This is a genomic window from Blastococcus sp. SYSU D00669, assembly GCF_054050715.1.
In genome coordinates this window covers 110683-207377 of the sequence record NZ_JBJGZV010000003.1, presented here as the reverse complement: position 1 = coordinate 207377, position 96695 = coordinate 110683, and the positions used below count along the sequence as shown (strand labels likewise).

General features: G+C 75.2%; 95 protein-coding genes (1 of these 95 running past the window's edge). 51 read left to right on the top strand and 44 right to left on the bottom strand.

Going from position 1 to position 96695, the window contains the following annotated elements:
* The first annotated feature begins 433 nt into the window (after positions 1 to 433).
* The 5 genes from ACI8AF_RS04420 to ACI8AF_RS04400 all read left to right on the top strand — a co-directional run bounded on the left by ACI8AF_RS04420 (position 434) and on the right by ACI8AF_RS04400 (position 7415).
* Positions 434 to 2059 carry a methyl-accepting chemotaxis protein gene (locus ACI8AF_RS04420; protein WP_456538456.1) on the top strand — a complete coding sequence of 542 codons (1626 nt, stop codon included), beginning with the start codon at positions 434 to 436 and terminating at the stop codon, positions 2057 to 2059.
* Positions 2060 to 2235: 176 nt separating this feature from the next.
* On the top strand, positions 2236 to 4731 hold the full coding sequence (locus tag ACI8AF_RS04415) for a chemotaxis protein CheA (RefSeq protein WP_456538455.1): 2496 nt from the start codon (positions 2236 to 2238) through the stop codon (positions 4729 to 4731).
* A gap of 5 nt (positions 4732 to 4736) precedes the next feature.
* Positions 4737 to 5189, top strand: a complete 453-nt coding sequence (locus tag ACI8AF_RS04410) for a chemotaxis protein CheW (RefSeq protein WP_456538454.1) — start codon at positions 4737 to 4739, stop codon at positions 5187 to 5189.
* 169 nt (positions 5190 to 5358) lie between these two features.
* Complete coding sequence (locus ACI8AF_RS04405) at positions 5359 to 6336, top strand: TerC family protein (RefSeq protein WP_456538453.1); 978 nt, start codon at positions 5359 to 5361, stop codon at positions 6334 to 6336.
* On the top strand, positions 6333 to 7415 hold the full coding sequence (locus ACI8AF_RS04400) for a baeRF3 domain-containing protein (RefSeq protein WP_456538452.1): 1083 nt from the start codon (positions 6333 to 6335) through the stop codon (positions 7413 to 7415). The genes ACI8AF_RS04405 and ACI8AF_RS04400 overlap by 4 nt, the downstream gene beginning before the upstream one ends.
* Here the strand turns inward: ACI8AF_RS04400 and ACI8AF_RS04395 are convergent.
* Positions 7396 to 7698: a helix-turn-helix transcriptional regulator gene (locus ACI8AF_RS04395; protein ID WP_456538451.1), complete on the bottom strand. Its 303-nt coding sequence runs from the start codon at positions 7696 to 7698 to the stop codon at positions 7396 to 7398. The two genes, ACI8AF_RS04400 and ACI8AF_RS04395, sit on opposite strands and share 20 nt — an antisense overlap.
* 276 nt (positions 7699 to 7974) lie before the next feature.
* Between ACI8AF_RS04395 and ACI8AF_RS04390 the strand changes: the two genes are divergently transcribed.
* From ACI8AF_RS04390 to ACI8AF_RS04360, 7 genes are all read left to right on the top strand, one after another.
* Positions 7975 to 8862: a hypothetical protein gene (locus tag ACI8AF_RS04390; RefSeq protein WP_456538450.1), complete on the top strand. Its 888-nt coding sequence runs from the start codon at positions 7975 to 7977 to the stop codon at positions 8860 to 8862.
* Positions 8863 to 9445: 583 nt separating this feature from the next.
* Positions 9446 to 10567, top strand: a complete 1122-nt coding sequence (locus tag ACI8AF_RS04385; RefSeq protein ID WP_456538449.1) for a protein-glutamate methylesterase/protein-glutamine glutaminase — start codon at positions 9446 to 9448, stop codon at positions 10565 to 10567.
* Positions 10564 to 11388: a CheR family methyltransferase gene (locus ACI8AF_RS04380; protein WP_456538448.1), complete on the top strand. Its 825-nt coding sequence runs from the start codon at positions 10564 to 10566 to the stop codon at positions 11386 to 11388. The genes ACI8AF_RS04385 and ACI8AF_RS04380 overlap by 4 nt, the downstream gene beginning before the upstream one ends.
* Positions 11389 to 11390: 2 nt before the next feature.
* Positions 11391 to 11777, top strand: a complete 387-nt coding sequence (locus ACI8AF_RS04375; RefSeq protein ID WP_456538447.1) for a response regulator — start codon at positions 11391 to 11393, stop codon at positions 11775 to 11777.
* Entirely contained in the window at positions 11774 to 12292 is a 519-nt protein-coding gene (locus ACI8AF_RS04370) for a chemotaxis protein CheX (RefSeq protein WP_456538446.1), read from the top strand. Before ACI8AF_RS04375 ends, ACI8AF_RS04370 begins: the two co-directional genes overlap by 4 nt.
* 26 nt (positions 12293 to 12318) lie before the next feature.
* Positions 12319 to 12681, top strand: a complete 363-nt coding sequence (locus ACI8AF_RS04365) for a response regulator (protein WP_456538445.1) — start codon at positions 12319 to 12321, stop codon at positions 12679 to 12681.
* On the top strand, positions 12678 to 13166 hold the full coding sequence (locus ACI8AF_RS04360) for a hypothetical protein (RefSeq protein WP_456538444.1): 489 nt from the start codon (positions 12678 to 12680) through the stop codon (positions 13164 to 13166). Before ACI8AF_RS04365 ends, ACI8AF_RS04360 begins: the two co-directional genes overlap by 4 nt.
* Before the next feature lie 94 nt (positions 13167 to 13260).
* Here the strand turns inward: ACI8AF_RS04360 and ACI8AF_RS04355 are convergent, their stop codons facing one another.
* Positions 13261 to 13617 (bottom strand): ATP-binding protein, encoded by a 357-nt coding sequence (locus ACI8AF_RS04355; protein WP_456538443.1) that lies wholly within the window; start codon positions 13615 to 13617, stop codon positions 13261 to 13263.
* Positions 13618 to 13817: 200 nt separating this feature from the next.
* A complete protein-coding gene (locus ACI8AF_RS04350) occupies positions 13818 to 15509 on the bottom strand; it encodes a SpoIIE family protein phosphatase (protein ID WP_456538442.1) in 1692 nt (563 codons plus the stop codon).
* Positions 15510 to 15685: 176 nt separating this feature from the next.
* Here ACI8AF_RS04350 and ACI8AF_RS04345 point away from each other — a divergent pair, with 176 nt between their 5' ends.
* The gene (locus ACI8AF_RS04345; protein ID WP_456538441.1) at positions 15686 to 17416 is read left to right on the top strand and encodes a SpoIIE family protein phosphatase; all 1731 of its coding nucleotides are present in this window, start codon (positions 15686 to 15688) and stop codon (positions 17414 to 17416) included.
* On the opposite strand, the gene ACI8AF_RS04340 is transcribed toward ACI8AF_RS04345, so the two are convergent.
* Genes ACI8AF_RS04340 through ACI8AF_RS04330 form a run of 3 tightly spaced genes read right to left on the bottom strand, consistent with a single transcriptional unit; the run spans position 17413 to position 20296 of the window.
* The gene (locus ACI8AF_RS04340; protein WP_456538440.1) at positions 17413 to 18309 is read right to left on the bottom strand and encodes an alpha/beta fold hydrolase; all 897 of its coding nucleotides are present in this window, start codon (positions 18307 to 18309) and stop codon (positions 17413 to 17415) included. The two genes, ACI8AF_RS04345 and ACI8AF_RS04340, sit on opposite strands and share 4 nt — an antisense overlap.
* Positions 18310 to 18318: 9 nt before the next feature.
* Positions 18319 to 19083, bottom strand: coding sequence for a ZIP family metal transporter (locus tag ACI8AF_RS04335; protein ID WP_456538439.1), 765 nt, complete (start codon positions 19081 to 19083; stop codon positions 18319 to 18321).
* A gap of 28 nt (positions 19084 to 19111) precedes the next feature.
* Positions 19112 to 20296, bottom strand: coding sequence for an AAA family ATPase (locus tag ACI8AF_RS04330; RefSeq protein WP_456538438.1), 1185 nt, complete (start codon positions 20294 to 20296; stop codon positions 19112 to 19114).
* 87 nt (positions 20297 to 20383) lie between these two features.
* On the opposite strand from ACI8AF_RS04330, the gene ACI8AF_RS04325 reads away from it, so the two are divergent.
* From ACI8AF_RS04325 to ACI8AF_RS04315, 3 genes are all read left to right on the top strand, one after another.
* Positions 20384 to 20758 (top strand): nuclear transport factor 2 family protein, encoded by a 375-nt coding sequence (locus ACI8AF_RS04325; RefSeq protein WP_456538437.1) that lies wholly within the window; start codon positions 20384 to 20386, stop codon positions 20756 to 20758.
* A 103-nt stretch (positions 20759 to 20861) separates the two neighbouring features.
* Entirely contained in the window at positions 20862 to 21233 is a 372-nt protein-coding gene (locus ACI8AF_RS04320; RefSeq protein ID WP_456538436.1) for a phage holin family protein, read from the top strand.
* 58 nt (positions 21234 to 21291) lie between these two features.
* Complete coding sequence (locus tag ACI8AF_RS04315) at positions 21292 to 26226, top strand: NAD-glutamate dehydrogenase (RefSeq protein ID WP_456538435.1); 4935 nt, start codon at positions 21292 to 21294, stop codon at positions 26224 to 26226.
* 273 nt (positions 26227 to 26499) lie between these two features.
* On the opposite strand, the gene ACI8AF_RS04310 is transcribed toward ACI8AF_RS04315, so the two are convergent.
* The 6 genes from ACI8AF_RS04310 to ACI8AF_RS04285 form a co-directional block, all read right to left on the bottom strand.
* Positions 26500 to 27924: an amidase gene (locus ACI8AF_RS04310; RefSeq protein WP_456538434.1), complete on the bottom strand. Its 1425-nt coding sequence runs from the start codon at positions 27922 to 27924 to the stop codon at positions 26500 to 26502.
* Positions 27921 to 28709: a peroxide stress protein YaaA gene (gene yaaA / locus ACI8AF_RS04305; protein ID WP_456538433.1), complete on the bottom strand. Its 789-nt coding sequence runs from the start codon at positions 28707 to 28709 to the stop codon at positions 27921 to 27923. The genes ACI8AF_RS04310 and yaaA overlap by 4 nt, the downstream gene beginning before the upstream one ends.
* Before the next feature lie 11 nt (positions 28710 to 28720).
* Entirely contained in the window at positions 28721 to 29878 is a 1158-nt protein-coding gene (locus ACI8AF_RS04300; protein ID WP_456538432.1) for a spore photoproduct lyase family protein, read from the bottom strand.
* Positions 29875 to 30300: an ester cyclase gene (locus tag ACI8AF_RS04295; RefSeq protein ID WP_456538431.1), complete on the bottom strand. Its 426-nt coding sequence runs from the start codon at positions 30298 to 30300 to the stop codon at positions 29875 to 29877. Before ACI8AF_RS04295 ends, ACI8AF_RS04300 begins: the two co-directional genes overlap by 4 nt.
* Positions 30301 to 30375: 75 nt before the next feature.
* Positions 30376 to 31167, bottom strand: coding sequence for an exodeoxyribonuclease III (locus tag ACI8AF_RS04290; protein ID WP_456538430.1), 792 nt, complete (start codon positions 31165 to 31167; stop codon positions 30376 to 30378).
* A 55-nt stretch (positions 31168 to 31222) separates the two neighbouring features.
* Positions 31223 to 32155: an acyl-ACP desaturase gene (locus ACI8AF_RS04285; RefSeq protein WP_456538429.1), complete on the bottom strand. Its 933-nt coding sequence runs from the start codon at positions 32153 to 32155 to the stop codon at positions 31223 to 31225.
* Positions 32156 to 32356: 201 nt separating this feature from the next.
* Between ACI8AF_RS04285 and ACI8AF_RS04280 the strand changes: the two genes are divergently transcribed.
* Entirely contained in the window at positions 32357 to 33913 is a 1557-nt protein-coding gene (locus ACI8AF_RS04280) for an LCP family glycopolymer transferase (protein ID WP_456538428.1), read from the top strand.
* On the opposite strand, the gene ACI8AF_RS04275 is transcribed toward ACI8AF_RS04280, so the two are convergent.
* From ACI8AF_RS04275 to ACI8AF_RS04255, 5 genes are read right to left on the bottom strand one after another with little or no spacing between them, the layout of a single operon-like run.
* A complete protein-coding gene (locus ACI8AF_RS04275) occupies positions 33862 to 36954 on the bottom strand; it encodes an ATP-binding protein (RefSeq protein WP_456538427.1) in 3093 nt (1030 codons plus the stop codon). The two genes, ACI8AF_RS04280 and ACI8AF_RS04275, sit on opposite strands and share 52 nt — an antisense overlap.
* A 37-nt stretch (positions 36955 to 36991) precedes the next feature.
* The gene (locus ACI8AF_RS04270; RefSeq protein ID WP_456538426.1) at positions 36992 to 37618 is read right to left on the bottom strand and encodes a LutC/YkgG family protein; all 627 of its coding nucleotides are present in this window, start codon (positions 37616 to 37618) and stop codon (positions 36992 to 36994) included.
* Positions 37615 to 39075 (bottom strand): LutB/LldF family L-lactate oxidation iron-sulfur protein, encoded by a 1461-nt coding sequence (locus tag ACI8AF_RS04265; RefSeq protein ID WP_456538425.1) that lies wholly within the window; start codon positions 39073 to 39075, stop codon positions 37615 to 37617. Before ACI8AF_RS04265 ends, ACI8AF_RS04270 begins: the two co-directional genes overlap by 4 nt.
* Complete coding sequence (locus ACI8AF_RS04260) at positions 39072 to 39845, bottom strand: (Fe-S)-binding protein (protein ID WP_456538424.1); 774 nt, start codon at positions 39843 to 39845, stop codon at positions 39072 to 39074. The genes ACI8AF_RS04265 and ACI8AF_RS04260 overlap by 4 nt, the downstream gene beginning before the upstream one ends.
* On the bottom strand, positions 39842 to 40945 hold the full coding sequence (locus tag ACI8AF_RS04255; protein ID WP_456538423.1) for a LacI family DNA-binding transcriptional regulator: 1104 nt from the start codon (positions 40943 to 40945) through the stop codon (positions 39842 to 39844). The genes ACI8AF_RS04260 and ACI8AF_RS04255 overlap by 4 nt, the downstream gene beginning before the upstream one ends.
* Positions 40946 to 41015: 70 nt before the next feature.
* On the opposite strand from ACI8AF_RS04255, the gene rhaI reads away from it, so the two are divergent.
* The 4 genes from rhaI to ACI8AF_RS04235 all read left to right on the top strand — a co-directional run bounded on the left by rhaI (position 41016) and on the right by ACI8AF_RS04235 (position 46665).
* Positions 41016 to 42188 (top strand): L-rhamnose isomerase, encoded by a 1173-nt coding sequence (rhaI, locus tag ACI8AF_RS04250; protein WP_456538422.1) that lies wholly within the window; start codon positions 41016 to 41018, stop codon positions 42186 to 42188.
* 100 nt (positions 42189 to 42288) lie between these two features.
* Positions 42289 to 44325, top strand: coding sequence for a bifunctional aldolase/short-chain dehydrogenase (locus ACI8AF_RS04245; protein WP_456538421.1), 2037 nt, complete (start codon positions 42289 to 42291; stop codon positions 44323 to 44325).
* Positions 44322 to 45797 (top strand): rhamnulokinase, encoded by a 1476-nt coding sequence (locus tag ACI8AF_RS04240; RefSeq protein WP_456538420.1) that lies wholly within the window; start codon positions 44322 to 44324, stop codon positions 45795 to 45797. The genes ACI8AF_RS04245 and ACI8AF_RS04240 overlap by 4 nt, the downstream gene beginning before the upstream one ends.
* Before the next feature lie 10 nt (positions 45798 to 45807).
* Positions 45808 to 46665, top strand: a complete 858-nt coding sequence (locus ACI8AF_RS04235) for an aldo/keto reductase (RefSeq protein WP_456538419.1) — start codon at positions 45808 to 45810, stop codon at positions 46663 to 46665.
* A gap of 7 nt (positions 46666 to 46672) precedes the next feature.
* Here ACI8AF_RS04235 and ACI8AF_RS04230 read toward each other — a convergent pair whose 3' ends face one another.
* Both ACI8AF_RS04230 and ACI8AF_RS04225 read right to left on the bottom strand, forming a co-directional pair.
* Positions 46673 to 47923, bottom strand: coding sequence for a multidrug effflux MFS transporter (locus tag ACI8AF_RS04230; protein WP_456538418.1), 1251 nt, complete (start codon positions 47921 to 47923; stop codon positions 46673 to 46675).
* 48 nt (positions 47924 to 47971) lie between these two features.
* Positions 47972 to 48535, bottom strand: coding sequence for a hypothetical protein (locus ACI8AF_RS04225; RefSeq protein WP_456538417.1), 564 nt, complete (start codon positions 48533 to 48535; stop codon positions 47972 to 47974).
* 98 nt (positions 48536 to 48633) lie between these two features.
* Here ACI8AF_RS04225 and ACI8AF_RS04220 point away from each other — a divergent pair, with 98 nt between their 5' ends.
* Positions 48634 to 49209: a hypothetical protein gene (locus ACI8AF_RS04220; RefSeq protein ID WP_456538416.1), complete on the top strand. Its 576-nt coding sequence runs from the start codon at positions 48634 to 48636 to the stop codon at positions 49207 to 49209.
* Between the two features lie 106 nt (positions 49210 to 49315).
* Here ACI8AF_RS04220 and ACI8AF_RS04215 read toward each other — a convergent pair whose 3' ends face one another.
* Together ACI8AF_RS04215 and ACI8AF_RS04210 are read right to left on the bottom strand one after the other, a co-directional pair.
* Complete coding sequence (locus tag ACI8AF_RS04215; protein WP_456538415.1) at positions 49316 to 50575, bottom strand: hypothetical protein; 1260 nt, start codon at positions 50573 to 50575, stop codon at positions 49316 to 49318.
* 4 nt (positions 50576 to 50579) lie between these two features.
* Complete coding sequence (locus ACI8AF_RS04210; RefSeq protein ID WP_456538414.1) at positions 50580 to 52709, bottom strand: protein kinase domain-containing protein; 2130 nt, start codon at positions 52707 to 52709, stop codon at positions 50580 to 50582.
* Positions 52710 to 52891: 182 nt separating this feature from the next.
* Here ACI8AF_RS04210 and ACI8AF_RS04205 point away from each other — a divergent pair, with 182 nt between their 5' ends.
* Entirely contained in the window at positions 52892 to 53092 is a 201-nt protein-coding gene (locus ACI8AF_RS04205; RefSeq protein WP_456538413.1) for a hypothetical protein, read from the top strand.
* Positions 53093 to 53104: 12 nt separating this feature from the next.
* Here the strand turns inward: ACI8AF_RS04205 and ACI8AF_RS04200 are convergent, their stop codons facing one another.
* From ACI8AF_RS04200 to ACI8AF_RS04155, 10 genes are all read right to left on the bottom strand, one after another.
* On the bottom strand, positions 53105 to 53473 hold the full coding sequence (locus ACI8AF_RS04200; protein WP_456538412.1) for a DUF1801 domain-containing protein: 369 nt from the start codon (positions 53471 to 53473) through the stop codon (positions 53105 to 53107).
* A 31-nt stretch (positions 53474 to 53504) separates the two neighbouring features.
* Positions 53505 to 54716 (bottom strand): acyl-CoA dehydrogenase family protein, encoded by a 1212-nt coding sequence (locus ACI8AF_RS04195; RefSeq protein WP_456538411.1) that lies wholly within the window; start codon positions 54714 to 54716, stop codon positions 53505 to 53507.
* A gap of 54 nt (positions 54717 to 54770) precedes the next feature.
* Positions 54771 to 55115 carry a hypothetical protein gene (locus tag ACI8AF_RS04190; RefSeq protein ID WP_456538410.1) on the bottom strand — a complete coding sequence of 115 codons (345 nt, stop codon included), beginning with the start codon at positions 55113 to 55115 and terminating at the stop codon, positions 54771 to 54773.
* A gap of 135 nt (positions 55116 to 55250) precedes the next feature.
* A complete protein-coding gene (locus tag ACI8AF_RS04185; RefSeq protein ID WP_456538409.1) occupies positions 55251 to 55688 on the bottom strand; it encodes a DUF4383 domain-containing protein in 438 nt (145 codons plus the stop codon).
* Positions 55689 to 55863: 175 nt separating this feature from the next.
* The gene (locus ACI8AF_RS04180; protein WP_456538408.1) at positions 55864 to 56307 is read right to left on the bottom strand and encodes a DUF4383 domain-containing protein; all 444 of its coding nucleotides are present in this window, start codon (positions 56305 to 56307) and stop codon (positions 55864 to 55866) included.
* A 160-nt stretch (positions 56308 to 56467) separates the two neighbouring features.
* Entirely contained in the window at positions 56468 to 58123 is a 1656-nt protein-coding gene (locus ACI8AF_RS04175) for a carbamoyltransferase family protein (RefSeq protein WP_456538407.1), read from the bottom strand.
* 98 nt (positions 58124 to 58221) lie between these two features.
* The gene (locus ACI8AF_RS04170) at positions 58222 to 59940 is read right to left on the bottom strand and encodes a RecQ family ATP-dependent DNA helicase (RefSeq protein WP_456538406.1); all 1719 of its coding nucleotides are present in this window, start codon (positions 59938 to 59940) and stop codon (positions 58222 to 58224) included.
* 87 nt (positions 59941 to 60027) lie between these two features.
* Positions 60028 to 60468: a flavodoxin family protein gene (locus ACI8AF_RS04165; RefSeq protein WP_456538405.1), complete on the bottom strand. Its 441-nt coding sequence runs from the start codon at positions 60466 to 60468 to the stop codon at positions 60028 to 60030.
* 52 nt (positions 60469 to 60520) lie between these two features.
* A complete protein-coding gene (locus tag ACI8AF_RS04160) occupies positions 60521 to 62422 on the bottom strand; it encodes a DUF222 domain-containing protein (RefSeq protein ID WP_456538404.1) in 1902 nt (633 codons plus the stop codon).
* Positions 62423 to 62579: 157 nt separating this feature from the next.
* Positions 62580 to 63797, bottom strand: a complete 1218-nt coding sequence (locus tag ACI8AF_RS04155) for a DUF2786 domain-containing protein (RefSeq protein ID WP_456538403.1) — start codon at positions 63795 to 63797, stop codon at positions 62580 to 62582.
* A gap of 146 nt (positions 63798 to 63943) precedes the next feature.
* On the opposite strand from ACI8AF_RS04155, the gene ACI8AF_RS04150 reads away from it, so the two are divergent.
* From ACI8AF_RS04150 to ACI8AF_RS04120, 7 genes are all read left to right on the top strand, one after another.
* Entirely contained in the window at positions 63944 to 64537 is a 594-nt protein-coding gene (locus ACI8AF_RS04150) for a cysteine hydrolase family protein (RefSeq protein ID WP_456538402.1), read from the top strand.
* Between the two features lie 37 nt (positions 64538 to 64574).
* The gene (locus tag ACI8AF_RS04145) at positions 64575 to 64970 is read left to right on the top strand and encodes a TOBE domain-containing protein (protein ID WP_456538401.1); all 396 of its coding nucleotides are present in this window, start codon (positions 64575 to 64577) and stop codon (positions 64968 to 64970) included.
* A gap of 64 nt (positions 64971 to 65034) precedes the next feature.
* Positions 65035 to 65823 carry a molybdate ABC transporter substrate-binding protein gene (gene modA, locus ACI8AF_RS04140; protein WP_456538400.1) on the top strand — a complete coding sequence of 263 codons (789 nt, stop codon included), beginning with the start codon at positions 65035 to 65037 and terminating at the stop codon, positions 65821 to 65823.
* On the top strand, positions 65820 to 66629 hold the full coding sequence (locus ACI8AF_RS04135) for an ABC transporter permease (protein WP_456538399.1): 810 nt from the start codon (positions 65820 to 65822) through the stop codon (positions 66627 to 66629). The genes modA and ACI8AF_RS04135 overlap by 4 nt, the downstream gene beginning before the upstream one ends.
* Positions 66626 to 67678: an ABC transporter ATP-binding protein gene (locus ACI8AF_RS04130; protein ID WP_456538398.1), complete on the top strand. Its 1053-nt coding sequence runs from the start codon at positions 66626 to 66628 to the stop codon at positions 67676 to 67678. The genes ACI8AF_RS04135 and ACI8AF_RS04130 overlap by 4 nt, the downstream gene beginning before the upstream one ends.
* 12 nt (positions 67679 to 67690) lie before the next feature.
* A complete protein-coding gene (locus ACI8AF_RS04125; protein ID WP_456538397.1) occupies positions 67691 to 68251 on the top strand; it encodes a nucleotidyltransferase family protein in 561 nt (186 codons plus the stop codon).
* Positions 68252 to 68271: 20 nt separating this feature from the next.
* Positions 68272 to 68694, top strand: a complete 423-nt coding sequence (locus ACI8AF_RS04120; RefSeq protein WP_456538396.1) for a molybdenum cofactor biosynthesis protein MoaE — start codon at positions 68272 to 68274, stop codon at positions 68692 to 68694.
* Positions 68695 to 68706: 12 nt separating this feature from the next.
* On the opposite strand, the gene ACI8AF_RS04115 is transcribed toward ACI8AF_RS04120, so the two are convergent.
* The 5 genes from ACI8AF_RS04115 to moaA all read right to left on the bottom strand — a co-directional run bounded on the left by ACI8AF_RS04115 (position 68707) and on the right by moaA (position 71691).
* Positions 68707 to 69222, bottom strand: coding sequence for a GAF domain-containing protein (locus ACI8AF_RS04115; protein WP_456538395.1), 516 nt, complete (start codon positions 69220 to 69222; stop codon positions 68707 to 68709).
* A 63-nt stretch (positions 69223 to 69285) separates the two neighbouring features.
* On the bottom strand, positions 69286 to 70131 hold the full coding sequence (locus ACI8AF_RS04110; protein WP_456538394.1) for an SMP-30/gluconolactonase/LRE family protein: 846 nt from the start codon (positions 70129 to 70131) through the stop codon (positions 69286 to 69288).
* Positions 70132 to 70136: 5 nt separating this feature from the next.
* Positions 70137 to 70364: a hypothetical protein gene (locus tag ACI8AF_RS04105; RefSeq protein WP_456538393.1), complete on the bottom strand. Its 228-nt coding sequence runs from the start codon at positions 70362 to 70364 to the stop codon at positions 70137 to 70139.
* Positions 70365 to 70405: 41 nt separating this feature from the next.
* Positions 70406 to 70645, bottom strand: coding sequence for a MoaD/ThiS family protein (locus ACI8AF_RS04100; protein ID WP_456538392.1), 240 nt, complete (start codon positions 70643 to 70645; stop codon positions 70406 to 70408).
* Positions 70642 to 71691, bottom strand: a complete 1050-nt coding sequence (moaA, locus tag ACI8AF_RS04095; protein ID WP_456538391.1) for a GTP 3',8-cyclase MoaA — start codon at positions 71689 to 71691, stop codon at positions 70642 to 70644. The genes ACI8AF_RS04100 and moaA overlap by 4 nt, the downstream gene beginning before the upstream one ends.
* A gap of 279 nt (positions 71692 to 71970) precedes the next feature.
* On the opposite strand from moaA, the gene ACI8AF_RS04090 reads away from it, so the two are divergent.
* The 3 genes from ACI8AF_RS04090 to ACI8AF_RS04080 all read left to right on the top strand — a co-directional run bounded on the left by ACI8AF_RS04090 (position 71971) and on the right by ACI8AF_RS04080 (position 75043).
* The gene (locus tag ACI8AF_RS04090) at positions 71971 to 73227 is read left to right on the top strand and encodes an MFS transporter (protein ID WP_456538390.1); all 1257 of its coding nucleotides are present in this window, start codon (positions 71971 to 71973) and stop codon (positions 73225 to 73227) included.
* A gap of 4 nt (positions 73228 to 73231) precedes the next feature.
* Entirely contained in the window at positions 73232 to 74092 is an 861-nt protein-coding gene (locus ACI8AF_RS04085; RefSeq protein ID WP_456538389.1) for a tryptophan 2,3-dioxygenase, read from the top strand.
* 111 nt (positions 74093 to 74203) lie between these two features.
* Positions 74204 to 75043, top strand: coding sequence for an aldo/keto reductase (locus ACI8AF_RS04080; RefSeq protein ID WP_456538388.1), 840 nt, complete (start codon positions 74204 to 74206; stop codon positions 75041 to 75043).
* Positions 75044 to 75092: 49 nt separating this feature from the next.
* On the opposite strand, the gene ACI8AF_RS04075 is transcribed toward ACI8AF_RS04080, so the two are convergent.
* Positions 75093 to 75902, bottom strand: coding sequence for a DUF3097 domain-containing protein (locus ACI8AF_RS04075; RefSeq protein ID WP_456538387.1), 810 nt, complete (start codon positions 75900 to 75902; stop codon positions 75093 to 75095).
* Positions 75903 to 76216: 314 nt separating this feature from the next.
* Here ACI8AF_RS04075 and ACI8AF_RS04070 point away from each other — a divergent pair, with 314 nt between their 5' ends.
* From ACI8AF_RS04070 to ACI8AF_RS04030, 9 genes are all read left to right on the top strand, one after another.
* On the top strand, positions 76217 to 77065 hold the full coding sequence (locus ACI8AF_RS04070; protein ID WP_456538386.1) for a DUF2382 domain-containing protein: 849 nt from the start codon (positions 76217 to 76219) through the stop codon (positions 77063 to 77065).
* Positions 77066 to 77185: 120 nt separating this feature from the next.
* Entirely contained in the window at positions 77186 to 78097 is a 912-nt protein-coding gene (locus tag ACI8AF_RS04065) for an AAA family ATPase (RefSeq protein ID WP_456538385.1), read from the top strand.
* A complete protein-coding gene (locus ACI8AF_RS04060; protein WP_456538384.1) occupies positions 78090 to 79220 on the top strand; it encodes a vWA domain-containing protein in 1131 nt (376 codons plus the stop codon). The genes ACI8AF_RS04065 and ACI8AF_RS04060 overlap by 8 nt, the downstream gene beginning before the upstream one ends.
* A gap of 59 nt (positions 79221 to 79279) precedes the next feature.
* Complete coding sequence (locus ACI8AF_RS04055) at positions 79280 to 80401, top strand: XdhC family protein (RefSeq protein ID WP_456538383.1); 1122 nt, start codon at positions 79280 to 79282, stop codon at positions 80399 to 80401.
* A gap of 43 nt (positions 80402 to 80444) precedes the next feature.
* A complete protein-coding gene (locus tag ACI8AF_RS04050; protein ID WP_456538382.1) occupies positions 80445 to 80711 on the top strand; it encodes a helix-turn-helix domain-containing protein in 267 nt (88 codons plus the stop codon).
* Complete coding sequence (locus ACI8AF_RS04045) at positions 80708 to 81376, top strand: ATP-dependent Clp protease proteolytic subunit (RefSeq protein ID WP_456538381.1); 669 nt, start codon at positions 80708 to 80710, stop codon at positions 81374 to 81376. The genes ACI8AF_RS04050 and ACI8AF_RS04045 overlap by 4 nt, the downstream gene beginning before the upstream one ends.
* Positions 81377 to 81504: 128 nt before the next feature.
* Entirely contained in the window at positions 81505 to 81951 is a 447-nt protein-coding gene (locus ACI8AF_RS04040) for an MOSC domain-containing protein (protein ID WP_456538380.1), read from the top strand.
* A 59-nt stretch (positions 81952 to 82010) separates the two neighbouring features.
* Positions 82011 to 83702 (top strand): AMP-binding protein, encoded by a 1692-nt coding sequence (locus ACI8AF_RS04035; RefSeq protein ID WP_456538379.1) that lies wholly within the window; start codon positions 82011 to 82013, stop codon positions 83700 to 83702.
* Positions 83703 to 83726: 24 nt separating this feature from the next.
* Complete coding sequence (locus ACI8AF_RS04030) at positions 83727 to 84761, top strand: aldo/keto reductase (RefSeq protein WP_456538378.1); 1035 nt, start codon at positions 83727 to 83729, stop codon at positions 84759 to 84761.
* A gap of 13 nt (positions 84762 to 84774) precedes the next feature.
* Here the strand turns inward: ACI8AF_RS04030 and ACI8AF_RS04025 are convergent, their stop codons facing one another.
* From ACI8AF_RS04025 to ACI8AF_RS04015, 3 genes are all read right to left on the bottom strand, one after another.
* Positions 84775 to 85713, bottom strand: a complete 939-nt coding sequence (locus ACI8AF_RS04025) for a vWA domain-containing protein (protein WP_456538377.1) — start codon at positions 85711 to 85713, stop codon at positions 84775 to 84777.
* An 80-nt stretch (positions 85714 to 85793) separates the two neighbouring features.
* Positions 85794 to 86684: an AAA family ATPase gene (locus tag ACI8AF_RS04020; protein ID WP_456538376.1), complete on the bottom strand. Its 891-nt coding sequence runs from the start codon at positions 86682 to 86684 to the stop codon at positions 85794 to 85796.
* A gap of 87 nt (positions 86685 to 86771) precedes the next feature.
* The gene (locus ACI8AF_RS04015) at positions 86772 to 87899 is read right to left on the bottom strand and encodes an NDMA-dependent alcohol dehydrogenase (protein WP_456538375.1); all 1128 of its coding nucleotides are present in this window, start codon (positions 87897 to 87899) and stop codon (positions 86772 to 86774) included.
* A gap of 155 nt (positions 87900 to 88054) precedes the next feature.
* Between ACI8AF_RS04015 and ACI8AF_RS04010 the strand changes: the two genes are divergently transcribed.
* Both ACI8AF_RS04010 and ACI8AF_RS04005 read left to right on the top strand, forming a co-directional pair.
* Positions 88055 to 89539, top strand: a complete 1485-nt coding sequence (locus ACI8AF_RS04010; RefSeq protein ID WP_456538374.1) for a bifunctional 3-(3-hydroxy-phenyl)propionate/3-hydroxycinnamic acid hydroxylase — start codon at positions 88055 to 88057, stop codon at positions 89537 to 89539.
* Between the two features lie 42 nt (positions 89540 to 89581).
* Positions 89582 to 90124, top strand: coding sequence for a hypothetical protein (locus ACI8AF_RS04005; RefSeq protein ID WP_456538373.1), 543 nt, complete (start codon positions 89582 to 89584; stop codon positions 90122 to 90124).
* Between the two features lie 6 nt (positions 90125 to 90130).
* On the opposite strand, the gene mftR is transcribed toward ACI8AF_RS04005, so the two are convergent.
* Complete coding sequence (gene mftR, locus ACI8AF_RS04000) at positions 90131 to 90721, bottom strand: mycofactocin system transcriptional regulator (RefSeq protein ID WP_456538372.1); 591 nt, start codon at positions 90719 to 90721, stop codon at positions 90131 to 90133.
* A 110-nt stretch (positions 90722 to 90831) separates the two neighbouring features.
* On the opposite strand from mftR, the gene mftA reads away from it, so the two are divergent.
* From mftA to ACI8AF_RS03980, 4 genes are all read left to right on the top strand, one after another.
* Positions 90832 to 90957: a mycofactocin precursor MftA gene (gene mftA / locus ACI8AF_RS03995; RefSeq protein WP_456538371.1), complete on the top strand. Its 126-nt coding sequence runs from the start codon at positions 90832 to 90834 to the stop codon at positions 90955 to 90957.
* 8 nt (positions 90958 to 90965) lie between these two features.
* The gene (mftB, locus tag ACI8AF_RS03990; protein WP_456538370.1) at positions 90966 to 91238 is read left to right on the top strand and encodes a mycofactocin biosynthesis chaperone MftB; all 273 of its coding nucleotides are present in this window, start codon (positions 90966 to 90968) and stop codon (positions 91236 to 91238) included.
* Positions 91235 to 92449, top strand: coding sequence for a mycofactocin radical SAM maturase (gene mftC, locus ACI8AF_RS03985; RefSeq protein WP_456538369.1), 1215 nt, complete (start codon positions 91235 to 91237; stop codon positions 92447 to 92449). The genes mftB and mftC overlap by 4 nt, the downstream gene beginning before the upstream one ends.
* Positions 92450 to 92593: 144 nt before the next feature.
* Positions 92594 to 92839, top strand: coding sequence for a hypothetical protein (locus ACI8AF_RS03980; RefSeq protein ID WP_456538368.1), 246 nt, complete (start codon positions 92594 to 92596; stop codon positions 92837 to 92839).
* On the opposite strand, the gene ACI8AF_RS03975 is transcribed toward ACI8AF_RS03980, so the two are convergent.
* The gene (locus ACI8AF_RS03975; protein WP_456538367.1) at positions 92836 to 93324 is read right to left on the bottom strand and encodes a pyridoxamine 5'-phosphate oxidase family protein; all 489 of its coding nucleotides are present in this window, start codon (positions 93322 to 93324) and stop codon (positions 92836 to 92838) included. The two genes, ACI8AF_RS03980 and ACI8AF_RS03975, sit on opposite strands and share 4 nt — an antisense overlap.
* 126 nt (positions 93325 to 93450) lie before the next feature.
* Here ACI8AF_RS03975 and ACI8AF_RS03970 point away from each other — a divergent pair, with 126 nt between their 5' ends.
* Positions 93451 to 94227, top strand: coding sequence for a methyltransferase domain-containing protein (locus ACI8AF_RS03970; protein ID WP_456538366.1), 777 nt, complete (start codon positions 93451 to 93453; stop codon positions 94225 to 94227).
* Positions 94228 to 94244: 17 nt separating this feature from the next.
* On the opposite strand, the gene ACI8AF_RS03965 is transcribed toward ACI8AF_RS03970, so the two are convergent.
* Both ACI8AF_RS03965 and ACI8AF_RS03960 read right to left on the bottom strand, forming a co-directional pair.
* Positions 94245 to 94886 carry a winged helix-turn-helix transcriptional regulator gene (locus tag ACI8AF_RS03965; protein WP_456538365.1) on the bottom strand — a complete coding sequence of 214 codons (642 nt, stop codon included), beginning with the start codon at positions 94884 to 94886 and terminating at the stop codon, positions 94245 to 94247.
* Between the two features lie 5 nt (positions 94887 to 94891).
* Positions 94892 to 95326, bottom strand: coding sequence for a VOC family protein (locus ACI8AF_RS03960; protein ID WP_456538364.1), 435 nt, complete (start codon positions 95324 to 95326; stop codon positions 94892 to 94894).
* A 114-nt stretch (positions 95327 to 95440) separates the two neighbouring features.
* Here ACI8AF_RS03960 and mftE point away from each other — a divergent pair, with 114 nt between their 5' ends.
* Together mftE and ACI8AF_RS03950 are read left to right on the top strand one after the other, a co-directional pair.
* On the top strand, positions 95441 to 96142 hold the full coding sequence (mftE, locus tag ACI8AF_RS03955) for a mycofactocin biosynthesis peptidyl-dipeptidase MftE (protein WP_456538363.1): 702 nt from the start codon (positions 95441 to 95443) through the stop codon (positions 96140 to 96142).
* 46 nt (positions 96143 to 96188) lie between these two features.
* Positions 96189 to 96695 carry the beginning of a purine-cytosine permease family protein gene (locus ACI8AF_RS03950; protein WP_456538362.1) on the top strand. It continues 939 nt past the right edge of the window, so only the first 507 of its 1446 coding nucleotides appear in the window; the start codon lies at positions 96189 to 96191; its stop codon lies beyond the right edge, outside the window.

Sequence of the window (96695 nt, the reverse complement as noted above, 5' to 3'; positions counted from 1 at the left end):
CGCCCGCCGCGGGCGGGGGGCGGGGCGGCGGCCGGGGGGGGGGGCCCCCCCCCCCCCCCCCCCCCCCCCCCCCCCCCCCCCCCCCCCCCCCCCCCCCCCCCCCCCCCCCCCCCCCCCCCCCCCCGTCGCCGTTCCGGGCCGCTCCTCAGCGTCCCGGAATTGTCGACATGCGGTCACGGGGACCATTCCGTGACAATGCACGGACGGGTCGCCGTCGGGACCGAAGTCCCTTTTTGCCCGTACCTGGCAGAAAGTGCGCGACGCGCCGCGGAAAAAGGACCCGGAACGTCCGCTATCGCATTTATGGTCCTTCCCGTCGGACGAGGTGCGCAGCACACGGACCGGCACTCGCGCCGGAGCCGACGCCGTCGCCACCGCGAGCCCTTCCCCCCTGCCACATCGCCGCCACGGCGGCCACCCGAGGAGCACCCCCATGCCCGACCACCTGACCGACGACCGCGTCGGCGCACCTGCCCCGCGCCGGGGCGGCTGGTTCGCCGATCGTCCGATCGGCGTGAAGATCGGCGCCGCCGTCGCCCTGCTCGCCGTCGTGGCCGTCGCCATGACGGTCATCGCCGTCACGCGGATCTCCTCGCTGCATGCGGCGTCCGACCGCATCAACGAGAACGTCGGCACCCTCGCGGACCTGGCGAACATCCAGCGCTCGTGGCAGGGCGACCGGTCCCGGTACAACACCTACCCGCTGGCGAACCGGGAGCAGCGCGCCGCCCTGCTCGCCGACCTCGCCGAGCGCCGCACCACCATCGACGAGCAGCTGGACGACTACGCCGAGGTCACCGTCAACAAGGAGGCTTTCGAGGAGTTCCGCGGCTTCGTGGACGAGTACTACGCGATCGCCGACGGGCAGCTGATCCCGGCGGCGGACGCCGGTGACCTCTCCACCGCCGCTGCCCTGGTCACCGGACCCCTGCAGGGCAGCTCCGACGAGATCATGGACGCGTACGCCGCGATGCAGGACCGCCGCGTGGCCGCCGGTCAGGCCGACACCGACGACGCGGGGGCGATCGCCTCCTCGGCCGTTCTCACCCTGTGGGTGTCCCTCGGCGTGGGTATCGCGATCGCCGGTGCGCTCACCGTCGTCGTCGTCCGCCGGCTCGTCGCGACGGTGCGCTCCGTGCAGACCTCCGTGGAGGCCCTCGCCCAGGGCGACCTGACCACCACCCCGGACGTGCGGGGTCGGGACGAGCTGGGCCGGATGGCGTCGGCCCTGGCCGGCGCCCAGCGGAACCTGCGGTCGGTCCTCGGTTCCGTGGTGGCCTCGGCGGACGCGGTGGCGGCCTCGTCGGAGGAGCTGTCGGCGTCCTCGGCGCAGATCTCGGCCTCGGCGGAGGAGACCTCGGCGCAGTCCGGTGTCGTGGCGTCGGCGGCCGAGGAGGTCAGCCGGAACGTGCAGACGGTGGCGGCCGGTGCCGAGCAGATGGGCGCGAGCATCCGGGAGATCGCGTCGAACGCCGCCGAGGCGTCGGAGGTGGCCGCCCGCGCGGTGAGCGCCGCGGAGGCCACCACCGCCACGGTGTCGAAGCTGGGCGAGTCGTCGGCGGAGATCGGCAACGTCGTCAAGGTCATCACGTCAATCGCCGAGCAGACCAACCTGCTCGCGCTGAACGCCACCATCGAGGCCGCGCGCGCCGGGGAGGCCGGCAAGGGCTTCGCCGTGGTGGCCAACGAGGTCAAGGAGCTGGCGCAGGAGACGGCGAAGGCGACCGAGGACATCGCCCGCCGGGTGGAGGCCATCCAGGCCGACACCGGGGCCGCCGTCACCGCCATCGCCGAGATCAGCCAGATCGTGGCCCAGATCAGCGACCGGCAGACCACCATCGCCAGCGCGGTGGAGGAGCAGACCGCGACGACCAACGAGATGAGCCGCTCGGTGCAGGAGGCCGCCGGCGGTACCGGTGAGATCGCCCAGAACATCACGGGCGTCTCCACGGCCGCCGACTCGACGACGCAGGCGCTGACGCAGACCCGCACCGCGGTCGACGAGCTCTCGCGCATGGCCGCCGACCTGCGCAGCACCGTGGCCACCTTCACCTACTAGAAGGGCCCCCTGCCCCCGCCGCTCGCACGCTCGCGGCGGGGCCCTGCAGGGGCCCGGGCCGGGGCGCGGACCACCGCGCCCCGGCCCGGGGTTCACCTCCACATCGCGGCCCGGGCCGCCGATAAGTACAGCCGGAGCGCTGACCTCCGGACGTGAACTGAGAGAAGAGAGCAGCAGTGGACGGTCTGGACGACATCGTCGAGGAGTTCCTGGTCGAGAGCCACGAGAACCTCGACCAGCTGGACACGGACCTCGTCGCCCTGGAGCAGGAGCCCAACTCCCGGGAGCGGCTGTCCAGCATCTTCCGGACGATCCACACCATCAAGGGCACCAGCGGCTTCCTGGCGTTCAACCGGCTGGAGGAGGTCACGCACGTCGGGGAGAACATGCTCTCCCGGCTGCGGGACGGCGAGCTGGCCCTGACGCCGCACCGGACGAGCGTCCTGCTGCGCATGGTGGACACCGTCCGCGCGCTGCTCACCTCGATCGAGGCCTCCGGCGGCGAGGGCAGCGTCGACGTCTCCGACGTCGTCGCCGCCATCAGCGCCGCCATGGAGGACGTCCCCGAGCCGGCCCCCGAGCCGGCCCCCGCGACGGCCGCCGAGGAGCCCGCCGCCGAGGAGCCCGCCGCCGCCGCGCCGGTCGCCGCCAAGTCGGCGACGCGCGCCCGCCGGGCCACGGCCAAGCCCGCCGCCAAGCCCGCCGCCAAGCCCGCCGCCAAGGCGCCCGTCAAGCGGGCCGCGGCGAAGAAGGCGCCGGCGAAGGCCACCGCGCCGGTCGTCGCCCCGGCCGACGACCTCGTCGCCGACGTCGTCCTGCCCGAGCCCCCGGAGGAGCCGGCGGTGGAGGGCCCCGCCGCCGAGGTCGGCATCCCGACCCCGCGGCAGCCCGCCGACGACCAGCACGACGCCGCCGAGGGCGAGGGGGCACCGTCCGCCGAGGGCGCCGGCCAGGCCGGCCGCCGCGGCGTCGCCGACAGCACCATCCGCGTGGACGTCGACCTGCTCGACCAGCTCATGCTGCTGGTCGGCGAGCTGGTGCTCACCCGCAACCAGATCGTGCAGAACGTCGCCCGCTCCACCGACACGGACCTGATCCGCGCCTCCCAGCGGCTGAACCTCATCGCCAGCGAGCTGCAGGAGGGCGTCATGAAGACGCGCATGCAGCCGATCGACCACATCTGGTCGAAGCTGCCGCGCGTCGTCCGCGACCTCGGCCTGCAGCTGAGGAAGAGCATCCGGCTGGAGATGGAGGGCCGGGACACCGAGCTCGACAAGACCCTCCTCGAGGCGGTCAAGGACCCGCTGACCCACCTGGTCCGCAACTCCGTCGACCACGGCATCGAGGCCACCGACGTCCGCAAGGCCGCCGGCAAGCCGGCCGAGGGCGTGCTCACCCTCCGCGCGAAGCACGAGAGCGGCCAGGTCGTGGTCGAGGTCGCCGACGACGGCGCGGGCATCGACCCCGCCCGGATCGGGGCCAAGGCCGTCGAGCGCGGGCTCGTCACCGCCGACGCCCTGCACCGCATGAGCCCGCAGGACCTGCTGCAGCTGATCTTCCTGCCCGGCTTCTCCACGGCCGCGGCGGTCACCAACGTCTCCGGCCGCGGCGTCGGCATGGACGTCGTCAAGACGAACATCGAGTCCATCGGCGGCACGATCGAGGTCGAGTCGCAGCCCGGTCGCGGCACCTGCATGCGGCTGCGCATCCCGCTGACCCTGGCCATCGTCCCGGCCCTCACCGTCGAGTGCGCCGGCGACCGCTACGCGATCCCGCAGATCAGCCTGCAGGAGCTCGTCGCCCTCGACGCCGAGAAGGCCGCCACCGCGGTGGAGATGGTCGGCGGCGCGCCGGTCTACCGCCTGCGCGGGGAGCTGCTGCCGCTGGTGCGGCTCACCGACGTCCTCGAGCTGCCCAGCGACCGGCACGACGGCCACGTGGTCATCGCGGTGCTGCGCTCCGAGGGCCGCCGGTTCGGCCTGGTCGTCGACCGCGTCCTCAACACCGAGGAGATCGTGGTCAAGGCGCTCGGCGGCCAGCTGAAGTCGATCGGGCTGTACTCCGGGGCCACCGTCCTCGGCGACGGCGCGATCGCGCTGATCCTCGACGTCCAGGCCCTCTCCCGCCGGGCCCTGCGCACCGAGACCACGGACCGCCAGGAGTCCCGCGAGGCCGCCGCGGCGGCGGAGCGCACCGACCGCGACCGGCAGCGGATGCTGCTGGCCGCCATCGGCGGCGGCCGGCGCGTGGCGATCCCGCTCGACACCGTCACCCGGCTCGAGCAGGTGCGCATCGAGACCGTGGAGAAGGTCGGCAACCGCGAGGTCGTGCAGTACCGCGGGGCGATCCTGCCGATGGTGCGGCTCGACCGGCACCTGGGCGCCTACGGCGAGACCGACCGCGAGGTGCTCGAGGTCATCGTCTACTCCGACCACGGGCGCAGCGTCGCCATCGTGGTCGAGGAGATCCTCGACATCGTCGACGGCGAGGCCGCGGTCCGCAGCGACATCGACGACCTGGGCCTGCTCGGCTCCGCCGTCCTCGGCGACAAGGTGACCGAGCTGCTCGACGTCCGTGCCGCGATCCTCGCCGCCGACCCGGCGTTCTACTCCGCCTCCCTCGACCACTCGCCGGCGACCGACGGTGTCGCGGCCCCGCTGCTGGAGGTCTGACCCCCGTGTCCGCTCCCACCGCCACGCCCGCGACCGCCACGAGCGGTCAGCTGGCCACCTTCTGGCTGGACGGCGACCTGTACGGCGTCGAGGTCGAGCACGTGCAGGAGGTGCTGCGCAGCCAGGGGCTCACCCGGGTGCCGCTGGCGCCGACGGCGGTCGCCGGCCTGATCAACCTGCGCGGCCAGGTCGTCACCGCGATCGAGCTGCGCGAGCGGCTCGGCCGCCCGCCTCGGCCCGAGGGCACCGACGCCGTCGTCATCGTCGTCCGCCTGCACGGGGAGGCGGTCAGCCTGCTCGTCGACTCGATCGCCGACGTCGTCGACGTCGAGGCGAAGGACTTCGAGACGCCGCCGGACACGCTCGACGGCCAGGCCCGCGAGCTGATCCGGGGGGCCTACAAGCTCAGCGGGCAGCTGCTGCTGGCCCTCGACGTGCAGAAGGCCGTCTCCGCCTAGCTCGACCGCGGTTGATGTACGACACGGAATTCGGTAATTTCCTGTCGTACAAGGGGAGTACCCCCGCGCGGCGCGTCGTCAGTACGGCCCTCCCGGGCCCGGCGCGACCGGTCCGCCGCCCACCGCGGTGGACGGGAGAGACCTTCGGCTCCGAGTCGAAGGACCGCGTGTGGACGACCTCAGCTTCGCCGTACCCGCCTGGGCGTGGATCGCCCTCACCGTCGGCATCGCCGCGATGCTCGCGATCGACCTGTTCCTGCACCGCGACGACCACGAGATCCGCTTCCGCGAGGCGGCCACCTGGAGCGCCGTCTGGATCGGCATCGGCCTCGGCTTCGGCGCCGTCCTAGGGCTCTGGCAGGGCGGTGAGGTGGCCGGGGCCTACTACTCCGGCTACCTGATCGAGAAGGCGCTGTCGGTGGACAACGTCTTCATCTTCGCCATGGTGTTCGCCGCCTTCGCCGTGCCGGCGGCCTACCAGCACAAGGTCCTCTTCTGGGGCGTCATCGGCGCCCTGGGTTTCCGGCTGGTCTTCATCTTCGCCGGGGCGAGCCTGCTCGAGGCGCTGAGCTGGACGGCGTTCCTGCTGGGAGCGCTGCTCATCTGGACCGCGTGGAAGATGGCCTTCCGGCACGGCGCCGAGGTGGACCCGCAGCGCAACGTGCTGGTCCGGCTGGTGCGCCGTGTCGTGCCGACGACACCGGAGTACCACGGCAGCCGGTTCTTCGTCCGGATGGACGGCCGCCGGACTGCCACCCTCCTCTTCGTCGTGCTGGTCGCCATCGAGGCGACCGACCTGGTCTTCGCCGTGGACTCGGTCGCCGCGGTCCTCGCCATCACGACCAACACGTTCCTGGTCTGGACGGCGAACGCCTTCGCCGTCCTGGGCCTGCGCGCCCTGTACTTCTGCCTGGCCGGGCTGCTGCAGCGGTTCGTCCTGCTGCACTACGGTCTCGCGGTGCTGCTGGCCTTCGCCGGGGTCAAGCTGGTCCTCGCCGAGACGCCGGTCGGCAAGCTGCCGATCCCGCTCACGCTGGGCGTCATCGTCCTGACCCTGGCGGTGAGCATCGGCGTGAGCCTGTGGACCACCCGGGAGCGCGGTCGGGCCGCCTCCCTCGCATCCGCCGGCTCCCGGGAGGCGTCGTGACCCGCGCGCTCCGGGACGCCCGATCGGTCCGGCCCGCCGAGCTGCCGCAGCCGACGCCCGCCGACGTGATCGCCCTGCAGGCGGTCCGTTCCTACCCCGCCGTCTCGGTGCTGTGCACCCCGGAACCGGCGCAGCGGATGCCCGCCGCCGATGCCGCGACGCTGACCGGCCTGGCCACCAGGGCGGCGGACCGCGTCGCCCGCGAGTTCGGGGCGGCGGCCACCGCGCCGATCAGCACCCGGCTGCGCGAGCTGGTGGCGGACGCCGCCACCAGGCCGACGCGTGCCGCGGTCGCCGTCCACGTCTGCGCGCACGACTCCTCGGCCTGGGCCCTCACGGTCGAGGTCCCCGACCGCGCCGTCGTCGACCCCACGTTCGCCACGCGGGACCTGGTGCGCTCGCTGCACCGCACGCCTCGGCACGTCCTGCTGGTCCTGACCTCGCGGGAGGCCAAGCTCTTCGACGGGCACGCCGGCGTCCTCGTACCCGCCCCGGCGAGCGCCTTCCCGATGCCGTGCGGCGACCGCGACCGCGACTCCTTCCTGCGCGCCGTGGACCGGGCGCTCGGGACCCACCTCCGCGTGCACCCCGCCCCGCTGGTCCTGGCCGGTGACACCCGGGTGGTGGCGGCCTTCGCCAGGCTGTCGCGCAACACCCGCAGGCTGGCCGGCACGGTGCGCGGCAGCCACGCCCGCACCTCCCTCGCCGATCTGGCCCGCCGCGTCCGGCCCGTCCTGGACCGCTATCTCCACTCGCGCGAGGCCGAGGCGCTGCGGCTGGTCGAGCAACGGGCCGGTAGTCGCCGGGTCGTGACCGGGATGCCGTCCGTGTGGCTCGCCGCCCGGGCCGAGCGACCCGAGATGCTCGCCGTGGAGGAGGGCCTGTTCCACCCGGCGAGGGTGGTGAGAGACGGTGACCTCCTCCTCCCCGCGACCGACGTCGAGCACCCCGACGTCCTGGACGACGCCGTCGACGAGGTCGTCGAGACGGTGCTGCAGCGGGGTGGGTGGGTCGCCTGGGTGTCGGACGGCGCGCTGGCGCACGCGGATCGCGTCGCGCTCACCCTCCGCGATCGGTGACGGTCGGGTCCTCGCCGAGGATCAGCGCGAGCACCTCCCCGATCCGGTGCGGCTGCTCGACGGGGTGGCGGAGCGGGCGGTCCGGACGCACCCGGTAGCGGTTGCGCCGGCCGTCCCGCGAGCGCTCGACGTACCCGGCCTCCACCAGGTCGGCGAGGATGCGCTGCGTCGCGCGTTCGGTGATCCCGACGCGCGCGGCGACGTCGCGGAGGCGGACGTCCGGATCGCGAGCGATGCAGACCAGGACGTGGGCGTGGTTGGTGAAGAAGGTCCACTCCGCCATGGCGGCACCGTAGGACGGGGAGTGCCACGACCTCCGCCAGGCCTCGGCCTCTGCGCCCTGCTCGGACGTGGGTCGACCCGGACGGCGGTCGACCGGTTCGCGACCCCGCGTTCCGGCTCGTCACTCTGAGCAACCGGACCGGGACCGGAAGCAGCCGGACACGCGGCTGTCCCCCACCGCACCTCCGGCGATCGGGTGACGGCCGCGTGGCGTGGACGGCTCCGGACCGTCACAGTGGACGGGCCCACTTCCCGGGAGCCCACTGGAGGCGTCGCCGTGCCCTACTCGCTGGTCAGTGCCGCGACGCTGGGTTTCGACCTGGTGCGACTGCCCGCCGGCCGGAACGTCGCCGAGGTGCTGCTCACGGGGCTCAACGCCGACGCCGCCACCCTCGAGCGGCTGGCCGCCGCCCACCCGGGCCGGGAGGCCACCGCCGAGCAGCGCGGGGTGCTCGCCGTCCGCTCGCGCCGGGCCCGGGAGCTGGCCTCCGGGGTCCCGCACGTCAGCGGCGTGGCCGGCCGGGTGACCGGGGCCGAGGACCGCACCGCCGTCCTGGTCGAGCAGCTCGAGCGCGGCACGATCGGCAACGCCCCCACGCTGGAGCGGCTGCTGCGCGAGGACGTCCTCGGGCCGGGGCACGCCGCCGCAGTCGACGGGGACGTGCGCGCCGAGGCCGCCGACGTCCTGGCCGACGCCGCCGTCGGGTTCTGGGCGCAGGACGTGCTGCCGCCGCTGGTGCACCGCGAGCTCACCGCCGCCTACCACCGCGCCGCGGTGGGCTGGGGCGACCTGCCCGACCTCGGGCCGGCGACCGACGAGCTGGCCGGGCTGCTGACCGCCATCGCCGGGCTCGACGCCGCCGGCCGCGGTCGCTGGCGCGCCGCCGTCGACGAGGGCCGCGCCGAGCACCGCCCGTGGGCCAGCGCCATGCACGACGCGTGCTGGGCGGCGCACGTCTCCGGGCGCACCCGCACCCTGGCCGCCGCCCAGCTGCACGCCGTCCGCGCGTTCACCGCCGGCGGCTTCGACGGCCGCGACGGCGCGCACGGCGTCTGGAACGCCGTCGCCGGGTGCGTGCAGGGCGTCGCCATGGCCGACCTGCTCGACGAGAGCTCGCTCGCCGTGCTCCGCGCCCCCTGGCTGCGGGTCACCGGCGCGCAGTAGCCGTCCCCGCGCCGCACCCTTTTGTCGACAATGCGCTGAGCGCCTTTCCCGGGTCGACATCCCGACAATTCCGGGATTGGTCTCGGGTGGGTGAAGAAATGGCGGGGCGCGGCGTTTGCGCGCGTCTGTTCCGAGTCCGTCCGGTCACGCTGGCCCGGACCTGCTCAGCTGCCCCCCGCGCAGCGCCGGTGACCCGGCGCGGGGGCTCGCCCGGACGGACCCCCATGGCCCCTCGCCGCCCTGCCGGCTCCCGCAGCCCGTCGTCCCGACGGACCGGTCCGGGGCACCTCGACCGACGTGCCCTCGGTCGCCGCAGGCACCGAGGCGATGAGCACGTCGGTCCGCGAGGTCTCGCAGACCGCCACGACGGCGACGCCGGGCGAGTCGTCCGATGCGGTCCCTCAGGCCGCCGACGGGCTGTCCCGGACGGCGGACGAGCTCGTCGGGCAATTCCGGTGTTGATCCCGCAATTCAGCGGCTCTGCAGATTCCACGCATTTCCCGCTCAAGGGCGAGCGGTGGATGCCGATACAGAAAACGACAGCCTGCTGGGCTGGCGTCCAGCAGGAAGCAGGAGGACAGGCGTGGACCCGATCCGGGTGATGGTCGTCGACGACTCGGTCGTCGTACGCAAGATCGTGACCGACGTGCTGTCGGAGGACCCCGCCATCGAGGTCGTGGGCACCGCCGTCAACGGGCGGGTCGCCGTGGCGAAGCTGGAGCAGCTCAAGCCCGACCTGGTCACCATGGACATCGAGATGCCGGAGATGGACGGCATCGAGGCGGTCCGGGCGATCCGGGGCCGGGTGGGCGGGGTAGGACGCAGCCGCGTCCCGATCATCATGTTCAGCACGCTGACCGAGCGCGGCGCGTCGGCCACCCTCGACGCGCTCTCCGCCGGCGCGAACGACTACGTGACCAAGCCGGCCAACGTCGGCAGCGTGGCCCAGTCGATGGAGAGCGTGCGCGAGCAGCTCATCCCCAAGATCAAGGCCCTGCTGGGCCGGCCGGTCGGCCCCGGCCCGCGGGCCGCCGCCCCGGTCGCGGTGGCCCCGCCCCGCCCGGCCCCGCGCAGCGGGCCGCAGCGCAGGCCCGCCGTCCTGGTCATCGGCTCCTCCACCGGGGGCCCCGAGGCGCTGGCCCGCGTGCTGCCAGCGCTCCCGGCGTCGCTGCCGGTGCCGGTAGTGCTCGTGCAGCACATGCCGCCGGTCTTCACCCGCCAGTTCGCCCAGCGCCTGGACCGGCTGTGCGCCCTGCGCGTCGTCGAGGCCGTCGACGGCACCCCGCTGCAGCCCGGCACGGTGCACCTTGCCCCCGGCGACCGGCACCTCGTGGTCCGGACGTCGGCGCGCGGGCCGCACACCGCCCTGACCCAGGACCCGCCGGAGAACTTCTGCCGCCCCGCGGTCGACCCCCTCTTCCGCTCGGCCGCGGCCGCCTACGACGGCGCCGTCCTCGGGGTCGTGCTGACCGGCATGGGCGCCGACGGTCGCGCCGGCGCGGGCGTGATCCGCTCCGCCGGCGGCACGGTGCTGGCCCAGGACCAGGCGACCTCCGTGGTCTGGGGCATGCCCGGCGCGGTCACCCAGGCCGGCTACGCCGACGAGGTCCTCCCCCTTGACCGGGTCGCCGAGGCGATCGGCCGGCACCTGTCCGGCCTGACCACGGCCGCCCCCACCCCAGCAACCGTCGGAGGCCGGCGATGACACTTGCGACCACGAGCTTCGACTGGGTGCGCCAGCTGGTGCACAAGGAGAGCGCGATCGTCCTGCAGCCGGGCAAGGAGTACCTCGTCGAGGCACGCCTGCTGCCGATCGCCCGCAAGATGGGCCTGGACGACGTCGGCAAGCTCGTCGAGTCCGTGCGCACCCGGCCGAACCCGGACGCGACGCGGCGGATCGTCGAGGCGCTCACCACGAACGAGACGTCCTGGTTCCGGGACGGCGACCCGTTCACGGCGCTGACGTCCACGGTGCTGCCGGCGCTGCTGGCCGCCCGCGGTCCGGCCGAGCCGCTGAAGATCTGGTCGGCGGCCTGCTCCAGCGGGCAGGAGCCGTACACGATCGCGATGCTGCTCGAGGACGCGCTGCCCAACGCGGCGTCACGGGTCTCGATCACCGCGACCGACCTGTCCCGCGAGATGGTCGAGCGCACCCGCGCAGGGCGCTTCACCCAGCTCGAGGTCAACCGCGGCCTGCCCGCCCCGATGCTCGTCCGGCACTTCGCCCGGGCCGGCAGCGAGTGGGAGGTGGCCCCCGCCCTCAAGCGGATGGTCACCGCCTCGGAGTGCAACCTGGCCGCGCCGCTGCCGCGCATGGGCCCGTTCGACGTCGTCTACCTGCGCAACGTCCTCATCTACTTCGACCTCAGCACCAAGCAGTCGATCCTCCGGCGGGTGCGTGAGCTCATGCGTCCCGACGGCTGGCTGTTCCTGGGCGCCGCGGAGACGACCCTCGGTGTCGACGACTCATGGGAGCGGGTCGTCATCGGCCGCAGCTCCGCCTACCGCCCGCTGAAGGGGGCCTGAACGTGCGTGCACTGGTGATCGACGACTCCCGCGCCATGCGCCGGATCGTCACGCAGATCCTGGAGAACCTCGGCTACGAGGTCCGCGACGCGGGCCACGGCCGCGAGGGGCTCGACGTCCTCCACGAGGGCTGGGTCCCCGACCTGGCCACCATCGACTGGAACATGCCGGTGATGGACGGCCTGCAGTTCGTCTCGGCCGTCCGGGCCAACCCGGCCTGGCGCTCGATGACCATGATGATGGTCACCTCCGAGAGCGAGCACACCCAGATCGTGCGCGCGCTGGCCGCCGGCGCCCACGAGTACGTGATCAAGCCGTTCACGGCCGACGCGATCCGCGACAAGCTCGCGCTCCTCGGCCTGCTGCCCGAGGAGGTCGTCTCCCTGTGACCACTCTCGACACCGGGGAGCGCCGTCGCGCCAGCGACGCCCGCCCCCTCATCGCCGAGCTGATCGACGAGCCCACCATCGAGTCGATCGCCGGGGAGGCCTGGGTGGCCCTGGTCGGCGAGGACGAGTACCTGGTCCCGCTGCCGGGTGAGCTCCCCGCCGACGTCCTGTCCAGCTGGGTCGACGTCGTCGGCCCGTGGACCGGCAGCGTCGTCCTCACCACCGGCCGGCAGACCGCGGCCGAGCTGACCCGGGCCCTGCTCGGCGAGGCCGCCCCCGAGCTGCTGGAGCACGAGGACGTCGCCGACGCGTTCGGCGAGATCGCCAACGTCGTCGGCGGCAACGTCAAGGCCGCCCTCCCCGGTCCGTCCGGGCTCGGCCTGCCCGAGGTCGGCGACGCGCCGGCCGTCCGCAACCCGGCCGACGTCGTCCGCGTCGACGTCCTCTGGCGTGGCCAGCCGGTCGCCATCTCCGTGCAGGGTGCCCTCCCGGCCCTGCCCGGTTCCCACAACTGATCCGCATCACGGAAAGAGGTGTCCCTGTGAAGATCCTCGTCGCCGACGACAGCCGCGTGATGCGGCAGATCGTCATCCGAACCCTGCGCCAGGCCGGCTACGACGACCACGACATCGTCGAGGCCGAGGACGGCGTCGACGCGCTGGCCAAGGTCGGCTCCGAGCAGCCCGACCTGGTCCTGTCGGACTGGAACATGCCGAACATGACCGGGATCGAGTGCCTGCAGGCGCTGCGCTCCTCGGGGTCGAGCGTCCCGTTCGGCTTCGTCACCTCGGAGGGCTCGCAGGAGATGCGGGACAAGGCCGCCGATGCCGGCGCCCTGTTCCTCATCGCCAAGCCCTTCACCGAGGAGACGTTCAAGGACGTCCTCGACGGGGTGATCGCGTGACCACCGGGACCGTGCAGCTCCCGGCCGCCAAGGACGTCCGCGACATGCTCGCGGGCCTGCTCGGCAAGCCGGTCGCCGTCAGCCCCGGCGGTCCGGTGACCCCGACGCCGACCAGCCCGGTGTCGGTCGCCGTCTACGTCGACCCGCACATGGCGATCAACGCCCTGTGCGTCATGGACCTCGCCGTCTCCGCCTACACCGGCGGCGCGCTGGCCCTGCTGCCCCCCGGCGGCTGCCAGGACGCGGTCGAGGAGGACGGCGAGCTCACCGGCCTCATGGCCGAGGCGCTGCACGAGGTGGTGAACGTCCTCTCCGCGATGTTCAACACCCCGGGCGCCCCGCACTCGAAGCTGCACAAGCTCTTCGCCCCCGGCGACGACCTCGACCCGGACGTCGCCGGCATGCTGGCGAACTTCAACCGGATCGACCTCGTGGTCGAGGTCCCCGGCTACGGCAAGGGCGGCCTCAGCCTCGTCCTGCCGTGAGGTAGCCGCACCCTGCAGCACCACGCGCAGAGGCCGTGCGCCCGGTTCCTCCGCGGAACCGGGCGCACGGCCTCTGTTGCACGTGGAACACCCGTCACACGAGCGCGGGCGCCCGGTCCTCGTGCTCGCTGGGCAGGCAGGCCCACACGTGCTTGCAGCTGCCGTCGACGTACCAGCCGTGGGCGACCGAGAGCCGGGCCACCAGGTGCAGGCCGAGGCCGCCCTGAGCGGGGTCGCGGTCGACCGCGGGGGAGGGCATGGTCTCGGGGTCGCGGTCGCTGACGTCGAGCAGCCAGCCGCCGCTGCCGGCGACCACCGTCGCCACCACCGGGGTCCCGCCGTGCCGGAGCGCGTTGGAGGCCAGCTCGTCGAAGGCGAGGACGAGCTGCTCGGCAGCGGGATCGTCGGGGTCGCGCGGGAGACCGACGTCCCCCAGCCTGCTCCGCAGCACCGATCGTGCGGCGGGCAGCTCCCCGATCGTCCCGAGATGCCAGCGCCAGACCTCCCCGCGACCATCCGGCAACGGCCGTAATGGCCAGGTCATGCGAGCCATGCCTCCTCCGGTCGTCGTCCGTCTGCTAGGACCACTTCTCCGGTGCCCAGGAAGCCGCTCGCCCAACCACGCCGGGGGCGACCGCAGGTGAGGTCACCTCACCGGGGGGAGAGGAGGCGCACGGCGACGAGGGCGACGTCGTCCTGCGGGGTGCCGGCGAGCATGCGGTCGAGCAGCTCGTCGCAGAGCTCGGCCAGCGGGCGGCCGGCGAGCGCAGCGAGGTGTCCCGCCAGCTGCTCGAGGCCGGCGTCGATGGTGCGGCCCCGCCGTTCGACCAGCCCGTCGGTGTAGAGCAGCACCACGGCGCCCGCCGGGAGGTCGTGGGCGCGCTCGCTGCGCTCCGCGGTCGGGTCGACGCCGAGCATGAGGTCGCCGACCCGCTCGCCCAGCACGCCCACCCCGCCGTCCGGCGCGAGGACGAGCGGCGGCGGGTGACCCGCGTTGGCCCACCGCAGCGCGACCCGTCCGCCGTCCCGACCGGTCAGCCGGGCGACGGCGGCGGTGGCGAGCGTCCCGGTGTGCATCGACGCGATGGCCTCGTCGAGGCCGCGCAGCACCTCCGTGGGGCCGGCGCCGCTGTGGTGCGCGATGCCGCGCAGCAGGCCCCGCAGCTGCCCCATGGCGGCCGCCGCGGCGGTGTCGTGCCCGACCACGTCGCCGATCACGACCACCGGCGTGCCGTCGCGGAGCAGGAACGCGTCGTACCAGTCGCCGCCGACGCGGGCCGCCTCGGCGGCGGGCACGTAGCGGACGACGACCTCCGTCCCCGGCACGGTCGGGGGCTCGGTGAGCAGGCTCCGCTGCAGCGCCTCGGCGAGCTGTGCCTGCTGGTTCTGCCGGTGCACCCGCTCGATCGCCCGCCCGGCCTGCGCGGCGACCTCCCGGGCGGTGTCCAGGTCCTCCTCGCCGACCACCCGGCCAGGGTCGTGGTAGAGCGTGAGGACACCGACGGTGCGGTCGGTGGCGGGCAGGGGCAGCACGCTCGCCCGCTCGGGTCCGAGCCGCTCGAGGAGGTCGCGGGCGGGGCCGGGACCCATGAGCGCCAGCACGTCGGCGACCGGCTCGGTCGCCGACGTCCCGCCGGTCAGCGCCTGCGCCACCGGCGACGACGGCGGCAGGGTGTCCAGGCGCACCGCGGCGTAGCGGTCCAGCAGCTCCCGCCGGCGCTCGTCGGCGTGCCACGACCCGACGTCCCGGGCCCGGCCGTCCCGGTCGACGACGGTCACGATGCAGGCGTCGGTGAGCATGGGGACGACGAGGCGGGCGAGCCGGCCGAGCGCGGAGACGCCGTCGAGGGCACCGGAGACCTCCGCGTTCACCCGGGCCAGCAGGTCGAGCCGGGCGGTCGCGCGGCGGGCGGCGTCCTGCGCCCGGTGGCGGTCGGTGACGTCGAGCCAGTACACGGCCAGCCCCTCCGGGCCGGGCCAGGCGCGCACCTCGTACCAGCCGCTGCGCTCGCCGACGTAGGGCGCCTCGAACGCCACGGCATCCCCGGTGGCGACGGCCTCCCGGTAGGCGGTCTCGAACCGGCTGCCGACCATCCGGGGGTAGACCTCCCAGATCGACCGGCCGAGCAGCTCCGAGCGCGGCTCGGCGAGCATCCGGTCCATCGCGGCGTTCACGTAGGTGAACCGCCAGCCGGCGTCGAGCAGGAAGAAGCCGGCCGGCATCGACTCCAGGACGTCGGCCAGCGCCGCCTGGGGGAGCCCCGGCCCGGCCCCGGGCACGACGCGCAGGAGCGGGGGCTCCGGCTCGGGGAGCTCCGCCGGGGACTGCTGCTCGGGTGGCACCTCGCCCCCCACCGTCGGTCGTCGTCGACCCCGCTGTCGGAGCTCACCCGGTGGTGGGCCGGGAGGACAGGGAGAGTGTGGCCGCGGTCACGCCCGCTGCCAAGGATCGGCGGCGCGAGGGTCGGGCACGAAACGGTCACGTCCGGTGCGGCACGCCGATGGGGCAGAGTGGGGCCGTGCACGGGGACCCGGCGGGCGGTCCCTCGGGTGACCTGCTGGTGCAGGCGGTCGAGGGCATGGACCGTCCGCTGGTCGTCCTGGACGACGAGTGGCGCATCCGCTACGTCAACCCGGCCGGGGCGCGGGCGCTCGACCGCACCGTCGGCGGGCTGGTGGGGCGGGACATCCGGGCCGAGTTCCCCGAGGCGGTCGGCGGGCCGTTCGAGGAGCTGTGCACGCGGGTCCGGGCCACGGGGGAGTCGGGCAGCACCGAGGCGTGGTTCGCGCCCCTGGAGCGGTGGTTCCGCGCCGACGCGTTCCTCACCGATGCCGGCCTGGTGGTCACCTACGACGACGTGACCGCGCGGCGCCGGGGCGAGGCCGAGCGGGTCGCGTCGGCGCTGCGGGCCGAGGAGGCCGGGCGGCACATCATGCTGCTCGGCGACATCAACCTGGCGATGACGTCCACGACGGACATCGACGAGTCGGTGCAGCGCTTCGCCGACCTCGTCGTCCCGCTGCTGGGCGACTGGTGCCTGGTGAGCGTGATCGACCCTGACGGCCGCCGGCGCGATGTCGGTCGCGCGCACAGCGACCCGGCGCTGGCCGGGGCGATGCACCGCTACGCCGACCTGCGGGTGATCTCGAACCGCGCCGCCGCGCCGGTCCCCCGGCTCATGCGCGAGCTGGAGCCGGTGGTCGTCCAGCAGCTCACCCCGGAGCAGGTGGACGCGATGGTCGGCGACGAGGAGAGCCGCCGGGCGCTGGCCCCGCTGCGGCCGGCCGCGGCCGCCGCCTTCCCGCTGGTGGCCCGGGGCGAGCTGATCGGCGCCCTGACGCTGGTCAACGGGCCCGAGCGGGGACCGTTCACCGACGCGGAGCTGCGCACCGCCGAGGTCGCCTCGCGGCGGGCCGGGCTGGCCCTGGACAACGCGCGGCTGGCCGCGGCCAACCAGCAGGTCGCCGAGCGGCTGCAGCGCAGCCTGCTCTCCCCGCCGGTGCAGCCGGACCACCTGGAGCTGGCGGTCCGCTACCGCCCCGCCACGCGGGGCATCTCCATCGGCGGCGACTGGTACGACGCGTTCCTCCAGCCCGACGGCGACACCGTTCTCGTGATCGGCGACGTCATGGGGCACGACATCGAGGCCGCCGCCGCGATGGGGCAGGTCAAGACGCTCGTGCGCGGCATCGCCTTCGACCGGCGGGAGGAGCCCGCCGGGGTGCTGCGACGGGTCGACCACGCCCTGGTGGGCCTGTCGGTCCCGACGCTCGCCACGGCCCTGGTCTGCCGGGTGGAGCAGGACGACGGCGACCGCCGCGCCGGGCTGCGGCGGCTGCGCTGGGCCTCGGCGGGCCACCCGATGCCGATGCTCGCGCTCGCCGACGGCACCGTGCACGACCTCGAGTCGCCGGTGGGCCCGCCGCTGGGCATCGGGTGGCGCGGGCCGCGCGCCGATGGCCGGGCGCCGGTGCCGGAGGGCAGCACGCTGCTGCTGTTCACCGACGGGCTGTTCGAGCGCCGCGGCATGCTGCTCGACGAGGGGCGGGACCGCGTCCGCCGGCTGCTGGCCGACTCCGCCGCCGCTCCGCTGCCCGAGCTGTGCGACCGGCTGCTCGCCGAGCTGGTCGGCGAGCGGGTGGAGGACGACGTCGCCGTCCTCGCCGTGCGGGCGCACCCGCTGGGCGGTCCCCGGCCGCCGGAGGCCGGCCCCGAGCGGCTCCCGCCGGTCGTCCCGCCGGCCTGCTAGCGCGGCCCGGCCGCGCGCACCGCGGCGGCGATCGCGGCCACGCCCTCGGCCGCCCACACGATCGAGTCGTGGTTGGTGCCGGGCACCGGCACGGCGCGCACGCCCTGCCGGTCGGCCCCGAGCCGGGCCAGCCGGTTCTCGTCGTAGAGCCCGGGCGGCACGTCCGTCGTGCCCCGGGGCGCCCACAGCAGGGTGGCCGCGACGGGGAGGTCGGCGGTCGCCTCCAGCACCCTCTCGTTCGCCAGCAGGTCACCGCCGTCGACCCGCACCGCCTCGGGGACGACGGTGCTGTGCAGCGACGGCGGGGAGCCGGCGACGTCGCGGGCGAGGAAGGCGGCCACGGAGGGGACGTCGACCCACGGCCCGACAGTGGGGTGCCGCGCCCAGTAGGCCCGGACGGCCGCCAGGTCGGGGAAGGTGGTGGCCAGCCGGTCCAGCGTGCTGCCGAGCAGCGCGGCGAGCATCGCGTCGACGTCCTCGCCGGGTGGCTGCGGGAACGGCAGGCCGCCGTCGACGAGGACGAGGCCGCGCACCCGGTAGCGGGCCGTGCCGGAAGCGGCGAGCGTGGCGACGAAGGCGCCCATCGAGTGGCCGACGAGCACGGCGTCGCCGTAGCGGTCGAGGACGGCGCCCAGGTCGTCGGCGTGGGCGGCCAGGCCGTACGGCGGTGGCAGCGCCGCCGAGGCGGCGCGGCCGCGCAGGTCCGGCGCGAGCACCTCGAACTCCCCGGCGAGCTCGGCGGCGACGCGCGCCCACACCAGGGCGTTCGACGTGATGCCGTGCAGCAGCACCGCGGCCGGTGCGCCCGGGGCGTCCGCGGCCCAGCGCAGCACGGCGAGGTCGCCGCCCGCCACGGGCACGGTGGTCAGCTCGGGATCGCGCGGCTCGGTCATGGCGGTCTCCTACCCGGCCACCTCGATGGCGAAGGCCACCAGGAAGCCCACGCTCGCGATCACCCCGGTCCAGGTGCGCGTCCGCTCGAAGGCCTCGGGGATCATCGTGTCGGCGATCATCGTCAGTATCGCCCCGGCCGCCACGGCGGTGATCCACGCGACCGCCTCCGGCGACGCGCTGCCCAGCGCGGCGTAGCCGACCAGCGCCGCGAGGCCGCTGACCACCGCGATCCCGCCCCACAGGCCGAACACGTACCGCGCCGAGCGGCCGCTGCGCTTCATCCCCGCGGCGCTGGAGAGGCCCTCGGGGACGTTGGAGATGAACACGGCGGCGAGCATCGACAGGCTCACCCCTCCCCCGCTCAGCAGCCCGATGCCGAGCACGACCGACTCCGGGATGCCGTCGAGCAGTGCCCCGACCGCGATCGCCGTCCCGCTGCCCGCCTGCTCCTGCTCGCTGGGCATGTCCTCGTCGGGGTCCCCGCCCGAGCGCTTGCGGTGCCGGGCGCCGCGGCGGGCGAGCAGGGCGTTGGCCCCCACGTAGGCGAGCGAGCCGGCGAGGAAGCCGAACGCGGCCGCCGCGAGCCCGCCGGTCTCCGCGGCCTCCTGCATGAGGTCGAAGGCGACGGCGGAGATGAGCACGCCGGAGCCGAACGCCATGACCGACGCGATCGCCGCCTGGGGCACGCGGGCGAACCAGGCGACGAGCGCGCCCAGCACCAGGGCCGCGCCGCCCAGCAGCCCCCACAGCCCCGCCTCCAGCCACACCGGCACCGGTGGGTTCTAGCCCGGAAAAGCTCCTCTACTCGGGGTGGGAGAGGAGGTAGCGGCCGAAGTGGGGCACGGTGAAGGCGATCTGGCCCCGCTCGGCGGAGTAAACGAGGCCCTTCTTGATCAGCGAGTCGCGGGCCGGCGACAGCGACGCCGGCTTGCGCCCGAGCGAGACGGCCACCTCGGAGGTGGCGACGGCGGTGCCCTGCGGACCGCCGAGCTCGGCCATGGCGTGCATGTACTCCCGCTCGGCGGGGGTGGCCCGGTCGTAGCGGGACCCGAAGAAGCCCACTGCCAGCTCGGCCTCGGCCACCGGGGCGGCCATCGCCACGTCGGCCGCGGTGATCGGCGAGGCGGCGGCGACGTCCCAGGTGACCTTGCCGTAGGCCTGCACGAAGTACGGGTAGCCGTCGGCGGCGGCGTAGAGGGCGTCCAGGGCATCGGCCTCGAAGGTGACGTGCTCCCGCTCGGCCGGGGCCAGCAGGGCGCGGTCGGCGGCCGCCCGGTCGAGCCGGTCGATGCGCAGGTAGCGGAACAGCCGCTCGGAGTAGCTCTTGGACGCGCTGAGCACCGCGGGCAGGTGCGGCAGGCCGGCGCCGACGACGATCAGCGGCGCGCCCTGCTGGGAGAGCTCGTGGCAGGCGGCGCAGACGGCCGAGACGTCGTCGGGCTGCACGTCCTGCATCTCGTCGATGAACAGCGCGATGCCCTTGCCGACGTCGGCGGCCAGCCCGGCGGCGTCGCTGAGCAGCTCGACCAGGTCGATCTCGATGTCGCCGGAGTCGGCCCGGCCGCTGGCCGGGGGGACGTCGATGCCCGGCTGCCAGCGGTCCCGCACCTTGGCGTCCGGCTGCTGGCGCAGCGCGAAGGCCTTGACCACGCCGAGGACGGCGTCCATCGAGTCCTGGTCGGGGTGGCGCAGCTCGCGCAGCGCCATGTGCAGCGCCGAGGACACCGGACGGCGCAGCGACTGGTCCGGGCGGGCCTCGATCTTGCCCGTCCCCCAGCCGCGGCCGATCGCCGCCGAGCGCAGCTGGTTGAGCAGCACCGTCTTGCCCACCCCGCGCAGCCCGGTGAGGACCAGCGAGCGCTCGGGCCGGCCGTGGGCGATCCGCTCCAGGACGACGTCGAACGCCGACAGCTCGGTGTCGCGGCCGGCCAGCTCGGGCGGCCGCTGCCCCGCGCCGGGGGCGTAGGGGTTCCGCACGGGGTCCACGTCGAGCACCGTATGGCGCCGTCTAGCGATCGCCGTAGACATCCGTAGAACGGTGTAGCGCGTGTCGCGCGCGGGCAGCCCACCCCCATGACCGATGACGAGCTGACCCGGGACCTGCTCCAGCTGGAGCACCGCGGCTGGCAGGCCCTGAGCGACGGCAGCGGGGCGGACTTCTACGGGTCGCTGATGACCGACGACGGCGTCATGGTGCTGGCCAACGGCACGGTCGCCGACCGGGCGGCGGTCCTGGAGGCCCTGCGCGGCTCCCCGCCCTGGCAGCGCTTCGAGCTCGACAGCGCGCGGGTGGTGCCCGCCGGGGACGGCGCCGCGGTGCTGGTCTACACCGCCCGCGCCTGGCGGGAGGAGTCCGGGCCGCCCTTCGCCGGGGCCATGACGAGCACCTACGTGCGGGACGGCGACGGCTGGCGGCTGGCCGTCTACACCCAGACGCCCCTCCCCTGAGCCGCTCGACAGGTCCGTCTGCGACTGTCTACGGACGACGCTAGAGAGCGGTAGAACGGCTCAGATGCGGGTTCGGCACAGGTGGGGGCGCTAGCGTGCCACCGTGATCAAGTTCGTGCTGAAGGTCGTCATCCTGGCGGCGACCTTCTACGGGATGGCCCGCCTCCAGATTCCGGCGGGCCTGGAGGTGGTTCCGAACCCGGACGGCCCGCTGGGCGAGTTCGGCACCTACCTGTGGATCGGGCTCATCTTCGGGGTGATCAACGCGATCGTCGGTCCGATCCTGCGGCTGCTGTCGCTGCCGTTCGTGATCCTCACCCTGGGCCTGTTCCTGCTGGTCATCAACGCGGCCCTGCTGGCCATCACGGCGGGAGTGACCGATCGCCTCGACATCGCCGGTTTCGGGACGGCGCTCCTCGGCGGGCTCATCCTCGCCGTCGTCGGGTGGGTCGCCGACCAGGTGCTCGACCGCTGACGCCGCACGCGCCGGGTCGCCGTGACGGGGGCTCCGCGCGGCACTAGCGTGGGCCTCCATGGGGAGCACCACCGACGTTGCTCCGGCCACCACGGGGGACGGTGCTCCGACCGAGCTCGCCGTGCTCGAGGCCGAGCGCACCGAGAAGCGGCAACTGCTGGACCGGGCCGCGGAGACGGCCGCCGGCGAGGGGGCGCTCCCGGCCGGCTGCTCCCCCGACGACGTCCACCCGCTGCTGCAGCGCTACTACTGGAGCGAGCCGGCGGCCGAGGTGCTCGGCCACGACCCGGCGGAGCTGGCCGAGCTGGCGCTGGGCCACATGCGGCTGGCCGAGGTCCGCCCGCAGGGGTCGGCGACCGTGGACGTGCAGCGGCTCCCGGACGGTCGGGGGATCGTCCGGATCGTCACCGACGACATGCCGTTCCTCGTCGACTCGGTCACCGCCGAGGTGGTCCGCCAGGGCGTCGGGCTGGCGCACGTGGTGCACCCGGTGGTCGTCGTCCGCCGCGACGTGACCGGCCGGATCCGCGAGTTCTGCGACACCGCCTCCCCCGACGGGCTGGGACCCGACGCGGTGCCCGAGTCGTGGATGGCCGTCGTCCTCGACGGGCCGCTCGACGACGAGGCCACCGACGACCTGGTCGCCGGGCTGCGGTCGGTGCTGGCCGACGTGCGGGCCGTCGACGAGGACGCCGGCAAGCTGCGCGCCCGGGCGCTGGAGCTGGCCGACCGGCTGGAGCAGCAGGCCGGCGCGCGCCCCGGGACCGCCGATCCGGCCGCCGACCCGGCCGACGACCCCACCGAGGCCGCCGCGCTGCTGCGCTGGCTGGCCGACGGCAACTTCGTCTTCCTCGGCGCCCGCGACGTGCAGCCGGCGCCCTCGCGCGGCAAGAGCGCCGTGCGCGCCGTCCCCGGCACCGGGCTGGGGGTGCTGCGCAGCGACACCGACATGAGCGCCGCCGTCCTCGCCGCCCCGGAGGCCCGGCGCTCGACCGGCGGGCGGCTGCTCGCCGTCACCAAGGCCGACGCCCGCTCGCCGGTCCACCGGCGGGCCTGGATGGACCTCGTCGTCGTCACCCTGCCCGACGCCGACGGCAACCCCCGCCAGCACCGCCTGGTGGGGCTGTTCCCCACCGCGGCGTACACGACCAGCGTGCTCGACGTGCCGCTGGTCCGGCGGCGGGTGGCCGAGGTGATCGCCCGCTCCGGCGTGCCGGCCGACAGCCACACCGGCAAGGCGCTGCTCGACGTCCTGGAGACCTACCCGCGCGACGACCTCGTCCAGGTCACCACCGACGAGCTGCTGCCGGTCGCCATGGCGGTGCTCTACCTGCAGGAGCGCCGCCAGACCCGGCTGTTCCTGCGCCGCGACCCGGCCGCGCGGTTCTGGTCGGCGCTGGTCTACCTGCCGCGCGACCGCTACACCACCGAGGTCCGCACCCGCATGCAGCAGGTGCTGCTCGAGCGGCTGGGCGGCACCTCGATCGAGTACACCGCCTGGTCGACCGAGTCGGTGCTCACCCGGCTGCACTTCGTCGTCCGGGTGCCGCAGGGCCGCCGGGGCGCGCCGAAGCCGCCCGACGTCGACGCCGAGGCGCTGCAGGCCGAGCTGGCCGCGGTCGCCCGCAGCTGGACCGACGAGCTGTCCGACGCCCTGCACGCCGTGCACGAGCCGGTCGAGGCCGAGCGGCTGCTGGCCCGGGTCGCCGACGCCTTCCCGGCCGCCTACCAGGAGGACTTCCCGGCCGCCCGCGCGGTCGAGGACATCGGCCGGCTCGAGGAGCTGCAGCCGGGTGGGATGGCGCTGCGGCTCTGGTCGCCGCAGGGCGCCGACCCCGCCGAGCGGCGGCTGACGATCTACCGGGTCGGGCAGCGGCTGCTGCTCTCCGACGTGCTGCCGGTGCTGCAGCACATGGGCGTCGACGTCGTCGACGAGCGGCCGTACGAGATCGACCGGATCGGCGCCCCGCTGGCGTGGATCTACGACTTCGGCCTGACCACGACGGTGGCCGACCTGCCGCTGCTGCGCTCGCTGCCCGAGCGGTTCACCGAGGCGGTGTCCGCCGTGTGGCGCGGCGACGCCGAGGACGACGGGCTCGGCGCGCTGGTGCTCCTCGCCGGGCTGAACTGGCGCCAGGTCACCGTGGTGCGGGCCTACGTGCAGTGGCTGCGCCAGACCGGGCTGCCGTTCGGGCAGGGCTACGTCGAGTCGACGCTGGCCGCGCACCCGGAGATCGTCGGCCGGCTGGTCGCGCTGTTCGAGACCCGCTTCTCCCCCGGCCGCGACTCCGGGCGGGCGGCGCGGCAGGAGGAGCTGATCGCCGCGCTGCGCCGGTCGATCGGCGAGGTGGCCTCCCTCGACGCCGACCGCGTGCTGTCGGCGCTGCTGGCGGCCGTCGTCGCCACCCAGCGCACCACCTACTACGCCCTGTCTTCCCCCCACCCGCCGCCGCTGGCCCTCAAGCTCGACCCGTCGCAGGTGCCCGACCTGCCCGAACCGCGGCCGTGGCGCGAGGTCTGGGTCAGCTCGCCGCGGGTGATGGGCGTGCACCTGCGCTTCGGCGCGGTCGCCCGCGGCGGGCTGCGCTGGTCGGACCGCCGGGAGGACCTGCGCACCGAGGTGCTCGGCCTGGTGAAGGCGCAGATGGTGAAGAACACCGTCATCGTGCCGACCGGCGCCAAGGGCGGGTTCGTGGTCAAGCGCCCGCCGGGCGAGGGCGCCTCCCGCGACGACGTCCTGGCCGAGGGCATCGCCTGCTACAAGCTGTTCATCGGGGCGCTGCTGTCGCTCACCGACAACCTGGTGGAGGGCCGGGTCGTCCCGCCCGAGCGGGTGGTGCGCCACGACGGCGACGACACCTACCTCGTCGTCGCGGCCGACAAGGGGACGGCGACGTTCTCCGACATCGCCAACGGGGTGGCGGTCGAGCGCGGGTTCTGGCTGGGCGACGCCTTCGCCTCCGGCGGCTCGGTGGGCTACGACCACAAGGCCATGGGCATCACCGCCCGCGGCGCCTGGGAGTCGGTCACCCGGCACTTCCGCGAGCTCGGCGTCGACGTGCAGACCGAGGACTTCACCGTTGTCGGGATCGGCGACATGTCCGGTGACGTGTTCGGCAACGGGATGCTGCTGTCGGAGCACATCCGGCTGGTCGGCGCCTTCGACCACCGGCACGTCTTCGTCGACCCCTCCCCCGACGCGGCGGCGTCGTTCGCCGAGCGGCGCCGCCTGTTCGCGCTGCCCCGCTCGTCGTGGGCCGACTACGACCCGGCGCTGATCAGCGCGGGCGGCGGGGTGTGGCCCCGCACGGCGAAGGCGGTGCCGGTCTCGCCGGAGGTGCGGGCGGCGCTCGGCCTGGACGACGACGTGGACACGCTCACCCCCACCGAGCTGATCCGGGCGATCCTGCTGGCACCGGCCGATCTGCTGTTCAACGGCGGCATCGGCACCTACGTCAAGGCGCGCGACGAGAGCGACCTGGAGGTCGGCGACAAGGCCAACGACGCCGTCCGGGTGGACGGCGAGCAGCTGCGGGTGCGCGTGGTCGCCGAGGGCGGCAACCTCGGCCTGACCCAGCGCGGGCGCGTGGAGTACGCGCTGGCCGGCGGCCGGATCAACACCGACGCGATCGACAACTCCGCCGGCGTCGACACCTCCGACCACGAGGTCAACATCAAGATCGCGCTGAACCGGGTGGTGGACGACGGCGCGCTCGACGCCGCCGGCCGGGCCGCGCTGCTCGGCGAGATGGCCGACGAGGTCGCCGCCGCCGTCCTGACGGACAACCACGCGCAGAACGCGGCGCTGGCCACCGAGGTCAGCTCGGCCCGGTCGCTGCTCGACGCGCACGAGCGGTTCATCCGCGCGCTGGAGCGCGGCGGGCGGCTCAACCGCGCCGTGGAGTTCCTGCCCGACGAGCGCGGGCTCACCGAGCGCCGGCGCGACGGTCAGGCGCTCACCGGCCCGGAGCTGTCGGTGCTGCTGGCCTACGCGAAGCTCGAGACCGGGGACGCCGTCCTCTCCTCGGCGCTGCCCGACGACGCGGCGCTGGAGGACCTGCTCGTCGAGTACTTCCCGACGGCGCTGCGGGCGCGGTTCCCGGCCGCGCTGACCGCGCACCCGCTGCGGCGGGAGATCGTGGCGACGGCGGTGACGAACCGGGCGGTGAACGTCGCCGGGGTCACCGGGCTGTTCCGGCTGGCCGAGGAGACCGGTGTGCCGCTGGCCGCCGTGGTGCGCGCGCACGCGGTGGCGCTGGCCGTGTTCGACGTCGACCGGCTGTGGTCGGCGGTGCGGCCGCTGGACAACCAGGTGCCGGCGACGGCGCAGGTGGAGCTGCGCACCGAGGCGACCCGGCTGGCCGAGCGGGCGGCGCGCTGGCTGCTGCGGCTGCCCGACCTGACCGGCGAGCAGCCGGCGTCGCTGGCCGCGGTGACGGAGCGGTTCGGCCCGTCGGTGGCCGCCGTCCGCGCGGGGCTGCCGCACTGGCTGCTCGGCGCCGAGGCGCACGCCTACGCCGAGCGGGCCGCCCGGCTGGAGTCGGCCGGGGTGCCGGCCGAGCTGGCCGCCCAGGTGGCCGCCGCTCCCCTGCTGCCGTCCGCGCTGGACCTGGCAGTGGTCGCCGAGCGGACCGGCGCGCCCATCGCCCAGGCCGGCCAGGTGCTGCAGCGGCTGGCCGACCGGCTCTCGCTGGTGCCGCTGCGCGAGCTGATCATCGCGCTGCCCCGCGACCGGCGGTGGAACTCGATGGCGCGGGCCACCCTGCGCGACGACCTCGCCGCCGAGCAGGCCGCGCTCACCGCCGACGTGCTGGCGCTGCGGGCCGGGGACGACGACAGCCCTGCCGACCTGGTGGGGGCGTGGGCGTCCGGCTGGGACGCCGGCCAGCGCCGCGCCGCCGCGCAGCTGACCGACATCGCGTCCGGGGACCGGCAGGAGCTGGCCGAGCTCCTGGTGGCGGTCCGCACCCTGCGCGGCCTCCGCCGCCGCTGACGGTCGGCGGCGACGATCAGCTGAGCTGATCGCAGAGGTTCCTCCCCACGGTGCGGCGTGAGGGAGGACCTGTTGCGGCGAGGGAGGACGTCGCCCGCGCGTCGCCCTCGCCGTGTGGTCGCCACCTCCACGGTGTGCCGCGCGGGTCGTGACCATGACGCGAGGGATGCCGGGACGGCGAGGTGACCGGAGCGGCTGCCGGCACGGGTTCTCCGGCTGCGCTAGGGGCGTCTCGGACCGTCTAGCGGGACGGCTAGAGAGTCGTAGAACGGGTCAGAGGGCCGGACGGCGTTCGCCGAAGCGGGTCGCCTGCTCGAAGGCGTGGCCCACCTCGAGCACGCGGCGGTCGGCGCGCGGCGGCCCCACGATCTGCAGCCCCACCGGCAGGCCGTCCGGCGTGAAGCCGCCCGGCACCGACAGCGCGGGGCACCCGGTGGGCGTGATGAGCGTGCAGGAGCGCATCCACTCCAGGTAGTTCTCCTGCGGCACCCCGCCGATCTCGGTCGGGTACTCCAGCTCCACCGGGAAGGGCAGCACCTGCGTCGTCGGCGCCAGCAGAACGTCGTAGCGCTCGAAGAACGCCACGACCCGCTCGTACAGCTGGGTGTGCGCCACCTCGGCCCGGGCGATGTCGGCGCCGGTGAGCTTCGCGCCCATCTCCGCGTTCCAGCGGATGCTCTCCTTGACCAGCTCCGGGTGCCGGCGCGACTTCTCCAGGTGCGCCTGCTCGAACAGCCAGGCCCGCAGCGTGCCGAACACGTCGTCGGCGCCCGACAGGTCCGGGCAGTCCTCCTCCACCGACGCGCCCAGCTCGGCGAACACCTGCACCGACTGCGCCAGCGCGGCGGTCACCGCCGGGTCCACGGTCACCCGGCCGCCGAGGTCGGGCGCCCAGGCCACCCGCAGCCCGGCCGGCGAGGCGTCGAGCGGCTCCCCGAACGCGGACCCCGGCTTCTCCAGCGAGATCGGCACCCGCGGGTCCGGCCCGGCGATCGCCGACAGCTGCAGCGCGACGTCGGCCACCGTCCGCCCCATCGGCCCCTGGACCGACAGCGTCGACCAGCCGAGCGGCGACGGCCAGGTCGGCACCCGCCCCGGCGTCGGCCGCAGCCCGACGACGTTGCAGAACGCCGCCGGGTTGCGCAGCGAGCCGCCCATGTCCGACCCCTCGGCCAGCGGCACCAGCCCGGCGGCCAGCGCGGCGGCCGCTCCCCCGCTCGACCCGCCCGCCGACAGCCCCTGCCGGTAGGGGTTGTGGGTCACGCCGAAGAGCGGGTTGAAGGTGTGCGAGCCGGCCGCGAACTCGGGCACGTTCGTCTTGCCCACCCGCACCGCACCGGCCGCCCGCAGCCGGGCCACCACGAGCTCGTCGCGCGCCGGCACCGTCTCCGCGAACAGCGGCGAGCCCCACGTCGTCCGCATCCCGCCGGTCGCGTGGGTGTCCTTGTGCGCCACCGGCAGCCCGTGCAGCGGGCCGACGTCCTCGCCGGCCGCCAGCGCTGCGTCGGCGGCGTCGGCCGCCGCCCGTGCGCCGTCGACGTCCAGCGTCACGATCGCGTTGACGGCGGGGTTCACCCGCTCGATCCGGTCGAGGTGGGCGTCCAGCAGCTCGCGCGCGGAGATCTCGCGGGTGCGGACCAGCCCGGCCAGCTCCGTCGCCGGCCGGAAGCAGAGTTCTGCGTCTGGGTGGAGGCTCACCCCGCGAGGTTCCCACGCTGGGCGCGCGTCGTGACCACCTGGTCGGCCGGGACGACGAGGACCAGCGCGTCGCCGCCGCCGGACTCGACCGCCCACCCGTTGCGCCGGAGCAGCGCCCGCAGCCGGCCGGCGTCGGCGGGCTCGGCCGTCGTCGTCGCCAGGAAGCGCGCCAGCCGGCCCTTGTGCGCCTTGTTGAAGTGGCTGACCACCGCCCGCGAGCCGTCGGGGCGCTCGCTCAGCACCGTCACGGTGACCGCACCCGGCACCGGCGCCAGCTGCGCGTACGACCCGCTGCGCAGGTCCACCACCAGGTCGTCCACCTCGGCCAGCACCGCGCCGAGCGCCGGCTTCCACAGCGCCCGCAGCGTCGGCAGCCCGGGCAGCTGCGAGGCCGCGGAGAGGCGGTACGGGGGGATCCGGTCGCCGTCCCGCACCAGGCCGAACAGCGCGGACCCGACGGCCAGCCGGCCGGCCGCGCGCGAGCGCTGCGCCTTCGTCATCGACCGGACGTCGAGGGCGTCGTAGAGGACGCCGGTGTAGCGCTCCAGGGCCGGCGCGGTCGCCGCCGTGCGCAGTGCGGCGTTGCGGGCGATCTCGCCGTCCTGCTGCGCCGAGAGGCCGAGGGCGGCCCGGGACGCGGGGACGTCGTCGGCGAGCGCCACCAGCGCCTCGACCAGCTGCGCCCGCACGGGGGTCAGCGACGGCGAGGAGAGGGCGGAGAGGTCGAGGGGGGCGCCGGAACCGCCCGGCGACTTGGTCTCGGACGGGGGGAGCAGCACGAGCACGAGGAACCAGACTAGGTCCAGTAGAGGAAGCGGGCCTGCGGCAGGCGGTCGGCGACCGCTGCCTCGAACCAGCTCCGCAGCTCGGCCATCGTCTCCTTGGGGTAGACGTGCTTGACCGACCCGAACTTCCCCCGCTTGGTGGTCCGCTGCTTCTCATCCATCTCCAGCTTCGTCCGCGGGTACCAGTCGAGCAGCGTCGCCTTGCTGCCGGGCGTGAACCGGTGCGTGATGCACTCCACGGTCAGGTCGGCCCCGGCCGGCAGCGCCGCGGCCACCGCGTCGAGCAGGGCGCCGTACTCCTCGCGCCACCCGTCGACCGGCATGATCGGCGCGAGGGTCAGCCCGACCGGGTAGCCGGCGGCGGCGACGGCGCCGAGGGCCGCGATCCGGCCGTCGACGGGCGACGTGGCGCCCTCGAAGCGGCGGGCCACCGAGGCCGCGTTCAGGGAGAAGCGCAGCCGGGTGCGGCCGCCGTGCGGCAGGTCGAGCAGGCCGGCGACGTCGTCGAACTTGGTGGTGGCGCGCAGCTGCACCGGACCCGCCCAGGGGTGCGTGCCGAAGTGGCCGATCATCGTGGCGAGCCCGCCGGTCAGGTGCTCGAGCGCCAGCGGGTCGGTGTAGCAGGACGCCTCGAACGTCGTCCCCTCCCCACCCCGCTCCGCCGTGCCGGACGTCACGGCACCCCGGCCGACGTACCCGTCGAGGTCGTCGAGCGCCTCGTCGAGGTCGGCGAACACGCGGGTGATCGGCGGCCCCGAGAGCGAGCCGGCGAGGTAGCAGTACTGGCAGTGCGCGGGGCAGCCCTCGGCCAGGTCGAAGCGCCAGTCCGCGGACGGCGGGATCGGCTGCAGCCGGCGCTTGGACGGCGGGGGGACGACGACGGCGAGGGTGTCCTTGGCCGCCGTGAAGGCCGCGCGGTCGCCGTCGCCGCGCAGGGACGGCAGCCGGTCACCGGGCAGCAGGTCGACGTCCTCGACCCCGGCCGCCTCCAGCCGGCGCAGGACGCGCTGCCCGTGCGGCCGCTCGGCGGCGGAGCGGGTGACCAGGACGCGGCGGGGCGTCCACACGCGGGTGGGGGCGGGGAGCGGGGCGGCGACCATCACCAGGGAGAACGCCCCCGCGGGGGGCTGCCTGCCCGGCGGCCCGGTGACGTCGGGCACCCGGCTCACACGGGCGCGGGTACGCCCCCGATCTGCACCATCAGGCCGAGGAAGTCGGCCGTCGTCCAGCGCTCGACCACCCGGTCGCCCCGGAACCGCATGATCGTGATGCCTGGCAGCACGTACATGCGGCCGGTCGCCGGCACGCCGAGGAACTCGCCGCGGTGCTCGCCGGCCACGGTGAACCGGCAGCTGTAGTAGTCGCCGTCGACCAGGGCCTCGTGGAACTCGAGCTGGGGGTTGGGCCGCTCCGGGGAGCCGAGCGCCGCCCACAGCGTCCGGTAGAACTCGGCGAGGGAGGCCTTGTCCATGGGCTCCGGCGAGGCCCCGTGGAACCTCAGGTCGTCGGCGTATAGCTCCAGGTAGCCGGGCATGTCCCCGGCGTTCCACCGGAGGCGGGCCTCCTCGACGCGAGCGGCGGACGCGGCCATGGTTCCTCCCGGGTGCTCGGCTGCCGGGAACGTTGGCACCGCGTCCCCGGGCGCACCAGGGACCTTCCGCCCGCCTCAGCCCGCCAGCTCGACCACGACGGGCGCGTGGTCGCTGGCGCCCTTGCCCTTGCGCTCCTCGCGGTCGATGAGCGCCCCGGTCACCCGACCGGCCAGGGCGGGCGAGCCTAGGACGAAGTCGATCCGCATGCCCTCGCGACGCGGGAAGCGCAGCTGCGTGTAGTCCCAGTACGTGTAGACCCCGGGCCCGGGCGCGTGGGGCCGGACGACGTCGGCGTACCCGGCGTCGACGACCGCCCGGAAGGCGTCCCGCTCCGGCGGCGTCACGTGCGTGGAGTTCGCGAAGACCCGCATGTCCCAGACGTCGTCGTCCTGCGGGGCGATGTTCCAGTCCCCGACCAGCGCCACCTGGGCGCCGGGATCGGCGGTGAGCCAGCCGGCGGCCGTCGACCGCAGCGCGGCGAGCCAGTCGAGCTTGTAGGTGTAGTGCGGGTCGGTCGGCGTGCGGCCGTTGGGCACGTACAGGCTCCAGACCCGGACGCCGCCGCACGTCGCGCCCAGCGCCCGCGCCTCGGTCTCCGACTTCTCGCCCCAGCACGGCTGCCCGGGGAAGCCGATCTCGACGTCGTCGATGCCGACCCGCGACAGGATCGCCACGCCGTTCCACTGCGAGTAGCCCACGTGCGCGACCTCGTAGCCGAGCGCGCTGAACACCATCTCGGGGAACTGGTCGTCCCGGCACTTGGTCTCCTGCAGCGCCAGGACGTCGACGTCCCGCCGCTGGAGCCAGGCCGCGACCCGGTCGGCACGGGTCCGGATGGAGTTCACGTTCCAGGTGGCCAGCCGCACCCGACCGACCATACGGAGTCCCAGGGACGCGTTTCCCGCGCCCTGGGACTCCGCGTCAGGCCCGGGCGGCGGCGCGGGCGCGCGAGCGCTCGCGGTTCTCCACGAAGCGGGTCGCCTGCGCGTCCAGGCCCTCGAGGAAGAGGGCGAGCTCCTCGCGCGCCTTCTCCCCGGCCGGGCCCAGGTCGGTGCGGTCGAAGACCTTCCACGCGCGCAGCACCGGGCTGACGACCTCGTCGTGGTGCAGCCGCAGGTCGTAGATGCCGGCCTTGGCGATCAGCATGGAGTTGCGGCGGAACCCGGCCATCGTGGCGCCGGGCATCTCGAAGCCGACGACCTCCTTGGTCACCGCCTGCATGGCCAGGTCCGGGTCGACGTCGAAGGCCGCCGCCATGAGGTTGCGGTAGAAGACCATGTGCAGGTTCTCGTCGGTCGCGATCCGGGCGAGCAGCTTGTCGGCGATCGGGTCGCCGGTGGCGCGGCCGGTGTTGCGGTGCGAGACCCGGGTGGCCAGCTCCTGGAACGAGACGTAGGCGATCGCCTCCAGCGGGGTCTTGTCGCCGGAGTCGTAGCCGGTGGTCATGTAGTCCATCCGGGCCCGCTCGAGCTCCACGGGGTCGACCCCCCGGGTGACGACGAGGTAGTCGCGCAGCGCGATCCCGTGCCGGTTCTCCTCCGCCGTCCACCGGCCGACCCACTGGCCCCAGGCGCCGTCCTTGCCGAAGCGGGTGGCGATCTCGCGGTGGTAGCTCGGCAGGTTGTCCTCGGTGAGCAGGTTGGTGATCATCGCGGCCTTGGCGGTCTCGTCCAGCCGCGACTGCTCCGGCGCCCAGTCCTCGCCCCCGAGGAAGGCGAAGTTCCGGCCCTCGTCCCAGGGGATGTAGTCGTGCGGGTGCCACTCCTTGGCCAGCGACAGGTGGCGGTCGAGGTTCTGCGCCACCACGGGTTCCAGCTCGATCAGGACCGCACTCTGCGGCGACGTGCTCGACATGTCCACCTCCGGGCATCCCTACGACCGCGTAACCTACGCCGCCGTAACCAACGGGCGGGATGCCCCCTCCAGTGCCCAGTCGAGGCACAGCTCACCCACGAGCGGGTGCTCGTGCACCGGCCCCCGCCCGATCGGCTCCCCCTGACGGAATTCGGTGCGATCATGGCCGGATGACCAGGTCCCGGGCTGCGGTGGGTGCGCGTGAGCGCTGATCTCGACGCTCCCCCCGCCGCCGACGCGGGGGACGGGGGCCCACCGCCCCCGCGCTCCCGCCGACGGACCGCCCGCAGCTTCGGGTCCGCGCTCGGCCTGACCGCCCTCGGCGCACTCGTCCCCGGCAGCGCCTTCCTCGCGGCCGGCCGCCGCAAGCTCGGCGTCCTCACCCTCGTGCTGTTCCTGCTCCTGGTCGGCGGTGCGGCCTACCTCGCCACCGCCGGGCGGCGCGCCGCCGTCCGGCTCGCCGTCGACAGCAGCTCGCTGCTGTGGGTGATCGGCGGCGTCGCCGTCATCGGCCTGCTCTGGGTGGCGGTCATCGCGGCCGGGTACCGCATGCTCGCCCCGACCCGCACCCGGCCGCTGCAGCACGCCGTGGGCGCGCTGCTCGTCCTGCTGCTCGCCGCCGGGGTGGCCCTGCCCGCCTACTGGGTCGTCCAGCTGGCCGACGCCCAGCGCGGGCTGCTCGACGGCGTCTTCGCCGACGACCGGCAGTCGGCCACCGTCGAGGACACCCCGAACCCGTTCGGCGACCAGGAGCGGGTCAACGTGCTGCTCCTCGGCGGCGACTCCGGTCCCGACCGCGAGGGGCTGCGCACCGACACGGTCATCGTGGCCAGCATCGACACCGACACCGGCGACACGGTCCTGTTCAGCCTGCCGCGCAACCTCGAGGACCTGCCCTTCCCGGCCGACAGCCCGCTGCACGAGGTGTACCCGGACGGCTTCGACGCCGGCTCCGAGAGCGAGAGCCTGCTCAACGCGGTCTACCGCAACGGTCCGGCCACGCACCCGGACATCCTGGGCCCGACCGACGACCCCGGCGCCGACTTCCTCAAGCTCGGCGTCGGCGAGGCCCTCGGCCTGGACATCGACTACTTCGTGCTGGTCAACCTCGAGGGGTTCAGCCGGCTGGTCGACGCGCTCGGCGGCGTCACCGTGAACGTCAACTACTGGGTGCCGATCGGCGGCGACCCGGGCACCGGCTCGCTGCCGGACGACTACATCGCCCCGGGGCCGGACCAGCAGCTGGACGGGCCCACCGCGCTGGCGTTCGCCCGCGGCCGGTTCGGCCTGACCGACTACGACCGGATGGCCCGGCAGCGCTGCACGATCGACGCGATCATCGACGCCGCCGACCCGGTCACCCTGCTGCGCCAGTACCAGGAGATCGCCCGGACCACGCAGGACATCGTCAGCACCGACATCCCGCGCTCGGCGCTCGGCGACTTCGTCGACCTCGGCTTCCTGGTCAAGGACGCCGAGGTGCGCAGCGTCGTCTTCGACAACACGGTGATCGACCCCGCGTACCCCGACTACGACCTGATGCGGCAGATCGCGCAGGACGCCGTCGACCCGGCGTCCCCGCCGGCGACCAGCAGCGCGCCGCCCACCGGGACGACGCCACCGGCCGACCCCTCGGCCGGGGAGACGCCGCCGCCGGCCCAGTCGCCGGTCGCCGACGTCGCCGACGCCTGCGCCTACGACCGCGCTCAGGCGGAGGCGCAGCTGGCGCAGGGCGAGCCGCCCACCAAGAGGGGCTGACGCCGCAGCGCCGCCACCGTGGCGACGGCGCCCAGCTCGTCCAGCACCGCCAGCCCGCGCTCGTGCTGCGCCGGGTCGCCCGACAGGGCCCGCTCGAGGGCCTCCTCGTAGCGCTCGCCCAGGGCCGCCCAGGCCGCGGCGGCCTCCAGGGGGCGCCCGGCCAGCGCGGGCGCCCACGGCCCGATCGGGTCGGCCGGGACGGCGACCGGGTGGCCGGCCCGCTGGAGGTAGCGGCTCAGCTCCGCGCGGCTGCCGCGGGCGCCGGACGCTGGGCGCGCGGCCAGCACGTCGGCGGCCAGCGCGGGCATCGCCCCGACGTCCCCGCGCAGCCACGCCACCTCCACGGCGGCCGCGGCCAGCGGTCCGGTGACCGACACCTCGTCGCGGGCCTCGTCCGGCCACGTCGCGGCCGCCAGCACGTCCGCGGCCTCGGCGCTCCCCCGGCGGGCCAGCAGCCGCGCCAGCAGGCTGCGGGCGTGCAGGCCCATGGCGGCCGGGGCGCCGGGCACGGCGAGCAGCTCCCGCAGCTCGCGCACCGCCTCCTCCCACCGGCCGGCGCTCGCCCGCACCGCCGCGCGGGTCAGGCGCAGCCGGTAGTCGCCGCTGAAGAACTCCGAATGCTCGGCCAGCCGGAGGCCCAGGGTCACGTAGTGCTCCGCGTCGGCGTACCGCCCGGCCCGGTAGCTGCCGCCGGCGGCGTTCACGCAGGCGCGCACGCCCAGCTCCAGGTGCGGGTCCCCGGTGGCGAGCTCGACCGACAGCGCCAGGTCGGCCACGCCGCGCTCGTCGCCCTCGGCCAGCCGGCCGCTGCCCACGTAGAACAGCGCCTGGCAGCGCAGCTCCACGCTCCCCGCCCGCTCGGCCAGCGCCAGCGCCTGCTCGGCGAACCGCGCGCTCCCCCCGCCCGGCTCGGCGACCACGCCCGGTGTCCCGAGGTTGGACAGCGCCCGGGCGAGCCCCGCCAGCGCGGCCGCCCGCCGCAGGTCGTCGCCGGATCCCTCGAGCAGGGTCACCGCCCGCGCCGCCGCCCGTTCGGCGAACAGCGGCCCGCGGGCCCAGTAGGCGGTCTTGGACAGCACGACGTGCGCGTCGGCCAGCAGCAGGGGGTCGCCGGCCGCCTCGGCGGCGGTCACCGCCCGGGTCGCGCAGCGGAACGCCTGCTCGAACAGGTTCAGGTAGTAGAGGTAGGACGCCCGGTCGGCCAGCAGCCGGGCACGGCGCGCCGGCTCCAGCCCGGCGCCGGCGTCGATGACCACCTGGAGCGTGTCGGCCGCCTGGCGGTAGGCGCCGGCCCGCACGGCGTCGTCCGCGGCGGCCGGGCCGTACCGGACCAGCACGTCGGGGCGCCGGCCGGCCTGCGCGTGGTGGACGACGCGGGCGAGGTCGGGCGCCGGCTCGCGCAGCAGCGCCTCCAGGACGTCGCGGTGCGCGGTGACCAGCTCGCCCGGGGTCAGCGTGGACAGGACCGCCGCCCGGGCGATCTCGTGCCGGAACCAGAGCGACCCGGCGTCGCCGGCCAGCACGCCGGCCCGTTCGGCCTCCAGCAGCGGCCCGGGCCGGTCGCGGGTGAGGTGGTCGGCCAGCCCGCGGTCGACCCGGGTGGGCACGACCGCCAGCCGCTGGATGAGGTCCTGCGCCGGCTCCGACAGCGTCGCCAGCCGGGCCAGGACGGCGTCGCGCACCGTCACCGGCACGCCGCCGCCCGCGGCCAGGACCTCGGTGACGTAGAAGGCGTTGCCGCGGGTGACCCGGTGCAGCCGCCGCGGGTCGGTGCGCCCGTCGGCCAGGACGGCGACGGCCTCGACGCTCAGCGGCCGGACGGCGATCCGCCGCAGGCCCGGGCCGGAGAGGGCGCCCAGCAGCCTGCGCACCGGGTGGGTGCGGCCCAGTTCGTCCTCGCGGCAGGTCAGCACCAGGACGGCGGGCAGCTCGGGCACCCGCCGGGCGAGGAAGCGGACGGCGTCGACCGTGGCGTCGTCGGCCCAGTGCAGGTCCTCGACCACGAGCAGGGTCGGGGCGCCGGTGAGCAGCCGCAGCAGCGCGGGCAGCACCGCCTCCGGGTCGCCGCCGGCGGCGAACGCGTCGGCGAGCGGACCGCCCACCGCGCGGGCGACGTCGCGGAACGGGCCGAGCGACCGCGGCGCCAGCAGGTCGTCGCACCCGCTGCGCAGCACCCGCGCGCGGTCGCCCACCCGCGCCGCCAGCTCGGCCACCAGCGCCGTCTTCCCGCTGCCGGCCTCGCTGCCGACGAGCACCACCGCGCCCCGGCCGGTGGCGACCGTCGTGTCCACCACCGACCGCAGCCGGGCCAGCTCCACCTCGCGCTCGAGGTGCGGCGGGCGCTCCGGCGCCGGTGCCGGGGCACCCGTGCCCAGCGCCCGGGCCCGCAGCGCGTCGGCCTCGGCACCCGGGGCCACTCCCGGACCCTCGGCGAGGGCGCGGGCCAGGGCGTCGTGGCGGCGCAGCGCCCCGGCCCGGTCGCCGGCGTCCACCGCGGCGCGGAGCAGGGCGAGGTGCGCCTCCTCGTCGGCCGGTTCGAGCTCGAGGACGTCGTCCCAGCGGCCGGCGGCGCGCAGCACCGCCAGCCGGCGCCGGTGCACCCGCTCCCGGGCCTGCGCCGTCCACGGCTCGGTCTCGTCCTCGGGGAGGAGGGCGCCCGGGCACAGCCGTGCGGCGTCGGCGCAGGCGGCGGGGTCGGCGGCGGCGAGGGCGGCGGCCGCCGCGGTCTCGAACCGCTCGACGTCGACCTCGACCGGCGCGTGCGGCAGCAGGGCGACCCGGTTGGCGTGCACGGTGACGGCGTCCTGCTCGCCGAGGACCCGGCGGGCGAAGTGGGCTGCCTTGTGCAGGCGCGGCCGGGCCTCCTCGAGCGGCAGGTCGGGCCACAGGGCGTCGGCGGCGCGTTCGCAGCCCAGCCGGTGACCGGGGGCGAGGGCCAGCAGCTTCACCAGCGCGGCGGCGTCCCGGCGGGGGAACGGCGGCAGCGGCGCGCCGTCACGGCGCACGGCGAAGCCCCCGAGGAGCTGCAGCTCGACCGTCACGGCGCCCCCAGCGGGTGTGGCCCCGGCCGGGAGTGTCTCAGCCCGCGAGCACCACGACCAGCGTCCGGGGCCCGTGCACGCCCTCGACCCGCGACAGCTCGATGTCGCTGGTGGCCGACGGGCCGCTGATCATCGTCAGCGGCGCCAGCGGGTCGAGCCGGGCCAGGCCCTCCGGGACGCCGCCCACGACCTGGTCGGCCGTCACGACGCAGACGAGGCAGTCGGGGAGCAGGGAGAGCGCGCGCCGGCCGGTGGCCGGGGTGCCGTCGAGCACCAGCGTGCCGGTCTCGGCGACGGCCACCGCCACGCCGGTGACGGCCGCGGCGAACGCGGCCAGCTCGACCGCGGGCCGCCCGTCGTCCGGCACCACACCCGCGGGCAGCCGGTCGCCGGGCAGCCCGGGCGCGACGACGACGTCGCCGGCGCGCCAGCCCTCCCCCAGGCCGGTGGTCAGGGCGGCGCCGACCGCGGTCGCGATCTCGCCCGGCGCGCAGCGCAGCACCCGCGCCTCGTAGTCCTCGAGCCGGTCGACCAGGACGTCGACCAGCACGTCGGGGGCGCGGTCGTCGGAGGTCCGGTAGTCGCGGGCCGGCTCGGGCACCGGCGGGCGGGTGGGGCCGAGCGCCGTCCGGATCCGCGCCAGCACCTCGTCGCGGGCGGTCACCGGCCGTGCTCCTCGGTCCACTGCTGCACGAACGTCTTCGCCGGCGGGGCCGGCAGGTCGCGGGTGCGGGTCCACCTCGAGGCCGGCGGCGGCAGGGCGGCCGGCAGCACCGGCTTCCCGCGGGCGAGGAACCGGCCCAGCCCGGCGGCCTTCTGCGCCGCGTGCCACAGCCGCGGGTTCGCCATCGCCTTCGCCAGCCAGCGGAAGCCGAGGGCCTCGACGGTCGTCCGCTCCCGCGCCTCGACGTGCTCGGCGCGCAGGTGCACGAGGATCGAGGGGATGTCGATCGCCACCGGGCAGACGTCGTAGCAGGCCCCGCACAGCGACGACGCGTAGGGGAGCGAGGCGTTGTCCTCCACGCCGGTGAGCTGGGGGGAGAGGACGGCGCCGATCGGGCCCGGGTACACCGAGCCGTAGGCGTGCCCGCCGGTGCGCTCGTAGACCGGGCACACGTTGAGGCAGGCCGAGCAGCGGATGCAGTGCAGCGCCTCGCGGCCCACCTCGTCGGCCAGGGTCGCCGTCCGCCCGTTGTCCAGCAGCACCAGGTGGAACTCCTGCGGGCCGTCGCCGGGCGTGACGCCGGCCCAGAGGGACGTGTAGGGGTTCATCCGCTCGCCGGTGGAGCTGCGCGGCAGCAGCTGGAGGAACACCTCGAGGTCGCGCCAGGTGGGCACGAGCTTCTCGATGCCCATGACCGTGATCAACGTCTGCGGCAGGGTCAGGCACATCCGGCCGTTGCCCTCGCTCTCGACGACGGCGAGGGTGCCGGTCTCGGCAACGGCGAAGTTGGCCCCGCTGATCGCCACCCGCGCCCGCAGGAACCGCTCGCGCAGGTGGGCGCGGGCGGCCATCGCCAGCCGGCGCGGCTCGTCGGTGAGGTCGGCGTCCACCCCGGGCATCGTGCGCAGGAAGATCTCGCGGATCTCGGCCCGGTTCTTGTGGATCGCCGGCACCAGGATGTGCGAGGGCTTGTCGTCGCCGAGCTGCACGATCAGCTCGGCGAGGTCGGTCTCGTGCGCTGCGATGCCGGCGGCCTCGAGGGCTTCGTTGAGCCCGATCTCCTGGGTGGCCATCGACTTGACCTTGACCACCTCGTCGGCGCCGGTGGCCCGCACCAGGTCGAGGACGATCGCGTTGGCCTCGTTGGCGTCGCGGGCCCAGTGCACGGTGCCGCCGCGGGCGGTGACCCGGCGCTCCAGCTCCTCGAGGTGCTCGTCGAGCCGCGCCATGGTGGCGGCCTTGATGGCCCGCCCGGCCGCGCGCAGCTGCGCCCAGTCGGGCACCTCGCCGACGACGGCGGCGCGCTTGCCGCGGATCGTCGTCGTGGCGTGGCCCAGGTTGGCCCGCAGCTGCCCGTCGCGCAGCGCCTCGCGGGCGGCGTCGGGGAAGGGGCGCTCGCCGCGGAGGTTGCCGACGCCGCGGGGCGCGGTGGGCAGGCCGAGGAAGGTCGGGGTCACGCGTTCACCGCCGGTCGGGTGGACTGCCGGGGGGAGACCTCGTCCTCGGTCGAGGCGAGGATCTCGGCGAGGTGCACCGTGCGGGTGCCCGAGCGCAGCCGCGACAGCCCGCCGCCGATGTGCATCAGGCAGCTCGCGTCGCCGGCGGTGCAGACCTCGGCGTGCGTGGAGAGCACGTTCGCCATCTTGTCGGTGAGCATCGCCGTCGAGGTGTCGGCGTTCTTGACGGCGAACGTGCCGCCGAAGCCGCAGCACTGGTCCGCGCCGGGCAGCTCGACCAGCTCCAGCCCGCGCACGGCCCGCAGCAGCTGCAGCGGCCGGTCCCCCACCCGCAGCATGCGCAGCGAGTGGCAGGTCGGGTGGTAGGTGACCCGGTGCGGGTAGTAGGCGCCGACGTCGGTCACGCCGAGGACGTCGACGAGGAACTGGGACAGCTCGTGGGTCCGCTCCGCCAGCGCGGCGGCCTCGTCGGCCAGCGCCGTCTCCCCCGCCCGGCGCAGCACCGCCGCCTGCTGGTGGTGGATCGAGGCCACGCACGAGCCGGACGGCGCCACGACCGCCTCCGCCCCGCGGAAGGCGCGCACGTGGTTCGCCACCACCGGCACCGCCTCCCGCCGGTAGCCGGTGTTGACGTGCATCTGCCCGCAGCAGGCCTGACCCGGCGGGACGACGACCTCGTGGCCCAGCCGCTGCAGCAGCCGGGCGGTGGCCGCGGCGACCTGCGGCGCGATCGTGTCGACCAGGCAGGTGGCGAACAGCGCGACCCTCATGCGGTCCCCCTCGTGTCGGCCGCCGGCGTGCGGCGGACCATGCTCGACTCCCGGACGATGAGGACCGGGTCGAACACGGGCTGCTGGTGGGTGTGCCCGTCGCCGCGGGCCTCGTCGATCAGCAGCTCGGCGGCCCGGCGGCCCAGCTCCTGGCGCGGCTTGCGCACCGAGGAGAGGGGGACGGCGGCGGCCGCGGCGAAGTCGATGTCGTCGTAGCCGACGATGGCGAAGTCGTCGGGCACACGGACCCCGTGGCGCACCATCTCCTGCAGCATGCCGAGCGCCAGCAGGTCGTTGGCGCAGACCGCGGCCGTGGGGCGCCGGGACGCCGGCAGGCCGATGATCCGCTCGGCCGCCTCCCGGCCACCGGCCACGGTCAGCGCCTCGGGGGAGAGCACCAGCAGGGCGTCGTCGGAGCCGGCCACCTCGGTGACGGCGGACTCCACGCCGGCGTGCCGCTCCTGCACCTGCGGCAGCCCGGAGGCACCGCCGACGAAGGCGATGCGGCGGTGCCCCCGCTCCAGCAGGTGCTCGGCGGCCAGCCGCCCGCCCAGGACGTCGTCGGTCGCCACGGCGCACTGATCGGCGTCCGGCGCCCGGCGGTCGAGCAGGACGACGGGGACGCCGCGCTGCCGGAGCGCGGCCAGCTCGGGGGAGAGCTCGGCGGTCGGCGTGATCAGCACACCCTGCACCCGCTGCTCGGCGAGCACGTCGAGGTACGCCGCCTCCTTGTCGCGCCGGTCGTCGGAGTTGCACAGGATGACGGCGAGGCCGGCGGCGTTGGCGACGTCCTCGACGCCGCGGGCGACGTCGGTGAAGAACGGGTTGGCGATGTCCAGCACCACCAGGCCGATCGTCCGGCTGCGGCCGGCGCGCAGGTGCCGCGCCGACTCGTTGCGCACGAAGCCCAGGCGCTCGATCGCCTCGACCACGCGCTCCCGGGTGGGCTCGCTGACCGTCTGCGGCCGGTTGAGGACGTTGCTGACCGTCCCGACCGAGACGCCGGCGAGGGTGGCGACGTCCCGGATGCTGGGGTTCAGCGGGCACTCCTCGGATCGGTTGAACCGTCTCAAACGGCGGCGCGCCGGAGCGCTTGACACCTTCCTAGCACGGCACCTACTGTCGGCGCCATCACGTTCTGAAACGTTTCATGCCGATGCGGGAGCGCCCATGTCCACCGATCTCCGTGCCCGCGCACTCGAGGCGCTGGCCGCCCAGACCATCGAGCTGCCGTCGTGGGCGTTCGGCAACTCGGGCACCCGCTTCAAGGTGTTCGGCCAGCCCGGCGTCGCCCGCGACCCGTTCGAGAAGCTGGAGGACGCCGCCCAGGTGCACCGGCACACCGGCGCGGCGCCGCGGGTCTCGCTGCACATCCCGTGGGACCTCGTCGACGACTACGGGAAGCTGGCCGCCCACGCCCGCGACCTGGGCGTGCAGATCGGCGCCGTCAACTCGAACCTCTTCCAGGACGACGAGTACAAGCTCGGCTCGCTCACCCACGCCGACCCCGCCGTGCGCCGGCGCGCCGTCGACCACCACGCCCGGTGCATCGAGGTGATGCGGCAGACCGGCTCGACCAACCTGAAGATCTGGCTGCCCGACGGCACCAACTACCCGGGCCAGGACGACCTGCGCGACCGCCAGGAGCGGCTGGCCGACTCGCTGCAGCAGATCTACGCGATGCTCGACCCGGAGCACCGGATCCTGCTCGAGTACAAGTTCTTCGAGCCCTACTTCTACGCGATGGACATCCCCGACTGGGGCACCTCGCTGCTGCACTGCCTGGCCCTCGGCGACCAGGCCACCGTCGTCCTCGACACCGGCCACCACGCACCGGGGACGAACATCGAGTTCATCGTCATGCAGCTGCTGCGGGTGGGCCGGCTGGGCGCCTTCGACTTCAACTCGCGCAACTACGCCGACGACGACCTCATCGTCGGCTCGGCCGACCCGTTCCAGCTGTTCCGGATCATGGACCAGATCGTCGCCCAGGGCGCCCACCGCCCGGAGTCGGGGGTCACCTTCATGCTCGACCAGTGCCACAACCTGGAGAAGAAGATCCCCGGCCAGATCCGGTCGGTGATGAACGTCCAGGAGGCGACGGCGAAGGCGCTGCTGGTCGACCGCGCGGCGCTGCGCGAGGCCCAGCTCGCCGGTGAGGTCCTCGACGCCCACTCGGTCCTGATGGACGCCTACAGCACCGACGTCCGCCCCCTGCTGGCCGAGCTGCGCGAGTCGGAGGGCCTCGACCCCGACCCGTACGCCGCCTACGCCCGCTCCGGCCACCAGGAGCGCATCGAACACGAGCGCGTCGGCGGCCGGCAGGCCGGCTGGGGCGCGTAGCCGCTCCGCTCCCCGGCGAGATCGGCGATCTCGCACCCCTTGGCCCCCCGAACCGTGCGAGGTCGGCGATCTCGACGCGGAGAACCTGGAGCAGCCCCCGATGACCAACCCCGTCGTCAGCGACCTCATCGCGCGGTCCAACCGGCTCGGCGCCGACCCGCGCAACACCAACTACGCCGGCGGCAACACCTCGGCCAAGGGCACCGAGACCGACCCGGTCACCGGCACGCCGGTCGACCTGGTCTGGGTCAAGGGCTCCGGCGGCGACCTCGGCACCTTGAGGGAGAGCGGCCTCGCCGTCCTGCGGCTGGACCGGCTGCGCTCGCTGGTCGACGTCTACCCGGGCGTCGAGCGGGAGGACGAGATGGTCGCCGCGTTCGACTACTGCCTGCACGGCCGCGGCGGCGCGGCGCCGTCGATCGACACCGCGATGCACGGCCTGGTGGCCGCGCCGCACGTCGACCACCTGCACCCCGACTCGGGCATCGCCCTCGCCACGGCCGCCGACGGCGAGGCGCTCACCCGCGAGTGCTTCGGCGACCGCGTCGTCTGGGTGCCCTGGCGCCGTCCCGGCTTCCAGCTCGGCCTGGACATCGCGGCGATCGCCGAGAAGAACCCGCAGGCGATCGGCTGCGTCCTCGGCGGCCACGGCATCACCGCCTGGGGCGCCACCAGCGAGGAGTGCGAGGCCAACAGCCTCGAGATCATCCGGACGGCGGAGCGGTTCCTGGCCGAGCGCGGGAAGCCGGACCCCTTCGGCGAGCCGCTGCCCGGCTACGAGGCGCTGCCCGAGGCCGACCGCCGGCACCGGGCGGCCGCCCTGGCCCCGGTCGTGCGCGGGCTGGCCGGCACCGACAAGCCGCAGGTCGGGCACTTCACCGACAGCGACGTCGTCCTCGACTTCCTGGCCGGCTCCGAGCACCCGCGGCTGGCCGCGCTGGGCACCTCCTGCCCCGACCACTTCCTGCGCACCAAGGTGCGTCCGCTGGTGGTCGACCTGCCGGCCACGGCACCGGTGGAGGACGTCGTCGCGCGGCTGAAGGCGCTCCACGAGGAGTACCGCGCCGAGTACGCCGCCTACTACGACCGGCACGCCACCCCCGACTCCCCCGCCATGCGCGGCGCCGACCCGGCGATCGTGCTGGTGCCGGGCGTCGGCATGTTCAGCTTCGGCAAGGACAAGCAGACCGCCCGCGTGGCCGGCGAGTTCTACGTCAACGCGATCAACGTGATGCGCGGCGCCGAGGCGGTAAGCGCCTACGCGCCGATCGACGAGAGCGAGAAGTTCCGCATCGAGTACTGGGCGCTGGAGGAGGCCAAGCTGCAGCGGATGCCGAAGCCCCAGCCGCTGGCCACCCGCGTCGCGCTGGTCACCGGCGCGGCGAGCGGCATCGGCCGGGCGATCGCGCACCGGCTCGCGGCCGAGGGCGCCTGCGTCATCGTCGCCGACCTCGACCTGGACGAGGCCCGGGCGGCGGCGGAAGAGATCGGGAGCAGCGACGTCGCGGTGGGCGTGGCGGCCGACGTGAGCGACGCCGAGGCGGTGGCCGCGGCCTTCCGCGAGGCGGTGCTGGCCTTCGGCGGCGTCGACCTGGTCGTCAACAACGCCGGCCTGTCCATCTCCAAGCCGCTGCTGGAGACCACCGAGCAGGACTGGGACCTGCAGCACGACGTGATGGCGAAGGGCAGCTTCCTCGTCTCCCGCGAGGCGGCGCGGATCATGGTCGAGCAGGGGCTGGGCGGCGACCTCGTCTACATCTCGAGCAAGAACTCGCTGTTCGCCGGCCCGAACAACATCGCCTACGGCGCGACCAAGGCCGACCAGGCGCACCAGGTCCGGCTGCTGGCCGCCGAGCTCGGCGAGCACCAGATCCGGGTCAACGGCATCAACCCGGACGGCGTCGTCCGCGGGTCGGGCATCTTCGCCGGCGGCTGGGGCGCCTCGCGCGCCGCGGTGTACGGGGTGCCCGAGGAGAGGCTGGGCGAGTTCTACGCCCAGCGCACGCTGCTCAAGCGCGAGGTGCTGCCCGAGCACGTCGCCGACGCCGTCTTCGCGCTGACCGGCGGCGACCTCACCCGGACGACCGGTCTGCACGTGCCGGTGGACTCCGGGGTCGCGGCGGCGTTCCTCCGGTGACGCAACGGGAGCTGACCCTCGCGGCCGTCGACCTGGGCGCCTCCAGCGGCCGGGTGATGGCCGCGCGGGTCGGCCCGGGGCGGCTCGACCTGCACGAGGTCAACCGCTTCCCCAACCGCCCGGTGTGGGTCGGCGGCACGCTGCACTGGGACGTCCTGGCCCTGCACGGTGGGATCCTCGACGGCCTGCGGGCCGCGGGCCGGGACGCCGGCCGGCTGGACGGCGTCGGCATCGACAGCTGGGCGGTCGACGTCGGCCTGCTCGACCGGGACGGCGCCCTGCTCGGCAACCCGGTGCACTACCGGGACGCCCGGCACGAGACCGCCGTCCCGACGGTGCACGCCGCCGTCCCCCCGTCCGAGCTGTACCGGGTCAACGGCCTGCAGCACCTGCCGTTCAACACCGTCTTCCAGCTCGTCGCGGCGCGGGGGACCGCGCAGTTCGCCGCCGCCCACCGGATGCTGCTGATCCCCGACCTGCTGGCCTACTGGCTCACCGGCGAGGTCGGCGCCGAGATCACCAACGCCTCGACCACCGGGCTGCTCGACGCCACGACCCGCGAGTGGGCCGGCGAGCTCGTCGACCGGCTGGAGCTCCCCCGGGAACTCCTCCCGCCGCTGCGCCGGCCGGGTGAGCGCATCGGGGAACTGCTCCCCGACGTCCTGGCCGAGACCGGCCTGGCCGGCCCGGTGCCGGTCACCGCGGTCGGCTCGCACGACACCGCCTCGGCGGTCGTCGGCGTCCCGGCTGACGGCGACCGGTTCGCCTACGTCTCCTGCGGCACCTGGTCGCTGGTCGGCGTCGAGCTGGAGAAGCCCGTGCTCACCGAGGCCGGGCGCGCCGCCGGGTTCACCAACGAGCTCGGCGTGGACGGAACGGTCCGGTACCTCCGCAACGTCATGGGCCTGTGGCTGCTGCAGGAGTCGCTGCGCACCTGGGCCGCCGCCGGGCTGCCGGCCGACCTGACCGATCTGCTGCACGCCGCCGCGCGGGTGCCGGCGTTCACTGCGCTCGTCGACCCCGACGACCCGCGCTTCCTGCCGCCGGGGGACGTGCCGGGCCGGATCGCCCAGGCCTGCGCCGAGACCGGGCAGACGCCGCCGCAGAGCCGGGCCGGGACGGTGCGCTGCATCCTCGACAGCCTGGCGCTGGCCTACCGGCGGGCCGTGCGCACCGCGGCGGAGCTCTCCGGCCGCGACGTGGAGGTCGTCCACCTGGTCGGCGGGGGGGTGCGCAACACCCTGCTGTGCCGGCTCACCGCCGACGCCTGCGGGCTGCCCGTGGTCGCCGGCCCGGTGGAGGCGGCGGCCCTGGGCAACGCGCTGGTGCAGGCCCGGGCCGGGGGAGCGGTCAAGGGAGGGCTGCCCGAGCTGCGGGCGCTGCTGCGGGCGACGCAGGAGGTGCGCACGTACACCCCGTCCCCCGGGGCGGAGGCCGCCTGGGCCGCTGCGGAGGCACGGCTGCGGCCCTAGGGTCGAGCGCATGATCGGGCGGGCGCCCTTCGGCGCGACCGGGCACGAGTCCAGCCGGGTGGTCTTCGGTGCCGCGGCGCTGGGCCGGGTCTCGAAGGGCGACGCCGACCGCGCGCTCGACCTGCTGCTCGAGCACGGCGTCAACCACATCGACGTCGCGGCGAGCTACGGCGACGCCGAGCTGCGGATCGCCAGCTGGCTGGAGCGGAACCCGGGCACGTTCTTCGTCGCCACCAAGACCGGGGAGCGCACCTACCGGAGGGCGCGCGACGAGATCCACCGCTCGCTGGACCGGCTCGGCGTCGACTCGGTCGACTCGATCCAGCTGCACAACCTGGTCGACGTCATCGAGTGGGAGACCGCGCTCGGCGCGGGCGGCGCGCTCGAGGCGGCGGTCGAGGCGCGGGAGCAGGGGCTGGTGCGCTTCATCGGCGTCACCGGCCACGGCCTGTCGGTGCCCGAGATGCACCGCCGCAGCCTGGAGCGCTTCCCCTTCGACTCGGTCCTGGCGCCCTACAACTGGGTGCAGGTGCAGGACGAGCGCTACGCCGACCGGTTCGAGGCGCTCGCCGCCGTCTGCGCGGAGCGCGAGATCGCCCTGCAGACGATCAAGAGCCTCGCCCGGCGCCGCTGGGACGGCCGGGCCGCCACCGCGGCCACCTGGTACGAGCCGCTGCGCGAGCGGGCCGACGTCGACCTCGCGGTGCACTGGGTGCTCGGGCGGCCGGAGGCGTTCCTGCTCACCACCGGCGACGTCGAGCTTCTGCCGCTGCTGCTCGACGCCGCCGAGCGCTTCGAGCGCCGTCCGGACGACGGGCAGATGGCCGCGCTGGCCGCCCGGCAGGAGGCGACCCCGCTGTTCGTCTAGGGGGCGCCTAGTGGGCGAAGGCGGCGGCGGGGGTCTCCTGCGGCTCGGCCAGCCGCCACGGGCGGACGACGACCACGAGCACGCCGACCGCCAGCACCAGCGCGGCGACGATGACCTCGCCCATCGCGACCGCGTCGTTGCCGAGCAGGCCGACCAGCGGGGAGACGGCGGCGCCCACCCCGAACTGGACGGCGCCGAGCAGCGCGGCGGCCGATCCGGCCGCGTCGCCGTAGTGCGACAGCGCCAGCGCCGGGGCGTTCGGCAGGCCCAGCCCGGCGGCGAAGAGGATCGCCCACAGCGGGGCCACCACCGCGGGCAGCCCGCCGGCCCCGGTCGCCGCCAGCGCGACCAGCACGGCGCCGCCCAGCGCCCCCGCCACGGTGGCGGTGAGCAGGATCTGCGCGGGCGACCACCGGCGCAGCAGCAGCGGGTTGAGCTGCGTGGCGGCGATCAGCCACACCGCGCCCGCGCCGAAGAGCAGGCCGAACTCCTGCTCGTCGAGGCCGAACTGCCGCTGGTACACGAACGACGAGCCCGAGACGTAGGTGAACAGCGCCGCCATGGTGAGGCCGGCGACCACCACGAGCCCGACGAAGGACCGGTCGCGAAGCAGCATGCCGTAGGTCCGCACGGTGCCGGCGATGCCGCCGCTGCGCCGGCGGGCCGGCGGCAGCGTCTCGGGCAGCGCCAGGGCGCCGACGACGAGCAGGACGACGCCGTACGCGGCCAGGACGGCGAACACGCCGCGCCACGAGGTGAAGCGGAGCACCTCGCCGCCGAGGGTCGGCGCCAGCACGGGCGCGACGCCCATGACGAGGAAGAGCCGGGAGAGCATGGTGGCGGCCGCACGGCCGTCGAAGAGGTCGCGGACCACGGCCAGGGCGACCACGCCGGCGGCCGCCGTGCCCACGCCCTGCAGCACCCGCAGCACGGCGAGGACCGCCAGGTTCGGCGCCACCAGGACCAGCAGCGACGCGACGACGTGCAGCGCGACCCCGGCCAGCAGCGGCCGCCGGCGGCCGAGCGCGTCGGACCACGGGCCGACGACCAGCTGGCCGACGGCGAGGCCGACCAGCGTGCCGGTGAGGGTGAGCTGGACCGCCGCCGACGTCGTCCCCAGGTCGGCCCGCAGGGTGGGCAGCGCCGGCAGGTACATGTCGATGGTGAGCGGACCGACGGCGACGAACGCGCCGAGGACGAGTGCCAGCCGGGCCATGCCGAGCGCTCGGGGATCGGAGGTCGGCTGCGCTGTGCTCACGCGAGGGCCAAGTCGCTCCCGGGTGGGTTCATTCCGCAACCACCTCGCTCACGGGGAACGGTGGTGCGGATCGCTCTCGGTGGGCGCCGGCACCAGCCCGTCCTCCACCGCGCGCACGTACAGGTCGCGGCGGGTCGGGGCCGGCCGGCCCACCTCGGCGTACTTGGCGCGGATCCGTCGCAGGTGCGTCTTGAGCGTCTCCCGGTCCATGCCCAGCTCCCGCGCCACGGTGGGCAGCAGCTCGCTGCCGGACACGTAGGCGACGAGCACCTCCCGCTGGCGCGGGGCGAGGCGGGGACGGCGGACCGCCGCCGACCCGCCGCGCGAGAACCCCCCCGCCAGCGTCTCCGCCGGGTCGGCGTCCCGGGGCAGGACGACGAGCGCCATCCCCCGCGCGCGCAGCCGGGTCGCCGCCGCGCTCCGCGGGGGGACGGCGAACACGCAGACGTCCACCCGGCTGCCGAGGACGAGCAGCAGCTCGGCGTCCTCGGCCCAGGCCACGAGCTCGGTGCCCGGGACGCCGCGCACGGCGGCCGACAGGCAGCGCCGGTCGCGCGCGTCGTCCGCCACCACCGCCACGCGGCGCGGCGGGGAACCCCCGTGCTGCACCACCGTGCTCCTCTCGCCCGATCCCGGTACGGTCTCACCCGTTTCGTCCGACTGCAGGTGGACGGCGGGTTCCGATACCGCGGGGGCCCGGGAGGTGACGGGTGGCGGAGCGTGCGCCGGGGCACCGGACGGTGTCGTTGCACGAGTGGCACACCCTGGGCCCCGACGGCCTGCCGGTCCGGCACCGGACCGTCCACGTGCTGCGGGCGCTGCGCTCCGGGCTGGGCTCGTACACCTACCGCTTCGACAGGCGGGAGGCGCAAGTGCGCGCCGTCCGCGGGGTGCGGGCCGGCCGGCCGTACCCGGACGCCGACGGGCTGATGGCGGTCGACCTCGAGTTCCCCCGGCCGCTGGCCGCGGGCGAGACGGCGTCGTTCGAGTACGAGACGCTCTTCGAGTGGCGTTCGGTGCCCACCCCGGAGATCCGGCGGGTGATGCGCCAGCGGGTCGAGCGGCTCGACATGCGCGTGGAGTTCTCCCCCGAGCGGCTGCCGGCCCGCGTGGAGTGGGCCGTCTGGGACGGCTTCGGCCCCGACGCGCGGATCCGGGCCGCCGAGCAGGTCGCCCTGGACGACGAGCACGCCGCCCACCGGTTCGTCGACTCGGCCGAGGGCGTCGCGGTGGGCTTCACGTGGACCTGGCCACCCGGACGGGAACCGGTTCCGCCCATCGGGTGACGCGGCTCACGTGGAAGACGTCTGAGACGACTGGCAAGGTGGGGCGTGGCAGCGCCGTCGCCGGCCCTGCCGTCCTCGGGCGCGACAGCGTCGTCGCGCCCGAGGCTCATCCCGCCACCCGGGCCAGCCGGGACCCCGCGACGAACGCCCCGGTGTCGTCGACCACGCGCAGCGCCGACGTGCCCGGGGGCACCTGCGCCGTCCCGGACCCGCCGGCGAGCGGGAAGGCGGCGAGCACGTTCCCGCCGGCGCTCAGCGCCTCCGCCGCCGTCCCGCCCCGGGGGCCGCTGACCACGAGCCAGCCGGGCGGGCCGTCGCCGGGCGGCAGCGGGATCCGGGACACCGCCCAGCCGGCGGGGACGGCGACGACCCGGTCGGAGAGCGCCGTCCCGGCGGCGGCCGGCCGGGTGGACACCACCCGGGGGACGGCGTCCGGCGCGGTCGCGGCGACGCTGAGCCAGGCGACCGTCGCCCCGCTGGGCAAGGTGACCCCGACGAGGACGGCGCGGCTCCCCTCGTCGCCCACCGGCCCGGCGGCGAGCAGCGCGGGGGAGACCCGCTCGGGCAGCAGCCCGTAGGCGCCGACCATCTCGTGCAGCACGGCCTGCAGCTGGGCCTCGTCCACCGTGCCGCGCAGGCCGCGCGGGTCGGCGGGGTCGATCGGCGCGGTCGCCGCGGCGGCGCCGCGGGCGCTCAGCAGGGGGGCGACCGTCAGCGGCGTCGCGCCCCGGGTCACGACGAGCCGCCCGGCCGTGAACCCGCCGTCGGCCGGCGACGCGGGTGGTTCGGCCGTCGCCACGGCGACGCCGTCGTGCAGCGGCAGGGTGGTGCGCAGCCGCGTCTCCTGCCCCGCCGCGTCCACCACGCGGCCGGTCAGCAGCTCGACCCGGTCGCCGGGCAGCGCCACGACCAGGAGCAGTCCGCCGCGGCCCGCCCCGCGCGGCACGTCCCACAGCGCGAGCGGCTCCCGGGGGCCGACGGGCACCGGTCCGGCCGCCAGGACCATGCCGTCCGGTCCGCTGCCGGCCGGGCCGGTCAGCCAGGCCGCGGTCGGCCGGCTCGCCGCCCCCGCGAGGACGAGGGCCACCCGCACGCCCGCGGCGTCGCCGGCGTAGGCGACGTGCCGGTCCGGCGGCAGGTCGGCGAGACCGCGGGCGGCGGTCAGGGCGGCCAGCCAGTCGTCGTCGCCGGCGAGCGAGCCGCGGGTCGGCAGGTCGAGCAGGCGGGTGCCGGCCGTCTCCGGCGGGGTCGGTGGGCCGGGCTCGGCCGCGGTCAGCCGCACCGCGGCGAAGACCAGCAGGAGGGCGAGCGCGGCCCCGAGGAGGCCGCCCCGCGGCCGCCGCCGGACCGCACCGTCGTCGTCCACCGGCCTACTCGCGGCAGAGGATGCCCGACTGGAAGAACGTCGCGCTGAGCTCGTCGACCGTGCGGCCGGCCGTCCACTGGACGTAGACGTTGTAGGCGGCGAGGTCGGGGTCGGTGAACGTGAGCATCTGGAACGGCTCGCCGCTGCCCGGGTAGAGCGCCTGGGTGAACTGGCCGAGCGTCTCGCCCTCGGTGCAGTACCAGGTGGTGATCAGCTGGTTGTTGCCGAAGTTGAAGCTGGCGAAGATCCGCGTGACGGTCGCCGCGTCGGGGAAGCGGTTGAGCGAGACCTCGATGCCGTTGTCGAAGGTGCAGAGGATCCGCTCGACGGCCTCGGTGCCGGTCGCGTCGAGGAACGCGCAGGTGTGCGGCGCGACCGGCCCGTCGAGGGAGCGGTCGGCCGCGGGCGGCACCAGCTGCGGGAGGAAGTCGGCCAGCGGCTGCATGCCGGCCCAGGGGGCGACCACGGCCACCGTCGTGCTCGACGTGCGGCCGCCCTCGCCGTTCGCGTCGACCGCGACGACCTCGTAGCTCAGCCGCCCCACCTCGGCCTCGGGATCGGTGTACGTCGTCTCGGTGACGCGGCCGAGCCGCTCGCCCTCGCGCAGCACCTCGTAGTGCTCCGCGCCGGGGACCTCCGTCCAGTCCAGCGTCACGGTGAGGCCGTCGACCGCGGGCGGGGACAGCCGGGGCGCGGCGAGGGCGGCGACCACCTCGCCGAAGGAGGCCCGCTCGGAGCGCTCGCCGTCGGCGGCGACGGCGGCGACCTCGTAGAGGTAGCCGATCCCGCCGTCGACGGTCGCGTCGGTGTAGCCGGGGGACTCCGTGTCGGCGAGGCGCGCCCCGTCCCGGTAGACCTCGTAGTGGTCGGCCCCGGGGACGGCGTCCCAGTCGAGCCGGACCGCGCCCTCGGCCGTCGAGGGGTCCAGCCCGCCCGGGGCCCGGAGCCCGCCGGACACGAGCAGCAGCGTGGTGACGGTCGCGACGAGCGCGAGCACCAGCAGGCCGACGCCGACCAGGAGACCGCGGCGGCGGCGCGGCGGCCGTCCCGGGGCCTGGGCGAAGCGCTGCCACGGGGGCGGGGGGACGGCGCCGGGCGGGCCCTGCGGCGGGCCCTGCGGCGCACCCTGCGGCGGGCCCTGCGGTGGCGGTCCTGCGGGACGGGCGGGGGGCGGCGGGGCGTCGGTCCGGGCCGCGGCGGCGAGGGGGTGCGCGGGCGGGACGTCGCGGGGCAGCTGGAGCGATGTCGCGGGCGCGGCGGCCGGGCGGACGACCGCGGCGGGCAGCGGCGGCGGCGGTGGGGGAGCGGCGGACCGGTGCAGCGCCTCGGCCAGCTCGCCGCAGGTGGCGTAGCGCAGCCCGGGCTCGGCGGCCATCGCCCGGCGGACGACGGCGCCCACGGCCTCGGGCAGGTCGGGCCGCCTGGCCGCCAGGTCGGGGACCTCGCCGCGGATCTTGGCCGCGTAGAGCGCCTCGATGCCGAGGTCGGCGAACGGGCGCTCGCCGGTGAGCAGCTCGTAGAGCACCACGCCGAGGGCGTAGACGTCGGTGCGGGCGTCGACCGCGCGGCCCTCCAGCTGCTCGACCGGGGCGTAGGCCATCGTGGCGACGAAGGAGCCCGCCTGCGTCAGGTGCGTGTGGCCGGTGACCGAGGCGATGCCGAAGTCGGTGAGCATGACCCGCTCACCGCTGCCGGTGCCGGTGGGGGCCAGGAGGATGTTGTCGGGCTTGACGTCGCGGTGCACCAGCCCGTGGGCGTGGGCGTGGTCGAGCGCGTCGGCCACCGCGGTGACCACGGCGACGGTCCGCCGCAGCGACATCGGGCCGTGGGTGCGCAGCTCCGCGGCAGCGTCCGTGCCGCGCACGTACTGCATGCTGATCCAGAGCTGGTCGCCCTCCATGCCCCGGTCGTAGACCGCGACGATCGAGGGGTGGCTCAGCCGGGCGGCGGCATCGGCCTCCCGCTCGAAGCGGCCGACGTAGGTGGCCTCGGAGGAGAGCGCGGGGTGCAGCACCTTGAGCGCGTCGTGCCGCGGCAGCCGCGGGTGGCGCGCGAGGTAGACGGCACCCATGCCGCCCTCGCCGATCAGCCCCTCGATCCGGTAGCCGGCGAAGACGGCGCCGGTGGTCAGCACGACGTCACTCCTCCCGCTTCCCGCTCGGCCCCGGGTCCGAGCTGGGACAGGGGCACGGGGATGATCCCCCACGGAGGGCGTTCGCGGTGCGGGTTCGTCCCGCGTCGTTTCAGCACCGTCCGGCGGGGAAGCACCAGCCGGGACGGCGCCCAGCGCGGGGCGCCGGATCGGGAGGTGCCCGCGTGAAGATCGCCAAGGACGAGCTGGTCCGCATGCTCCGGACCGAGGGGGACAACGAGACCGCCGACAAGGCGGAGAGCTCGCTGCCCGACGAGGTCGACACCGACGGGGACGCCGGTGCGCTCGAGTCGATCGGCCTGGACCGCTCCACCCTGCAGGCCAAGCTGGCCGGCGGCTCGCTCGGGGGCACGCTCGCGCCCTGACGTCCCGCCGGCTCAGCGGCGGCGGCCGAGGCCGACGGCGAGGTCGACCAGCTCGAGCACCAGCTCGCGGTCGACGTCGTCCTCGTCGACCACCTCGAGGTACCGCACGGTGCGCAGCCCCTCGCCGCGCAGCCGGCCCTCCGGGTCGGGCAGCTCGGCGCCGCGCTCGAGCACGAGCCGGACGCGGTCGGCGAGCGGGAACAGGCCCGCCACGTAGCCGGCGGTGGGGTGGCGGTAGTTGAGGCTGTGCCAGCCCGGCCGCACCCGCTCGGTCAGCTCGGGGTGGCCCTCGAGCAGAACCCGCCGCAGTTCCAGCGCCGTCCGTGCGACGCCGTCGGTGTGCTCGTCGAGCAGCTGCTGCACCTCGGGAGGGACGGTCACCGGGGGAGTGTGACCGGCCCTCCCGACAGGATCACCCGGCGTAGGGGCGCTCGCGCTCCAGCTCCTCGCGGGCCACCGAACGGATGTGCACGGCGTCCGGACCGTCGACGATGCGCAGCGTGCGGGCACTGGCCCACATCCGCGCCAGGCGGGTGTCGTCGCTGACGCCGGCGCCGCCGTGCACCTGGATGGCGCGGTCGATGACGTCGAGGCACACCTTGGGCGCGGCCACCTTGATGGCGGCGATCTCGGTGCGGGCACCCTTGGCGCCGAACTTGTCGATCAGGTCGGCGGCCTTGAGCACGTAGAGCCGGGCCTGGTCGATCTCGATCCGCGACAGCGCGATCTGCTCGCGCACGGTGCCCTGCTCGGCCAGCGGGCGACCGAAGGCCACCCGCGCCTTCGACCGCTCCACCATCAGCGCCAGGGCGCGCTCGGCCATGCCGATCGCCCGCATGCAGTGGTGGATGCGCCCGGGACCGAGCCGCGCCTGGGCGATCATGAAGCCGTCGCCCTCGCCGGACAGGATGTTGGAGACCGGGACGCGGACGTCGGTGAACCGCAGCTCGCTGTGCCCGTGCTGGTCCTGGTAGCCGAAGACCGGCAGGTGCCGCACGATCTCCACGCCGGGGGTGTCGCGGGGCACGAGCACCATCGACTGCTGCCGGTGGGGCGGGCCGTCGGGGTCGGTCTTGCCCATGACGATGAAGATCTGGCAGCGCTCGTCGGCGGCGCCGGTCGTCCACCACTTGCGGCCGTTGATCACGTACTCGTCGCCGTCGCGGACGATCGAGGTCTGGATGTTGCGGGCGTCCGAGGAGGCCACGTCCGGCTCGGTCATCGCGAAGCCGGAGCGGATCTCGCCCTCCAGCAGCGGGGCCAGCCAGCGCTGCTTGTGCTCCTCGGTGCCGAAGAGCATGAGGGTCTCCATGTTGCCGGTGTCCGGCGCACCGCAGTTGGTGACCTCGGGGGCGATGACCGGCGACCAGCCCATGATCTCGGCGACCGAGGCGTACTCGAGGTTGGTCAGGCCGCCGAGCTCGTGGTGGAAGAGGTTCCACAGGCCGCGCCGGCGGGCCTCGGCCTTGAGCTCCTCCAGGACCGGGGGGTGCTCGTGGTTGTCGTGGCCGCGGGCGGCGCGCCACTCGTCGTAGACGGGCTCGGCGGGGAAGACCTGCTCCCGCATGAAGTCCCACATGCGGCCGCAGACGTCTTCGGCGCGTGCCGACAGGGCGAAGTCCATTCCCGGAACGTAGCCGCCCCTGTGAGCTCCGTCGCGGCGGGGTGGCCCGCCGCATCAGCGCCCGGGCGGCTCGTCGGGCGGGCGCAGCTCGTCGGCGCAGTCGCACCACCAGCAGACGGCGAGCGGCGAGGCGATGAGCAGGACCAGACCGACGGCGCCGACCACCACGGGCCCGAGCACGACGGCGGCGGCGACGACGGCAGCTGCGAGCAGCCCGGCGACGACGAGCGACCAGCCGGGCGGTCCGGTGCGGCCGCCCGGCGGAGCGGACGCCGCCTCGGCCGCGGTGAGCACCGGCCGGCCCGCCGGCGCGGGTCCGGCGCGCAGCAGCGCGGCGAGGCGGGGGTCGTCGCGCTCCAGCGCGTCGCCCAGTGAGCGGAGGACGTGTTCGTCGTCCATGGCCGCCGTCCCTCGGGTCGGTCGGACCGCCCGGCGGTCCGTCGCTGCGCCGTTCCCCGTCAGCGGCGGTTCACACCTGGACCCGGCCCGGTCCCGCGGACGTTCCCGTCGCGGTACCGGCCGGCTCCGGTCGGCTCAGGCACGCAGCGAGTGGCCGCCCACCGCACTGCGCACCGGGCCGAGGGCGATCGCGGCGCCCAGCAGCGCGGTGACCAGGTGCAGGATGTTGTCGGCCCAGTTGAGGGCGAGGAAGTCCCAGTCCTCGCCGACGGCGAACAGGCCGTAGACGAAGGCCGCCCCGTAGCCGGCCGCCAGCAGCCAGCCGTAGGTGCGGGCGCCGGCGAGCGTCCGGGACAGCACCAGGCCGGCGATGCCGATGACCAGGTGGACGATGTTGTGGAGCGGGTTGATCATGAACCCGATCAACGTCTCGCCGGTGTGCGCGGCGAAGTCGTCGAAGCCGGTCACGAAGAACCCGATGATGCCGATCAGCGTGTAGATCGCGCCGATCACGAGGGCGGCGATCTGCGGCCAGGTCAGGCCGCGGGCGGAGGTGGTGCGGTCGGTGGACATCCGTGTCCTCCAGGTTCGGGGTGCGCGTGGTTCACGCGCCTCCAACGGTCCGCGCGACGGCGCCGTCGTCAAGACCTTGCGGAACGGTGCGATCCGGTCGTGACCGTCCGCCACCCGGACGCACCCGAGGCCGGGTCCCCGGACGGGGACCCGGCCTCGGGGGAGGAGCCGGTGATCAGACCCGGCGGCTGTCCACCGCGGTCCGGACGGGCGCCAGCGCGATGACCAGGCCCACGAGCGCGGTGGCGAGGTGCAGCACGTTGTCGGCCCAGTTCAGGTTGAGGAAGTCCCAGTCCTGCCCGACGGCGAAGACGCCGTAGAGGAAGGCGGCCCCGTAGCCGAGCGCCAGCAGCCAGCCGTACGTGCGTGCACCGGCCAGGGTGCGGGCGAGCAGGAGGCCGGCGATGCCGATCACGATGTGCACGATGTTGTGCAGCGGGTTGATCATGAACCCGAGCAGGTGCTCGTCCTGGCCGTGACCGGCGAAGTCGTCGAAGCCGGTGATGAAGAAGCCGATGATGCCGATCAGCAGGTACACGGCTCCGAAAGCCAGTGCCAGCATCTGCGGCCAGGTCATGCCCCGGCGGTCTGCGCCGGTGTTGCCCGCCGAAGCGGCCATGGTGTCCTCCAAGACGTTCTGCAACCCCGCCGCTGTCTCGACGGATCCGGTGCGTCCGATACCCAGGCGGTGCCATCTGCAACCGATGTCACCTGTCCGGGTGGGGCGCAACCGAGCGCCCCGCACCCGGTGTTCGGGAGCGGGGCGCGGGGCGGTTCGCTCAGGCCTGGGCGGGCCGGGGGGTGCGCCTGGGGCGGCGGACGACGAACGGGCCGATGGCGAGCAGGTCGACCGGGGCGGAACCGAAGCACTCCAGCGCGTCGCGCGGGTCGTCGACCATGGGCCGGCCGGCCGTGTTCAGGCTGGTGTTGACGACGACGGGCAGGCCGGTGCGCCGCTCGAAGGCCGAGATCATGCGGTGCACGAGCGGCTCGGTCTCCGGGTCGATGGTCTGGATCCGCGCCGTCCCGTCGACGTGCGTGACGGTGGGGATGCGGTCCTTCCACTCGGGTGCGACGTCGTGGACGAACAGCATGTAGGGGGAGGGGATGGGGCCGCGGCTGAAGATCTCGGGGGCCCGCTCGAGCAGCACCATCGGGGCGACGGGGCGGAACTGCTCGCGGCCCTTGACGTCGTTCATCCGCTCGAGGTTGGCCTCGAAGCCGGGGTGGGCGAGCAGGGACCGGTGGCCGAGGGCGCGGGGGCCGTACTCGCTGCGGCCCTGGAACCAGGCGACGATGCCGTTGTCGGCGAGGACCTCGGCCACGGCCTCGGCGACGTCGTCGGGCCGCTCGTAGTCGATGGCGGCGGTGTCGAGCCACTTCTGGATCTCGTCGTCGCTCCAGCCGCGGCCCAGCGCCGCGCCCGGCATGGGCTCGGTGCGCTCGCCGAGCTCGTGGGCCACGTGCAGGGCGGCGCCCAGGGCGGTGCCGGCGTCGCCGGCGGCGGGCTGGACCCACACGTCGTCGAACGGCGTCTCGGCGAGGATCCGGGTGTTCGCGACGCAGTTGAGCGCCGTGCCGCCGGCCATGGTCAGCGCCTTGTCGCCGGTCTGCTCGTGCACCCAGCGGGCCAGCTCGACGAGCACCTCCTCCAGCCGCGTCTGGACGCTGGCGGCCAGGTCGGCGTGGTCCTCGGTCCACTGCTCGTCCTTGCCGAGGCGCGGGGCGAACTCGGAGAAGTCGATCTTCTCGGTGACGAAGCCGCCGTCGCCGGTGGCGCGGATCAGCTCGGACAGCTCGCCGAGGAAGCGCGGTTTGCCGTAGGAGGCCATGGCCATGACCTTGAACTCGTCGGAGCTGCGCAGGAAACCGAGGTGGTCGGTGAGCTCCTCGTACATCAGGCCGAGGGAGTGGGGGAGCGCCTGGCCGGCGAGGACCTCCAGCCGGCCGTCGACGTAGCGGCCGGCGAGGTGGCTGTGCGCCTCACCGCGGCCGTCGAGGACGAGGACGGCGTTGTCGCGCTGCGGGGCGGCGAGGCCGGCGGAGGCGGCGTGGGCGACGTGGTGCTTGACGAAGCGGACCTTCGCCGGGTCGAGGCCGGGCAGGGCGTGGGCGAGGAAGTCCGGCGCCATCTCGGCGTACTTCTTGCGCATGGTGTCGCCGTCGTCGAACAGCCCGGTCTCCTCGGGGGTGACCATCAGCGCCGGGTCGAAGGAGTAGGCGACGGCGTCGAGCTCCTCCGGGCGGATGCCGGCCTCCTTGAGGCACCAGGCGGCCGAGAGCTCGGGCAGCTCCCAGGCGCTCCACGGGAGGGGGCGCTTGCCGTGCTTGCGCCGGCTGAACCGCTCCTCCTCGGCCGCCGCCACGACCCTGCCGTCGACGACGAGCGCCGCCGCCGGGTCGTGGTAGATGGCGTTGATGCCCAGGACCTTCACGCGGGGACTCCTCTCGGCCGGGCCCTGCGCCCGGTCCTGTTCCAGATGATCAAGGCTGGCCGGTCACCCTGCAGGGTGAGCGCCCGAACGGGTGACGGTCAGGCGGGCCGGGCCTTGAGCAGGCCGTGCTCGGTGACCGCGGCGAGGCCGAGGGTCTTGTAGCCGACCTCGTCGAAGAGGACGACGAGGCGGTCGTCCTCCACGCGCATGACGACGCCGGCGCCCCACTCGGAGTGCTCGACGGGGGTCTCGACGGGGAAGGGGGTCTCGTCGTCCTCGGGCTGCTGCTGGGAGAGGCCGGCGGAGCAGTTGTCGCAGTTGCCGCAGGGCTCCTCGAGCTGCTCGCCGAAGTAGCCGAGGAGGAACTGGCGGCGGCACTCGGTGGTCTCGGCGTAGCCGCGCATCATCTCGACGCGGCTCTGGTCGACCCGTTCGTGGTGCTCGGCGAGCTCGTGCGCGGCGGCCGCGGCCTCGGACGGCTTCGGCGCGCCCTCGGCGGGGTGGGCGGCGCCGTCCTCGTCGAGCACGACGGCGGAGACCTGCTCGAGGAGGTTGAGGTCGCGGGCGAGGGGCGTCGCGGCGCGGCCGGTCTCCTCGCGCAGCGCCTTGACGTCGACGCCGTCCTCGATGCCGGCGGCCTCGGCCGCCGCGACCAGGCCGGCGACCTGCTGCAACTCCTCCTCGGGGGGGATGCCGGCGGCGAAGAACCGGCGCAGTCCGAGGTCCTCCTGGCGGTAGACGAGGACGGCGAGCGCGGGCTGCCCGTCGCGGCCGGCGCGGCCGATCTCCTGGTAGTAGCTGTCGATCGAGTCGGCGGGTTCGGCGTGGACGACGAAGCGGACGTCGGGCTTGTCGATGCCCATGCCGAAGGCGGTGGTGGCGACGACGACGTCGAGCCCGTCGGCCATGAAGGCTTCCTGCGTCTCCTCGCGCTCGGAGGCGCGCAGACCGGCGTGGTACGGGCGGGCGCGCAGGCCGCGCTCGGTGAGGGCCTCGGCGAGCTCCTCGGTGCCCTTGCGGGTGGCGCTGTAGACGATGCCCGGCTTCTGCCCGTCGCCGACCTGGTCGAGGACGCGGTCGAGGACGGCCTGGTGCTTGCCGTGGGCGTCGGCGTGCTGGTCGACCTCGAGGCGGATCTCGGGGCGGTCGAAGCCGGCGACGACGACCTCGGGGTCTCGCATCTCGAGCCGCTCGACGATCTCGGCGCGGACCGGGGGTGCGGCGGTGGCGGTGAGGGCGAGCACGGTCGGGTGGCCGAGCTGCTCGATGACGCCGCCCAGGCGCAGGTAGTCGGGGCGGAAGTCGTGGCCCCAGGCGCTGACGCAGTGGGCCTCGTCGACGACGAAGAGCGCCGGACCGGCGTCGCGGACGGCGTCGACGACGTCGGGCTTGGTGAGCTGCTCGGGGGCGAGGAAGACGAAGCGGACCGTTCCGTCCCCCAGTCCGGCGAGGACCTCGCGCTGCTCCCCCGCGGGCAGGCTGCTGTTGAGCTGGGCGGCGCGGCCGACGCGCTCCTCGCCCAGCTCCACGAGCCGGTCGACCTGGTCGCGCTGCAGGGCGATCAGCGGCGAGACGACGACGACCGGGCCGTCGAGCAGCTGGCCGGCGACCTGGTAGATCGACGACTTCCCGGCGCCGGACGGGAGGACGGCGAGGGTGTCGCGGCGGGCGGCGACCGACTGCATGGCCCGCTCCTGGCCGGGGCGGAAGTCGTCGTAGCCGAGGACGTCGCGGGTGATCTCCCGGATCCGGCGGGTGCGGACCGACGCGGAGTTCCCGGCGGGGTTGTCGTCGTCGTCACGTCGGCGTGGGGGCACCGGCTCAGGCTGCCCGGCCCCCTCCGGTGGCAAACGGTGCGCCTCGCCACCTGCCGGGCCACCCGCCGGCGTTCCCGCGGGAACGCGTCAGAGGCTGACGGCCACGGTGGCCGCGAGCTCGCGGACCGCCTCCAGGTCGTCCTTGCCCGGGCTGCCGGTGAGGCTCAGCGGCGCGGCGACCTGCTTCCAGCGCAGCGCCCCGGTGATCTTCTGGACGGCGGTCAGCGCGCCGGCGGTGTCGTCGTTGCCGTGCACGTAGACGCCGTAGGGGAGGCCGACGGTGGCCTCGAGGCAGGGGTAGTAGACGGTGTCGAAGAAGTGCTTGAGCGCACCGGACATGTAGCCGATGTTCGCCGGCGTGCCGAGCAGGACGCCGTCGGCCTCGAGCAGGTCGGCCGCGCCCGCCGACAGCGCCGGGCGCAGGGCGAGCTCGACCTCCTCGACCATCGCGGCGCCCTCCTTCGCGGCCTCGAGAACGGCCTGCATGGCGGGGGAGGGCGTGTGGTGGACGACGAGCAGCCGGGGCACCTGCGCATCATCGCGCCCCGGGTGCGGAGGGCGTTCCCGCGGGAACGCCCGGTCAGCCGGCCGGCGGGACGCAGGCCTCGGCGGCGAGGCGGCGGAGCAGGTCGCGGTTGCCCATGAGGACGCCGACCGCGTAGCGCACGTCCAGGGGGTCGTAGCGGTCCTGGATGGTCTCCGGCAGGTCCGGTGCGCCGTGGGGGAAGAGGGTGGCGTCGAGCCGGGCGCGCAGAGCGGCGGGCCCGGGTCTAGGAGATGTGCCCCGGTGCGGCGGGATGCCGGGCCGGGCGCCGGCTCGGGCGCTGCCGGCCCGCGCGTTCCCGGGTCGCCTGCTGCCGGGTCGCCTGCTGCCGGGGCGCCCGCTGTCGGGTCGGGGAGCGGGACGGCGTGGCGCGAGGGCGGGCCGGTGGGGTCGCCGCCGCGCTCGGCGACGGGGTGCAGCCCCGGCGGCCTCGGTGGTCGGTACCTCGGCGGGCAGGGCGTCGGCGGACGGTGCCTCGGTGGGCGGTGCGTCGGCGGACGGTGCCTCGGTGGGCGGTGCGTCGGTGGGCGGTGCGTCGGTGGGCCGGCGGCCGGGCGTCGTGTCGAAGGGGGCGATGCCGGCGAACGCGCGGTCGGTGGCCGGATCGGTGGACTCCAGGCCGGTGAGACCGCCGGCGAAGGTGGCGTCCGCGGTGCCCCACACGCGCCGGCCGTCCGGGGCGGTGACCACCAGGCGGCCGCTCTGCCGGCTCATGACCAGGTCCTCGTCGTGGACCAGGCCGTGGTCGGTGTCGCAGAGCAGGACCAGGTTCGCCAGGTCGGTGCGGCCGCCGTGCAGCCAGTGCCGCACGTGGTGGGCGTGCAGCCGTTCCACGCGGGACTCGGGGCAGCCGGGCCGGATGCAGCCGCCGTCGCGGCGCAGCAGCGCCCGGCGCTGGGCCTTGGTCGCCAGCCGCTTCCGCCGGCCCACGGCGAGCGGTTCGCGGCCGCTGGAGATCATCGCGACGACGGTGGCCTCGCACAGCAGCCGGCGGGCCGTGGCGCCGGTGATCGCCGGGCCGCCCTCGAAGTACGCCCGTCCGGCGGCGGTGTCGTCGGCGAGCACCGCGGCGTCGGCGTGCACGACGACCTCCCGCCGCGGTGGGTCGCCGGGACAGCGGTCGAGGTCGACGCGGGCCCGGCTGAGGGAGCAGAGCGCGGCGACCCGGCGGGCGGTGGTGCGCTCGCGGGCCAGGCCGACCGCGGTGTCCTCGGCGCAGCGCTCCTCGACCTCCCGGTCGACGGTGCCGCCGGCGGCGCGGGCCTGCTCGTGCCGCGCCCGGGCCCTGCTGTTCTGCGCCCGCTCGCGGCGGGCCTCGCGCTCGGCCAAGGAGTCGATGGCGGTCATCAGGGCCGCTCCGTCGTCGGCGCGGCCACGCACCCGCAGGGTGAAGAACCCGTCGCCGTCGGTGGAGTACTCGAAGACGAGGTCGTTCTCCGGGTGGTGCACCGCGGGGAAGCGGGGCCTGCCGTCGGCACCGGTGTCGGGGTGGTCGGAGTGGGGATCGGCCCGGCGCCAGGCACGGGCGAATCGCTCGACCTGGCTGGCGGTGGCGTCGATCGCGAACTCCAGCAGCGAGGCCTCCGTGTCCGGGGCGGCGACGCGGGTGATCGCGCGGACCTTGGAGTAGGATAGCCGGCCGGCGGCGAACGCACCCTCGATCCGGGGCAGCTCGCGCAGGGCCCGGGCGACTCGGACGTGCTCGCGTGCGGCGCCGGGGCCGAGGCCGCACTGCCAGGCCAGCCAGTGCGCGCAGGACTTGATGCCGACGCCGTGCCAGCCGCCGCGCTCGTCGAACTCGGCCACCAGCCGCAGCCAGGCGGCGCTGGCCGCGGCCAACCGCACGGCTCCGGACGTGATCGCCCAGGCGAGCTCCTTGAGGAGCGAGCCGGACGGGTGCTCGGCGACGACGTCATCGCCCGCGCTGATCGAATGCATGTTCGAACCGTAGTCCTCGCGGCTGACAGAAACCGCAGGTCAGATCAATAGAACTGATGGCCGAGGGTGTGCTGGCGCCGGGGGTGGTCGGACACGCCCGACGCGCCGATCGACGCCGCGGGACGTTCCCGCGGGAACGTCCCGCGGAACCGGAGCGTCAGCGGAGGGAGGACCGCCGGGTGCCGACGTCGGCGCGGTCGGCGGCGGCCTGGCCGGCGAACCAGCCGCCGCCGTCGACCGAAGCCCGGCTGCGGCTGCGGCTGCTGCGCACGCGCGGGAAGAGCTCCGTGAACGCCGACTCGACCGCCGCATGGCGGCTGCGCAGCACCGGCAGCAGATCGACCCCCTTCTCGGCGGCCGCTTCTGCGGTGGCCTGCTGCCGAGCCCTCGTCAGCCGCTCCCCGATCCGGTGCGCGTACCCGAGCAGGAACGCCCGGCGGAACGAGCGCGACGCCGACCGGCGCCCTGCCCGGCGCTCGGCCGCGGCCAGCGCCTGCGCGACCTGGAGCAGCAGCGAGGTGAAGAGCAGCTCCACGGCGTCCAGGTCGGCGGGCATCCCGACCAGGTTGGCGATGCCCAGCGAGCGGTACCAGACCAGCCGCACGTCGTTGGCCTCCGCGACCGCGCCGAGCAGCTGCATCTTCGCCCGCACGTACGGGTCGTCGACGTGCACCCGCCGGGTGCCCACCCCGGCCGGCGCGGGACCCGCGCCGGCGTCCAGCAGCGCGGCGCTCACCGCGTGGCGGGCCATCAGCTCCTGAGCCTTGGCGGTCAGCGCCTCGGCCTCCTCGGGGAACTCCGTCGACTCCGCCTTCGCCAGCAGTCCCCGGATCCGCCGCAGCACCCGGGCGTCGTCCGCCGCCGGCGCATCCACCGCGGCACGGGCCGCCGGCCACCGGGACGGCGGCGGCACCAGCTGGTCGATGCGGGCGGCACCGCTCAGCAGGCCGACGAGCCGGAGCACGATCCGCCACGCCTCGGCGGCCGGTCGCCGGTGGGCCCGCTGCCAGGCGCCGACGACGTCGGGCGCCCCGGGCGGCAGGGCACCGAGGTCGTGCAGTTGCGCGAGCCACGTGTCCGGCGCCCGCCGCTCGGCGTCGCTGCGCCGGGCGTGCTCGCCGATCAGGGCCACGGCGAGCGGCACGGAGGCCGTCGTCGCCTCCCGGCGGGCGGCGTGCACCAGGTCGGCCGGCTGCCAGCCGCGTTCCCACGCCTCGTCCAGCGCCGCCGCCAGCGCGCGGGTCGCGATACCGCCGGGGTCGACGCTCGGGTGGTGGACCGCCAGCGCGTCGGCCAGCTCCTGCGCCACCCCGGCATCGCCGAGCACGCCGTTGCGGTTGCGGAGGAGCTCTGCCAGCCAGGCGTCGTCGAACACGCCGGCCATGCTGCCCCGCCCGGGCCAGACCACCGGAGCACGAGCTGTGGACGGCGGGGCGTCGTCCACAGGCGGAGGTCCGTCGTGCCGGGCGCGGCTCGGCGGGACCATGAGCGCCCCGTCGTCCCCCGGGATCGGGAGCTGCCATGAGCGAGACCACCAGCCTGCGGCGCCTGAGCGGACTGCCGGAGACCCCGGCGTCGTGGCGGGACCAGACCCTCGTGCTGGTCGACTGCCAGAACACCTACACCCGCGGGGTGCTGGAGCTGGACGGCGTGCAGAAGGCGCTCGACCAGGTCGAGGAGCTCCTCGACCGGGCGCGCAGCGCCGGGATCCCCGTGATCCACCTCCAGCACGACGCCGGTCCGGGATCGCCCTACGACGTGCGGGCCGAGATCGGCGCCATCGTCGACCGGGTGGCCCCGCGGGGCGACGAGCCCGTGGTCGTGAAGGACCGCCCGAACGCCTTCGTCGGCACCGACCTGGAGGCCCGGTGCGCGGCCTCGGGCCGGGACGTCCTGCTCGCCGGCTTCATGACGCACATGTGCATCAACTCCACCGCGCGCGGGGCCTTCAGCCTGGGGTACCGGCCGACGGTGGTGGCCTCGGCGACCGCCACGCGGGACCTGCCCGGGCCCGAGGGCGCCGTCCCGGCCGCCGCGGTCCAGACGGTGAGCCTGGCCGCGATCGCCGACCTGTTCGGGCTGGTCGTGCCCGACGGCCGGGCGATCCCGGACTGAGCAGGAGGCGGCGGGCCTCCCCGTCTAGGGTCTGGCCGTGGCCGCCTCCTACCGCATCGCCGAGGCCGCGGAGCTGCTCGGCGTCAGCGACGACACGGTGCGCCGCTGGATCGACAGCAACCGGCTCCCCGTGCGCCGGGAGGGCGGTGGCCCGGCCCGCGTCGACGGCGCCGACCTGGCCCGCGTGGCCGCCCAGCTGCACGAGGCGCCCGACCCCGGCACCACCCGGTCGTCGTCCGCCCGCAACCGGCTGACCGGCATCGTCACCCGCGTCCTCCGCGACACCGTCATGGCGCAGGTCGAGATCCAGGCCGGGCCCTTCCGGCTCGTCTCGCTCATGTCCCGGGAGGCCGCCGACGAGCTCGGCCTCGAGGTCGGCGTGCGCGCCGTCGCCACCGTCAAGGCCACGCAGGTGAGCGTCGACATCCCCTAGCCACTTGCGCAGCTGCGGAGGCTGGTGATCCCCTGTTCCGCACCCGCGGAACAGGAGGACGTGCGTGAGGCGCTCGGCACTGCTCGTCGCGGCCCTGCTCACCCTCAGCGCGTGCGGGTCGTCCGCCGCCGACACCGGCAGCGGGACGACCGACCCGACGGCGCGGGGCGACGCGCTCAGCGGCACCCTCACCGTCTTCGCCGCCGCGTCCCTCACCGACGTCTTCGGCGAGCTCGGCGACCAGCTCATGGCGGAGAACCCGCAGCTCGAGGTCCGCTTCAACTTCGCCGGCAGCTCGCAGCTCGCCACCCAGATCACCCAGGGCGCGCCGGCCGACGTCTTCGCCAGCGCCAACCAGGCGCAGATGACCGTGGTCACCGACGCCGGGCGGGCCGACGGCGACCCGACCGTCTTCACCCAGAACGTCCTCGAGATCGCCGTCCCCGCGGGCAACCCCGCCGGCGTCACCGGTCTGGCCGACTTCGCCGACCCCGACCTCACCCTCGCCGTGTGCGCGCCCGAGGTCCCCTGCGGCGCCGCCGCCGAGCAGGTCTTCGAGCTCGCCGGCGTCGACGCGCAGCCCGACACCCAGGAGGAGGACGTCAAGGCGGCGCTCAACAAGGTCCAGCTCGGCGAGGTCGACGCCGCGCTCGTCTACGCCACCGACGTCGTCGCCGCCGGGGACGCCGTCGAGGGCATCGCCTTCCCCGAGGCCGAGCAGGCGGTCAACGACTACCCGGTCTGCGTCCTCGCCGACGCGCCGAACCCCGGGGCGGCGCAGGCGTTCGTCGACCTCGTGTTCTCCGACGAGGGGCGTCAGGCCCTCGAGGACGCCGGCTTCCGAACCCCGTGAGCCGGCGCGCACCCGGGGACGGCCGCGTCCCCCTCCCCCTGCTCGTCCCCGCCGCGATCGGCGTCGCCTTCCTCGTCCTGCCGCTGGCGGGGCTGCTCGTCCGCGCTCCCTGGTCGGAGCTCGGCGCCCGCCTCACCGAGCCGGAGGTCGGCGAGGCGCTGCGGCTCAGCCTCGTCTCGGCCACTCTCGCCACCGCGGTCTCGCTGGTCCTCGGCGTCCCGCTCGCCTGGGTGCTCGCCCGCACGCGCGTCCGGGGTCGCGCCGTCCTGCGGGCGCTGGTCACCGTCCCGCTGGTCCTGCCGCCGGTCGTCGGCGGGGTCGCGCTGTTCCTCGTGCTCGGCCGCCAGGGCCTGGTCGGCCAGTGGCTGTACGAGACGACCGGCCTGAGCATCCCGTTCACCACCACGGCCGTCGTCATCGCCGAGACCTTCGTCGCGATGCCCTTCCTGGTCATCAGCGTCGAGGGCGCGCTGCGCGCCGCCGACGCCCGGTTCGAGGACGCCGCGGCCACCCTCGGCGCCGACCGCTGGACCACCTTCCGCCGCGTCACCCTCCCGCTCGTCGCCCCCGGCGTCGCGGCCGGCGCCGTCCTCTGCTGGGCCCGGGCGCTGGGCGAGTTCGGCGCCACCATCACCTTCGCCGGCAACTTCCCCGGGACGACGCAGACGATGCCGCTGTCGGTCTACCTCGCCCTGCAGAGCGAGCCCGACGCGGCCATCGTGCTCTCGCTCCTGCTGCTCCTGGTCTCGGTGGCCACCCTGCTCCTGCTGCGCGACCGGTGGCTGGGACGGGCCGCCGCCGCATGACGCTCACCGCCTCGTTCGGCGTCCGGCGCGGGGCCTTCGGCCTCGAGCTCGACCTCGACGTCGCCGACGGCGAGGTGCTCGCCGTCCTCGGGCCCAACGGCGCCGGCAAGTCCACGGTCCTGCGCGTCCTGGCCGGGCTGCTGCCGCCGGACACCGGTCGCGTCCACGTCGGGGACGACGTCTGGGACGACGTGACCGCCGGCGTGCACGTGCCCGCCCACCGGCGCCGGCTCGGCATGGTCTTCCAGGACTACCTGCTCTTCCCCCACCTCTCCGCCCTCGAGAACGTCGCCTTCGGGCTGCGCACGCGGGGGACCGCCCACGCCGAGGCGCGCACCCGGGCGGCCCGCTGGCTCGACCGCGTCGGCCTGGCCGACCTGGCCGACCGCCGCCCCGGCCAGCTCTCCGGCGGCCAGGCGCAGCGGACGGCGCTGGCGCGGGCGCTGGTCACCGACCCGGCGCTGCTGCTGCTCGACGAGCCGCTCGCCGCCCTCGACGCCCGCACCCGCCTCACCGTGCGCGCCGAGCTGCGCCACCACCTCGCCGGCTTCCCCGGCAGCACCGTGCTCGTGACCCACGACCCCGTCGACGCGATGGCGCTGGCCGACCGCGTGCTCGTGCTCGAGGAGGGGCGGGTCGCGCAGGGCGGCACCCCGGCCGAGATCGCCCGCCGTCCGCGGACCGACTACGTGGCCCGCCTCGTCGGCCTCTCGCTGCTGCCCGGCACGGGCGAGGGGACGACGGTCCGGCTGGACGGCGGCGGGGTGGTCGCGGTCGCCGAGGAGGCGGCCGGGCCGGTGTTCGTCGCCGTCCGCCCCGAGTCGGTGGCCCTCTACCTCACGCGCCCGGACGGCAGCCCGCGCAACGTCTGGCTCCTGACGCTCACCGGCGCCACCCCGCACGGCGCCACCGTGCGCTGCGAGCTCGACGGCGAGGTGCCGCTGGTCGCCGACGTCACGGCGCAGGCCTTCGCCGAGCTCGGCCTGGCGCCGGGCTCGGCGGTCTGGGCGGCGGTCAAGGCCTCCGAGGTCGCCGTCTACGCGCGCTGAGAGAGTGGCCCCGTGAACGTCGCCGCCGTCGTCCTCGCCGCCGGGGGCGGCCGCCGCTACGGCATGCCCAAGGCGCTGGTCGAGCTCGACGGCGAGCTGCTCGTCGAGCGCGCCGTGCGCACCGCGCAGGCCGTCTGCGACCCGGTGCTCGTCGTCCTGGGGGCGCAGGCGGTCGACGTCTGGCGCACCGCCCGGCTGGAGAACGTGCTCGTGCTGGCCAACCGCGACTGGGAGACCGGCATGGCCTCCTCGCTGCGCACCGGCCTCGACGGCCTCCGCGGGCTGCCCGGGATCGACGCGGCGCTCGTCCTGCTCGTCGACGTGCCCGGCATGACGCCCGCGGCCCTCGAGCGCCTGGCCGGGCACGCCGCCCCCGACGCGCTCGCCGTCGCCACCTACGACGGCGTCCGCGGGCACCCGGTGCTGCTCGGCCGCGACCACTGGGCGGGTGTCGCCGAGACCGCCACCGGCGACGAGGGCGCCCGCCGCTACCTGGCCGCGCACGACGTCACCGAGGTCGACTGCACCGGCCTGGCCGATCCCACCGATCTCGACGTCCCGCCGGCCTCCTGACCGCGGGTACCGTGCCCGTCGTGACCGCCCCGCAGATCGCCCGGGTCGTCGACGAGCCGCTGTCGGTGACCGAGCACGAGGACGCCGTGGCCGACAAGGCCGCGGGCGCCGTCGTCTCCTTCGCCGGCGTCGTCCGCGACCACGACGGCGGCCGGTCGGTGACCGAGCTCGAGTACGTGGGCCACCCCTCGGCGCCCGAGGTGATCGCCGAGATCGCCGCCGAGTTCGCCGCCCGGCCGGGGCTGCACGCCGTCGCGGTCTCCCACCGGATCGGGCTGCTCGGCATCGGCGACGTCGCGCTCGCCTGCGCGGTCAGCGCCTCCCACCGGGGTGCGGCGTTCACCGCCTGCGCCGAGCTCGTCGACGAGGTGAAGAAGCGGCTGCCGATCTGGAAGCGCCAGGTCTTCACCGACGGCGAGGAGGAGTGGGTCGCCTGCCCGTGAGGGCAGGCCGCCTCACGAGGCGGCGCTCGGCGCCCGCGGCGCGGGCAGCGCCCCGCCCTGCTCGGCCGCCAGCAGCGTGCTGAGCAGGCGGGCGACCAGCTCCACGGTCGGCAGCCCCAGCACCGCCCGCCGCGGCTGCGCCCGGAACGCGAGGGCGCACAGCGTGCCGTAGAGCCCGCCGTCCCGCGTCACCAGCGGGACGCCGAGGTAGGCGGCCACCTCGGCGGCCAGGCCGACCGAGCACCGCGCGTACTCGGGCACGGCCGCGGTCACCGTGGCCACCCGGGGCGCCGCGCCGCTGACCATCTGCCGGCAGAACGACTCGTCCCAGGCCAGCGTGGTGCCGGGCGGTGCGACCTGGGCCGGCGAGGCGCGCACCACCACCTGGGCCGCGCCCTCCACCCGGGTCACGGCCCACACGTCCCAGCCGAACTGCTCGTGCAGGAACGCCAAGGCGCCCTCGACCGCGGCCGTCCAGTCCGGCCACGGCCTGACGTCGGCGATCCCGCTCATCTCGGGGATCCCCATGCCCTGTGGATGCCCACCAACGGTCGGAACGACACGTTCCGACCCTCTGGCGTACCGACTTCCTCAGCCGGCGAACTCCCGCACCGGCCGGCCGGTCATGCCGACGTCGGCGGCGAAGAGCGCCCCGGCGAGCGGGTCGTCGTCCGGCTCCAGGTCCTCCCGCGAGGTGGTGATGTACAGCCGGTCGAGGGCCGGGCCGCCGAAGGTGCAGGCGGTCACCTGGCGTGCCGGGACCTCGACGACGCCGTCCAGCCGCCCGCCGGGCGTGTAGCGCCGCACCACCCCGCCGCCGAAGAGGGCCACCCACACCCCGCCCTCGGCGTCGACCGTGAGCCCGTCGGGGTTCTCGTCCTCGGCGAGCTGGACGAAGGTCCGCCGTCCGGCCAGCCGGCCGTCCGGGGTCCATTCGAAGGTGCAGATCCGGTGGGTCGGGGTGTCGTCGTAGTAGGCGAGCGCGCCGTCGGGGCTCCAGTCCAGGCCGTTGGAGATCGTGACGCCGGAGATCACCACCGACGTCTCGCCGGAGGGGTCCAGCCGGTACAGGCTGCCGGCCTCAGGCCGCTGGTCGTAGGCCATCGACCCGCAGTAGAAGGCCCCGGCCGGGTCGCAGCCGCCCTCGTTCATCCGCAGCTGCGGATCGGTCCACAGCGGCGGCAGCGTGGTCACCGTGCCGTCGGGGGCCTCCAGCGCGAAGCCGCGCTCCACCCCGATCACCGCCCCGCCGCCGGCCCGCGGCCGCAGCGCGGCGGCGACGTCACCCACGTGCCGGCGGTCGACCGCACCGTCAGCGCCCAGCGACAGGACGTCCCCGGCGAGCATGTCGACCCAGCGCAGCCCGCCCCAGCGGGCCGACCAGACCGGGCCCTCGGCGTGGTAGGCGACCGGATCGGTCACCTGCTCCGCGCGCACCGCGGTCAGCGGACGCCGGCCAGCCCGTCGTCCCCGGGATCGCGTCGCGCCTCCCGCTCGGCGGCCTCCTCGCGCTCCTCGCGCTCCTCCGCCTCCTCCTCGGCCTCGCCCTCGAGGCGACGGGCCTCGCCGCCGACGGTGGCCGCGGCGTCGCCGTGCGACTCGCCGTAGAGCTCCTCGGCGCGGCCGAGCAGCTCGTCCCACTTGGCCTTCGCCTTGCCCAGAATGCCCATGCGCCCATCCTCCCGCAGGTCACCGGCCGGTCTGCCGGGTCTCAGCCTCCGGCGAACGGGGGCAGGACGTCCACCACGGCGCCGGGTGCCAGCGCCAACGACCGGTCACGGGTGGTGGTTCCGTCGACCAGGAACGAGCAGGCTGTCAGCACCTTCTCCAGCCGGTCGCCGTGGCTGTCGACGATCTGCCGCACCAGCTCGTCGAGGGTGGCGGCGTCGCGGGTCTCGGTGTCGACGCCGGCGGCCGCCCGGGCCCCGGCGAAGTAGCGGACGGTGATCATCCGCCGATGGCCGACATCGGCCGCGACGGCTGCAGGAAGCTCGGGTCGTCGATGCCGTGCCCGGGCAGCTTGCCCAGCGTGGCGATCCGCCAGCGGTCGGCCAGCTCCTGGTCGGTGGCGCCCTCGCGCATCGGCGTGCGCAGGTCGGACTCCTCGCGGGCGAACAGGCAGTTGCGCACCTGGCCGTCGGCGGTCAGCCGGGTGCGGTCGCAGGCACCGCAGAACGAGCGGGTGACCGAGGCGATGATCCCGACGGTCGCCGGGCCGCCGTCGACCAGCCACCGCTCCGCGGGCGCCGAGCCGCGCTCCTCCGAGTCCGGCGTGAGCCGGTGCGCCGCGGACAGCTGGGCGAGGATGTCCTCGGCCGTGACCATCCGGCCGCGCGTCCACGCGTGGTGCGCGTCGAGCGGCATCTGCTCGATGAACCGCAGCTGGTAGCCGTGCTCCAGGCAGAAGTCCAGCAGCGGCAGGGCGTCGTGGTCGTTGATGCCGTGCAGCAGGACGGCGTTGACCTTGACCGGGGTGAGCCCGGCCGCCTGCGCGGCGGCCAGGCCGGCCAGGACGTCGTCGAGCCGGTCGCGGTACGCCAGCTGCTCGAACCGCTCGCGGTCGAGGGTGTCGAGGCTGACGTTGATCCGGTCCAGCCCCGCCTCGGCCAGCGCGGGCGCCACCCGGGCCAGCCCGATCGCGTTGGTGGTGAGGCTGACCTCGGGGCGCGGGCTCAGCGCGGTGGTGGCGGCGACCAGCCCCACCAGCCCGGGCCGGAGCAGCGGCTCACCGCCGGTGAAGCGGACCTCGCGGATGCCCAGCTGCTCGACGCCGATCCGGATCAGCCGGTTCACCTCGTCGTCGGTGAGCACCTCCTGCTTGGGCAGCCACTGCAGCCCCTCCGGCGGCATGCAGTAGGTGCAGCGCAGGTTGCAGCGGTCGGTCAGGGAGACGCGCAGGTCGGTGGCGACGCGGCCGTGCCGGTCGACCAGACCGCCGCTGCCCGGGACGCCGTCGGACGGGCGCACCCAGGGGGTCGGCAGATCGGTCGCACTCACGTCCGCGAATGTAGCCGCGGGCAGGGACGGCGTCGCCCGTCGCGAGAGCTCCCGAGCGGGACTGCCGCATCCGCGGAGGCAGTCGGGGAGATCCTCCGCACCCGCGGGCCGCCCCGCTGCAACCACGTTGCACCGCCGCGGGAGCGCTCCCCGGTCCGGGCCGCGCGCGGAAAACCGGCGGCGTCCCGTCGTCCCCCGTTGCTACCGTCGCGGTGCCACCCGAGAGTCCGGCGGGGCAGTCCCCGCACTCGCCTGTGGCCAGGAAGCGCGAGAGTTCCCGTGTCGCCCCGAACCCTCTTCAGGCCCTACGCGCGGCTGTTCGCCGTCCCCGGCTCGGTCGCCTTCTCCTTCGCCGGCTGGCTCGCCCGGCTCCCCATGCCGATGATCGGCCTCGGCACCGTCCTGCTCGTCGCCGGCGAGACCGGCAGCTACGGCCTCGCCGGTGCGCTGTCCGGCACCCTGGCGCTCGCCTTCTCGCTGGCCAACCCCCAGTGGTCCCGGCTCATGGACCGCTACGGCCAGGGCCGCGTGCTGCGCTGGGTGGTGGTCGCCTACCTCGTCGTCGGCGTGGCCTTCGTGACCTCCGTCGTCACCGACGGGCCGCACTGGCTCTGGTACGGCCTCGCGGCGCTGACCGGCGCGACCGAGCCCAACATCGGCGCGCTGGTCCGCGCCCGGTGGGCGCACGCCCTCGACGACGCCGGCCGGCAGACCGCCTTCGCCTTCGAGTCCGTCGTCGACGAGGTCGTCTTCGTCGTCGGCCCGCCGCTGGTCACGCTGCTCGCCACGGCGATCGCCCCGCCGGTCGGCTTCCTCGCCGGCCTGCTCTTCGGCGTCGTCGGCGGGCTGTGGCTGGCCGGGCTGCGGACCACCGAGCCCCCGCCGCAGGTCGTCGAGCCCGGCGACCGGTCCCGCCGGGCGGCGCTGCTCAGCCCGACCGTGCTCGTCGTCGGCCTGGTCTACCTCGCCATCGGCACGGTCTTCGGCGCCGTGGACGTCGTCGTGGTCGGCTTCGCCGAGGAGCAGGGCGCCTCGGTGATGGCGGGCGCCGCCCTGGCGGTCTTCGCGTTCGGCAGCCTGGTCGCGGGTTTCGTCTACGGCGTCGTCCGGCTGCCCGGCACGCTCGCCGGCCGCTACATCGCCTGCGCCCTCTTCTTCGCCGTCTCGGTGCAGCTGCTGCTGCTCGTCGGGTCGCTGGCGGTGCTGGTCCCGGTCGCCTTCGTCTCCGGGCTCTCGATCGCCCCGGTGCTGGTGTCGGGCACCTCGCTGGTCGAGTCCCGGGTGCCGCGAGCGGCGCTGACCGAGGCGCTGTCGTGGACGACGACCGGTCTCACCCTCGGCGTGACCGCGGGCTCGGCGATCGCCGGCGCGGCGGTCGACGCCTGGGGCGCCGAGACCGCGTTCGCCGTGCCCGCCCTCGCCGCCGGCCTGGCGGGTGTGCTCGCGGTGGCCGGGGCGCCGCTGCTGCTGCGCCCCCGCCCCGAGCGCCCGGTGGTGGGGTCCCTTCCGGCCCCGTCGGCCGCGGGGGAATGCTGATCGGGTGAGCACCCGACGCACCCACGGCCGCGCTGCTGCGGCCGATCCCGGCCCGGCCGAGCCGATCCTCGAGTTCGCCGAGGCGACGCCGTACGAGCAGTACGTCGGCGTCCGGCAGCTGCAGGCGCTGGTGCGCACGGTGACCGACCACCCCGCCGAGCCGTCGTTCCTCGTCGTCACCCAGGTCATGGAGCTGTGGTTCACGCTGCTGCGCCGGGAGTGGGAGCTGGCGCAGCGGCGGCTGCGGGCCGACGACCTGGACGGCGCGCTGGCCGCGATCCGGCGCTCGGTGCACCACCTGCGCTCGCTGAACGCCAGCTGGGGCTCGCTGCTGTGGCTGACCCCGGGGGAGTTCAACGGGTTCCGCGACCAGCTCGGCGAGGCCTCGGGCTTCCAGTCCTACGAGTACCGGCACGTGGAGTTCCTGCTGGGGCTCAAGGCGGAGTCCGTCGTCCGCCCGCACCGCGGGCTGCCCGCCGTGCACGCCGACCTGCAGCGGGCGCTGACCGCGCCGTCGCTGGAGGACGACGTCCTGCTCTTCCTGGCCCGCCGCGGGCTGCCGGTGCCGGACGAGGTGCTCGACCGGGAGCCGACCGAGACCCACCCGGCGCACCCGGCCGTGACCGCGATCTGGGTGGACGTCTACCGCGACCCGCGGCCGACCAACGAGCTGTTCGCGCTCGGCGAGGCGCTCACCGACGTCGCCGAGGAGTTCCTGACCTGGCGGCAGCGGCACGTCACCGCCGTCCGCCGCTCGATGGGCGCCAAGCCGGGCACCGGCGGGTCCGCCGGCCTGGCCTGGCTCGAGCGCAGCGCCGCGCGCGTGGTCTTCCCCGACCTGTGGGAGGCGCGCACCGCCCTGTGACCGGTTGAGCCGCCGCCGTCCGGGTAGCGGCCCCGACCGGGGCAGGGCGTCTCGCGCTGGCAGCGCGGCCGGCTGGTCCCGCCGCCCCGTCCGACGACGAGAGGAACACCTGTGGCACCCGTGCCCACCATCCGGCTGAACAACGGCGTCGAGATCCCGCAGCTCGGCTTCGGCGTCTACCAGATCGACCCGGACGAGACCGCCGAGGCGACGGCCGCGGCGCTCGAGGTCGGCTACCGGCACATCGACACGGCGGAGATGTACCGGAACGAGAAGGGCGTCGGCGAGGCCGTGCGCACCTCCGGCATCCCGCGCGAGGAGGTCTTCGTGACCTCGAAGCTCAACAACGGCTACCACCGCCGCGACGACGCGCTGCGCGCCTTCGACGGCACGCTGGAGGCGCTCGGCTTCGACTACCTCGACCTCTTCCTGATCCACTGGCCGCTGCCGGGCATCGACGTGGACTACGTCGAGACCTGGAAGGCCATGGAGGAGATCTACGACAGCGGCCGGTGCCGCGCGATCGGCGTCTCCAACTTCAAGGAGCACCACCTGCGCCGGCTGTTCGGCGAGACCGTCGTCCGCCCGGCGGTGAACCAGATCGAGGTGCACCCGTACCTGGCGCAGGACGACCTGCGCGCGTTCGACGCCGAGCACGAGATCGTCACCGAGGCCTGGTCGCCGATCGCGCAGGGCAAGGTGCTCGACGACCCGGCCGTCGTGGCGATCGCGGAGGACCTGGGCCGCACCCCGGCGCAGGTCGTGCTGCGCTGGCACGTGCAGCGCGGCGACGTCGTCTTCCCGAAGTCGGTCAACCGGACGCGGATGGAGGAGAACTTCGCGCTGTTCGACTTCGAGCTCTCCGACGGCGACATGGCCACCTTGACCGGCCTCGACCGCGGCGAGCGCACCGGCCCCGACCCGGACTCGTTCAACTACATCCCGCGCTGACGCGGTGCGGAGTGGATCCGTGCACGTCACGTGCACGGATCCACTCCGGTCAGTCCGTCGTCACGAAGTCGATCAGCTCCTCGACCCGGCCGATGAGGGCCGGCTCGAGGTCGGTCCACGTCCTCACCCGCGCCAGGATGCGCTGGCTCCACACGTAGCCGGTGTCGTCCTCCCAGCCGAGCCGGCGGCAGACGCCGTCCTTCCACGACTCGCCCTTGGGCACGGTCGGCCACTCGCGGATGCCGACGACCGAGGGCTTGACCGCCTGCCAGATGTCGATGAACGGGTGGCCGACGACGAGCGCGTGCTCGCCGGTCACCTGCTCGGCGATCCGCGACTCCTTCGACCCGCGCACCAGGTGGTCGACCAGCACGCCGAGCCGCCGGCCGGAGCCGGGGCGGAAGTCGCGCACGATGGCGGGCAGGTCGTCGACGCCGTGCAGCGGCTCGACGACCACGCCCTCGATGCGCAGGTCGTGGCCCCAGACCTTCTCCACGAGCTCGGCGTCGTGCTTGCCCTCGACGTAGATGCGGCCCTCGCGGGCGACCCGCGCCCTGGCGCCGGCGACGTAGGTCGAGCCGGACGCGCTGCGCGCCGGGCCGGTGGGCGCCGTCGGGCGCGGGCGCACGAGCACGACCGGCCGCCCGTCGACCCAGAAGCCCGGGCCGAGCGGGTAGCCCCGCACCCGGCCGTGCCGGTCCTCGAGGTGGACGACGTCCTTCTCGCAGCGGACCACGGCGCCGACGAACCCGCTGCTGGGGTCCTCCACGACGAGGTCCTTCTCGGCCGCGATCTGCGGCGCCGGCTTCTTCACGGTGCGCGGGTGGACGAGGTCGTCGTACGGCGAGCGGGGAGGCACCCGTCCATGCTGAGCAGCACCCTCGCCGATCCGGGGACGACGCGCCGAGCGCGGCGCGACACGCCCGGGACGATTCCGTCACCTGCGGTCCTCGGCCGAGGAGCGTTCCGTGCGGCATCCGGTGGTGCGCGATCGGATTGCACTCCTGATCAGGCAAGACGCGACGTGACGTCCGCGTCGACCGCTTCCCGCGGCGTCCGCCGACGCGCCCGGCTCCGGGGGAAGTTCGGGACGAGATCGTTTCGGCCCGCGGCGTCCGGTCACCCATCGGGGCGAAACGAGACCCCGAGCTCAGATGGGAGCGCGAAACGACGATGATCGGCACCGAGACCATCAGCCGCGTGATCGGCAGCGACGTCTACGACGAGTCCGGCCAGAAGATCGGCTCCGCGTCGGAGGTGTACCTCGACGACGAGAGCGGTCAGCCCGAGTGGCTGACGGTCCGCACCGGCCTGTTCGGCACCAAGGAGTCCTTCGTCCCGATCCGCAACGCGGACCTGACCGACGACGGCGTCCGCGTACCGGTGAGCAAGGACCAGGTGAAGGACGCCCCGAAGATCGACACCGACGGCCACCTGTCGCCGCAGGAGGAGCAGGAGCTCTACCGCTACTACGGCATGGACTCCCTTGCCGGCGGCTACGAGACCACCCAGACCACCGGGATGACGACCGAGTCGACCACCGGCATGGCCACCACCGGCATGGCCACCACGGGCATGGCGACCGGCGGGGTGGCCGACGCCCCCGGCACGGTCGGTCACGACACCTCCGGCCCGACGACCGACAACGCCATGACCCGGTCGGAGGAGCGCCTCAACGTGGGCACCCGCTCCGAGGAGATCGGCCGGGCCCGGCTGCGCAAGTACGTCGTCAGCGAGAACGTCACCGAGACCGTCCCCGTCACGCGCGAGGAGGTCCGGGTCGAGCGCGAGCCGATCACCGACGCCAACATCGGCAACGCCCTCGACGGGCCGGCGATCAGCGAGGAGGAGCACGAGGTGACCCTCCGCGCCGAGCGCGCCGTGGCCGAGACGGAGGCCGTCCCGGTCGAGCGCGTCCGCCTGGACAAGGAGACCGTCACCGACACCGAGACCGTCTCCGCCGACCTCCGCAAGGAGGAGATCGAGGTGGACGGCGTCCGGGACACCGACCGGCGCCTCTGACGCCGCTCGCGGCGCGATCGGCGCCGCACCACTGACGACGGTGGCCGGCCGAGGACCAGACTCGGCCGGCCACCGTTCCCACGTCCGGCCCCGGATCCCCCGCGGTGGGATGCTCGGGACGTGACCGACCCCACCCTGGCCACCCAGGACCTGCCGTCCGACCTCTCCAGCCCGGAGAAGCTGGCCGTGGCCCTCGAGAGCACCGGCTACCTGCCCGACGAGGGGTTGGCCACCGCCGCGTACCTGGCGCTGGTGATGCACCGCCCGCTGTTCCTGGAGGGCGAGGCCGGCGTCGGCAAGACCGCCCTGGCCCACGCGCTGGCCGAGGTGACCGGCCGGCCGATCTACCGCCTGCAGTGCTACGAGGGCCTGGAGGCCAGCCAGGCGCTCTACGACTGGGACTTCGGCCGCCAGCTGCTGCACCTGCGCGCCGCCGAGGCCGCCCACGCGAACGACAACCCCGACGCCCTCGAGGCCTCGCTCTACGACCGCCGCTTCCTGCTGGCCCGGCCGCTGCTGCAGGCCCTGGAGGACTCGCCGTCCGTGCTGCTGGTCGACGAGGTCGACCGGGCCGACGACGAGTTCGAGGCGTTCCTGCTCGAGGTGCTCAGCGACTTCACGATCTCGATCCCGGAGCTGGGCACCATCCGCGCGGTGCAGCCGCCCCTGGTGATCCTCACCAGCAACCGCACCCGCGAGGTGCACGATGCGCTCAAGCGCCGCTGCCTCTACCACTGGCTGCAGCACCCCGACTTCGACCGCGAGGTCGCGATCCTGCGCCGCCGGCTGCCGCAGGTGACCGAGCAGCTGGCCCGCGAGGTGGCCCGGGCGACGGCGAAGCTGCGCACGCTGGACCTGCTCAAGCCGCCCGGGATCGCCGAGGCGATGGACTGGGCGACGGCGCTGCACACCCTCGGCGCCCGCGACCTCGACCCCGACGTCGCCGCCCGCACGCTCGGCGCCGTCCTCAAGTACCGCGAGGACACCGAGCGGGTGCACTCGATGGTGCGGGGGGCGCTGTTCGGTGGCTGAAGCGGCCCGCACGGCGGAGCGCCGGGACGTCGTCGACACGCTGCTCGGCTTCGCCCGGACGCTGCGCGCCGCCGGGGTGGCCGCCTCGCCGGACCGGGTGGAGGCGATGCTCGCCGCCGTCGGCTCGCTCGACGTCCTCGACGCCACCGACGTCTACTGGGCCGGCCGGCTGACCCTGTGCGCCGGACCGGACGACCTGGACCGCTACGACGCCGCGTTCTCCGCCTGGTTCGGCGGCGACCGGCCCCGCCAGGCACCACGGGCGCCGCGCGACCGCGAGATCGTCTCGGCCATGGCGCCGCTGGACGTCGGCTCCGGCGAGGGGGAGCAGCGCGACGACGCCTCCGAGCTGGCCGCGCAGGCCAGCGCCGCCGAGGTGCTGCGCCACCGGGACGTCTCCGAGCTGACCATCGCCGAGCGCGAGCACCTGCGCCGGCTGTTCACGCTGCTCCGCCCGGCCTCGCCGATGCGGCCCTCCCGGCGCCGGCGGCCCAACCCGCTGGGCGCCGTCCACCCGGCCCGCACGGTGCGCCGGGCCCTGCGCGACGGCGGCGAGGTCACCCGGCTGATGCACCGGCGGGCGGCGCCCCGACCGCGGCGCGTCGTCCTGCTGGTCGACGTCTCGGGCTCGATGAGCCCGTACGCTGACGCCCTGCTGCGGTTCGCGCACGTCGCCGTCCGGGCCCGCCCGTCCTCGACCGAGGTGTTCACGATCGGCACCCGGCTGACCCGGGTGACCCGGGAGATGCGGCTGCGCGACCCCGACAAGGCGCTGGCCGCCAGCGGCTCGGCGATCCCCGACTGGTCGGGCGGTACGCGGCTGGGCGAGGTGCTCAAGGCGTTCCTCGACCGGTGGGGGCAGCGCGGGATGGCCCGGGGCGCGGTGGTCGTCGTCTGCAGCGACGGCTGGGAGCGCGGCGGGAGCGAGCTGCTCGGCGAGCAGATGGCCCGGCTGCGGCGGCTGGCCCACGCCGTGGTGTGGGTCAACCCGCACAAGGGCCGCGAGGGCTACGAGCCGCTGACCGGCGGCATGCAGGCGGCGCTGCCGTCGATCGACCACTTCGTGTCCGGCCACAGCCTGGCCGCGTTCGAGGAGCTGTCGGGAGTGATCGGCCGTGCGTGAGACGTTGTGGAGTCCCACGACGCGGAGAATGCGGTCCTGGGACTCCGAGGGGAGTGGCGATGCGTGACGTGCTCGACGACCTGGTCGGTTGGTGGCAGGCGGGGCAGACCGTCGGCATGGGGACCGTCGTGGCCACCTGGCGCTCCGCGCCGCGGCCGGCCGGCGCCTCCATGCTGGTCGGCCCCGACGGGACGGCGGTGGGCAGCGTCTCCGGGGGCTGCGTCGAGGGCGCGGTCTACGAGGAGGCCAAGGACGCCGTCGAGACCGGGGAGCCGGTCCTGCAGCGGTACGGGGTGAGCGACGACGACGCCTTCGCCGTCGGCCTCACCTGCGGCGGCATCCTCGACGTGTTCGTCGAGGCGGTGTCGCGGGAGTCGTTCCCCGAGCTGGGCGAGGTCAAGGAGTCGGTGGACCGGCACGAGCCGGTCGCCGTCGTGACCTGCGTGAAGGGGCCGGAGGACCGGCTGGGCCGGCGGATGGTGCTCTGGCCCGACCGCGCGTCGGGCACGTTCGGGCTGCAGCGGCTCGACGACGCCGTCGCCGCCGACGCCCGGGGCATGCTCGCCGCCGGGCGCACCGGGATGCTGCACTTCGGCCACGACGGCGAGCGCCGCGGCGACGAGCTCGAGCTGTTCGTGAACTCCTTCGCCCCGCCGGCGCGGATGGTCGTGTTCGGCGCCATCGACTTCGCCGCCGCCGTCGCCCGGGTCGGCTCCTTCCTGGGCTACCGGGTGACCGTCTGCGACGCGCGGCCGGTGTTCGCGACGCCGAAGCGCTTCCCCGACGCCGACGAGGTGGTCGTGGAGTGGCCGCACCGCTATCTGCAGGCCGAGGTCGACGCCGGCCGGATCGACGAGCGCACCGTGCTCTGCGTGCTCACCCACGACCCGAAGTTCGACGTCCCCCTGCTGGAGGTCGCGCTGCGGCTGCCGGTCGCCTACGTCGGTGCGATGGGCTCGCGGCGGACGCACGACGAGCGGCTGGCGCGGCTGGAGGAGGCGGGCCTGTCCAAGGAGGAGCTGTCCCGGCTGTCCTCGCCGATCGGGCTCGACCTGGGGGCGCGCACGCCGGAGGAGACCGCGGTGTCGATCGCGGCGGAGATCATCGCCGGCCGCTGGGGCGGTTCCGGCGAGCGCCTGTCCGGCACGGAGGGCCCCATCCACCCCACCGCCGAGCGGTAGGACCGGGTGGCCGGTATAGCGGACGAGGTATACCGTTTCCGCTATGCCGCCGGTGCGCCGCAGCCGCTTCCCCGGTCTGGAGGACCGGGGTGAGCGCCGGCGCGAGCTGATCGAGGAGCTGGTCCGCGCCCGCCGGGAGAGCGCGCTCAGCCAGACCGAGATCGCCGCGCGCATGGGCACCTCGCAGTCCGCCGTCGCCCGGCTGGAGAGCGGCGAGCTGGACGCCCGGCTGTCGACCCTCGAGCGCTATGCGGCCGCGCTGGGCCGCACCGTCGAGTGGCAGGTCCGACCGTCCGAGGAGTCGCCGTGAGCCGACCCGCAGGCACCTGGCCGCCGGTCCCGCCGGGGCCACCGCAGCCGCCCTTCCCGCCCGGACCACCGGAGTACCCGCGCACGCCCTGGCAGCCGGCGCCCCGCCCCGCCGCGCCGGGGCCGTCGACGTCGATGTCGGTCGTCGTCGGCGCGGGGGACTGGCTGGCCGAGCGGCTGCTCGAGCAGCGCGTGGTGGCCCTCTCCGGCGACCTGGACGACGAGGCGGTCAACCGGGCCGTCGCCGAGCTGGCGCTGCTCGACTCCTCCGGCGACGGGCCGGTGCAGCTGCGGCTCTCCGGGGTCGGGGCCGACGTCGAGGCCGCGCTCACCCTGGTCGACGCCCTCGACCTCATGGGCGCACCCGTGCACGCCACCTCCCTCGGCGCGCTGCGCGGGGTGGGCGTCGTCGTCCTCGCCGTCTGCGACCGGCGGGCCGCAGGGGCGCACGCGGTGTTCCAGCTGACCGAGCCGCGCGCCCCCCGCCGCGGCCCGGCCGGGGACGTCGAGGCGCTGGCCGCCGAGCACGCCCGGCAGCTGCGCCGGCTGCAGGAGCGGCTCGCCGCGGCCACCGGCCGGGACGCCGGGCGGATCGCCGAGGACATGCGCGCCGGGCGGCTGCTGTCGGCGGAGGAGGCCCGGGAGTACGGGCTGGTCGACCCCTGACCGGGGACCTCGCGCACCGGTACGACGTCGAGGTCGTCGGCCTGCTCGCCTCGCCGGAGCACCGCTACGACGGGCGGCCGGGGACGACGGTCCCGGCCCAGGACGGCGACCGGCGCACCGAGCTCGAGGTGCGCGCCGGTCTCGGCATCGTCGGCGACCGCTACTTCGGGCAGGCCGCGCACCGCGACGCCGCGGTCACCGTGCTGGCCGCGGAGGCGGTGGACGCGCTCGCCGCCGACCTCGGGGTCCCCGTCCCCGACGCGCTGCTCGCCCGCCGCAACGTCGTCCTGCGCGGGGCCGAGGTCGAGGCCCTTCGCGGGCGGGAGTTCTCGCTCGACTGCGGGGCCGGGGAGGTGCGGCTGCGCGGCGGTCGTCCGGCGAACCCGTGCGCCTGGCTCGACGTCGTCCTGACCCCCGGGGCGCACCGCGGGCTGCGCGGGCGGGCCGGCGTCCGGTGCGCCGCGCTGTCCGACGGCGTGCTGCGGCTCGGGCCCGCCGTCCTGCGCTCCGCCGTCCCCCTCGACGCCGTCCGGGCCGGCGAGGTCCACCGCCTGCTGCCCCACCGCCCCCGCTGACGCTGCACGCGACGTTGCACGGGCTGGTGGTCGGGAGCGCGGGGGAGTAGGGACGAGCCATGTCCGCCACCGAGGTCTACCGCGCCGCCCGGGACTCCCTGCTCGCCCTGCGCGGCGACCACGCCAAGGCGGCCGCCGAGTTCCGCTGGCCGTCCTTCGACGGGCCGTTCAACTGGGCGGTCGACTGGTTCGACGCCTACGCGCGCGGCAGCGAGCGCACCGCGCTGCACATCGTCGAGGAGGACGGCCGCGCCGCCCGCTACTCCTTCGACGCGGTGGTGTGCCGCTCCGACCAGGTGGCCAACTGGCTGCGGGCGCAGGGGGTCGGCAAGGGCGACCGCGTGGTGCTCATGCTCGGCAACCAGGTCGAGCTCTGGGAGTCGATGCTCGCGGTGATGAAGCTGGGTGCGGTGATCATGCCGACCACCACCGCGCTGGGCCCGGCCGACCTGACCGACCGGATCGAGCGGGGCGGGGCCCGGCACGTCGTCGTCAACGCCGCCGACGCCGGGAAGTTCGACGGGGTGGCCGGCGACTACACGCGGATCGCCGTGGGGGAGGCGCCGGCCGGGTGGCTCGCCTACGCCGACAGCGCGCAGGCCGGCGAGGAACCGCCCGGCCACCCCGGCACCCTGCCGGGCGACCCGCTGCTCCTGTACTTCACCAGCGGGACGACGAGCCGCCCGAAGCTGGTGGAGCACACCCAGGTCAGCTACCCGGTGGGCCACCTGTCCACGGTGTTCTGGCTGGGGCTGCAGCCCGGCGACGTGCACCTGAACATCAGCTCGCCCGGCTGGGCCAAGCACGCCTGGAGCTGCTTCTTCGCCCCGTGGATCGCCGAGGCGACGATCTACCTCTACAACTACGCGCGCTTCGACCCCGCGGCGCTGCTCGGCCGGATCCGCGAGGACGGCGTCACCACCTTCTGCGCGCCGCCGACCGTCTGGCGGATGCTCATCAAGGCCGACCTCTCCGGCGGGCCGGGCGCGATCCGGGAGGCCGTCGCCGCCGGGGAGCCGCTCAACCCCGAGGTCATCGAGCAGGTCAAGGCCCAGTGGGGGCTGACCCTGCGCGACGGCTACGGGCAGACCGAGACGACGGCGTCGGTCGGCAACACCCCGGGATCGGTCGTGAAGCCGGGCTCCATGGGGCGGCCGCTGCCCGGCGTCCCCGTCGTCCTGGTCGACCCGATCACCGGGGAGCAGGCCGACGAGGGCGAGATCTGCCTCGACCTGTCCGACCGGCCGCTGTCGCTGATGACCGGCTACCAGGGCGACCCCGAGCGCAACGACGAGGCGATGGCCGGCGGCTACTACCACACCGGGGACGTCGCGAGCCGCGACGCCGAGGGCTACATCACCTACGTCGGGCGCACCGACGACGTCTTCAAGGCCAGCGACTACAAGATCAGCCCGTTCGAGCTGGAGAGCGTGCTCATCGAGCACCCGGCGGTCACCGAGGCCGCGGTGGTGCCGGTGCCAGACCCGGTGCGCGGGGCGATCCCCAAGGCCTACGTCGCGCTGGCGCCGGGGCACGAGCCCACCCGGGAGACCGCCTTCTCGATCCTCGAGCACGCCCGCGAGAACCTGGCGCCGTTCCTGCGGGTGCGCCGGGTCGAGTTCTACGAGCTGCCCAAGACGATCAGCGGCAAGATCCGCCGGGTCGAGCTGCGCGAGCGCGAGGAGCGGCTGGCCCCGGAGGGCAGCGGCACCGAGTTCGCCGACACCGACTTCCCCGAGCTGCGCGGCTGAACCGCAGGGGAGAGGGTGCTCACCGTGGAGTACCGCACCCTCGGCCGCAGCGGCTGCGCCGTCTCGACCCTGACCCTCGGCACGATGACCTTCGGGCGGGAGACCGACGAGGAGGGCTCGTACGCCCAGCTCGACCGGTTCTTCGAGGTGGGCGGCACGCTCGTCGACACCGCCGACGTGTACTCCGGTGGGGTCAGCGAGGAGATCATCGGCCGCTGGCTGGCGAAGCAGGGCTCCGGCGTCCGGGAGCGCCTGGTCCTGGCGACCAAGGGGCGCTTCCCGATGGGGGAGGGACCGAACGGCGTCGGGCTGTCCCGCCGGCACCTCGCGGACGCGCTCGACGGCTCGCTGCGCCGCCTCGGCGTCGAGCGGGTCGACCTCTACCAGGTGCACGCCCACGACCCGTGGACGCCGCTCGAGGAGACCATGCGGTTCCTCGACGACGCCGTCCGGGCGGGCAAGATCCACTACGTCGGGCTGTCCAACTTCCTGGGCTGGCAGCTGCAGCGGGCCGTCGACGTCGCCGAGCACCGCGGCCTGACCGTCCCGGTGACCCTCCAACCGCAGTACAACCTGCTCGTCCGGGAGATCGAGTGGGAGATCGTGCCCGCGGCGGCGGCCAACGGGCTGGGGCTGCTGCCCTGGTCCCCGCTGGGTGGCGGCTGGCTGACAGGCAAGTACCGGCAGGACGAGCGCCCCACCGGTGCCACCCGGCTCGGCGAGAACCCGGAGCGCGGCGTGGAGGCCTACGGCCGGCGCAGCACCCTGCAGCGCACCTGGGACGTGGTCGACGCGGTCCGCGCGGTCGCCGGGGACCGCGGGTGCTCCATGGCGCAGGTCGCGCTCGCCTGGCTGGTCGACCGGCCGGCCGTCACCTCGGTCATCCTCGGCGCCCGCACGCTCGAGCAGCTCGAGGACAACCTCGGCGCCGCCGGCCTGCACCTCTCCCCCGAGGAGACCGCGCGGCTGGACGAGGCGAGCGACCCGGCCCCGGCCGACTACCCGTACGGCGGTCCCGGGATCGAGCAGCGGGACCGCAGGATCGAGGGCGGTCGCTAGACCGGGGCCGGGGTCAGCCGAGCAGGTCGCGGACGGCGGCCGGCGCCTGCGACGGCCGGTGCAGCGGGGCGACCCGCCCGCCCCCGGCCCCGGCCAGCGCGGTGCAGGAGGCCATCGCGTCCTCCTCCGCCGACAGCGCCAGCACCGACAGCCGCGCCGGCACGCGGGCGAGCGACGAGGCGGCGCCGAGCGGATCGGGGCTCTCGGTGGCCAGCCCGTCGGAGAGCAGCAGCACCTGCCGGTCGGCGGCACGCGAGCGGGCCACCTGCGCCGCCGCGGTCCGCAGGCCCAGCTCGAGGTCGGTCGTCCCGTGCCCGCGCAGGTCGCAGAGCCGGTCGACGACCAGGTCGATCCGCGGGTCGGCCGACAGCGGCCGCAGCACGACCGCCTTCGACCAGAACGCCACGACGCCCAGCTCGTCCCCGGGCCGCATCCGCGAGACCAGCGCCGAGGCGGTCAGGACGGCGGTGGCGAGCTCGTCGCCGGCCACCGAGCCGGAGGCGTCGACCAGCAGGAGCACCGCCCGCCCGGTGGAGCGCCAGCCGCGGGTGTGCACGTGCGCCGCCCGCCAGTGCGGGTCCCCGCCGCGGGCGGCCAGGCTGGCGTCCAGGTCGACGTCCGCCCCCGTGGGGTCGCGGCGGGTGACCACCCGGCTGGTGCCCGGCCGGTCGGCGACGCCGGTCCGCGGGCTGCCCACCGGCAGCCGGGCGGCCAGCGCCCGGGCGGCGGCCCGCAGCGCGGGGTCGAACGCGCGGGAGGCCTCGGCCAGCACGCGCGCCGCGGCGTCGGGGTCTCGCGCGGCCAGCTCGGCGACGGCGGCGGCGTCGAGCTCGCCCGCCGACGGCGAGATCGCGTCGAAGTCGGGGTTGCTGCGGGAGAGCTGGTCACGGCTGGCCCGACGGGCGGCGGAGTCCCGGAGCAGCTGCTCCACCTCGGCGGGGTCCTCGACCACCCGCGGCGCGGAGCGGCCGCCGGGCGGAGGGCCGGGCGCGGTCCCCGGCGGCGGACCGGAGGGCTGCGGCTCCTCCGGCGTCAGGCTTTTCCCGGCTCCTCACCGGCCCGGCGCCAGATGTCGGCGACGACGGCCTCGACCGGGCGGGCGACGCCGTCGCCGAGGGTGACCTTGCCGGTGAGCGCGGCCAGGGCGGCGTCCAGGCCGGTGTCCTCGTCCACCTCCTCGCTGCCGCGCACCACCGCCAGCTCCCGGGCGATGAGCACGGTGTCGATCGCCCCGCGCACCGAGGCGCCGATGCGCAGCTCGGGGTGGTCGCGGGTGATCCGCACCGCCCGGACCGCGCGCGCCACCAGCCCGGCGGGGGCGCCCGTGACCGCCGCGACGACGGCCAGCTCGGCGTCCTCGTCCTGGTAACCCATGGCGACCCGGCAGGACCGGTCGTACAGCGCGGGGGTGACCCGGGCGGTGCCGACCGCGTCGAACGGGTTCATCGCCGCGACCAGCCGGAACGTGGGCCGGGCGGCGACCCGGCCGTAGCGCGGCACGTGCATCTCGCGCTCGGAGAGCACGCCGAGGAGGACGTTCATCGTCTCCTCGGGCACCCGGTTGAACTCCTCGACGTAGAGCAGCGCTCCCTCGGTCATCGCCCGGGTCAGCGGGCCGGGGACGAAGTTCTCGGGGCGGTAGTCCTCGGCGAGCACCCGGGAGGCGTCGTGGTGGCCGACCAGCCGGGTCGGGGTCAGCTCGGCGTTGCCCTCGACCAGGACGAGGGGGACGCCGGTGCCGTCGGCCAGCGCGCGCAGCAGCGTGGTCTTGCCGGTGCCCGGCGGCCCCTCGAGGACGACGTTGCGGCCGGCCGAGAGCGCGGCGGCGACCACCTCGGCCTCCCGCAGCCGCGCGACCACCCGCTCCCGGGCCACGCGGACCATGCCGGCGACGTCCAGCCGCGACGCGGTCGTGGTGGGCACGCCGCCATCCTCCCTCACGTCAGCGCCTCCTCCCCCACGCTGCAGCGCGAGGGAGGAGGCGCTGGGATCAGCTCCGCTGATCGTGGCTCAGTCGTAGACGATGACGCCGCGGATGTTCTTGCCGGCGTGCATGTCCTCGTAGCCCTGGTTGACCTCGTCGAGGGTGTAGGTCTTGGTGACCAGCTCGTCGAGCTTGAGCTTGCCCTCCTGGTAGAGCCGCAGCATCCGCAGGATGTCGGTGTGCGGGTTCGAGTCGCCGAACAGCGCGCCCTTGATCTCCTTGGCGAACAGCGTGAGCTCGCCGATCGAGATGGGCAGGCCGACCTCGGCGATGTTGCCGAGGCCGGTGACGACGACGGTGCCGGCCTTGCGGGTGGCGGCGAAGGCCTGGGCGACGTGCTCGCCGGTCGTGACGCCGATGGTGACGATGGACTTGTCCGCGCCCTGGCCGTTGGTGACGCTCTTGGCGAACTCGTCGGCCTCCTGGATGGTCTCGAACGCCTCGGTGGCGCCGAGCTCCATCGCCTTCTCCCGCTTGAACGGCACCGGGTCGACGGCGATGACGTGGCTGGCGCCGGCGTGCGCCGCGCCCTGGACGGCGTTGATGCCGATGCCGCCGATGCCCATGATGATCGCCGTCTCGCCGGGCTGGACCTTGGCGGCCTGCACCGAGGAGCCCCAGCCGGTGCCCACGCCGCAGCCGGTGAGGCAGGCGACCTGCAGCGGGATGTCCTGCGGGATCACCACCGCCGACTCGGCGTTCACCGTCGTCACGCCGGCGAAGGTGCCCAGCCCGCACATCTGGGCCACCGGCGTCCCGTCGGAGGTCTCGAAGCGGAAGCTCTCCAGGTCGTCGAAGCGGGCGCCCACCAGCAGGCCGGCGCCGAGGTCGCACAGGTAGGACATGCCGTTGGCGCACCAGCGGCACTTGCCGCAGGCGGGCAGGAACGAGAAGACGACGTGGTCGCCCTCCTTGTACCCCTTGGTGTTCGGCCCGACCGCGGTGACGACGCCGGCGCCCTCGTGGCCGCCGCACATCGGGTAGTGCGCGACCGGGATGTCGCCGGTGGCCAGGTGGTCGTCGGAGTGGCACATGCCCGAGGCGGCCAGCTTGACCTGGATCTCGCCGGGGCGGGGGTCGTCGGAGAGCAGGTCGACGACCTCGAACGTGCCGGGCGCTTCACGGATGATCGCGCCGCGGGTCTCTACGGGCACAGGGAACCTCCTCGTCGCCCTCGTCGTCGAGGGCCCTGACCGGCATGCGCGAGCGCGCATGGCTGACCCGCACCGTATGACCCCCGTCACAGGCGGTGGAAGCCGGGTGCAACGTCGGCGCTACCTTGGCCGGCGGCGGCGGTCAGACTGGGCCGGTGGCGGTCGTCCCGGTGGTCGTGGTGGGCGCCGGGCCGGTGGGGCTGACGGCGGCCCTGCTCCTCGCCCGGCGCGGCGTCGACGTCGTCGTCCTCGACCGGCAGGCCGCCCCCTACCCGCTGCCGCGGGCGGTCCACCTGGGCGACGAGGCGCTGCGCGTGCTGCAGGACGCCGGTGTCGCCGGCGCGTTCCTGCCGCGCACCGAGCCGCTGGCCGGGATGCGGCTGCTCGACGCCCGCCTGCGCGTGCTGGCCGAGTTCGCCCGGGACCCCGGTCCGGGGCCGCTGGGCTGGCCGGCCGGCGTGCTCTTCCACCAGCCCGACCTGGAGGCGGCGCTCCTCGACGCCGTCGCCGCCTCGCCGCGGATCGACCTGCGCTGGGGCGCCGACGTCAGCGGCCTGCGGCACGAGGACGACGCGGTGGTGCTCGACGTCGACGGCCGGGACGCCGGGCCGGACGGGTCCGTCACGGCGCGGTTCGTGCTCGGCTGCGACGGCGCGAACAGCACCGTCCGCACGCTCGCCGGCGCCCGCATGCGCGACCTCGGGCCGGCCGACCGCTGGTTCGTCGTCGACGTCCGGGCGCGGCCGGCGACGCCGTTCTGGCCGGGTGTGCACCAGGTCTGCGACCCGCGGCGGGCCGCGACCCTGATGCCGCTGACCGGCGGCCGGCACCGCTGGGAGTTCCGCCTGGCGCCCGGGGAGAGCGCCGCCGACCTGGCCGGGCGGATCGACGAGCTGCTCGCCCCCTACGGCGCCGGGCCGGTCGCGGTGGAGCGGACGGCGGAGTACACCTTCCGCGCGCAGGTGGCCGACCGCTGGCGCAGCGGCCGGGTGCTGCTCGCCGGCGACGCCGCGCACCTGACCCCACCCTTCGTCGGCCAGGGTCTGGGGCTCGGGCTGCGCGACGTGCACTCCCTGGCCTGGAAGCTGGCCGCGGTGCTGGGCGGCGCGGCGACGGACGCGCTGCTCGACACCCACCAGGCCGAGCGCGAGCCGCACACCCGGGCACTGATCCGGATCGCCCAGCTCGTCGGGCTGCTGATGACCGGCGGCGGCCGGGGCGCCGCGGCCATCCGCCGGGCCGTGCTGGCGGTGGTCCGCCGGCTGCCGCTGGTGGGGGCGTTCGCGCGCAGCAGCCGCACCCCGCCGTTGCGCCGCGGGCCGCTGGTCCGCCGTCCCCGGGTCGCGGTCGGCTCGCCGGTGGGCGGGCTGCTGCCGCAGCCCCTGGTGACGGTGGACGGTGCGCCCCGCCGCCTGGACGACGTCCTCGGCGACGGCTGGGCGGTGGTGACGGCGGACGGCGGACCCGTGCTGGAGCCGCCCACCGGGGAGCCGGCCCGGGTGGTGCGGGTGCCGGAGCTGGCGGCGTGGCTGCGCGGGCGCTCGGTGCTGGTCCGCCCCGACCGCGTGGTGGCCGCGGCGAGCCGGCCGGCCCGGAGGAAGGTTGCGCGCCATCCGCTTGGGAGGCGTGAGGAGGGGTAGGTGGGGGCGATCCTCATCCCCGACCCCCCGACGAGGCTCCCCATGGCGCGCAACACCCTCTCCCGCTCCCTGCACGACCTCGGCCTCGCCGCCTGGTTCGGCGGCACGCTCGCCAACGCCGTGGCGCTCAACGAGGCCGCCGCCCAGGCCGGCAGCGCCTCGGCCACCGGCGCCGTCGCCAACGCCGGCTGGGACCGGTGGACGCCGGTCAACGCCGCCGCCATCGGGGCCCACCTCGTCGGCAGCGTCGGGCAGCTGCTGGGCAACCGGACGCGGGTGGCCCGCCAGCAGGGGGCCGCCGGCATGTCGCTGGCGAAGACGGTGCTCACCGTCGCGGCGCTGGGGGTGACCGCCTACAGCCGGTCGCTGGGGCAGGTCGTGTCGCAGGGCGGCGCCACCCCGTCGAAGAAGGGCACGAAGCCCTCCAAGCGGGCGCGCGGGGAGATCGCCGCCGCCCAGGAGCAGCTCGACAAGCTGCAGTGGGTCGTCCCCGCGCTCACCGGCGCGCTGGTCGTCGTCAGCTCCTACGCGGGCGAGCAGCAGCGCCCGTCCGAGGTGGCCCGCGGGCTGGCCGAGAAGGCCTGACCCGCGCTACCCGCGGAGCGTCGGGAAGGCGCCGGCCAGCTCGCCGAACGCGGCGCGGAGGTCGTCGGCCAGGCTCGTCCGGCCGTCGGCCAGCCACACCTCGAAGGCGGTGGTGGCGGCCGCGCGCGTCGTCGTCGCCACCAGCCGGGGGAGCAGGTCCTCGGCCTCGCCCCCGGTGCGGCGGGCGACGTGCTCGGCCACGACCCGGTCCACCTCGGCGTAGCGCAGCTGCGAGTGCGCCTGCAGCGCGGGCTCGGTGAGGATGAGCCGCATCCGCTCGCGCAGCAGCGGCAGGTCGGCGTCGGCGTAGTCGTTCACCTCGACGTAGGCCGCGCAGATGCCGGCCAGCACCGGTGCCGCGGCGTCGGTCGCGGCCAGCAACCGGTCGAGCCGGGCGACGTGGCCGGAGAAGTCGCCCCAGACGGCGTCGGCCTTGGTGGCGAAGTAGCGGAAGAACGTCCGCCGGCCGATGCCGGCCTCGGCCGCGACGTCGTCGATCGTGACCTGCTCGAACCCCTTGAGCGTGAAGAGGTCGAGCGCCGCCTGCTCGATGCGGGCACGCGTCTCCTCCCGCGGGTCCCCCCAGGGCTCGGTCACGGCAGCCATCTTGCGCCACCACGGCCCGCAGCCGTACCTCCGCTTGCCCGTGGCACCCGGTGTCACTAGCGTCCGCACCGACCCCCGTCCCACCGCTCCTGGAGGCCCGCATGCCCGAGCCGACGACCGCTCCCGACGTCGAGACCGAGGTGGAGGCCCCCGCGGCCGAGGAGACCCTGGTCGAGGAGTCGCTGGTCGAGGAGGTCTCCATCGACGGCATGTGCGGCGTCTACTGAGCACTCCCGTGCAGGAGTTCGACCCGGGTCTGCCCTGGCAACGGGCCCGGTCGGTGGCCCTGCGGCCCGAGCCCTTCGGCGCGCTGGTCTACCACTTCGGCAACCGCAAGCTGTCGTTCCTGAAGTCGAAGCAGCTGGTGGCGGTGGTGGAGTCGCTGGCCGACCACCCCAGCGCGACCGCGACCCTGGCGGCCTGCGGCGTCGCCGAGCCGCAGCGGCCGGCCTACGAGCGGGCGCTGGCCGACCTCGCCCGCTCCCAGATGATCGAGGTGCGCGCATGACCGCCGTCCTGCCCTCCCGCGAACGGCCGACCGGTGGCCGGCTGATCGACCAGTTCGAGTACGGGCTCGACGCGCCCATCTGCCTGACCTGGGAGCTCACCTACGCCTGCAACCTGGCGTGCGTGCACTGCCTGTCCTCCTCCGGGCGGCGGGACCCGCGCGAGCTGTCCACCGCCGAGGCCGAGGCGGTGGTCGACGAGCTGCAACGGATGCAGGTCTTCTACGTCAACGTCGGCGGCGGCGAGCCCACGGTCCGCCCCGACTTCTGGCACCTGCTCGACTACGCGATCGACCACCAGGTCGGCGTCAAGTTCTCGACGAACGGCGTCAAGCTCGACCGCGAGCGCGCCGCGCAGCTGGCGGCCACCGACTACGTCGACGTGCAGATCTCCCTCGACGGCGCCACCGCCGAGGTCAACGACCGGGTCCGCGGCACCGGCTCGTTCGCCACCGCCACGAAGGCGCTGGAGAACCTGGCCGAGGCCGGGATGAAGGACTTCAAGGTCTCCGTCGTCGTCACCCGCGAGAACGTCGGCCAGCTCGACGCGTTCAAGGCCCTCACCGACCGGTACGGGGCCCAGCTGCGGATCACCCGGCTGCGCCCGTCGGGCCGCGGCGCCGACGTCTGGGACCAGCTGCACCCCACCCAGGAGCAGCAGCGCGAGCTGTACGCGTGGCTGCTGGCCAACGGCGACCGCGTGCTCACCGGGGACTCGTTCTTCCACCTGTCGGCCTACGGGCAGGCGCTGCCCGGGCTGAACCTGTGCGGCGCCGGGCGGGTGGTCTGCCTGATCGACCCGGTCGGCGACGTCTACGCCTGCCCGTTCGCCATCCACGAGCAGTTCCTCGCCGGCAACGTCCGCGACCCCGGCGGCTTCCAGCGGGTGTGGCAGCACAGCGACCTGTTCGCCGAGCTGCGCAGCCCGCAGACGGGCGGCGCCTGCGCCAAGTGCGGGCACTTCGACGCCTGCCGGGGCGGCTGCATGGCGGCCAAGTTCTTCACCGGCCTGCCGCTCGACGGCCCCGACCCCGAGTGCGTGCAGGGCTACGGCGAGACCGCGCTCGCCGCCCGCGACGCCGCCACCGGAACGCCGCGGAGCCACCTCGACCACTCGCACACCGGTCCGGTGCGCGGCCAGCCGACCCTGCTGGGCATGCCGGCCGTCCCGGTCAAGATCTGCGACGAGTCGCCGCTGGCCGGGATGGCCTGACCGGGGTCTGCCCGGACCGGTGCAGCGGGTGACCGGCGCGCCGCGCCGGTGCCTGCCGGCGCGGCTCCCCGGTCGCGGCGTCGGTGCATGCGACCGAAACTCTTCCGTATCTGGTTCGGACACGGGGGGAGGGGAGTGCCTGCGATGACGACGCCGGTGGAGTGCGTGATCCTCGACATCCCGGACGGCCTGCGCCTCGACCTCCTGGGGCTGGTGGTCGAGATCGGGCGGATCCGGATCGTGGCCGACCGGTCGGGGCTGCTCGGCAACCTGCTCGCCTCGCTGACCTGCGGCGGTGCGAGCGGCGCGGCCAGCCTCGAGGCGTTCGCGCAGGCGATGCGGGCGCAGGACGGCTCGCCGCGCCAGGCGCAGTCCGAGTCGGCGGCCTAGCTGCCGCGCAGCTCCACCCGCTCGTTCTCGCCGCCGTCGTAGGCCTGCCCGGTCAGCTTCGCCTTCGCGAAGCTGATCGCGCTCGCCACCCGGCCGCCGGGGGAGTCCCAGTACTCGGCCGAGGCGGCCTCGACCCGCAGCAGGACGACGTCGGGGTCCTCCGGGCCGTCGGGGAACCACGCCTCGACGACCGAGTTCCAGAGCGTGCGCTTCTTCTCCAGGTCGTCGACCACCACGGCGTGCCCGGTGAGCGACACCCAGCTGGAGCTGCCGGACGTCGAGACGTTGACCTGCGGGTTGCCGGTGACGTGGGCGACCTTGCGGGAGCTGCGCTGGGCGAAGAACCAGAGGTCGCCGTCGAACTCGACCTCCTGCATCGCCATCGGGCGGCTGATCAGCGTGCCGTCGGGCGCGATCGTGGTGAACAGGCCGAACCGCTCGTCCTTGAGCAGCTCGGCCACCTTCGTCGTCTCTTCGGAAACCATGCCCCCCTCCTGCCCGGCGGCCGGCGCCCCGACACCCAGGACCCCGACGCTCGGGGACGTTCCCGCGGGAACGTCCTTCGGCCAGTCTGGAGCGCAGCGGTGGGTGGTCAGGAGGGAGGCGGGTCGATGCTCCCCTTCGACGAGGACGGCGCTCGCCGGATCCAGCGCACGTACTCGACCCCGGACGTCGTCCGGCAGCGCGCCGAGGTGCTCGCCCTGCTCGCCGCCCGGCCGGGGGAGCGCGTGCTGGACGTGGGGTCGGGACCGGGCTTCCTCGTGGCGTCGCTGGCCGACGCCGTCGGCGCGGGCGGCGCCGTCCACGGGCTCGACCCGAGCGCGCCGATGAACGCCCTGGCCCGGGAGCTGGTCGCGACGCGGCCGTGGGTCCGGATCGACGACGGCGACGCCCTGGACCTGCCGTACCCGGACGGCGCCTTCGACGCCGCGGTGTCCACCCAGGTCTACGAGTACGTCGCGGACGTCCCGCGGGCCCTGGCGGAGCTGCGCCGCGTGCTGCGGCCCGGTGGCCGCGTGCTGGTCCTCGACACCGACTGGGACTCCGTGGTCTGGCACGCCGCCGATCGCGACCGGCACCGCCGCGTCATGGCCGCCTGGGAGGAGCACCTCGTGCACGCCCATCTGCCGTGCACCCTGCCGGGACACCTCCGGCGCGCCGGTTTCCGGGTGACCGGGCGGCACCTGATCCCGCTGTTCAACACCAGGTACGCGGAGGACACCTACAGCGCGCACACCATGGGGACGATCGGGCGCTTCGTCGTCGGCCGGCACGGGCTGACCCAGGCGGACGTCGAGGCCTGGTGGGCCGACCTGCGGGCGCGCGGCGCGGAGGACGACTACCTCTTCAGCGTGAACCGCTACTGCTTCCTCGCCACGGCCGGGTAGTCGCCGGGCGGCCGCGGTCAGGCGGCCAGGTGGAACGTGCTCGCGAAGCGGCCGAGGAGGTCGCCCGGCCCGCGCAGCACCTCGACCACGCCGGTCGCGATGGCGCGGTCCGGCGCGAGCGCGCCGGAGATGAGCCGGTGGATGCCCGGTCCCGCGGCGAAGGCGAGGTCGGCCGGCCCGGCGCCGCGCGCCACGTCCAGCGTGGGGCCGTCCACCCGGACGAGCAGCTCGGCGGCCCCCACGTGCGCCGCGTACGCGGTCGCCGGCAGCTCCGCCGCCACCTGCGGCCGGAAGGCGGTGCGGAGGGACATGGTCATCGAGTCGGGGGTGATGATCTGCTCCTCCCGCGGGTCGCCGAGCGCCTTGAAGCCCCAGGCGCCGAGCGCCAGCACCGCGGGCTCGATCTCGCGGCCGTAGGGCGTCAGCTCGTAGACGACGACCCGCGAGCGCGGCGCCCGGCGGATGACGCCGGCCGCCTGCAGCTCCTTGAGCCGCGCCGCCAGGATGTTGCTCGGCACGCGGGGGAGGCCCGCGGCGAGCTCGCCGTAGCGGCGCGGCCCGACGAGCAGGTCGCGGACGATCAGCAGGGCCCAGCGCTCGCCGACGAGCTCCAGGGCCCGCGTGACGCCGTCGTACTGCCCGTAGTCGCGCGCGGCCACCGACCTCAGGCCTGCTGCGGCACGACGGCCTCCGGGCCCTGCTCGGCGGCGACGGGGTCCATCCAGCCGAACTCGAGGACGTTGCCGTCGGGGTCGGTGAGCTGGCGCTGGTACATGAAGCCGTAGTCCGCGGCGGGACGCGGCTCCGAGCCACCCGCGGCGAGGCCGTCGGCGACGGCCCGGTCGACGTCGTCCCGGCTGTCGAGGAAGAGCGCGACCGACACCGAGGGGCTCACCGCCGGGTCGCCGATGGGCAGGTCGGTGAACGTCTGGAAGTACTCGCGCACCAGGATCATGAAGTAGTTGTGGCCGTCCTCGACGACGACGCAGGCCGCGTTGTGGTCGGTGAACTGCGGGTTGATGGTGAATCCGAGCGCCGTGTAGAACGCCTTCGCGCGCTCCAGGTCGGCCACCGGCAGGTTGACGAACATCGCGGGCATCGCGCGCTCCCTCTCGTGGGTCCGGCTCGTGGACGGTCACACTTGCGAAAAGCAAGTGCGACGTCAAGGCAGGACCCCGGCCGGCAGCCCGCGAGGCCTCCCTAGGCTGGCCGGGTGCGCACCCTGGACGGCCTGGTCTGGCCCGACGTCCCGGAGTCGCCGCTGCTCGTCGTCCCGCTGGGCTCGGTGGAGCAGCACGGCCACCACCTGCCGCTGACCACCGACACCGCGGTGGCCGGGGCGGTGGCCGAGGCCGCCGCCGACCGGCTGGACGGCGCGGTGCTCGCGCCGGCCCTCGCCTACGGGGCCAGCGGTGAGCACGAGGGCTTCCCCGGCACCGTCTCCCTCGGCACCGAGGCGCTGACCGGGCTGCTCGTCGAGTACGGGCGCTCGGCCTGCCGCTGGGCCGGGCGGGTGCTGATCGTCAACGGCCACGGCGGCAACCTCGAGGCGCTGGGCGCGGCCGGCCGGGTGCTGCGGTACGAGGGCCGCGAGGTCGCCTGGTTCCCGTGCGCCGTCCCGGACGGCGACGCGCACGCGGGCCGCACCGAGACGTCGCTGATGTTGCACGTGGAACCCGAGGGGGTGCTGGGAGACCGGGCGGTGGCCGGCGCGACGCTGCCGATCGAGCGGCTGCTGCCCCGCCTGCGCGTCGAGGGCGTGCGCCCGGTCAGCCCCACCGGCGTGCTGGGCGACCCCGCCGGCGCCTCCGCGGGAGAGGGCGCGGAGCTGCTCGCCGGCCTGGCCGACCGGCTGGTCGCCGCCGTCGCCGCCTGGGACGTCGACGCCAGCGGCCGGCTGCGCCCGGGGGACTAGGGTTCCGCGTCGGGATCGGGGCGTTTCCCAGGAGAGGACGGCGGACATGGCGGTCGAGGCAACCACCCCGCGCGTGACCGTCGAGACCAACGGCATCAACGTCATCGCCGAGGAGGAGCGCAAGGGCACGCCGCGGCAGCTGTTCTGGCCGTGGTTCGGCGCCAACGTCAGCGTCCTCGGCCTGGCCTACGGGTCGTTCCTGTTCGGCTTCGGCATCTCCTTCTGGCAGGCGCTGATCGCCGGCGTCGTCGGCATCGTCGTCTCCTTCCTGCTCTGCGGCCTCGTCGCGATCGCCGGCAAGCGCGGCTCGGCCCCGACGCTCGTGCTCAGCCGCGCGGCCTTCGGCGTCAACGGCAACCGGGTGCCCGCCGTCCTGTCGTGGGTGCTCACCGTCGGCTGGGAGACGGTGCTCGTCTCGCTGGCCACGCTCGCGACCTCGACGGTCTTCCGCGAGCTCGGCTGGAGCGGCGGGACGCCGACCCAGGTCATCGCGCTGCTGGTCGTCGCCGCCCTGGTCGTCGTCGGCGGCGTGCTCGGCTTCGACCTGATCATC

Excerpts from the sequence above, each read along its gene's own strand:
- ACI8AF_RS04420 (WP_456538456.1), top strand. The coding sequence starts at position 434 with ATGCCCGACCACCTGACCGACGACCGCGTCGGCGCACCTGCCCCGCGC.
- ACI8AF_RS04395 (WP_456538451.1), bottom strand. The coding sequence starts at position 7,698 with ATGGCGGAGTGGACCTTCTTCACCAACCACGCCCACGTCCTGGTCTGC.
- ACI8AF_RS04380 (WP_456538448.1), top strand. The coding sequence starts at position 10,564 with ATGACACTTGCGACCACGAGCTTCGACTGGGTGCGCCAGCTGGTGCAC.
- ACI8AF_RS04340 (WP_456538440.1), bottom strand. The coding sequence starts at position 18,309 with ATGACCGAGCCGCGCGATCCCGAGCTGACCACCGTGCCCGTGGCGGGC.
- ACI8AF_RS04325 (WP_456538437.1), top strand. The coding sequence starts at position 20,384 with ATGACCGATGACGAGCTGACCCGGGACCTGCTCCAGCTGGAGCACCGC.
- ACI8AF_RS04315 (WP_456538435.1), top strand. The coding sequence starts at position 21,292 with ATGGGGAGCACCACCGACGTTGCTCCGGCCACCACGGGGGACGGTGCT.
- ACI8AF_RS04295 (WP_456538431.1), bottom strand. The coding sequence starts at position 30,300 with ATGGCCGCGTCCGCCGCTCGCGTCGAGGAGGCCCGCCTCCGGTGGAAC.
- ACI8AF_RS04285 (WP_456538429.1), bottom strand. The coding sequence starts at position 32,155 with ATGTCGAGCACGTCGCCGCAGAGTGCGGTCCTGATCGAGCTGGAACCC.
- ACI8AF_RS04260 (WP_456538424.1), bottom strand. The coding sequence starts at position 39,845 with ATGAGGGTCGCGCTGTTCGCCACCTGCCTGGTCGACACGATCGCGCCG.
- rhaI (WP_456538422.1), top strand. The coding sequence starts at position 41,016 with ATGTCCACCGATCTCCGTGCCCGCGCACTCGAGGCGCTGGCCGCCCAG.
- ACI8AF_RS04245 (WP_456538421.1), top strand. The coding sequence starts at position 42,289 with ATGACCAACCCCGTCGTCAGCGACCTCATCGCGCGGTCCAACCGGCTC.
- ACI8AF_RS04235 (WP_456538419.1), top strand. The coding sequence starts at position 45,808 with ATGATCGGGCGGGCGCCCTTCGGCGCGACCGGGCACGAGTCCAGCCGG.
- ACI8AF_RS04195 (WP_456538411.1), bottom strand. The coding sequence starts at position 54,716 with ATGGACTTCGCCCTGTCGGCACGCGCCGAAGACGTCTGCGGCCGCATG.
- ACI8AF_RS04190 (WP_456538410.1), bottom strand. The coding sequence starts at position 55,115 with ATGGACGACGAACACGTCCTCCGCTCACTGGGCGACGCGCTGGAGCGC.
- ACI8AF_RS04185 (WP_456538409.1), bottom strand. The coding sequence starts at position 55,688 with ATGTCCACCGACCGCACCACCTCCGCCCGCGGCCTGACCTGGCCGCAG.
- ACI8AF_RS04180 (WP_456538408.1), bottom strand. The coding sequence starts at position 56,307 with ATGGCCGCTTCGGCGGGCAACACCGGCGCAGACCGCCGGGGCATGACC.
- ACI8AF_RS04160 (WP_456538404.1), bottom strand. The coding sequence starts at position 62,422 with ATGCATTCGATCAGCGCGGGCGATGACGTCGTCGCCGAGCACCCGTCC.
- ACI8AF_RS04150 (WP_456538402.1), top strand. The coding sequence starts at position 63,944 with ATGAGCGAGACCACCAGCCTGCGGCGCCTGAGCGGACTGCCGGAGACC.
- ACI8AF_RS04130 (WP_456538398.1), top strand. The coding sequence starts at position 66,626 with ATGACGCTCACCGCCTCGTTCGGCGTCCGGCGCGGGGCCTTCGGCCTC.
- ACI8AF_RS04115 (WP_456538395.1), bottom strand. The coding sequence starts at position 69,222 with ATGGGGATCCCCGAGATGAGCGGGATCGCCGACGTCAGGCCGTGGCCG.
- ACI8AF_RS04105 (WP_456538393.1), bottom strand. The coding sequence starts at position 70,364 with ATGGGCATTCTGGGCAAGGCGAAGGCCAAGTGGGACGAGCTGCTCGGC.
- ACI8AF_RS04100 (WP_456538392.1), bottom strand. The coding sequence starts at position 70,645 with ATGATCACCGTCCGCTACTTCGCCGGGGCCCGGGCGGCCGCCGGCGTC.
- ACI8AF_RS04070 (WP_456538386.1), top strand. The coding sequence starts at position 76,217 with ATGATCGGCACCGAGACCATCAGCCGCGTGATCGGCAGCGACGTCTAC.
- ACI8AF_RS04055 (WP_456538383.1), top strand. The coding sequence starts at position 79,280 with ATGCGTGACGTGCTCGACGACCTGGTCGGTTGGTGGCAGGCGGGGCAG.
- ACI8AF_RS04050 (WP_456538382.1), top strand. The coding sequence starts at position 80,445 with ATGCCGCCGGTGCGCCGCAGCCGCTTCCCCGGTCTGGAGGACCGGGGT.
- ACI8AF_RS04035 (WP_456538379.1), top strand. The coding sequence starts at position 82,011 with ATGTCCGCCACCGAGGTCTACCGCGCCGCCCGGGACTCCCTGCTCGCC.
- ACI8AF_RS04005 (WP_456538373.1), top strand. The coding sequence starts at position 89,582 with ATGGCGCGCAACACCCTCTCCCGCTCCCTGCACGACCTCGGCCTCGCC.
- mftA (WP_456538371.1), top strand. The coding sequence starts at position 90,832 with ATGCCCGAGCCGACGACCGCTCCCGACGTCGAGACCGAGGTGGAGGCC.
- mftC (WP_456538369.1), top strand. The coding sequence starts at position 91,235 with ATGACCGCCGTCCTGCCCTCCCGCGAACGGCCGACCGGTGGCCGGCTG.
- ACI8AF_RS03980 (WP_456538368.1), top strand. The coding sequence starts at position 92,594 with ATGACGACGCCGGTGGAGTGCGTGATCCTCGACATCCCGGACGGCCTG.
- ACI8AF_RS03975 (WP_456538367.1), bottom strand. The coding sequence starts at position 93,324 with ATGGTTTCCGAAGAGACGACGAAGGTGGCCGAGCTGCTCAAGGACGAG.
- ACI8AF_RS03970 (WP_456538366.1), top strand. The coding sequence starts at position 93,451 with ATGCTCCCCTTCGACGAGGACGGCGCTCGCCGGATCCAGCGCACGTAC.
- ACI8AF_RS03960 (WP_456538364.1), bottom strand. The coding sequence starts at position 95,326 with ATGCCCGCGATGTTCGTCAACCTGCCGGTGGCCGACCTGGAGCGCGCG.